Origin of the sequence: Donghicola tyrosinivorans, assembly GCF_003003355.1 — a bacterium.
GTDB classification, from domain to species: Bacteria; Pseudomonadota; Alphaproteobacteria; order Rhodobacterales; family Rhodobacteraceae; genus Donghicola; species Donghicola tyrosinivorans.
This window is the reverse complement of sequence record NZ_PVTQ01000001.1, coordinates 283,435-398,777: the sequence shown is the minus strand read 5'-3', so window position 1 is coordinate 398,777 and position 115,343 is coordinate 283,435. Positions and strand designations below refer to the sequence as shown.

Genomic DNA, 115,343 nt, shown 5'->3' with positions numbered 1-115,343 from the left:
GTAAGGAACTGGATGCCCGCTCGACCGAACTGGCAGATCCTGATCTGAATAAACTGACCGACCGTATGGCCGCCGCTTTGGAACTGCCGCGCATCCGCGTACACATCTACGAAGTCGAGCCTGTAAACGGTCTGGCCGCCCCCGACGGGCGGATTTTCATCACGCGGGGGTTCTTCCAGCGCTACCGCGCCGGTGAGGTCAGTGCGGAAGAAATGGCCAGCGTGATCGCCCATGAATTGGGCCATGTGGCGCTGGGACATACCCGCAAACGGATGATCGATTTTTCCGGCCAGAACGCCATGCGCACAGCGCTTGCGCTGATCCTCAGCCGGTTCTTGCCCGGGATCGGGGTCTGGATTGCGAACACCCTGACCAGCCTTGTGGCCGCGCGTCTGTCGCGCAATGACGAATATGAAGCGGACGCCTATGCCTCGGCCCTGCTGATGAAAGCGGGAATCGGGGTCGAGCCGCAAAAGACCCTGTTCCGTAAACTAGACGCTCTGACCCAAAGCCGCGGTGGGGTCACGCCGGCATGGCTCATGAGCCACCCGAAGACCGACGATCGCATCAAAGCGATTGAGGCGAACCAACTGCGCTGGAAGGCTTAACCCAGCCGTTTCCCAAGCCTTGGCATCCGCGCCTTTTTCATAAGGGCGCGAGTTTCGCGGGGGGCGTCGTCCATCGCCTCTGCGGTAGCGCGGACCTTTTCGACAACAGCGCCCACCTGATCGGGGGCGCGGTCGTGCAGCATCATCATGAATTGATCCGCATCCAGACGCTCCAGCCCTTCTTCGGTCAGAGTGTGACGAGGAAAGTCTTTGGCATTCAGGGTCACCAGCACATCGGCGTGCCCTTTGATCGCCGCTGCCAACACATGCAGATCGTCCATGTCCGGCAAATAAAGACGGGCTTCAATCGGCTCATACCCCTGCACGGCGGATTTGGGAAATGCGGCCCGTAACAGGGCGATCTGTGCCTCAGCCTGCATCGCCTCAACGGGACCGAAACGGGCTGCAGCCCGACGCCACTCTTCCAGCAGGCGGTCGGACCACAGAGGTTCATAAAGGCCCGCCTGCGCCGCCCCGATCAGCACTTCGCGCATCACGGTCGGGAACAGCACGCAGGCGTCCAAAAGCACCTTCATACGCGGTAGAACAGCGCTTTGAGATAGCCACTTTCGGCCAGTTGCGGCAGTAGCGGATGATCCGCGCCCGCATAGCCCGTGTAGACCAGCTGGCCATAGCGCCCTGCCCGTCCGATGCCACGGGTACAAGCCCCGCGGAACCGCGTCAGGTCCGCCGCATGGGAACAGGAGCACAGACCCAGATAGCCGCCCTCTTTTACCAACGGCGTTGCAAGACGGGCGATACGTTCATAGGCCCGCAAACCAGCCTCAAGCGCCTGTTTCGAGGGCGCAAAGGCGGGCGGATCACAGATCACCACATCAAACATCTCGCCTTCTTCGCGCAGAGCTTCCAGCACATCAAAGGCATCGCCCTTGCGGGTGGCGAAACGGTCGGCACAGCCCGACGCGGCTGCGCCGGCCTCGGCCAGTTCCAACGCTGCAGCCGAGCCGTCCACCGACAGAGCCGACGCCGCGCCGCCTGCCAGCATCGCCAGACCAAAGCCGCCAACGTGGCTGAACACGTCCAGCACCTTGGCATCCTTCGCCAGACCTTTGGCAAAAGCATGGTTGGGTCGCTGGTCGTAGAAGATACCGGTCTTTTGACCGCCCATGACGTCGGCCATGTAGACCGCACCGTTCATTGGCACCTGCAAGGCCGCCTTAGGCGCCGCGCCGATGGCAACCACGGTTTCCTCATCCAGACCTTCAAGGCTACGCGCCCGTCCGGTGCCGTTCTTGATCACGGTAGAGACGCCGGTGACCTTCACCAGCGCTGCCGCCAGTATGTCAAAGCGCACCTCGGCCCAAGCCGCGTTTGGCTGCACCACTGCCACATCGCCGAAACGGTCGATGACTACACCGGGCAGACCGTCAGCCTCGGCGTGCACCAGACGGTAATAGGGCTGGTCGAACAGGCGTTCGCGGTGGGCCAGCGCGTGGGTCAGGCGGGCCTCAAACCAGCTTTGGTCAACGACCGCGTCCAGCTGCCGGTCAATGACCCGCGCCATGATGCGCGATCCGGCGTTCACGGTGACCAATGCGATCGGGCGCCGCTCTGCGTCCTCAAGGATCGCCAAAGCACCTGCCTCGATGCCGCGTGTGCGGCGGTCTGTCACAAGCTCGTTATCATAGACCCAGGGAAAGCCGTGCCGAATGGCGCGGGCTTCGGCCTTTGGTTTCATGCGGATGGTGGGGTAATCTGTTGTCATAATGGCCCTCTATCGATCCCGACGGCGCAAGAAAAGGGAACTCTTCGACCTTTGTTATAGACCGACCCACCTTGTTAGCGCTAACTGAAGCTGCTATAGACCGCGCGACAGGACGCAAAGGAGCTACCCAATGCCCCTCAATAATACAATCCATAACGTGACCCAGCGCATCCGCGAACGCTCAAAAAACCGTCGCGATGCCTATATGGATCTGATGCGCCGCGCAGGCGAGCAAGGCCCTGCCCGCGCCCATCTGGCCTGCGGCAACCAGGCCCACGCCTACGCCGCCATGGGGCAGGACAAAGACGCACTGGCCGCTGGCCGCGCGCCCAACATCGGAATTGTGACCGCCTACAACGACATGCTGTCGGCTCACCAACCCTATGAGCGTTACCCCGAACTGATCCGCCAGACTGCCCGCCGCATCGGCGCAACCGCGCAGGTCGCAGGCGGCGTGCCCGCCATGTGTGATGGCGTGACCCAAGGCCAGACGGGAATGGAGCTGTCGCTGTTTTCCCGCGATGTGATCGCATTGGCCACCGGCGTGTCTCTCTCGCACAACACCTATGACGCAGCGCTCTATCTGGGCGTCTGTGACAAGATCGTTCCTGGCCTGATCATCGCCGCCGCCACCTTCGGCCATATCCCGGGCATCTTCCTGCCCGCGGGTCCCATGACCAGCGGCCTGCCGAACGACGAGAAAGCCAAAGTGCGCCAGAAATTCGCCACCGGCGAAGTGGGCCGCGAAGAACTGATGAAGGCCGAGATGGCCAGCTACCACGGACCTGGCACCTGCACCTTCTACGGCACCGCCAACAGCAACCAGATGCTGATGGAATTCATGGGCCTGCATCTGCCCGGTAGCTCATTCATCAATCCCAACACGCCCCTCCGTGATGCCCTGACCATCGCCGGTGTGGAACGCGCCGCCGCCATCACCGGCCTTGGCAACGCCTACACGCCGGTCTGCGACGTTCTGGACGAAAAAGCCTTTGTGAACGGCATCGTCGGCCTGATGGCCACGGGCGGCTCGACCAACCTTGTGCTGCACCTGCCCGCCATGGCCCGTGCCGCTGGTGTTGAGCTTGAGCTACAAGACTTTGACGAACTCTCCTCAGTCGTGCCGCTGATGGCAAAAGTCTATCCGAACGGTCTGGCCGACGTGAACCACTTCCACGCGGCCGGTGGCCTTGGCTACATGATTGGCGAACTTCTGGATGCAGGTCTCTTGCATGAGGACGTGCAAACCATCGCAGGGCAAGGCCTGTCGCGCTATACCGAAGAGCCGAAGCTGGATGGCGACAAGCTCACATGGGTTGCTGGATCGAAAGAGACCCAGAACGACAAAATCCTGCGCCCCGCAAATGACGCTTTCCAGAAAACCGGCGGCCTGCGGCAACTAACCGGCAACCTCGGCGCAGGCATCATGAAGGTCTCTGCCGTCGCCCCCGAACGCCATGTGATTGAAGCAAAGGCACGCGTCTTCCACGATCAAGCCGACGTCAAAGCTGCCTTCCAGCGAGGCGAGTTCACCGAAGACACCGTGGTCGTCGTCCGCTTCCAAGGCCCGCAAGCCAACGGCATGCCCGAACTTCATTCTCTGACCCCAACGCTTGCCGTTCTTCAAGATCGCGGCCTGAAAGTCGCACTGGTGACTGATGGCCGGATGTCGGGCGCTTCTGGCAAAGTGCCGTCGGCAATCCATGTCAGCCCCGAAGCGGCCCTCGGCGGCCCTCTGGCCAAACTGAAAGACGGCGACCTTCTACGCGTTGACGCAAAAAACGGCGTAATCGACTGCCTTGAAACAGACTTCGCAGATCGAGAGACTGTTACCGCCGACCTAACTCAAAATAGCGCCGGCCTTGGGCGCGAAATGTTCGAAACCTTCCGCCGCAACGTAGGTCTAGCCTCGCAAGGGGCGGCCGTCGTGGTGTAATTTTCGCCTCCGGCGGAGGTATTTTAAACCAAGATGAAACCAGAGCGCATTGCGTTATTCAACTTGGGCAAAATACCTCCGCCGGAGCGGTACCCTGTATGTGTCATGAGGGCGCATGCAGGGTCAATTGTCTTAAATCTTCTAGAAACTTCAAACTGTTAAGCTCCCGTCATGTCTCGCATTGTCTCAGGGCAGCGCGGCAAAAAATGTATATATTTACGGAGCTTAACAATACATGACTCATTACTACAGACTAAAGCCACAACAGCTGAAAACTCTGGCCAAAGGCAGGCATTGCGATGGCCAAGGCCTTTACTTCAATGTCAGAGGCGAAGGGCGCGGCCAATGGGAATTTCGCTTTAAACTCTGGGGCGTAGAGCATTGGACGGGTCTTGGCGGTTATCCAGCGATTGGCCTCAAGGACGCTCGGGATCGCGCGGAGGCGGCTCGGAAAGCCGTCTCGAACGGAGAAAATCCGATTAGAGTGAAGCGGCGGGAAAAGTCGCTGCTGAACGTCGAAAATGGATCGCTCGCGGTACTCGTTGAAAAAACGCACGACTCCCTCCGAGCGGAACTGAAACACGGTGACCCGACGAACAAGTGGTCGTCTCCCCTGCGCACCCATGTTCTGCCGAAACTGGGGTCCACGCCCATTATGAAGATCGATGCGCACGATTTGGCCCATTGCCTGCAGGCCGCTTGGAAGAAGGCTCCAGAGTCCGGTCGCAAGTCGATGAACTGTTTGCGCAAGGTTTATAAATACGCCTTCGCGCATGGCTTTGACGTGGACATCACCGAGATCGAGAAGGCTGAAACGCTGCTCGGGCCGCGTTTGAAATCACAGAAAAACATGCCCGCAATGCACTGGAAGGACGTTCCCACATTCTACAGCAGCTTGAATGACATCTCGGTTGATCACCTTGCTCTCCGCCTTCTCATCCTGACAGGGTTACGGACCGATCCGATCCGTCACTTGCAGCTGGATCAGATCGAAGGCGACGTCTGGACCGTGCCCGAAGATCACGTGAAGGGGCGCGTGGGTCACGCAAAAACGTTCCGGTTGCCGCTGGGTCCAGAAGCGCTGGCTGTCATCGAACTGGCGAAATGTCATGAGTGGAATGGCTTCCTGTTCCCCAATTCAAAAGGCAAAGCGCTAGATCGCATGGCCTTGATCAAGTTGATGAAAGGGTTCGGGACCTCAGCACGCCCACATGGATTCAGGTCGGCAGTGCGCACTTGGATTTCAGAAACCACTGATACGGCAGAGGAAGTCGCCGAGGCCTGCATCGGTCACTTCGAGGCCAACAAGGTGGTGAAGGCCTACAAGCGCACAGACTTCTTCGAAAAACGGGTGCCGATCATGACGGAGTGGGAAAAATACGTGATCAGCGGCAAAAGTTAAAAAGTGTAAACGCCGTTTTAACGATCCTCTGGTACCTATGTCTCCATGCCATAGGACAACAATATGAAAGACAAATTTATCAGATGTAACCAAGTCGTAGAAATGACCGGCCAGAGCCGATCCACAATCTACCGGAAGATCGCGAATGACGCGTTTCCGAAGCCCATCAAGACCAGTGCGCGGTCCAGCCGCTGGCGGTTAAATGAGGTCATAGAATGGATGGAAAGCCTTCCCCGACTTTGAATGCCTAAGCAGGCCGAGTGTATATCGCTCGGCCTGTTTCCTTTGACGGATGGACTTCGCCAATCACCTCGATCTTGGCTCAACATCATCCCAATGCTTGTTCTTCGGCAATGTCTTGGTACGTCGGGCGACGTCGTTGATCGATACGGGCATGAAGTCCCAGACATCCACGCCCACATTGACCGAATTGTTCGAGCCTTTCCAGTTGTTGTGAACATGGCCAAACAATTGCAGCGCCCCTTTGCGCGCGTGGTTCCACGTGATCATCGGGTAATGGCAGAGGGTATTGGCAGGTCCGTTTGCGCCGTCTCGAAGTTCAACCAACTGGGACACTGACGTCCAAGGCAACTCCAGCGTCGGCGCAAGATCGTGGTTACCCACGATCAGATGTTTCTCTGCTCCTGGAAGCTGGAGAAAAATTGCCTCCAAGTACGCAGGGTCTTTAGCCTTCGCGCCGAAGGCAAAGTCGCCCAAGATCCAGAGATCGTCTTCCGGCCCGACAACCTTCCACATGTTCTCAATCAGCGTCGCATCCATTTGTGCGACAGAGCCAAACGGGCGCTTGCAGTGGGACAAGATGTTCTCGTGCCCGAAGTGGGTGTCGGCAGTGTACCAGATTGTCATCGGCTAAAGCCCCGAGATTGGATCACAAGGCTTACTGCCAGAATGGGAGTGGCGGGGCAAGCCGAGATTTCGGCCCGAAACGGCCCAGAACCGACATTCATAACGCTCACCAGATGCTGCGGTGCGGCCCGTCAAACCGGAGCTCCGTCGTTCATATAGCGGCAATTTTGTTTCCCCCCTAAACCCTAGCGGATTCAGGAAAGAACGATGCGATATCATCCGCCTCTTCCTGACTTTTCATTAGACGAACACACAAAAGATTCTTCTTTGTTCGTGAGCATGCAACATAAAGAAGCTTTCTGGATGCGGCCTCCTGCCTTGTTTCTGGAATGTTTTTCGTAAAACAACTCTGAAAGTCATATTCAGTCGTCCAACCATACTCGTCGATAACTAGAAGCACGTTCTCAATGCCCGTCCCTTTCGTCTTGTGCATCGTTGAAAACTGGCTTTCGCTGTCCTCATAATCATAGAATGCCCATATCTCACTAAGCGAGAGCGCCTCAGAAAAAAACGATTTCAAGAAATTCTTCTCTTTCAAGTGACTCAACATGTCATCGTATTCCAGCTCCAGAACCTCAACGTTGATGTGCTTCATACTCGTGGCAGCGACCTCATTTGTCATTTGGATTTTGGTACGGTGGCCGTTCCGATGTAGTTCTTCAAATTCAGAAAAAACAGGATCACCCGTAAGTCTTGCCAAAAGCTTGTCGCGACGATCAACAAATGCCTTGTGGCTGTCTGAAACCCTTAGCAAGCCATATGCGGCGGCATACTCTATTGCCTCATAGGCGGCGCGATCCTTCGACTCAAATGAGTGAAGCATTTCATTGAGCTTGGCCTTATCAGCCACTGACGTTATCGAAAATCCGCGCTTCCGTAATTTCGAGATTAGACGGTTATACGAGCGCCTATCACCAGGCAAACCTCTGTATAGAGTAACTAGGTCAAACAGCTCACCAAACTGCAACCTGTCAAGCGTCTTGCGCATGCGGTCCCGTGGTTCTGAATATCGATCATCAAATATCTGATATAGTGTTCCAAAGCCAACATCGCTCGCGATAGACTTATTCGTCAGTTTCAATTGAACATAGCCCGGATAATCAGAGGCGGTCTTTTCAACCAGTGCATCAAGCGCACTTCTGAACGATGCCATATTTGTCTTCCGATCTTCCACCTTATCTCCCGTATCAACCTCCTCAGGAGCCAAGTCGTACACCAGCTTCACGCTGCCCTGGCGGCTCTCAATGGTTTCAAGGGTTCCATCATCAAGCGATTTCAGTGCTACATCCTGCTTTAGTCCATCTGTCCGAAATTTATTGCTAAAATCAATGACCTGGCGAGAACACCGATAATTGTCCTCCTTCTTGACAAGAATAAGTTCTTTGGCATGGATATGTGATTGAGCGCTTCCTATGCCATCTGAGTAGATGGCCTGTTCGGAGTCGCCAAACAGGCCTATTACGGTCTTAGCGTTTTCAGGCAAACAGCGGAGAAGGACACGAATGACATCAGCACTTGTGTCTTGGTACTCGTCAATAAAAATGCAGTCGTATCGATTTGATACGATCCTGCCCAGAAACGGGAAGCTTTCAAATATGTGGCAGGCTAACGCGATTAAGCCATCATGACCGTATGAAGGATCACTGAAGTTGTCAAAGGAAGTATCATTGTAGAAAAACTCATTCGGCTGTCTCGCAGCCAGCACGTCGCAGATTTCCTTATTGACCCCGCGGATCAACCCATTGAGCTGTACATTGTATGTGTTGGGATCCTTGTCATAATCTCGTTTTCCAGTGACCTTAGTAGTGTCTTCCCCGAGTACCGTCCTGCGACGTTTTTCGAGTTGGCCGTGCACCTTCTTGAAGCGTTCGTGCTCCCCCTTCTTTCTTGCCTTTTCGTCGCCGCCATAGTGTTCATCTCCAAGGGCGCCAAACTCGGGTAACTCGAAGAGCTTCGGAAAAACCTGCTGGATGTTTTTCTTGAAGGGCGAAATTATCTCGTGCAAGAACGAGTGAATGGTCGAAACCGTGATATCGCAGGGCACACGGTCAGCAATTTCGTCTGCGGCCTTGTTCGTATGCGTGATACAGGCAATACGAAGGTTTGGATCTGTTTTCAGAACCTTTTGAATGACTATCTTCAGGCTCTCTGTTTTCCCGCTTCCGGCTCCGCCTTGAAGAACAAAGTTCTCGCCACTAGAAACAAGCTCAACAATCCGATCTACCGGATTCAATTTTTGCGAATCCATTTCAAACCATCCATGATATATTTTGGCACATTCCAGCTTTCGCCTTCTACTAATGCCAAGTATAAGATCGATCCGGCAAAATCGGATTTCTTACCAAGTATCTGATCTGTGAGGGAATAAAATTCATTGCCGCTAAATTTCTCTAGCGTTTCCCTGTTTTTCAAGCCCGCCAACATGTCCTTGCGGGCCTTTATTTTGTCCAGATTGATCGAAATGAACGCATCTTCAAAACTTCTTGCGTGGTACCCTTTCTCCTTAAGCTGGTGGGCAAGCTTAATCTGCCCTTCGCCTGAAGAGGCAGTTCCATCTATCAGTCGTCTATGCCATTCCGAGAATTTCGCCTTTTCTTTCGGATCAGGGGCGAAGAGAAAGTGCTTCAGGGTTTCATTTGAGGTGTGGCTCGACTCTGCAACTGGACAGGCGGAATAACTGGTATTTCCCGTCTTTTCACTGACAACAGCTTTGGTCGTGTCGATGTCGGTAATGACCAATGTGCGAATGCCAATGAATTCAAGAAATGGAGCGAACGCCCGCGCGTTAGCACCCACTTCGAGAACGGATATGTTCTGCGAAGAGAGCCCGCTCTCCGACGTTTCACCAACATTTTCCTTGTCATGTATCTCAATGAATAGAGGAAGCAATATGCGTTCTGTAGTTCCCTCGATGAAGATCGCTTTGCTTGCGAAGAACAGCTCAGCAGAGTTAATGGTGAGGTATTGCTTGAGAAATTGAAAAAGCGCGGCCCCATCCGCTCCAAGTTTTTCGTACTTTGCGCTCAGATCAGTGTGAAAATTCTTTATCGTGACAGGCTCTGCCGCAGAAAGCCGTGAAAGATATCTGATGTCCTCAAAGTCCGATTTGGAAACGATGTGTGAGGAATGGGTTGTCAACAAAGCCTGCAAATTTGGAATTTGAGAGATCAATCCTTGGATTTTGTCAGCGAAGACATACTGCATCTGCGGATGCGTGTGGGCTTCGGGTTCTTCGATAAGCAGGAGGTTCAGCGGGGCGTTTCGTCTGGCAAAGTCGTCACGGCACAACTCGATCTGCAACAGCAGATAAAGGATATTCAAGTATCCGAGTCCGCTATGGTGCTCAGGAAGAAAGTTGTCGGTTTCGCCGTATATGACTTGCGATGAGGCTTCGATCAGCGATTGTGATTGGATATTTGAGACGACCTTCAAGTCGCCCAGCTCCAGAAAGTCGCCCGAGCTTTTTAAAAACCCCCCGAAAACCTCCGCATACTGCTCTTCAAGCTGATCGTCGATTTTGGCAAGCATTGATCTGAGCTTTTCAATGCTCTCACCGTCTGACTCGGTGGCCTCATCGTCGTCATCGTCATTGGCCTCGATGTCGCGTTTTCTAAAGTACTTTGTAGATATCTCTGACAGAGGCTTGGGGCCACGCCCGTTGTCTTCCGAGCTAGCAACATTTCTGCGGGCATGAATGACTTTAAAGTTCAAAAGCGCCCGCACATCGGATCGCGCTTTCTCCTCCAGTTGATCGCGGTGCGCTAGGTAGTATGGCGTCTCCTCGGTGTGCCCGAAATCATCAAATGCATAAACCTTTAAAACCAGAAACTTACCGCCAAGGTTGTTTTCAATGAACTTCTTTCGTTCCTTCGTGTCCTTCGGCAACGCGCGAAGAAGTTTCTTTTTGTCTATGCAGCACTCGAAAAGGATGTTGGTATTTCGTCGCGTCGGATCAAGGTCCAGCATGAACTCGGAGAGTAACGCAAGGTTATCAGTCTCGTCGTAAGCTATACGCAGAACCAGCCTGATCGCGAGTTCCTCAATATTCGTCTCATCATCAATATCGAGCACTTTATTCCTTATTGGGATTGGAAAATCAGTGTAGTCAAAATGCTCGGGCTTTTCCAGGAACTTTTCCAGAAGAACAGCAAATGACGTTTTTCCGGTGTTGTTTTTGCCTACGAGGAGCGTTGTTTTTTTTCGCATGTCCAGGCAACAATCCTGTAAAAGTCGAAAATTTTCAATTTTAATCTGTTCAATATGCATGGCAATAATACGCTTGAGTGTGAGACCCGTTTTGGAGCCGTGATTTACCGAATGAATTATCACTCGATATCCACGCTCGCAAAGGGAATTTGTGGTCCGAAGACGACTTTCAGCGCAGCAGGGCAATGATCGGCTTCGATGTCGTCTAAATGTTGGGTTCCAAAATCATTGCATGGCTGGCTCGCACAAGCAGCGAAAGTCAGGCTCCCGCCCTTGGTTCTGTTCGCCGCAGACGAAATCGGTAGATTATCAGAGAAGCATCATTTCAGCTGTTTTTCCTACACAAACTATTTTTTGTGTAGGAAATGCGCGATTGCCTTGTTGCGAATATCCACCCCCTCGGAGCGAAGCTGTTTCTCAGTCCAAATATGGTTGCAGCAGAGCAAACGGCTCGTCACACAGCTCCTTTGCCCAAGCGCAAAACTCGAGCACGTCCAGACGGCGTTCGCAGAGTTCGACTTTCGCCACGTAAGATGGAGGCTTCCCGAGTGTCGCGGCCAATTGAGCCTGCGAGAGGCCCTTAGCTTTGCGCGCTGCGACCAGTGACTTGATCAGGTCGCGGTGCGCCTGCGTGTGGAGGGTGCCAGCCATGGAGGGGTCCGTTTGGTGTCGACACACCCTCCTACGCTCGATAATCATTACTCCCAAAATAGGAGTGATTCGATGCCTGATCCTGACTCAACCTTCATAGCGGATACCCGCATTTGCATGCCCGGCAGCTTTGCCCTTTTCATGCTCCGCTGCCGTGGAAGCGCCCCGTCCGAAGACATTAAGATGCTGCTGGCCCTAGGCCTCATTGCTCAGACACCCGTTGGACCTTTCCAGATCACGCAGAAAGGGCGGGATCTGACCGATCCTCATCCCATGGGCATGAACGAAGGCAGCCTTCTATCCATGTCCTGCATTCTTCACATGCAGGGCATTGGTCCCGTGGAAGTTATGCGCAACCGCGCTGAAAGCGTCATCACGCCCGACAGCTTTCTACCTGACGCCTACATCTGCAAGTTCCAAAGTCGGCTCGCAGAGCTAAGGCAGAACGGGCTGACCCGCTACAAAGGCGATGGACCTTCAGCGTTCAGATCTGAGTAGGTCCCTTGCGCCCTGACAACGCTTGGAGTGATCATGGTCATGGAACAGACGGTGGCTCCGATTCGGGGCCGTCGCGGTTTCTTTCTGGCCAATCTTCTTGGCTTTGGAGCTGCTCGGGCCTCTCTGGAGGAAGAAGCTTTGCGGTAGAGCGGGCTTTGAGGAAATTTCTAATTGTCTCTTGCCCGCCGAGGATCATTCGGCGGACGTTTTCCAAACCAAAGAGCACCTGCTGAAGCACTGAAAGAGGCCGCGCTACACGCCGAATGCGCGCCTCAAATTCCTTGAGAAAGTCTTGCAACCCTATGGGCTTTGGCTGCTTGGGACGCGCGGTGTCTTTCGCTGTGTGGGCTTGGGCTTGACGTGGCAACGGCTGAGTCACTCGCGCGGTTTCAGTGTCTGCAGCAGTTTGCCCAAGGACCGCATCAGTTGGTCCTGCTTCTCCATGCGCTCCAGCAACTGGACATTCTGTGCCTTTTGCTCCTCCAATTGGGTCACCAACGGATCCAAGGCTTGGCTGATCTGGAAGGGCAGCGCGTGTATCGCCTGAAGCACCTCTTGCTGCGTAGCTGTGTTCGTCTCCAAGTGCAGGACCAGCGGCGCGCTCAAGGCTGCGCTCCTTTGCGTCGCTGAGTTTTTGAAAGTCTCGGTCTTTGACATAGGAAAATCCTCTCTTCTCTAAATTCTTCAATGAAAAGCCCCGCCCAAGCGCGGACGCGGACAAAACATGCCCTTCCAGGCCAAAGGCGAAGCCAGAGAGCCTGCCTGTGGTCGCGGATATATTCGGGCGCACATCGACGCCGCAGCCTTCCAGAGCATCGACGAAATCGGATGCCGTGATCGGTGTTGCGGTCAGGTCTGTCAGCAACTGCTGCAGTTGTGCCTTTGATGAGATCTCGCCCTTTTCAGCCAAGACCAATTCACTGGATTTCGGCGCGGCGACGTGATCGGTTTTGCGATCTGGTTTAAGCAAATGGGAGGGCTCGACAGGGATCAGCCCGAAGGTCATCTCAATCTCCCGGATCAGCGCTTCACTGCGGCGATAGTCGTGACTGTCCGAGACGACTGTGCCGTCGAGCTTGATCCTACTGGCTGCGATATGAATGTGGTCGCCGTGGCAGACGGTCAGGTAGGCCTGAAAGCCCATCCCCTTGGCCCAGTGGTCGCCGATGGCTGCCCATTCCTGATCGGTCAGTTCACGGTCTTCTACGGGCAAGGAAATGGACATGTGCACGGTGTTCTTTGAAAGAGAGGGGCGCAGTTTCCTGAGCGACGCAAACTGCCGCTTTGCCGAAGAGGCATCAAACCCAAGGGATCCACCCACAATCGCCACCTTTGGCCGACGCCGACCTTGGTTGTCTTTTGTGCCCAGAAGGTAATCGACAAGACCACTGGCATTGGATCCCTTGATGAGCTTACCGATGGCCATGCTTGCCTCCGATCAGCCCTTCCCTGACTGTCTTCAGCGTGTGCGAAAGTCGGACAAGCACCTGAGCGAATTCTTCAGAATGGGCGAAGTGCCCTTGGTTGGCATGGAGTGTGAGTTGATTGAGGTTTGCAGTAGTCCGCGCCAGTTCTTCCCAAGCCAACTGATTGATCTGAGGGACAGATCTCGAGACGGTTTTGCCAAGCAGGCGACGGCGAGCATAAGCTGAAATCTTCAGACTGCCTGACGTTCCGCGAAGTTTGGCATACTCGGCTTCTGTCAGCCGAATATTCAAATGCCTGCTGCGTCTCTCAACTGCCTTTGGTCTGCCGCCGTTGTTCCTTCGTTCCATGATCACCTCGAATACATGCTGGACGCAGTTGGCATCCCAAGAGGCACATCACAACGTCCGCACTAGGCAGTTAAGATTCGAGGATTAAGAGAACGTTTACGCTTTACGTGGGTGGTGATATCTCAAGGCAAAACCAAGCTCAGATGACGAGACAAACACCCAACGGCAAGCTGACAAGAGGGAGTGCAAGCGAAGCGCGCACTCCCGTCCCGGCGTGAGCAAAGCGAATGACGGCGAGCGTTTTTGTGTAACAAAAACATGGCTCGCTAACAAAAATCAGACCTTTCACAATATAGGTCGTTCACAGAAAGATTTGTTCGGCCTGATTGGGAAGCCTGTCGAAACGTGTACTGAGCACGGAGATGGCTCCCCTCTCGAAGAGGAGCGCGCAGAAGATGCGCCCGAGAACCAGAACCAATGTTCTAGAATCAACCTAAAATGTCGCATTAGCGCTGACGTCAGACAACCACCGATGGTGACAAGGTCCTCCCGGACATTCCCCGTGACCCGATAATCATGCACTATCATGACAAAACCTTCCAAAAACCCAAACGTTTTGTCATAAGTTGTTGGAACGGCTAGCACCTGTGAACTTGATCGCTAAGTGGCGGTCTTTTTTGATCGTTAAATGGCACATTTGATTGCCGATACCGCGCCAAGTCGGGTGATATCAGCGTTCCCCAAGTTGGCATCGTGCCCGTCAGTTCAGCGCATCCTTGAATGGTTTTAGATGCGCAAAGAACGGCGCGGGGTTGCCGTGCATGTCTACAACCTCAATGCCATAGAGTGTCTGCTTGCGTGGCTCAGGAACGTGAGTGGGCTGTTTGACCCACTCGAATTTCTTGAACCCGTAGTCACTGGGGCAGAAGGCTTTGACCGTATCGCTGGGTTTGATGTCCTTGGAGCTCATCTCTCAGCCCGCGATCCGTTTTCCGGACTTGGCCGCTTTACGTTGCCTGGCTTCCATGGCCTTACGCTGTTTGCGGTTCATGGAGTGACCTTGCGGATGGCGGGGTGCGTCCGGGTGACCTGCAAAGGCGGGCGGGATGTTCGGCTCTGGTTTGGAGGGCTGCAAGAGCGTGCTTGTGTGGTTGGTGTTCAGGCCGAACATGCCAACAGGTGCGGGCATACGCGTGCCGATCTGTTCCCACTCTCCGGCAGCGTAGATCGCTTCGAGCGTTACATCCGAGCGAGCAAGAATGTAATCCTCTGGCTTGGGCAGCTCTTCGCCATGGGAATAGGGGAAGTGAAACGCGCGTTCTTCGACCGTTCCGTCCTCGCCCTTCATCCTACCGACCATGTAGCCATCGTCGGTGACTTTCCAGCCCTCGCTTGCAGCCATCTCCATGAAGGACACGTGTGTTCCATCCGGCAGGATAATCCGCGTGCCGAAGCGTACCTTGCCGGGTTTTGGTTCTGTCCAAGTACCATCGGTTTTTTGCACGGTGGCCGAGGCGTGGATCATCCTATCGCCCATGGAGCCAACTTTGCAGTTGGTCGCGGCGCGGATCATTGTGCCATCGGCACGCATGATCGCGCCATCGGTGCGCAGGATGTCCATCAGCGGAACGTGCTGGTCTTTGAATTTGCCATCAGCACAATAGTAAGCATGGCCGGGGGTCACGCCCGTATTCCAGAAATCCAGCAGATGCGTGGCTGTGTTGGTCATGGTGCGTGTAACAGGGCCGGGTTTGATCCGGCCTTTGTCGTCATAGGACACGACCAGATCGCCAACGCGGATTTCGCTGATTGGCTTTTCCCAGACCTTCGAAAGAACAAGCTGTTCGTCGTATGTACCGTCCGCGCGCGGTTTAATCGATGGATCGAGCGGCCACATCTGAATGGGCGTGTCTGCTTTGAAGCACTGGTTATTTTGAGCGCTGCCATTAACTCTTTGCAGTTCTCCATACCACCCACCAAGATATCCCGGAAGCGCTACAGGCCAGTTCTCCCAGTCAACCGGAGTGACTGTTCCTGCTTGATATACAGATTGAGCGTAAAACTCGACTTCACGAGCCACTACATATGCAACAGAGTTCGAGTTCTGAAACAATGCATTTTGATTTCCAGCAACAACGCTTCCTGTAATTCGTTCATATAAAGGTAAGTCGCCGGGGTGGTATGCGGCTTGATAAGCCGTATCATTCCCGAACAGTGCGTTTGCGCCGCGTCCAGCATCATCTAGGATTTGGATTGCTTCCTGTCGTGTGAGGCCAGAAACCAACGTATGGCGATGCTCTGGGGTGTAACCTTGATCTCCGAGTGAAAAATTACCGCCGCCCATGTTGACGACAAGCGGCACATCATCACGGTACGCTGCGTTTCCAAAACCACGTTCTGAGCTACCGATGCCAGTGGCTGGTCCGCCATGAATGCTCGCGACAACGCTGCCGTCTTGGTCAACTATATGGACGCCAGCATGGCCGTTATTGCCCGGAAGGTCTGTTGATACGACTTCAATAGAAAATTGAGACATGGTTAAGACTCTCCGCTTAATAGTAAAATTTCATCGTAGCTGATTGTTGCATGGTGATCTGGATAACCAAATATCAAAGTTCTTCCGTGTCCGAGCGTTGTTTGTAGGTCTGCTCCTGTAATCTCAGAAAGGCGATCTAAAATATCAGATTCTACTATGTTGGTTTGCAAATCAACATTAGCAAAGAAATCATCACCAGACCAATTTTCAGATGCCAGACGGTCAAGTTGATCGCTTGGCAAAACACTCTCAAAATAGTCTCGATGCATATCGGCTTGTACAGTTGCTACCAAATCAATTGCCCCTCTAGTTTCCATTGTCATTACAATGAATCGACCGTTCTCCGAAGACCATACTCTGACCTCTAGGATTTTGTATGATATTTGGAGGTTAGGTGTCGGGTTTGTTTGTTCTGGGAAATATGATCGGATTTCAGGGATGTATATGCCAATGCACCTCTTTATGCCCTGCTGAACTTCACATTCTGAATCTGGAAGATGTGAGAACGAGGCGCTTTCTGGCGCTGAATAAATACGTTCGATTGTGTTTTGGCTTAATCTGGGGGATACTGTTTCGCCCCAGGACGACTGGGCAATCACAAAGAACGAAAACGCTAAAGACCAAAACACTGGATTCCTCCTCATAAAATTATTCCCCGCAAGTGGCTCCCCGTGCTTGTCTGCACCAAACTGCAGCCAGTGTGCTGTTGATAGGACTCCATCGGAAACGGTTGGCTTTGTCACGCCCCATCTCCTCGGGCATCCACACCAAACGCTAACCCACCCCCGGCACCCTTTGCAACGTCCGATAGACGGTTGGTCGTGAGACGGAAAACACCTCAGCCAGATCGCTGACGGAATACTCGCCCGTGTCGTACATGCGGCGTAGCTCGCGGGATTGGCGGTCGGAGAGTTTTGGCTGTTTACCGCGCAGTTTGCCTTTGGCGCGGGCGATGGCCATGCCTTCGCGGGTGCGCATACGGATCAGATCGGCCTCGAATTCGGCGAAGGTGGCGAGGATGTTGAAGAACATCTTTCCCATCGGATCGGTCGGGTCATAGACCGACGCGCCCAAAGCGAGGTTCACGCCGCGCGCCTTCAGCTTGTCGGCGATGTCGCGGGCGTCGGGCACAGAGCGGGCGAGCCGGTCGAGCTTGGGCACGACGAGGGTATCCCCCTCGCGCACAGCGGCAAGGGCTTGGTCCAGACCGGGGCGGGCGCGGTTGGTGCCGGTCAGCCCATGGTCCGTGTAGATGCGATCCGGCGCTACGCCGAGATTTTCGAGCGCCTGCTTCTGCGCCGACAGGTCCTGCCGGTCGGTCGAGCAGCGCGCGTATCCGATTTTTGTGAAACTCATGCCTGTATTGTACGGATAAGGGGCCTCTTTTGCAAATTAAAGCGTACCATTTATCTGATACAAGTGGGGTGCTGGTTTCATGCGAGGTGTCCCATCATGCCAAAACGTCCGCTCACCGATCCCCTTACGGACAGTTTGACCACGCTGTCCGATGACCGGCGCGCCGAGGCACTGCGCCGGTTCAACATCCTGCGCTCGCATTTGGTCGATGCAGTTCCCCTGACGAAAGTGGCCCGTGCCAGTGAGGTTCCGTTGCGCACCCTGCAAAGATGGGTGGCCCGATATCGCCGACACGGGCTTGTCGGGCTGGCGCGGGCACCACGCATCGATGCCGGACGGCGCAAGATACCGTCTGAGTTGGTCGATCTGATTGAAGGTTTGGCCCTGCACAAACCCAAGCTGTCGGCAGCAGCGATCTACCGGCGCATCACCCCGATTGCTAACGCGCGGGACTGGCCGGTCCCGTCCTATGCCACGGTGCATGCCATCGTGGATGCACTTGATCCGGGACTTGTCACGCTCGCCCATGACGGCGCAGCCGCCTACCGCGACCGGTTCGAAATAATCCGCCGCCATCGTGCCGAAAAACCGAACGCGGTTTGGCAGGCCGACCACACACAACTCGATCTTTTTATCCTCGATGCAAACGGCGTGCCGATGCGGCCGTGGCTGACCATCGTGCTTGATGATCATTCTCGCGCCGTGGCCGGATATGCTGTTTTTGTTGGCGCACCTTCTGCCATCCAGACCGCCCTTGCCCTGCGGCAAGCGATTTGGCGCAAAGACACGCCGTCCTGACCGATCTGCGGCGTTCCGGACGTGCTCTATACCGATAGTCATACAATTGGTGCCAGTTCCCGGGTGGTTTGACTCGAATACCGATCGACCATTCGCTGGGTTGGTGCCGCATGGCTTCTCGGTGTGATCTGACTCTCACTCCGATCGACCTGACACGTGTCTTTCCCTGGACCTGTCGATCATCTGGGAACGCCTTGTGGCGAGCTTGCCTCAAAGGTGCGTCGTGACCCAAGAAGGGCCTGACCATCCGGTCTCATGACTGTCCTGTCCCTGCATTCCTTGAGGCGATGCTTGTTCTCTTGTCGCCGGAAAGGATCAACAAATGGCCGAAAGCCCAGAAACATCGCACGTCGTCGGAGGCGTAGATACCCACAAGGATTTACATGTTGCAGCTGTCGTAGACCAGTACGACCGCGTGCTCGGCACCGAGAGCTTTCCCACGACCCGTCATGGCTATCGCTTGATGTTGATCTGGATGCGGTCTTTCGGGGATCTGCAACGCGTCGGCATCGAATGTTCAGGCAGTTATGGCGCAGGGTTGCTGCGCTATTTGCAGGCAGCTGGCATCGAAGTTCTGGAGGTGGTCACTGCCCCTGACAAACAAGAGCGCCGTCGTCGCGGCAAGAACGACGACTTCGATGCAGAAAGTGCGGCCCATGCCGCCTTCACCGAACGGCGCACTGTCACACCGAGAAGCCGTGACGGTATGGTCGAAAGCCTTCGTGTTCTAAGGGTTTGCCGAAAGACAGCCGTTCAGGCGCGCCGCATTGCTTTGCAAATGATCCAGACGACGATCGTCTGTGCCCCCGACAGATTGCGAGAACCCCTGCGTAAGATGACGCGAATGCAATTGATCCGCACACTGGCAGCTTGGCGGCCTGATCTCACGGCCTTTCGGCAGGTCGAAGAAGCTTATCGCATCTCGCTCAAATCCCTAGCGAGGCGTTACCTCGAACTGCATGATGAGATCGCCGATCTGGATGAAATGATCGAAGCCATCGTCAAGGACCTTGCTCCTGAGCTGCTCGACCGGACCGCGATCGGCCTGAACAGCGCGGCGCAACTATTGCTGACGGCTGGCGACAATCCGGAGCGGTTGAAATCCGAAGCCAGCTTTGCCGCCCTTTGCGGCGTCAGTCCGGTACCCGCGTCATCCGGAAAAACTGTCCGGCACAGGTTGAACAGAGGCGGTGATCGCGCAGCCAATAGTGCGATCCACATTATCGCCATCGGACGTTTGCGACTTGACCCACGCACTCAAGCCTACATTGCCAAACGGACTGCTGCCGGAAACTCAAAGCTGGAAGCCATTCGCAGCCTCAAACGTTACATCGCGCGCGAAGTCTTCGGCATCATCATGCGCCGCTACAAAGAGATCAATCAGACACAAATCGCCGCTTGCCTCTTAGAAGGGCGTCCAAGGTTCGCAATTCACCAGCAAGCACCTCGAACAGGTCGCGGCTGATTTGCGCATCGAGCTCGTCTTCTCGACGGTAGGCCGCCCTCAGGGGCGGGGCAAGATCGAGCGGTTCTTCGGCACCATCAACACCGAGCTTCTGCCCGAATTGCCGGGGGCATTGTCAAACGGAAAGCCCGCCTACCCGCCGCGCCTGTCGCTTGGTGATCTTGAGGCTTCCGTGAAAACCTTTGTCACCTCCACCTACAACGCCCGCGCGCACAGCGAAATCGGCGCATCGCCCAACGATGCCTGGCGGGGCGACGGGTGGCTGCCCCGGATGCCTGACAGTCTTGAGCAACTCGACCTGCTTCTGGTCATGTCGGTGAAAACCCGGCAGGTGAGACGGGACGGCATTCGGTTCCAGGGGCTACTCTACACTGATCCAACCCTCGCCGCCTATGTCGGCGAAACAGTCAGCATCAGGTATGACCCGCGCGACATCACTGAGCTGCGCGTGTTCCACCGCGACCGGTTCCTATGCCGCGCTGTCAGCGCCCATCACGCGCATCAGGCAATTTCTCTCAAGGATATCCAACAGGCGCGCACGGCGCGGCGAAAGGCTTTGCGTAACGAGATCATGGCGAAGTCGCGGCGGGTCACGGAGTTCCTTCCCGACCCTGCGCCGCCCCAAAGCCCTGAAAAGCAAGAGCCCGCAAAACCGGACAGCCCGGTCCAAAAGCTGATCCTGTACAAAACGGACAAGATGTCATGAGCCGTCAATCCCGTCGCACTGGCACCTTCATTGTTACCCGTGAACACAAGCGATTTGTCGAGTTCGCCAATACGGTGCGCCGCAACGCCACCATGGGCCTGTGCCATGGCCGGGCGGGCGTCGGCAAAACCCTCTCAGCCCGACGCTATGCGCATTGGGACCTGATCGAACCGCTCGTGACAGAATGGGGCAAACGCGAGGACTCGGATGCCAAGGTCTATGCCGCCTCTGCCCGTGCCCGGACCTTGTTCTACACAGCGCCGATAAGCGGCAGCCTCTCAGCCCTGCGCAAGGACATCCAACCATTTATAACGCGGCTCAGCATTTGCATCGATAGCCATGAGCGCCCCGAGTGGACAGGCCATTATTCAAAGCCACTTGGCCCGATAGAGCTGGTGATCGTAGACGAGGCCGAACGTCTGACCATGTCCGGTTTGGAGTTCCTGCGCGACCAATTCGACCGCAGTGACGCAGGGCTGATCCTGATCGGCATGCCCGGCATCAAGAAACGCATGTCGCAATACCCGCAGCTCTACAGCCGCATCGGATTTGTACATGAATACCCGCCACTCTCCAAAGACGAGATGCAGTTCGTCCTGCAGCGTCAATGGAAAAAGCTCGGCTTCGGCCAAGATGATGCCGATTTCACCGATGCCCGCGCCGCCGCAGCCATCATTCGATTGACAGCGGGAAACTTCCGCCTCCTGCAACGCCTCTTCATGCAGATCGAACGCATCGCCCGGATCAACGAAATCGCCGCCATCACCGAAGACGTCGTCGAGGCCGCCGCTCAAACCCTCGTCATCGGTAACGCCAATTAACGATCAAGAAAGACCGCCAATTAGCGATCAAGTTCACAAGCACCTTGATCACTCGCGCGGAGATTGAGCGTGACAAAAACGACCGTTTGTGTAACTCTCCTTCATATTTCCAGTGGTCATTACACTTGTGGGCGTTAGAGATTAATGAAGAACTTAATAAGAGGTGCAGCATTGCTTTCGGCACTATCCGTACCAGCAAGCCCTGCCCTCACCCAAAACGCAGCTGCCTGCGAATTGCCGCCGAATTTAGTTTCTCCTCTTGAGACTGGTCCATACATCGTCAGCACCTATCACACCACCGGCGTGCCGGGCAGTGACCGGGTTATTCAGGTGCAATGGCCCAGAGATATTGAAAGCCCCCTCTCGGGAGTGCCACCGGGGCGAGAGGACGGAGCTACGCGTACCTTGGTCTTCAACATTCCCAATGGGCAGGTATCTGTTCCCAGAGAGAACGGTAGTATCAATCAATCCCCGTTTCCAAGTTTCACAGTTCTTGTCGGAAATGGGGTTGATCTATACCCCCTGTACTCGAGCCTTGCACGCGTTGGCGGCATGCCCGGATCGGGGAAACTTCTAGATAGCGGGCAAGGCTATACCTACCACTCGTCCGAAGGTTTTGAGACTTTCCCAGACGAAGACCATGGCGATTGGATGCGGTATGCCTACCCAGATGAAACAGGTGTCGCATATAATCGAGATACCTTTTTTCGCGGAACCCCGGAGCTAGCAGGAATCGAAGCGATTCTCAGCTGCAAGCGTTGGGAAGATGGACCAACCGAATATTCGCAATGCCACTTACATAAGAAACTTGAACCGATTTTTTACAGGGTCAGGTTCGATGGCAGGAATTTCGACGATCTCCCTGTGATTGAATTCATCGCGGACCGTCTCATGGAATGCATTATAGGGTAATTATAAAATGGTCCAAAATCTTACACAGCAAGATATCGACCACCTTAAAGGGCTTGTTGGAAACAGCTACGCAGAAGGGGTCGGCAATCGTGATGCTTATTACTCATATCTGGAAGAACGTGGTTATCAATATGGCGGCTTGGCCGGGGGTGTCGTTCGAGAAGATTCACTCTCTGGCCGGATCGCCAACGCCTTTTTGGCAGAGACAGCAGCTCAATCCGGGAATGCGATCAACCTGAGTACCAGTCTGGAAATCAGCTATGATCTGATGGTTGCTGATTTGAACGCGCGCGCTGCTATGGTCGCTGCGAATGGTTACGCAGGCCTGTTGGATGCTGAAGTTCATTACGAAAACCACAAAGACGTATTCAGTGAACCCGACTATGGTCTAGGCATTGAGAACTGGACTGCCGCTGAACCTCTCGAATATTACATCGAAAACTATGATGCCTTGGGATTCGACAACCCGACACAAGCGGCAAACGAAGCCATGGCTTACATGATGTCGCTTGATACCGTGGCTGAGTTTTTTCAATTCCAGTTTGCCGTTGGACGAATGATCGACTTTCAGGGGGCTACATTGTCGTCGCGAGCAGAGCTCGCGCGATGGCAGTTGATTTCTCAAAATGTTGCACTCGAACATGCCGGGTACATCGCAAGCGGTACTGGTACACCGTTCAATACTAACTGCTTCAAGTCTGATACGCCCATCCAAATTTGGCCTCTTGATCCATCGATCAAACCGCGTGCTGATGGCACATATGACGAACAGCTTGTTCTTTCAAAGGTATGGGAAAAGCCGATCTGCGAAATCCGCGTTGGCGATCTGGTTGTCTCTTACGACGACAAAGATGGCAATCTAAAGCCCGGACGTGTACTGCGGACCTTCCGCAATGAGGCAACACATATTCTGGATTTCTGGGGCACTGGTGTGACGCCAGGACATGCCTATTTGTGCGCGGATGGTGTGTTCAAAGATCAGCACGTCCCGCTAATGGACATTCTGCGTACAGATGGTGCGATTATGCTGGATGATGGGACTTTGATTCGCGCTGCGATCAATTGTGAGGTTGGCTCTCCCGAAGACCAGTTCGTACTGGCTGTGGTGGGTGAAAAGCAGCCCAACGGCCGTGTGAAAATTTCTGAGGCACGCAAAATTCGTGTCGGGACGCGGATAATCCTGCGAGACGGGCAAGATACATCGCTGTTGGAGTTAATTACCGCCAATGGCGGACAAGTTACCAATGATGGACTTGTGCAGACATCTGATGGTCGCAAACTGCCCTTCCGTTGGGAGCTTTCAGAGCACTTGCCTGCGCCGGAGGATTACATTCTGCAGTGCTCTGACGTCACGCTTGAGGCGATCTACGCGGCCGGTGAATGGGAGAGTATCGGCACTAAGTTGTCTGCACCGCTTGCAGGACAGGATGCACCAGCTATAGACGTGGCATTGGGATCGCGACCTGTACCAAATATTCCGCCCGCCTTTGCAGACCACCCAGATGCGCCTGCACAGCGCTCTACCAAAGTCGCCACTCCTTTTCTGAGCTAGAGTACAGAATTTATGACCAGTGATTTAGGCCTGCGCGATAACGCGCAGACAGCCTCACCGACTCTGCGCCATGGTTTCCGGTTTGAGGTTTTGGATCAGTCCTTCACGGATGTTCAGGGGCTTGTAGAACTGGCGCGCAGCGCGCACGATGAAAGCCGATTTTCCTATATTCCTTTTGCGCCGCAAAAGGTTGAGGCGATCATCCGGCGTAGTATGGAAGATACCAAACGGCACGGCGTATTGCTGTGCCGAGATGCCACGCAACTTGTTGGCATGGTCTATTGCTCTATCGGCGAATATCACATTGGCGCGGCTACGTTGCTGACGACAATCCACAACATGAATGTTCGCCCAGACGTTCGCCATAAACTGCGCGGTGGTTACGCAGCACTTGGGCTTTTGCGCGGTGTAGAGTCTTGGTCTCAGGCTCGAAACGCATCAGAAATTTTGTTCCACGTCACATCAGACGTAGAGCTTCAAAGAACACATTCATTTATCAAAAAGCGCGGCTATCGCTTTATCGGGGGAAGTTATGCAAAATCAATTTGATCTTTCAAAACATGCGCTTGCATCCGAAGCCACACATTCCGCAACCTTAAAGGATCAGGAAGTGGCGTACATCGGCGATGAGCTTGAGACGTTTGAGCTGGGCGCAGAAATATCTATGGCTCAAGCGCCCGAATTAACGCGAAATAGGATCATCGCAAGTGGTCTTCAAGGTCTTGATGAAACTGACCCTGCACAGGGCTGGCAGATCCACAATTTTGAAGTTGAAGAGCATCACACCTATCTGGCTGCAGGAACGAGAGTTCATAACAGGTCAACCACCTATACCTTGGATGATGAAGGGCGCATTGCTACGCTCACGGGACCAGATGGAGAAGATATCGCAATTCAAGGCAACTGGACACCAGGGCAAGCATATCACTACGGACACATTGTCGAAGTTGATAATGGAGATGGCACAACAACGCCGACATTGACTTCAGGAAATTTTCTGGAAAACCTGTCTGATTTTGGCCGTAGTTTTGCTGATGCAATTGGATTGGATGGGCGTTTGGGTTATCAAGGAACATTTGCGGGTCACCCTCCCCAAATGCCTGGCTCAAGTTTTCATGAGGAAGGACAACCCGCACCATATCGTGTCGATTGGTCTGGCGACCAGGACGAGGATGGAGAGCCCGATTGGAGGGACGAAACCTATTCAAATATTGGACATTGGAATGGGGACCGTGATGGCGATGGTGTGCCCAATTATAAAGATTACAACGATGGAGTAGGCTGGCGAGACAATAACCCTGGTGGTGGTGGTGATACTGAAGGTAGTGGCAAGCCAATTATCCTCGACTTGGATGGGGACGGTATTGAAATTTCTGTCGATCGTTCGGTGTCATTTGACATAGATGCGGATGGTTTTAAGGAACAGACAGCTTGGGTTAGCCCTGATGATGCCTTTCTTGTGATTGATTTGAATGCCGACGGGTCTCGCGGAGAGGGTGATGGTAAAATTAATATGACACATGAGTTGGCATTCACAGAATGGATGCCAACCGGCGGAGTCACGGATCTTCAGGCGCTGTCGATGTTCGACACTCTTTCCGATTTGGGTGGCAACGGAGATGGGGTACTCTCTTCAATTGATACAGTCTGGTCCGAGTTGCGGGTTTGGCAAGATGCAAACTCTAACGGTATTGCTGATGATGGAGAATTGCGTACCCTGGCCTCACTAGGATTTACACAAATCAACCTGACCTATGATGATGGCACTGCATATGATGACAACAGAAACGATGTCGCTGTGTTCGGTAGCACATTATTGGGGACGGCTTCCTTCACCCGCAACGATGAAGTTGTTGAGGGCGGCGTAGGGGACGTTGCACTAGGATACAACACCCAAGGCTGGCGTCAGATTGAAACGTCCAGCGGCTATTCCATTGAGTTCGAAAACGGGGAGTCTTTGCATTATCGGGTTCTGGATGGGTCCGGTTCAGCAAATGTAAACCTCGACGTTTTGGTTTTGGACGGTGCCACCGGTGATGGACGGAACAACCTACTTAACGCAGCAGGCCATTCGCGATCTGTTCAAATTTCTGGCGGTGACGGAAATGACAGTGTCTGGGGTGGGAACAACGACGATATGCTGGCTGGGAATGCTGGCTCAGATGATATTCGTGGGCATGGAGGTAATGATCTACTCTTCGTTGATGCTGCTGACCTAAACAACGGCCATGTTTCAGGGAATGATGGTATTGATACCTTGATAGTCACTGGTAACGCCGGTGTGAACGTCACACTCCTTAGCCATCAAGTAGAAGCTGCCTATGGCGGCGAAGGCCATGACATTCTGTCCGGTGCGGGGCTTTGGGATGACCTGCCGATTTATGGCGGCGATGGTAACGATACAATTACGGGTGGCGAAGCCAATGACCGCTTGAGCGGCGATAGTGGGAATGACCAGATCAATGGTGGGCATGGTGGTGACATCATTTTAGGTGGAACTGGGGCCGATACGCTAAATGGTGACAATGGTGACGACCTTATTCTTGGAGGCGATCAAACGGACGCCCTAAATGGTGGAAACGGCGATGATAATCTGATTGGAGGCGCAGGCGCAGACACGTTGTACGGCAACAACCATGATGATGTGTTGGATGGCGGGGCCGGAGCCGATGTGCTGAACGGCGGTTATGGCGATGATATCCTGCGCGGCGGGGATGGTGCAGATAGCCTGTTCTTCTGGCGTGGTGATGATCACATGTCTGGCGGCGCAGGCAACGACAACTTCTATCTGCAAAGCGATGCTCAATACGGCTCCGATGCCCATTGGGGTTGGACAATTGCCCAAGGTGGTACTGGCTTCGACACTTTGTATGTGAATATGAGCACAAGCGGTTACTATACAGATAGCATCCAGCGTATCGGTGGCAACCAATGGCAGCTTCTTCTAAGGAATAGTCCTGACACAAAGGTTGTGATCGATCTTCAGGATATTGAGCGTGTGCAGTATTCCGATGGACGCGTCATCACGCTCAGCACAAACACCTCGCTTGATACAAGCGACAACTACCAACGCGTAAACCCAGACGCGTATTTGGGCGACAGCGCCGTAAATTCTGGCATGAGCATTCATTACGTTGGCAATATACTGGCAGGCTGGACCGGCAATGACACAATTGCCGGAAGCAACGGCACTAATATCATTGATGGCGCTCAAGGAGCCGACCAGATTGCTGGATTCGTCGGAAACGATACACTGTACGGTGGCGGGGGCGCGGATGAAATGTGGGGGGGTGACGATAACGATAGCCTGCACGGCGGTTCCGGTGCGGATGCAATGACCGGGGGAAACGGGAACGATACCTTATACGGAGAACAGGGCGCGGACCAAATGTGGGGCGATGCGGGCAATGACTTGATGATTGGCGGCGCAGGTGGCGACATGCTCAGTGGCGGCTCAGGTAATGACGAACTACACGGCCATGATAGCAATGATAACCTTTTCGGTGGTGAAGGAAACGATTCACTCTATGGCGGAACGGGTTCCGACCGCCTGAATGGCAATGAGGGCGACGACCTTCTGCAAGGTCACCAAGGCGCGGATCAGATCACCGGCGGCACGGGCAATGATACGCTACACGGCCACGATGGCTTTGACGTGCTCTACGGTGATGCTGGAAGCGATCTAATCCAAGGCGGTCAAGATGATGACTGGCTCTTTGGTGGTGACGGCGCGGATACGCTAGAAGGTGGCAATGGGCGTGATGTTCTCAACGGTGGTGAAGGTGCTGATGTCCTGAATGGTGGAGATGGCATTCTAGATGTTGCCAATTACGAAGGCTCGTCTGCCGCGGTCACAATCAACCTGGAAACTGGGGCGGCTTCAGGAGGGGACGCTGAAGGTGATACAATCACAAACATTGAAAACCTAGTAGGTTCAAGTCATTCGGACAGTCTGACTGGAAACTGGGCTGACAACATTATCGAAGGCGGCGATGGTGCGGACGTCATTTATGGCGGAGCAGGCCACGACGCTATTGATGGTGGAACGTGGTGGGATACCATCCATGCTGGGGATGGGAATGACATCGTGTGGGGCGGAGACGGACGCGACACTGTATCGCTCGGTAATGGCAACGACGTGTTTTTTGACAATGGTCAGACGGGCTCCAATGCTCATGACAATGTTGACGGAGGAGCCGGAAACGACACCATCAATGGTGGCGGTGGCAACGATACCTTTATTGGCGGTGCTGGTGATGATGCGATTAGCGGCGCTGCTGGAAACGACACTCTGACGGGTGGGGCAGGTGCTGATGTATTCCAATTCAACACCAATATCAAATTGGGCGCGGACGTTATCACTGATTTTGAACAAGGTGTTGATCTTCTTGAAATGACCGGCGTAACCTTTGGTGATTTGAATTTTGTTGCTACAGGCAGCGGCGTCCGCGTTGAATGGGACGGTGGTTCTGTAAAGCTCGATAACATCAACATCAGTTCAATTGCAGCGGATGATTTCACTTTCGTATAAGCAATTTGGCAGCGCGGGCTTGGTGGTCCGCGTTGTACTCGGTTCTGCGCCGAAACATGGCGGTGACAGACTTTCAGCTCCAGATGGTCCAGTTTTCAGCAGGCAGAGCACTACTCGACCAAGCACTGCTCCGATGGGTAAAACTCGAATAGTAGGCATAAATGTAGGTCATCGGGGAGGCCAAACTCCGATGACCGGCAATTTAAGGCTTCAAGACGCTTGACATACCTCCGCCGGAGGCATCCAACATATCCGAAGCGCAAACCGGAGAGATTTTCATGACCCCCACCGAAGCCAGCAGCCGCTCGATTGACCTGTGCCGCAAAGCGCCTGTGATCCCAGTTCTTGTCATTGATGAATTAGCGCACGCCCGTCCCCTTGCAGAAGCCTTGGTGGCTGGCGGCTTGCCCGTGTTGGAAGTAACCCTGCGCACACCTATAGCGCTGGACGCGATCCGCGAAATGGCGAAGGTTGAAGGGGGCATTGTTGGCGCGGGCACGCTGCTAACCCCAGAAGATGTCGCCGCAGCGGTCGCCGCAGGTGCGACTTTTGGCGTTTCTCCGGGCGCGACCGACAAGCTTTTGTCCGCATGTGAAGCCCATGATCTACCGCTTCTGCCCGGCGCGGCCACCGCATCGGAAGCAATGGCGCTGCTGGAACGCGGTTATACCACCCAAAAGTTCTTCCCCGCTGAAGCCAACGGTGGCGCAAAGGCCTTGAAGGCGATTGGCGCGCCGATCCCGCAGGTGACCTTCTGCCCGACCGGTGGGGTCAGCCTGAAGAACGCTAATGACTATCTGTCGCTTTCGAATGTCGCCTGCGTCGGTGGCAGCTGGGTTGCACCGAAAGACCTTATGGAAGCAGGCGACTGGGAGGGGATCGTTGCCCTAGCCAAAGAGGCTGCTGCCCTGCCGCGCTAAAGGGCAACAATGCCACATGACGCAGGCACGCGAAGTGCCTGCCTGTGAGACCTGCACGCGGCCATGCATATGGCCGCGTTCCTGTTTGTAGGGAATTGCCTAGTCTCTGGGGCGACTGCGCCAGCCGCCGCGGCGGCGCGGGGTTGTCGGGACCGAGAGGCCCTCGGTCAGGACCTTTGTCATGGGGTGGCTCTCGTCCCCACCATAGACGGCCAGCAGCTGTGCCAATGCCTCAGAGGTGGACAGCGCCTCAAGGCTTAGGGCCCAATCCAGAAAAATGCTGCGGCATTCAGCCTCTGTGATCCCTTCGATCCGGTAGGCCTCGGCCACCAGACGTTTGGGATCAACTGCGTCACCTTTAGTCTTCATCACCCTCTTCTCCGCCTTCAGGTGCCGTTGCCCGCGCGGCAATGACGTGATCGATAATCTGACGCGCTGCCTCATGCCCAAGCGCCAGATCTGTCGCCAGCTTGTCCAGATCATCACAGCGGCACAGGCGCGTCAGGAAGGATTGCCCGCCAAGGCCCAACTGCTCGGGCGCAAGACAGCCCGTCCCTAGCAGCCGCGTGGCGATCTGGATTTGCCACAAGCGCTCATAGCACTGTTCCAGCACATGCCGTTCCTCATCCGCGACCCAGCCAAGCTCAAAGGCGGCATCAAGGCCCGCCGTGACGGTCCGCTCAGCACTGCCCGAGACCAATGCCGCCGCCTGAGAGAAGAGTTCAATGTCCTGCATCCGGCCTGCGCCGATCTTGGCATCCCACAGCCCATCGGGCGCTTTAGCGGCTGCGATCCGCGCCCGCATGTCGCGCACCTCGGCCAGTACGGCAGCGGCATCACGTGGGGATTGCAGAACCTCGCGGCGGAATGCCTCGACATCTGTGGCCAGTTCTTCGCCACCGGCGATGATGGCGGCGCGCGTCAGGGCAAGATGTTCCCACGTCCACGCCTCATTCGTCTGGTAGTTCCGGAAGGCATCCAGACTGGTCGCGACAGGCCCCTGATTTCCCGAGGGGCGCAGGCGCATGTCCACCTCATAAAGCCGGCCTTCGGCCATCGGAGCGGTCATCGCAGTGATCAGCGCCTGCGTAAGACGCGCATAGTAGGTGCGGCTGTTCAAGGGTCGCCGCCCGTCCGAGCTTTCCTGATCCAACGTATCATAGATCACAATCACATCCAGATCAGAGGTTGCCGATTGCAGGCCAGCCCCCAAGCTGCCCATCCCCAACACCACGGCCCCGCGCCCCGGCGGAGTGCCGTGCTTTCGGGCAAATTCTGCGACGACCGCAGGGGCGATCCCTGCGAGTGTCGCAGCGGCCAGATCAGCGTATTCTGCCCCCGCTTCTTTCGCATCGATCAAGCCGCGCAGCAGATGCACCCCGATCCGGAAATGCCATTCCTTGGCCCACCGGCGGGTGCCATCAAGCTGACGCTCATAGTCCACCTCTGCCGCCAGTCGCGATTGTAGCTCGGCGGTCAGGGCCGCCCTGCCCGGCCATGGGCTAAAGAAACTGCCGCCGATCACGCCATCCAGAACGCCTGCATTCCGCGACAGATAAAGGGCCAGCGCCTTTACCGTCCCTGCGATATCGACAATCAGATCGACCAGTTGCGGGTTCGCCTCAAACAGCGAGAACAACTGAACCCCAGCAGGCAGACCGGCAAGAAAGCCGTCAAAGGCCACCAGCGCCTCATCAGGGCGCGGGGATTGAGCCAGCTTGCGCAGGATTTCAGGCTTCAGCCGTTCAAAAATCTCGACCGCCCGTTCAGAGCGCAAAGCCGGATAGGTCAACCAACGCGACAGGATCGCAGAATCAAAACCGGTTTCCGCCGCGATCTCTTCGTCTTTGATGGGAGCCGCGTCAGGGGCAAAGAACTCTTCGGTTTTGGCGTGGACCGCCGACAAGCGCTGATGCAGTTCCGCCTCAAGGTCAGGCAGGTCCCGGTCCATCATGGCGGCGATCCGCGCCATTCCTTCAGGGGATTTCGGCAGCGAATGGGTCTGCGCGTCATTCACCATTTGCAGACGATGCTCGACTTCACGGTGAAAGCGGTAATGGCCAGACAGTTCCTCGGCCAAGGCCTGCGGCAACCATCCTTTGGAGGCCAGCACATGCAGCCCTTCAACCGTGCCGCGCACCCGCAGATCGGGGTCACGCCCGCCAGCGATCAACTGCTGGGTCTGGGTGAAAAACTCGATCTCGCGGATGCCGCCACGACCCAGCTTCATGTTGTGACCGTAAAGGCGGATCGGCCCGTGCAATCCTTTGTGGTTGCGGATCGCAAGGCGCATGTCGTGGGCGTCCTGAATGGCCGCGAAATCCAGATGCTTGCGCCACACGAAGGGCCGCAAGGTCTTGAGGAACGCCGCCCCCGCCGCAATGTCCCCCGCGCAGGGGTGCGCCTTGATGTAGGCGGCACGCTCCCACGTGCGTCCAAGGCTTTCATAGTAACGCTCGGCGGCTTCCATCGGCATACAGACCGGCGTCACCGACGGATCAGGACGCAAGCGCAGGTCCGTGCGGAAGACATAGCCCTCTTCGGTCAGGTCATTGAGCAGCGCCGTCATCTTTTTGGTGGCGCGGATCAGGCTGGCGCGGGCATCCAGATAATCGGACGGATCATAGCGTGTTTCATCGAACAAACAGATCAGGTCGATGTCAGAACTGTAGTTCAGCTCGCCCGCGCCCATCTTGCCCATCGCCAGCGCCACCATGCCGCCTGCGGTTTCCGCATCGGCCTCGGTCATGCCGGGCAGCTTGCCGCGCCGGATTTCAGCGCCCACGGTGGCCCGCATGGCCAGATGGGTCGCATAGCCTGCGAAATCGGTCAGCGTGCCGGTGACAGTCTCTAACGGCCAGACGCCCGCCAGATCGGCCAGTGCCGACAACAGCGCCACGCGGCGCTTGCCCTGCCGCAGCCCTGCCGACAGCGCATCGGGCGGCAGCTCCCCCAGCCGCGCCATTTCCGCCTTCACCGCCTCTTCTGGATCATCGAAAGAGGCAGCAATCCATTCAGCCTCTTTCGCCATCAAGCCCCGCAAATAGGGGCTACAGGCAGCCGTGCCCGCGATCAGGGTCTTGAGTTCACCGGAAAGGTCGGGAAAGTACGACAAAGCCTCGGCGCTGTGGTCGGGCTCATAGGGACGCGGGGTGCGGGTCATGCGGGATGCAAAGCTCATATCCGCACTTTGCGAGGGGCCATAGGCAGCGTCAATGGCCCACAAACATGCACTGGATTTGAAGATATGAGTAAGAGCCTGAAACGTGTGAAAGCAGCCCTCGAGGCGGCGGGCCTGACACCCGACATCTTTGAGGCCGGAGAGGCCCGCACCGCTGCCCAAGCCGCAGATGCCGCAGGCTGCCATGTGGACCAGATCGCCAAATCCATCATCTTTCGGGGCGAGACCAGCGGCGAGGCCATCCTGTTCCTGACCGCTGGCGGCAATCAGGTCTGCGCCGACAAGGCCAGCGCCGTCGCAGGCGAGGCGTTGGGCAAGGCAGACGCCGCTCTGATCCGCAGTCAGACCGGATTTGCCATCGGCGGCGTGTCCCCCGTGGGTCACCTTAGCCCGATCCGCGCATTTCTGGACCCGCGCCTGCTGGATTTCGACGTAATTTGGGCCGCCGCAGGCACACCGCGGCACATTTTTCCGCTGAACCCCACCCTTCTAAAGGGGCTAACTGGCGCGCAAGCTGCTGATTTCACGTTATAATCCAGATAATGTAAAAAGTTTTCACATTCCCTATTGAAAACAACGGGGGCGGTTCCGATCTATTCAATGTGAAAAGCATTCACATTAACAACCAACGGAGCCTGAAATGACCTACTACACCGAAACTGCCCCCCAGCACACGATGGGCTGGTTCTCTCGTACCGAAGCCTGGCTTGATGCCCGCGGCAAAGGTGCATGGATCGCCGCTATGGTGCTGAGCTTCGTCTTTTTCTGGCCCGTCGGCCTTGCCCTTCTGGCCTACATGATCTGGAGTAAGAAAATGTTCAAATCGTCCTGCCGTACCAACCGCAAATCCTGTGGCTTTGGTGGCCGCACACGGTCCAGCGGCAACACCGCGTTCGATGCCTACAAAGAAGAGACCCTGCGCCGCCTGCAAGACGAGCAGGAAGCCTTTGAAGCCTTCCTCGAGCGTCTGCGTGAAGCCAAAGACAAAGCCGAGTTCGACCGCTTCATGGACGAGCGCGCGCAGAAACGGGACGTCCCCGAAACCGTAGACGCCTAAGCGTCATTCGCGCTCCGATCGTCTGCCCGGAAACGGGCAGACCCTATCCCTTGCAACACAAAGCTGGCATAATGACCTCTATGTCCTATTACGACGCCCTCCCCGACCCTGACCGCCACGAAGAGATTTACGCCGACACTCCCGGCAAGCGCCTGCTGGCGTGGATCGTGGATATGGTCGCGATTGCGCTACTGTGTGCGCTGGTCCTGCCCTTCACCGCCTTTACGGGGATATTCTTCTTTCCGTTCCTGATGATGGTGGTCGGCTTTGCCTACCGGACGGTCACTCTGGCCCGTGGCTCGGCCACGTGGGGAATGCGCCTGATGGGAATGGAGATCCGCACCCTGCAAGGCCAGCGTCTGGATCTGGGAACGGCATTCTTGCATACGCTGGGTTACAACGTGTCGCTGGCGGTCTTTCCGCTACAGGTGATCTCGATTGTGCTGATGCTCACATCCGCACGGAGACAGGGCCTCACCGATCACATCATCGGAACAGCCCCCGTAAACCGTATGGCGGTATACTGACGCCCCCGAACCTATGACTCTGCCCTCTTGGCGCAAGGGGGCACGGTTGCTATCTTCTTCTTGAAACTAACGTGACAAGATATGCGCCACACACTCCCTCATGCTCCTCAGTTCTATGTGACGGCCCCTCAGACCTGCCCGTATCTACCGGGGCGGCTTGAGCGAAAGCTGTTCACTGCGCTGCAAGGCGATGATGCGACCTCGTTGAACGACAGTCTGTCCCAGCAAGGGTTCCGCCGGTCCCAGAATGTGCTGTACCGCCCAAGCTGCACCGAATGCGCCGGCTGTCTGTCGGCGCGTATTCGCGTCACGGACTTCGAACTGAGCCGCACCCAGCGCAAGACCTTGAAAAAGAACGAGACTCTCACCCGCGAGGTGCGCAGCCCCTGGGCGACGGAGGAACAGTTCGCCCTGTTCCGCAGCTACCTTGAGGGTCGGCACGCGGACGGCGGCATGGCCGATATGGATGTCTTCGAATTCGCTGCGATGATCGAAGAGACCCCCGTCAAAACCCGACTGATCGAATATTCCGAGGCCGGAGAAGACCCGCTGACAGCCGTCTGTCTGACGGACGTTCTCAGCGATGGCCTCAGCATGGTCTACAGCTTTTACAAGCCGGACATGGCCCCACGCAGCCTTGGCACCTACCTGATTCTCGACCACATCGAATTGGCCAAGAAAATGGAGCTGCCCTATGTCTATCTAGGCTACTGGGTCCCCCACAGCGCCAAGATGGGATATAAGGCGAATTTTTCGGCGCTAGAGCTATACCGGAACGGCGCATGGGAGCCGATGCAAAAAGCCGATGACTATTCGGCTGACCTGCACCCCCTGTCCACCGACCCGATCGCCGAGCAGGTCTCGAACCTACGCCTGCCCCATGTGCGGGCCGTGCGACGCTAAACGGCACACCGACTGCCACACATTAAGAACCGCACGCCATTCGCGTTGCGGTTTTTTCTTTTCTGCCCTCCTCGTAGAGACCGGCATAAAAAAGGCGGACCCGAAGGCCCGCCTGATTTTGTCTTATCCCTAATGCCTTACTTGGGCATCAGATCCGGTACGATGGTCACGATACCCGGGAAGGCCCAGAGGATCGCGATGCCGATGACCTGGATCAGCACAAAGGGTGCCACACCGCGGTAGATGTGCCCGGTGGTCACCTCACGAGGCGCAACGCCACGCAGGTAGAACAGAGCAAAGCCGAAGGGCGGTGTCAGGAACGAGGTCTGCAGGTTGACCGCGATCATGATGGTCACCCACTTAGGATCGAACGATCCGCCGTAGATCACCGGCCCCACAATCGGCACCACGATGTAGATGATCTCAAGGAAGTCGAGCACGAAGCCCAGAACAAAGAGAACGAGCATCACGATCAGGAAGACAGTGAATTCGTTGTCAAAGCTCTTGAGGAACATCTGGATGTAATGCTCGCCGCCGAAGGCGATAACCACCAGGTTCAGCAACTGGGAGCCGATCAGGATGGTGAACACCATGCTGGTCACTTTCGCAGTTTCGCGGATCACAGGGCTCAGAACGCCCGTGCTGAACAGCACCCAGCACGCGTAACCGATGCCGAATACCAGATAGAGGTAAGCGGCATAGGCCAGCGTGAAGGCACCCCAGCTTTCGACCGAAACGCTTTCAGTGTTGATGCGCAGATCGAAGTTGGCGCCAAGCACCAGCAGGATCACCACCGCGAAGGTCGACCAGATGATCACGCGACCCGAGCGGTTTTCGTCCTGCAGCTTGCGGTAAGCCGCCAGCATGATGGCACCCACGGCACCCAGCGCCGCAGCGGGCGTCGGGTTGGTGATACCACCAAGGATCGAACCCAGCACCGCAACGATCAGAACCAGCGGGGGGAAGACCACGCGGATCAGCTCGTTCGAGGCCAGACGCGCTGCCGCTTCCTTCATGGACCACAGGACGATCAAAGTCGGGATCGCCATGTACACAAAGGTCATGGTCGCGCTGGTCAGCGGGTTCACGAACAGCAGATCGACGATCACCATCAGAACCAGACCACCGGCACCGATCAGCAGAGGCAGAGGCTCGCGGCTGGGGGCAACGCCCCGTGCGATCATCAGCGCGATGCCGAACATGACGATCATGATGGTCACACCGGTGCCGATCGGTGCGGACGCGGCCACTTTTTCGGCACGCACTTGCTCGATCTCTTCCGGGGTCAGACGACGGCTTTCCTGCACGCCGCCTGCATCCTGAATGGCCTTGGTCTCGGCGACGGCAGTGTCCCACGCCTCTTGACCGTGCAGCTCAATCATCGCGGCCTGACATTCCTGGCTCACATTGGTGCGCAGGCTGGCTGCAACACCAGCGTCGGTGAAGCTGTCCACAACCACGTTCTGGTTACCGATGACGTTCAGGTTGCTGAGGAAGATAACAATCGCAATCAGAGCCGCCGGCGCGAACAGGAACCAGGTGAAGCCTTCATTGCGGGAGATCACCTCGCCGGACGTGCTGCCGCCCATCTGGACTGCAGGCGCACGGCTGGGGTTCAGCATCGCATAACCGAATGCATAGAACGCATAGAGCGCGGCCAGCATAATCCCCGGCAGCAGTGCTGCCTGGAACAAGGTACCAACCGAAACCACTGCAGGCTCGCCCAAATATGTCAACGCGTCCGAGCACCCCAGAGCGCGCGCACGGTCTTCCTGCGCGGCCGAATAGAGGTCACCCGCCAGCGTACCCAGCAGAACGATCACGATCGACGGCGGAATGATCTGGCCAAGGGTCCCCGAGGCGGCGATCACACCGGTCGACAGTTCCGGCGAGTAGTTGTTGCGCAGCATGGTGGGCAGCGACAAAAGGCCCATGGTCACAACAGTTGCGCCCACGATACCGGTCGATGCGGCAAGGAACGCGCCCACAACCACAACCGACACGGCCAGACCGCCGGGCAGCGGGCCAAAGACCTTTGCCATCGTGGTCAGCAGATCGTTTGCGATCTTGGAGCGTTCCAGCGTGATGCCCATGAGAACGAACATCAGAACTGCCAGCAGGGTCTCGATCGACTGGCCTGCCAGAACACGTTCGTTGATACGGTTCACAAGGAACGACACGTTGCGGTCAAGGGCGGTTTGCCAGCCCTGCTCGAATACGTGTTGGGCGACCCGTGGTAACTCTGGATACCTGAATATCGAGATTGTGGTGTCCTTCACCCCACTGGCCACAAGGTCGCGGTAGGCTTGGCTGCCCGTATCAATTGCTTGGTGGATCAGCAGGCCTGCGCTGTCCAGTGCGGCGATGATTGCGAAGGCAATCGCGCCGGCCCCACCGATGGCGAACGCCACGGGGAAGCCCGAAAGAATACCCCCGAAGAGGCAGAGGAAGACGATGATCAGGCCGATCTCGACGCCGTCTAGTCCGAATAGCATGTCTGGATGACCCCTTTAATGTGCGCCTTCGTAGGCTTCTTCGCCTTCGCCAAGCGTGTCGCGATCAACGAAACGTCCGGCAGAATCGGGGCCTTCTTTCCACTCAAGGTACGAGCGCCAGAAGAAGCAGCACGCGTGGATGAAGACCATACCGGCAAAGGCCACAAGCAGGATTTTGAACAGGAAGTAGGCGGTAAAGCCGTTGGCGCTAAAGCCAATGGTCTCGACGTTCCAGCGCAGAGCGCGGGACTTCATCAGCATGCGGTCCAGCTGGTCCGAAGCCGAGGGCTTGGGCACGATCAAGTGGCGCCACAGGAAGAACCAGCCATACATCCAAGTGATGGTTGCCAGCGGCATCATGAAGATGAGCGAGCCGACCATGTCGATGATACGCTGAACACGGTGGCTGACTGCTGCGTACACGAGGTCAACGCGCACGTGCCCGCCCTGAACGAAGGTATATGTCACACACATGCAGACGATGATGGCGTTGTACAGCTTCAGCTCTTCCGACCACCAGCTGACGTCAAAGCCGATCGGAATCCCGAAACCCAGCACGATGTCCGGCCGGGTGAAAATCCGCTGCATGACAACGATGATGGTTTGCTGGATCACCATGATCAGGCCGGCCCAAGCGAAGAAGCGGCCAGCGGTGTTGGCAAACCCCTCAAGCCCGCGCACGACCGCCCAGAGGAATCCGTTCTTCCAGATACCGAAGGCGGTGATGATAAGAAATGTCGTGAATACAACGAAGAAAAACTCGACCGAGCCGCCGTAATAGACGAACCGGCTGATTGCTTCTTTGTTGGACCAATCCAGCCATAGGCCCGGATGCGACACAGCGTAAAAGAAATCGTAGAAGGCCAGCCCGATATTGGTCAGAACCCAGAGAATTCCGTCCCAAACCGCGGACACGAAGCCCCCTAGTCCGATGCTTTCTTGTTCCATGATGTCCCCGAATACCCGCCCCGCGCGGGTCAGATCGCGGCCCGAAGACGTCCGCGATTATTGAAAGGGGCCCCGCAGTTGCAGGGCCCCGATAGGTTTATCCGTTTGGCTTAGCCGCGGTTCAGAACGCGGTCACGCTGTGCAACGTAGGCGTTGTCTGCGCGCTGCAGCCATTCCGAGCTTGCCTTCATCGATGCTTCGAAGCTGGCACGGATTTCTGCGTACAGCGGATCGTCCATGAATTCGTCCATGGCTTTCAGCGACGCGTCGCCGAACAGATCCCAAACGTCGTCGGTGAATTCCATCAGCTTGACGCCCTGGCTCTGGATACGCTTCAGCGCGGCTGCGTTGTTCGCGATACCCTGGGTCAGGCTGTGGGTGGTGGCCGCTTTCGCTGCCTGCTCCATGATCGCCTGCTGTGCAGGGGTCAGGCTTTCCCAAACGTCCTGATTGAAGGCAACCGACAGGGCCGAACCCGGCTCGTGGAAGCCCGAGGTGTAGTAGAAGTTACAAACTTCCTGGAAGCCCAGACGCTCATCTGCGAAGGGACCGATCCACTCGGCGCCGTCGATCGCACCCGATGCCAGTGCCTGATAGATTTCGCCGCCGGGGATCGACTGAACCGATGCGCCGGTCAGACCCAGTGCGCGGCCACCGATGCCGGGCATACGGAACTTCAGACCGTTGAAGTCGTCTGCCGAGCGGATTTCCTTACGGAACCAGCCGCCGGGCTGCATGCCGGTCGAACCTGCGTGGAACGACTTCAGGCCGAAGATCTGGCCCAGCTGGTCATACAGTTCCTGACCTCCGCCGTGGTACATCCAGGTCGACAGTTCCTGCGCGGTCGCGCCGAAGGGAACTGCGGTGTAGTAGTAGTAACCCGGGTGCTGACCACCGAAGTAGTAGTCTGCCGAGTGGTACATGTCTGCCTGGCCCGACGACACCGCGTCGAACACTTCGAAACCGCCAACCAGTTCGCCGGCAGCTTTTTTGTCGATGGTGATCTGACCATCGGTCATAGCCGACACGACGTTGTTGAAGTAGACAGCGGCGTCATCGAACACAGCAAAGCCATGGGGAACCGATGTCACCATGGTCAGGGTCCGGTTGCCTTGCGCGATTGCAGGTGCTGCCAGCGTCGATGCTGCGGCTGCAGTACCGCCAAGTGCCGATGTCTTCAGAAAAGAACGACGATCCATTTGGTCTCTCCTCCCAATTGAAAGCCTGCCCGTTCAAGGCAGGCGGATCGTTATAGGTAGGGCAGACGTTAGCGACACAATTTCCAATGGCAAATACCAAGTACTACGTAGTCGGGGCATTTTGGATAGTTTTTTTGACCGCATCCCCTTGAAATAAGGGGGGAGCCTCGCCAGAGGAAACTAACATTTTTCTCCCGCCCGCTCTTGCAAACATACCTGAACAGTGACCGAATCGCTTTCATGAGAAAGATTCTTACCCGCCCGAATCTCAGCTACGGTCAAAAGCTGTTCCTGCTGGCCACCCTGCCCCTCATTGTTGCGGTTGCAGCAATTTCGGTGCTGGTGGCCCTGCAATCCCGCGCCCTGACCGAGCGCGAAATTAGCACGCTTGAGGCCCAGCTGATCGATGCGAAGAAGCAGGAGTTGAAGAACTACGTCACGCTGGCGCGGAACAGCTTTTACTACATTTACGGCAATGCAGCCCCGAATGACGAGTTCGCCAAGCGCAAGATCATGCAAATCTTGGCCGCGATGATCTACGGGCAGGAAGGCTATTTTTTCGTTTATGATTATGACGGCACCAATCTGGTCAGTCCGCGCCAGACCGACATGATCAACCAGAACTGGGCCGGCCTGACCGACAGCAATGGTGTCCCCGTCACGGACGAGTTGATCCGTATCGCGCGTTCTGGGGGCGGTTATCACACCTACCTCTGGCCCAAACCCAGCTCAGGGGTCGAGGCGCAGATGGTCACCTATGTCACCAGCTTCCCCAGTTGGCGGTGGGCTGTGGGGACCGGCGTCTTTGTGGATGACGTCATCGCCACCGTCATCAATGCCCGACATGAGATGGAAACCCGCATCCGCCGCACCTTCCTATACATAGGTGTCATTACCATGCTCGCCCTGCTGGCAGTCTTTGCCAGCGGCATGTTCATAAACGTACGCGAACGTCGATTGGCGGATTCAAAGCTGAAGCGTCTGACGCAACGGGTTTTTGACGCGCAGGAAGAAGAGCGTGGGCGCGTGGCGCGTGAACTTCATGACAGTATCAGCCAGATCCTTGTGGGCGTGCGCTATGCGGTGGAACTGGCACGTAAACGCTTTGCCACCAACGACCCCCGCGCGGGTGAGGCGCTGGATCGCAGTATGCACAGCCTCTCGGGCGCCATTCAGGAGGTCCGGCGGATCAGCCGCGATCTGCGCCCCGGTGTGCTGGATGATCTGGGCCTTGGCCCTGCGATCAAGGCGCTGACCGATGACTTCAGCACCCGCACCGGCATCAAGACCGATTTCTCGACCGTGGTGTTCCGCAACCGGCTGGATCAGGACGCCCGCATTTCTCTGTACCGGATCGCCCAAGAAGCGTTGACTAACATCGAACGCCATTCAGGCGCGGATCATGTGATCGTCGATTTGCGCGGCCACCGCAGCGGGGCCAGCCTGACCATTAAAGACAACGGTCACGGGATTGATCGGGACGCGGAACGGGACCCCTCGGGGGGGATGGGCCTGCGGAACATGCAGGAACGGGTGGACCAGCTTGACGGCAGCCTCTCGATCCAGTCAAACCGGCAAGGAACCACGATCATTGCCACAGTCCCGCTAAGCCACCTTCTGACACCGGAAAGCGGCCGCCGGAACACCAACAAACCCGCCACGGAGCTATCGGAATGACCACCGCACCCGTCCGCCTGCTGATTGTCGATGACCACCCGATGGTTGCTGAAGGGATCGAGGCCATTCTGGAAGGTTACGACGATCTGCAAGTGGTGGGCCGTCTGGGCAACGGACAGGACGCCATCGATCAGGTCGAGGAACTGGCCCCCGATGTAATCCTGCTGGACCTGAACATGCCCGGCGTCGGCGGTCTGACCGCGACCGAGATCATTCTGGAGCGTCGCCCCCAGACCCGCATCCTGATCCTCTCGATGCACGACAGCCCCGAATACATCAGCAGTGCGTTAAGTCACGGGGCCAGCGGCTATGTCCTGAAGGACCGCCCCACCGAAGAGATCAAGACCGCCATCGACACAGTTATGTCCGGCCAGACCTATCTATGTACCGGCGCGCAAGGGTCCCTGACCCCCACCGACACCGGCGGACGAGAGCCTCTGACCTCACGCGAACAGACGGTGCTGCTGCAACTGGCGCAGGGCAAGTCGAATAAAGAGGTGGCGCAGGAACTGGATATCTCGGTCCGGACGGTGGAAACCCACCGCAAGAACATCAAGTCCAAGCTGGGAATTTCCTCGACCGCAGGCCTGACGCGCTATGCATTGGAACATGGCGTTCTGCAAGGAACAGGTCACGACCTCTGACCCATCTGGCGTAATTTTATTTCAAAGTTACCCGTGAGGGCGAAATTTCCTACAGAATGCGGTTGACCTCGGTTTTTGCCGCTTTTAAGCAGATGCGCAGCTAACGGAGAGACCGATGATCCTAGTCGATGTAGTGGTAGGAAAATGGCGCATGGGCCGGTAACGGACACCAGACGGTAACCCCATGCGCCCCCGAGAAGATCGGGGGCTTTTTTGTTTAGTGAACATAGAATTGACGTCGTAAACGGAGACACGCAGATGACACGTCAGATGACCGGAGCGAAAATGGTAGTCCAGGCCCTTAAAGATCAGGGCGTGGAAGTCGTATTCGGATACCCCGGTGGCGCCGTTCTACCGATTTATGACGAGATCTTTCAGCAGAACGATATCAAGCACATCTTGGTTCGCCACGAACAGGGTGCGGTACACGCCGCCGAAGGCTATGCCCGCTCGACCGGCAAGCCCGGTGTTGTACTGGTGACCTCGGGCCCCGGCGCCACGAACGCTGTGACCGGCCTGACCGATGCGCTGCTTGATTCGATCCCGCTGGTGGTTCTGTCGGGTCAGGTTCCGACCTTCATGATCGGCTCGGACGCGTTCCAAGAGGCCGACACCGTGGGCATAACCCGCCCCTGCACCAAGCACAACTGGCTGGTCAAAGACACCGACAAGCTGTCGGAAACCATCCATCAGGGTTTCCACGTGGCCACCAAAGGCCGCCCCGGCCCCGTGCTGATCGATATTCCCAAGGACGTGCAGTTCGCCAGCGGCACCTACACCGCGCCCAAGCAGATCAAGATCAGCCATTACCAGCCGCAGGTCAAAGGTGATCTGGACATGATCAACGAGCTGGTAGACGCGCTGGAAAAAGCCAAGCGCCCCGTGTTCTACACCGGTGGCGGCGTGATCAACTCTGGCCCCGCGGCCAGCCAGTTGCTGCGCGAGCTGGTGGATGCGACCGGCTTCCCGATCACCTCGACCCTGATGGGTCTGGGTGCCTACCCTGCCTCGGGCAAGGGCTGGCTGGGGATGCTGGGGATGCACGGCCTCTATGAGGCCAACATGGCGATGCATGACTGCGACCTGATGATCAACATCGGTGCCCGCTTCGATGACCGGATCACCGGCCGTCTGGACGCGTTCAGCCCCAAGTCGAAGAAAGCGCACATCGACATTGATCCCAGCTCGATCAACAAGGTTGTTCCGGCCGATATCCCGATCGTTGGCGACGTGGGCCACGTTCTGGAAGACATCCTGAAGGTCTGGAAAGCGCGCGGTCGCAAAACCAACCAAGAGGCGCTGGCCAAATGGTGGAAGCAGATCGACGGTTGGAAGCAGATCAACTGTCTGGCCTACAAGCAGGAAGGCGCGACCATCAAGCCGCAGTACGCGCTGCAGCGCCTTGAGGCCCTGACCAAAGGCATGGATCGCTACATCACCACCGAAGTGGGCCAGCACCAGATGTGGGCAGCCCAGTACCTTGGGTTCGAAGACCCCAACCGCTGGATGACCTCGGGTGGTCTGGGGACTATGGGCTACGGCGTTCCTGCCTCGGTCGGCGTGCAGATCGCCCACCCAGATGCGCTGGTGATCAACGTGGCCGGTGAGGCCAGCTGGCTGATGAACATGCAGGAAATGGGCACCGCCGTTCAGTACCGCGCGCCTGTGAAACAGTTCATCCTGAACAATGAACGTCTTGGCATGGTGCGCCAGTGGCAGCAGCTGCTGCACGGCGAGCGGTATTCGCAGTCGTGGTCCGAAGCCCTGCCTGATTTCGTCAAGCTGGCCGAGGCCTTCGGCTGCAAAGGCATCCTCTGCAAAGATCCCAAGGATCTGGATGACGCCATCATGGAGATGCTGAACTACGACGGCCCCGTGATCTTCGACTGTCTGGTTGAAAAGCACGAGAACTGCTTCCCGATGATCCCGTCGGGCGCACCCCACAACGAGATGCTGCTGGGAGATGCGAACGCGACCAACGCGATCGGCGCGACCGGCGCGGTTCTGGTGTAACGAACAGGTTGAACAGGTGGCGGGTCCGCCCCGCCGCCTCCCATGGCAGGCCCCGCCTGCTGACCCGGGAAGAGGATTTAGACAAATGTCGCCGCTAAACATCAAAAAAGGCTCGTCGAAGCATTCCGCATACGCCCTACGTCCGAACTTTTCGGATGTGGAAGAGACCCACACCCTTGCCGTTCTGGTAGATAACGAAGCAGGCGTTCTGGCCCGCGTGATCGGTCTGTTCTCGGGCCGTGGTTACAACATCGAAAGCCTGACCGTGGCCGAGGTGGATCACGAAGGTCACCTGAGCCGCATCACCATCGTCACCACCGGCACCCCGCAGGTAATCAACCAGATCAAAGCGCAGCTGGGTCGCATCGTGCCCGTCCACGAAGTGCACGATCTGACCGTCGAAGGCCCTGCTGTTCAGCGTGAACTGGCCCTGCTGAAGGTCGCCTGCCAAGGTGAAAAGCGCGTCGAGGCGCTGCGTCTGGCAGACATCTTCCGCGCCAAGGCCGTGGACAGCACCCTGACCAGCTTTATCTTCGAGATCACCGGCACCCCCGAAAAGATCGACGCTTTCGCGGATCTTATGCGCCCGCTGGGTCTGGCCGAGATCGCCCGCACCGGCGTTGCAGCCCTGTCGCGCGGCGCCAGCTGATCCTGCCACTCAGGGGCAGTTAACATCTTCGAGAGGGGCCCTAGCGGCCCCTCTTTCTTATTCCAATATGCGAATAAAGAAGGAGACCTATCATGCCCACGCAGCAGACCCCCACCCCACAATCAGAAGGCCCGCATTCCTTGGCCCCGGCAATGGCAAAGGCACCGCAGCCCGCGGGGGTGTTGTTTACCGATTTCGCCAGTATCTAATGGCTAGGCAGGTGTCATGGGTCTGGTAAAACAGCCCCATGACGACTCCTGTTACCACGATCAAATACATCGGCCCCGCACAGGCCAAAGCGCTGGCAGAGGCCGGCATCCACGACGCAGAGACCCTGCGTGCGGTCGGCGCCCATGAGGCTTATGGCCGGATGCTGGCCAGCGGGCATGCACCCCATTTTATCGGATATTACGCGCTTGTCATGGCGCTGCAGGGCCGTCCCTGGAATGACTGCAAAGGTCAGGAAAAGGACGATCTGCGGGTGGCGTTCGACGCGTTGAAGGACGCCAGACATGACAAGGGCCGCTCCGAGCTTGAAGCGGCCCTTGATATGATCGGGGTCATCGACCCCAAGATCCGGCGGAAGGCTTAGCCTACCAGTTCCAGACCCGAGAAGAAGAACGCGATTTCGTTCGCTGCGGTTTCGGGAGCATCCGAACCGTGGACCGAGTTTTCGCCAACCGACAGAGCGAACTCGGCGCGGATGGTGCCGGCTGCTGCGTCTGCGGGGTTGGTTGCACCCATGACTTCGCGGTTCTTCGCGATTGCGCCTTCACCTTCCAGAACCTGAACAACAACAGGTGCCGATGCCATGAATTCGCACAGTTCGCCGTAGAAGGGGCGCTCTGCGTGTACTTCGTAGAACTTGCCTGCCTGAGCGGGGCTCAGGTGGATGCGCTTCTGGGCAACGATGCGCAGACCTGCGTCTTCGAACTTGGCGTTGATTTTGCCGGTCAGGTTGCGGTTGGTTGCGTCCGGCTTGATGATGCTCAGGGTGCGTTCGGTAGCCATGGGAGACCTCATTCAGTTGATATTTGAGCGGGGTTCACCCGCGATTGCCGCCCCCTAGCACGATAAACACGACGGGGAAAGATGGCTTTGAGGGCGTTAACATAGGCTTTGTCGCAATCTGGTGACAAACTTGGCGATGCGGGGCGCAACAGACCGCTTTTCGCGGACGAAAGGCTCTGATAAGCGCCTCTCATGCTCAAGATTTCCGATATCTCCTATTCGATCGAAGGCCGCCCCCTGTTTGAAGGGGCAAGCGCCACGATTCCCGATGGTCACAAAGTGGGTCTGGTAGGGCCGAACGGTACCGGCAAGACCACCCTCTTCCGCCTGATCCGCGGCGAGCTGACCTTGGACGGAGGGGAAATCAGCTTGCCTTCACGCGCCCGCATCGGCGGTGTCGCGCAAGAGGTCCCCGGCAGCGAGGTCAGCCTGATCGATACGGTTCTGGCCGCCGACACCGAGCGCGCCGAGTTGATGGCCGAGGCGGAAACCGCGACCGACGCCGCCCGCATCGCCGACATCCAGACCCGCCTTGCGGACATCGACGCCTGGAGCGCCGAAGGCCGCGCCAGCGCGATCCTGAAAGGTCTGGGCTTCGACGCCGAGGCGCAGCTGCGCCCCTGTTCGGCGTTCTCTGGCGGCTGGCGGATGCGCGTGGCTTTGGCGGCGGTGCTGTTTTCGGAACCCGATCTGTTGCTGTTGGACGAACCGACCAACTATCTGGACCTTGAAGGGGCCCTGTGGCTTGAAGATTATCTGGCCACCTACCCTCACACAGTCATCGTGATCAGCCACGACCGCGGCCTTCTGAACCGCGCCGTGACCGAAATCCTGCATCTGGAAGAGCGCCGCCTGACCCTTTACCAGGGGGGCTATGACCGTTTTGCCAAGACCCGCGCCGAACAGCGTGCAGTGCAGGCGGCAATGGCCAAAAAACAGGCCGCCCGCCGCGACCATCTGCAAAGCTTTGTGGACCGGTTCCGCGCCAAGGCGACCAAAGCCAAACAGGCGCAGGCCCGCCTGAAGATGATCGAGAAGATGGACCCGATCAGCGCCCCTGAAGAGGCGGCAAAGCGCGTCTTCAGCTTTCCCGAACCCGAAGAACTGTCGCCGCCCATCGTAAACATCGAAGGCGCCGAAGTGGGTTACGGGGACAAAGCAATCCTCAAGCGCCTGAACCTGCGCATCGATCAGGACGACCGCATTGCGCTTTTGGGTAAGAACGGCGAGGGGAAATCGACCCTGTCGAAACTGATCTCGGGCCGCCTGCAACCGATGGCGGGCCGGATGACCAGCTCGTCCAAGCTGCGGATCGGCTATTTCGCACAGCATCAGGTGGATGAGCTGTTCATTGATGAGACGCCCCTACAACACCTCCAGCGCCTGCGCCCAGAGGTCCACCAATCCAAGCTGCGTGCGCAGCTTGCAGGCTTTGGCCTTGGCGCAGATCAGGCCGAGACCGAAGTGGGCAAGCTTTCGGGTGGTCAGAAAGCACGTCTGTCACTGCTGCTGGCAACGCTGGACGCGCCCCATCTGCTGATCCTTGACGAACCGACCAACCACCTCGACATCGAAAGTCGTGAGGCACTGGTTGAGGCACTGACCGCCTATTCCGGCGCGGTGGTACTGGTCAGCCACGACATGCACCTGCTGTCGCTTGTCGCCGACCGCCTATGGCTGGTCAAAGACGGTCGCGTCACGCCCTATGAGGATGATCTTGAGGCCTACCGCAAACTACTGCTGACCTCAGACACCCCAGCACCCGCAAAGCCCAAAGCCGACGACAAGCCCAAGCGCCCCGGCAAAGAGGCGATGCAGGCCCTACGATCCGAGGTCCGCAAATGCGAGGATCGGGTAGAAAAGCTGCTTGAGATGCAGGGCAAGTTGGAAGAAAAGCTGGCCGATCCCGATCTATACGATCCGTCCCGCAAGGACGAAGCCCTTCAATGGCAAAAGAAAATGGCCGAAGTCGAAGAGGCACTGGCCCGCGCCGAAGGTCTGTGGGAAGCTGCCCTCGAAAAACTCGAAGAGGCCGAAAATCCGGCGTAAGGATTTTCGCCGAAAATCCTTTTGACAGAAAATTCTTCGGCGAAGAATTTTCCCCCGCCCCAAGACGGAGAGACGTGTGAGCATCGATTTCCTGATCACCGCCTTTTTCACCCTGTTCGTGATCATCGATCCGATCGGCCTGACACCGCTGTTCGTAGCGATGACGCAGGGCATGTCTGCCCGCCAGCGGCGCGCCATCGGGCTGCGCGCCTGTGTGGTGGCCGTTGGCATTCTCTGCGCGTTCTCGTTCTTTGGTGAGGCGCTGCTGGGGTTTGTGGGCATCTCGATGCACGCCTTCCGCATCGCAGGGGGCATTCTGCTGTTCCTGACCGCGCTGGACATGCTGTTCCAGCGCCGCACCAAGCGCCGTGCGGATCAGGCGGAAGAGGCCGAGGAAGAGCATGACCATCATGACCCTTCCGTCTTTCCGCTGGCCATCCCGCTGATTGCTGGCCCCGGATCGATTGCAACGATCATCCTGCTGACCGGCCAGACCGAAGGCATCATCGGCTTTCTGTCGGTGCTGGGGGTCATGCTCTGTGTGATCGGCATCATGCTGCTACTGTTCCTGACCGGCGGCGTGATCGAGCGCGCCTTGGGCCGCACAGGCATTGAGGTGGTCACGCGCCTTCTGGGGATGCTGCTGGCGGCTCTTTCGGTACAATTCGTGCTGGACGGCCTGAAAGGCTTTGGTCTGGCGGGGTGACATCGGCTCTCCCTGCCCCCATATCTTCGGAGAAGATATTTAGGAGAGCCCATGCCCGTAGACATGACCGGCGATGATCTGGCCAATCTGGCCTACCTTGTCCTACTTGGCAGCGCGCTGATCGCGATCATGCTGGTGCGGATGCGCGGCAGTATGGTGAAGGCACTACAGAACCTGACAGTCTGGGGACTGATCTTTGTGGGCATCGTTGCCGCTTACGGGGTCTGGGACGATATCAGGGGCGATCTGCCGATCCAGTCGGTATCCTCCGAAGCCGGACAGATCATTCTGCCTCGTGCGCGGGACGGGCACTATTACCTGACCGCCGACGTGAATGGCACGGCCACCCGCTTTGTCGTGGACACTGGTGCCACGGACATTGTGCTGACCCAAGAGGCCGCCCGCGCTGCGGGCATCGATGTGGACGGGCTACAGTATTTCGGTCGCGCTTTAACCGCGAACGGTGAGGTCTCGACCGCCCGCGTGGTGCTGGACAGCATCGACATCGACGGCATTCAGGATCGCAAAGTGACCGCGTCCGTCAACGGCGGGCAACTGCGGGAATCGCTTTTGGGGATGCGCTATCTTCAGCGGTTCGAGAAGATCGAGATCACCGGAAATCGCCTGATCCTGACCCGTTAAGCCGCTTATTTCTCGGCCTTTTTCTGCCAGCCGCCGCCTTCTTGGCTCCAATACTGGGCCGAGCAGCCGTTGTCTGTCAGTGCCTTCCACTGGCCCCGCGCGTGGGTCAGTTGGTCATGGTCATTGCCGTCAAAGATGATGCAGACCCGTTCCAGCCCGTTGACTTCATCAACACTCACATCGGCAGCGTCTACTGCCATCAGGCATTGGGCGTCATTGGGAACGCCCGCACCGGTCGTCAACAGGATCGGTTGGCGGGCGTCATGTTCGCCGCCCGCCATTCCGTGGGGTAAAAAGTCTTCGGGACGCCCGCGCTGCCAGAGCCTCTGATCCAGATGCTCCAGCATGGGCGCCCGCGTGCCGCGCACTGTCACCCGCCAGCCGTTCTGCAAGGAACGGGACAGCAGCATCGGCAGGGCCTCATCAAGGCTCTGCCGTGTCAGGTGGTAGAAATACGCGGCACCCATTTTGATCAGCCCTCGTAGCCGTCGCGCACCAGACGATCCAGCGCCATCACGCCCCAGCCGCTGGCCCCTTTGGGGTGCAGAGCAGCCTCGGCGCGGCTGGCAACGCCTGCGATATCCAGATGGATCCAGGGCATGTCGTCCTTGATAAAGCACTTCAGGAACTGGGCTGCGGTGATCGAGCCTGCGGGGCGGCCACCGGTGTTCTTGATGTCGGCAATCGCGGATTTGATCAGCTCGTGATAGGCGGGACCGATGGGCATGCGCCATGCGCCTTCATTCTCGGATTTGGCGGCCTTGAGGAAGGCATCGCAGAACCCGTCGTCGTTGCTGAACACGCCCGCGTTCTCATGCCCCAGACCGATGATGATCGCGCCGGTCAGGGTCGCAAGGTTGATCACGCCTTTGGGGCTGAAACGGTCCTGTGTGTACCAAAGCGCATCGGCCAGAACCAAGCGGCCTTCGGCGTCGGTGTTGATGACCTCAATCGTGTCACCTTTCATCGAGGTCACAACGTCGCCGGGGCGGGTTGCGTTCCCACTGGGCATGTTCTCGACCAGCCCGACAACGCCAACCACGTTGGCAGCGGCTTTACGCAGTGCCAGCGTTTTCATCACGCCAGCCACGACGCCCGCGCCGCCCATGTCCATGGTCATGTCTTCCATGCCTTGCGCAGGCTTCAAGCTAATGCCGCCGGTGTCAAAGACCACGCCCTTGCCGACCAGAGCCAGCGGCGCGTCACCGTCCTTGCCACCTTTCCACTGCATCACAACCAGCTTGGACGGGCTGACAGAACCCTGCCCCACGCACAGCAGCGAGCCCATGCCAAGCTTTTCCATGTCCGCTTCTTCCAGCACCTCAACTTCGACACCCAGATCACTCAGGGCCTGTAGGCGAGCGGCGAATTCGGTGGTGGTCAGCACGTTGGCAGGCTCGGACACCAGATCGCGGGTGAAGAACACGCCTTCGGCGACGGCCGCCTTGGGGGCGAATTCGGCCTGAGCCGCCTCAACGTCCGAGGCCATTACGGTGACACCTTTGGGGGCTGCACCCTGATCGGCAGATTTGTGATCGGTGAAAGCATAGGCGCGCAGAACCGCACCCAGCGCCACATCGGTCAGGGATTTCAAACGCGGACACGCGATGGTCAGAGCGCCTTTACCTTTCAGCTTGGCCAGCGCGGCACCTGCCTTGCGGGCCACATCCTGATCGGCGCGGCGGTCCAACTTGACCACATCCACCGCTTTGGCGGCCATACCTTGGGGATAGGCAAGGCTGACAATCTCGCCTGCTTTGCGGTCTTTCCAGCCTTCGTCATCCAAGACCCGCTGAACTGCGCCACGGGTCAAACGGTTCACTCGTTTGGCCAGCACGTCCATTCCTCCATCGTCACCGACGAACAAAGCAATACGGCCTTCCAGCGTGGCCAGAGCGTCCGCATCAACGGCAATGAAATCTACGGTGACAGGTTGCGTCATGTTGTACCTCCTTGGTTGTTCTTAGACCTAGTACGCCTGACCTGTATTTGCCAGATAGCAGTTTGCACCCGCCGGGCTTTCCGCTAGGGTCCGCGCCAACAAGAACACCGGGGACAGACGTGGGACGTACAGATCGCTATATGCTGTCGCAGCTGATGGTGCTGTTTGGCTTTTTCGCGTTGGTGCTGGTCAGTATCTACTGGATCAACCGCGCTGTTGTGCTGTTCGACACTATCATTGGCGACGGCCAGAGCATCGGTGTGTTTCTGGAAATGTCCATGCTGACCCTTCCCGGTGTTATGGGCATGGTGATGCCGCTGGCGGCCTTTGCAGCGGCCGTGCAGGTGACCAACCGTCTTTCCAATGAAAGCGAACTGGTCGTGATGCAGGCTACCGGCTTTAGCCCTTGGCGGATCGCGCGGCCTGTTCTGGTCTTCGGAATGCTGGTGGCCCTTTTGGGCGCTTTGCTGACCAACTTCCTGATTCCCAGCGCGGCCCAGACCCTTGCCCTGCGCGAACAGGAAATCTCGGAAAACCTGACGGCCAAGCTGTTGAAAGAAGGCGAGTTTTTGCACCCCACCGATGGCGTGACCTTCTTCATTCGCAATATTTCAGACCAAGGCGAATTGCAGGACGTGTTCCTGTCCGACAACCGCAACACCGAGGCCCGCCAGACCTATATGTCGCGCACGGCCTACCTGACACGCTCGGACGATGGTCGGACACGTATGGTGATGGTGGACGGCATGTCCCAACGCCTGACCCGCGACGACCAGAGCCTGTCAGTGACCTATTTTCAGGACTTCACCTATGATATCAGTGACTTACTGAACACAAGCAAGGTGATTTCCCCCAATCGTAAGCACATGTCCACCGCCGCCTTGCTGCTGGCCACCGATGAGATGGCCACGCTGGCCCGCGATTCCCGTGGCGAGATTCTGGAAGAGGCGCATAAGCGTCTGAACGACCCGATCTTATGCGTGGTTGCGGCGCTGCTTGGCTTCTCGGCCCTACTGGCAGGCGGATTTTCGCGCTTTGGATCGGGCTCTTACATCATGCTGGCAGTGCTGCTGATCATCGTGATCATGATGGTGCAAAGTGCGGTCAAAGACCCGGTGCGGGACAACGCCGCGCTTTGGCCGCTGACCTATTTACCCTCGGTCGTCGGATTCGGGATGGTGCTGGTGCTGCTGATGGTGGCCGCCGGATATTTCCGCCGCAAACCCAAGACAGAGGCGACAGTATGATCCTGCACCTCTACTTTGCCCGCCGTTTCCTGAAAGCCTTCGGCGCGACCTTCGGGGTCTTTTTCGCCCTGACCTTCCTGCTGAATCTGGTGGAAGAGATCGGGCGCTTTGGCCCCGATGTCCTGAGCTTTGCGGGCGCGATCGAACTGACCCTGCTAAGCGTGCCGCGCAGCCTTTACCAGATCACCCCGCTGATCATGATTCTGGCGACGCTGATCCTCTACCTTGGCCTTGCGCGCAGCTCTGAGATGGTGGTGACGCGGGCCTCTGGGCGCTCGGCCATGCGGGCGCTGATTTCGCCATTCACGGCCTCGCTTCTGGTGGGTGCACTGCTGGTGGGGGTCTTCAATCCCATCGTGGCCAGCACATCAAAGCGCTATGAGGTACTCAAATCCACCTATAAAGCGGGCGAGTTCAGCGTCTTCTCGATCAGTGACGAAGGTCTGTGGCTGCGTCAGGGGGACCAGACCGGTCAGACGGTGATCCGCGCCACGACCGCCTCGGCGGATGGCAGCATTCTGCGGAATGTGACCTTCATCAGTCTGGACGACGTGGGCAACCCGACCCAGCGGATCGAGGCCCGTCAGGCCACGCTGGAACAGAACCGCTGGGTGCTGACAAAAGCGAAAGTCTGGCCGCTGGCACGTGGCCAGAACCCCGAAGACAACGCGCAGTTGATGGACCGGATCACGGTGCAAACAGACCTGACACGTCAAGGCATCGCGGACACGTTTGGTGATCCGCTGGTGGTGCCGGTCTGGCAACTGCCCGCCTATATCGCCGATCTGGAACGCGCGGGCTTTTCGGGCCGCCGCCACGCGGTCTGGTTCTACATGGAGCTATCGCGCCCCCTGTTTCTGGCGGCGATGGTTCTGGTGGGCGCGGCCTTTACCATGCGCCACACTCGCTTTGGCCGGACAGGGTTGATGGTTCTGATGGCGGTCTTGATGGCTTTCGGGCTGTACTTCATGCGCAACTTCGCGCAGATCCTTGGCGAAAACGGCCAACTGCCACTACAACTGGCCATATGGGCGCCACTGGTCGCGGCGATGTTATTACCGCTGGGGCTGATCCTGCATCTTGAGGACGGATAATGCGATTGAACGGGTTTATGAAAGGCGCGGTGCTGGCGGCACTGTTGTCCTCAACAGCGGCGCTAGCACAGACCAGCGAAGACGCCCCCGTTTACCTGATCGCGGACGAGGTATTTCTGGACGGCGAAGACCTTTTGGTCGCCACCGGCAACGTCGAAGCGATGCAAGGGGAACGCCGCCTGACCGCCTCGAAGATCACCTATGACCAGATCACGGACACGCTGACCATCGAAGGGCCCCTGCGCATCACCGATGAGAACGGCGATGTGCTGGTCGCGGATTCGGCAGAACTGACCGATGAGATGCGCGAAGGCATCCTGCAAGGGGCCCGCGTCGTACTGGACCAGCAGCTCCAGATTGCCGCCGCCGAGATGGGCCGCAGTCAGGGACGCTATCGCCAGATGTCCAAGGCCAGCGTGACCTCGTGCAAGGTCTGCGACGATGGCCGCGCGCCCCTGTGGCAGATCCGCGCCCGCCGCGTCATTCACGACACGGAAGAAAAGCAGATCTACTTTGAAGACGCGACCCTACGCTTCCTGAACGTACCGGTCTTTTACGCGCCCAAGATGCGCCTGCCCGACCCAACGGTGAAACGGGCGCGGGGCTTTTTGATTCCCGAACTGGTATCGTCCTCGACCCTAGGGACCGGCGTACGCACACCGTATTTCCTGCCCTTGGGCGAGCATGCGGATATCACCGCGACGCCCTATCTGTCGGCTGAAACCACGACGCTGGAACTGCGCTTCCGCCAGAAATTCCGCCGTGGCGAGATCGAAGTAAACGCCGCAGGATCGCGTGACACGTTGCGACCGGAAGAATTCCGCAGCTATCTGTTTGCCGAAGGTAGTTTTTATCTACCGGAAGATTTCCGACTGTCATTCGACGTCGAGACTGTGTCCGATGACGCCTATCTGATCGACTACGATTATTCGACCAAGGACCGGCTTGATAGCTCGGTCACCCTGTCGCGCCACAAGTACAACAGCGCCTTTGAGGTCTCGGGCACCTTGTTCGAGACTCTGCGCTCGTTCGAGACGAACGCCACTCAGGCCAGCCGTCTGGGGCAATTCAGCTATGAACACCGCCTGTTCCCCAAAGCCGTTGGCGGTGAGGTCCGCCTAGGTGTTGAGGCCCATGAACACACCCGCGAAAGCGATGAGGATGTCGTGGGGCGCGACGTGCAGCGCGTCACAGCCAATGCCGATTGGCGGCGCAGCTGGGTCTTCGGGCCAGGTTTTGATTTCCAGAGCATGGCGGGCGTGACCGCTGGCCATTTCGATCTGGATGACGACAGCACCCTGACTCAGGCCGAGGATTATACGATCCCCTACGCTGCTGCGACCCTGCGCTGGCCGCTGCAAGGGCGCGGCCCCGATGGCAGTTCGCAGATCCTAGAGCCGATCATCCAGATCGCTTGGTCTGATGCCAGCAGCTTCAACGTTCCCAACGATGAAAGCACGCGGGTTGAGTTTGACTGGGGCAACCTGTTCTCGATGAACCGCTTCCCTGCCCCCGATCAGGCCGAAGATGGCCTGCGCGCCAACATCGGTGCCCAATGGACCCAACTGGGACAGGATGGCACCTATTCCCGTCTGGCCCTTGGCCGCGTCATCCGGCAAGAGCGCGAAGACCGGTTCAGCGAAACCTCGGGCCTCAGCGGGCTGGAGTCCGATTGGCTGTTCGAGGCTAGCGTTGGCAAACTGGACGGCCCTCTGCTGAGCGCCCGTAGCCTGTTGGACGACAAGCTGCGACTGGCCAAGGCCGAGGCGCAGTTGAACTGGGCTTTCCCCCGCGGGACTTTCAATGCCACCTATCTGTGGCTGACCGAGGATTCCGCCGAAGACCGCGACAGTCCGGTGTCCGAATGGACCTTTGCCACCGCTTACAAGTTGACCGACACATGGACCGGCAACCTGAGCTGGCGCTATGATCTTGAAAATGATCGCAGTACCCGCGCCGCCATGGGGCTGGTCTATGAAAATGAATGCCTTAACGTACAGCTTTCGACCTCGCGTCGATTTACGGATTCCGATAACTTTGACCCGACCAGCAATTTCGAAGTGATCGTCTCGCTTCTTGGCTTTAGTGCCGGACGGGCCGGTGCCGTCCGCCAGTCGTGTAAAACCTGACCCCGAACCTGCGAGGGACTATGCGCAAAATTCTTCTTCTGTCCGCGACCCTTCTGGCCCTGACGCCTGCACTGGCGCCTGCGCAGGGACTGTTTTCGCCTGCAATTACGGTGAACGGCGATTCCATCACCCCCTATGAATTGGGCCAGCGGGAAACCCTGCTGCGCGCCTTCGGCACGCCCGGCAATCTGTCTTCGCTAGCTGAACAGCAGCTGATCGAGGACCGCCTCAAAGTGCAGGCGGGCCGCGCGATGGGCATCACCATCACCGAAGAGGATATCGCAGGCGGGATCACCGAACTGGCAGGCCGCGCCAACATGACGGGCGAAGAGTTCGTCGCGAACCTTGGCGGAGACGGCGTCGATAGCGAAACGATCCGCAATTTCATCGTGCCCGGTCTGGTCTGGCGCGAGGTTGTCCGTGGCCGCTTTGCCGCCAACGCCAGCGTCAGCGAAGCCGAGATTGACCGCGCTCTATCTCTGGCAGGGACCGGCGGCGGTCTGCGTGTCCTTCTGTCCGAAATCATCCTGCCTGCCCGCCCCGAAGTCCCGGGCGAGGTCGATCAGGCCCAAGCACTGGCCGCGCGCATCACCAAGGTGCGTTCGGCGGGGGCGTTCTCGGAATTTGCCAGCAACTATTCGGCCACGCCCTCGCGTGAGGTTGGGGGACGTCTGCCTTGGACCCCGCTTAACCAGTTGCCGCCGATCCTGCATCCCATCGTGATGGGGCTGGCCACCAACGAAGTGAGCGAGCCGATCGAAATCCCGAACGGCATCGCCCTGTTCCAGCTGCGCGGTCTGGAAGAGACCACAGCCCTGACCCCCGAATATGCCGCGATCGAATATGCGCAGTTCTACCTGCCCGGCGGCCGCACCACTGAAAATCTGGCCGAGGCTGCCCGTATCAGCGGCACCACCGACACCTGCGATGATCTCTATGGCGTCGCCAAAGGTATGGACCCTGCGCGTCTGGAGCGCACCACCCTGCCGCCCGCACAAATTCCCAACGACATCGGGATCGAACTGGCCAAACTGGACGCAGGCGAAACCTCGGTCGCGTTGACCCGTGGCGACAATCTGGTTCTGCTGATGATGTGTGGCCGTACCGCCGCAATCAGCGAAGATGTGAACCGCGATGAGGTGGCGGCGCAGCTGCGCAACCAGCGTTTGGGCTCTTACGCGGACAGCTATCTGGGCCAGCTGGAATCCGACGCTCGGATCGAGCGGAAATGACCACGGCACCGATTGCCCTGACCTGTGGCGAGCCCGCAGGCGTCGGTCCTGAAATCGCAGTGCGCGCTTGGGAGACCCTCGGCGCGCGCTTGCCGTTTTTCTATCTGGGTGATCCGGCGCATCTGCCTGCTGGCACCGAGATTGCCGAGATTGCCGATCCCGCAGAGGCCGTGGCCGCCAGTGCAACCGCTCTGCCAGTCCTGCGCCACGATTTCCCCGCCCCTGCGGTCCCTGCCAAACCCGATGCGGCCAACGCCCAAGGGGTAATCGACGTGATCGCCCGCGCGGTGGATCTGGTGCAAAAGGGCGCGGCCAGTGCGGTCTGCACCCTGCCCATCAACAAGCATGTGCTGCAATCGGGCGCGGGCTTTGCCTATCCGGGTCACACGGAATATCTGGCCGCACTGGCGGGGGTGGACCGCGTGGTGATGATGCTAGCCTCGCCCTTGTTGCGCGTGGTTCCAACCACCATCCACATCGCCCTGTCTGACGTGAAGGCCGCGCTGACGCCGGAACTGCTGGAAAAGACCTTGTGGATTACCCACAATGCGCTGATCCGCGATTTCGGCATCGCAGCCCCGCGCATCGCTGTGGCGGGCCTGAACCCCCACGCGGGCGAGAATGGCGCCATGGGCCGCGAAGAGCTGGAGATGATCATTCCCCTGTGCGAACGTCTGCGTGGCGAGGGATTGGACCTGATCGGTCCCATGTCCGCCGACACCATGTTCCACCCCGCCGCCCGCGCCCGCTATGACGCGGCGGTCTGCATGTATCACGATCAGGCGCTGATCCCGATCAAGACGCTGGCCTTTGATGACGGTGTGAACGTCACCCTTGGCCTGCCTTTCATCCGCACCTCTCCCGATCACGGGACGGCTTTTGACATCGCCGGCACCGGCCGCGCCAACCCTTCCAGCACCATCGCGGCGCTGGAAATGGCGCAGACTATGGCCCTTGCCCGCAATGGGACAACCTCATGACTGCTATCGACAACCTGCCTCCCCTTCGTGAGGTGATCGCCACCCACGGGCTGCAAGCCCGCAAGTCCCTTGGCCAGAACTTCCTGCTGGACCTGAACCTGACCGCAAAGATTGCACGACAGGCAGGGGATCTGACCCAATGCGACGTGCTGGAAATCGGCCCCGGCCCCGGTGGCCTGACCCGTGGCCTTCTGTCTGAAGGGGCGCGCCGCGTTCTGGCGATCGAGAAAGACAGCCGCTGTCTGCCCGCGCTGGCCGAGGTCTCGGCCGCCTATGATGGTCGCCTGACAGTGATCGAGGGCGACGCGCTGGAAATTGACCCGCTGGCCCATCTGAGCCCGCCCATCCGCGTGGCGGCCAACCTGCCCTACAACGTCGGGACCGAGCTGCTGGTGCGCTGGCTGACCCCCAAGGAGTGGCCCCCCTTCTGGGAAAGCCTGACCCTGATGTTCCAGAAAGAAGTGGCGGAACGCATCGTCGCCACACCGGGCAGCAAGGCCTATGGACGCTTGGCGATTCTGGCCCAATGGCGGGCCGATGCGCGGATCGTCATTCACCTGCCGCCGGGGGCCTTTACGCCGCCGCCTAAGGTCTCGTCCGCTGTGGTCCATCTGACCGCCCTGCCCGAGCCGCGCTATCCTGCCGATGCCGCAACGCTCAGCCGCGTGGTCGCCGCCGCGTTCAACCAGCGCCGCAAGATGCTGCGGGCCTCGCTGAAAGGCGTGGCACCGGACATCGAAGACCGCCTGCTGGCGGCTGGCATCCAGCCCACAGAACGGGCCGAGCAAGTCAGCCTTGAGGCCTTCTGCGCCTTGGCCCGCGAAGTCGCAAAGTAACCCCGCAAACGAAAAAAAGCCTCTGCAATCGCAGAGGCTTTTTCAGTCACGAGGTAATACCGGAGAGGCGCTTATTCAGCGGCCTCGTTACCGGCGGGTGCGGGTGCGGTCTCGGCCTGAGTGGTAGCCGCGCCCCCGTCTTCGCCCTTCTTGGCACGGGGCTTTCGGGTCGAAGTGCGCTTGGGCTTGGGCTTATCGCCGCCCTCGCTGTTGCCATCCGCTGCCTTTTCAGTGCGGGGCTTACGCGGTGCGCGCTTGGGTTTGGGTGCAGCAGCCGCCGCGGGCTGCTCGGGTGCGTCCGACGGCTGGCTGTCGCCAGAGCGGCTTTCCGGTGTTTCCACCAAACCGCTGTCATCGTCGTTGTTGCTATCCGCCGCGTCCGAAACCTGAGCCGAAGTCTCTTCAGCCTCAGCGCCGTTGTCTTCGTCTGCGGGTTTCGATGCGTCACGCTCTTGCTGACGCTCTGCGCGTTCGCGGTCTTTTTCGGCCTGACGCTCGCGCATTTCACGCTCTTGCTGCTCACGGCGCGAGTCGATTTCGCGCTGCGCTTCACCCAGCATCCGCAGGTAATGCTCTGCGTGCTGTTGGAAGTTTTCGGCAGCGACCCGGTCGTTGCTCAGTTGGGCATCACGGGCAAGCTGATTGTATTTGTCGATGATCTGCTGGGGGGTGCCGCGCACCTTGCCTTCCGGCCCCGAGCTGTCAAAGACTCGGTTAACAATGTTGCCCACCGAGCGGTTGTTGCGGTTCGATTTGGACCGCGACCGTGACTTGGATGATCTCATAGGTTTAGCTGTCCAGCCTTGTTGGCCTAAGGTGCTTCGCGAGCGTACCGCAGTGATTTGCAGCAATCCGGAAGCGCGATTTTTGTGGCATGGCGTCACCGGGGCTGTATGAGAGCGCCCACATGCGACAGGTTCTGACTAACCATTTTGCTGCACAGGTTGCAAGAGGTTAGCGTTGGATTATGGCAATCATATACCTAAAAACCGCCCGTTTCTATCGGATTATGGCGCGAACGACACGATCTTTGGCGTTCAGGTCCTGAATCACCTGCACATTCGCGAAGCCGGCCTCTGCAAAAATCTGCGCAACTGCGTCACCTTGTCTGTGCCCGATCTCAACCATCAGGTGCCCGCCTTGGATCAAATGCTGCTTGGCCCCTTCGGCAATGACGCGATACGGCGCGGTTCCGTCAGCGCCGGGACTAAGGGCCATCATCGGCTCATATAGGCGCACTTCGGGGGCAAGACCTGGAATTTCATCCGCATCAATATAGGGCGGGTTCGACACGATCAGGTCAAAGCGCCCCTCAGGCACAGCACTGAACCAGTCCGAGGTGACAAAGCTGGTGCGGTCTGTCAGTTGCAGGCTTTCGGCATTCTGCTGCGCAACGCTCAGGGCAGCCTCTGACATATCCGCACCGATACCCGTCGCCCCCACACGTTCGGCCAGAAGGGTCAGCAGGATACAGCCCGAGCCTGTCCCCAAATCCAGAACGCGGGCAAAGGGCACCGACAGCGCCTGTTCGATCAGGGTTTCCGTATCGGGGCGCGGGTCCAGCACATCGCCGGTCACCACAAAGCGCCGCCCATAGAAATCGCGTCCGCCTACCAGATGGCTGACCGGCGCGCGCTGCGCCCGTTTGACGATCAGCTCCTCAAACCGAGCCGCTGCGACTGCGTCAATCGGATCATGCATCGCCAGAACCAACCGCGACGGATCGATTCCGGCTGCAAAAGCCAACAGCCGCCGTGCGTCCCCAGCGGGATCTTCAATCCCTGCAGCGCGCAACGCGGCCAGCGCCTGTTGCAGTGCCTCAGCGCCGGTCATCCGTCCAGCTCGGCCAGCAACGTGGCCTGATGGTCAGCAATCAGGGCGTCGATCACTTCGTTCAGATCACCCTGCATGATCTGATCCAGCTTGTAGAGAGTCAGGTTGATCCGGTGATCGGTCATCCGCCCCTGCGGAAAGTTATAGGTCCGGATGCGTTCGCTGCGATCTCCGCTGCCCACTTGGCTTTTGCGGTTGGCGGCGCGTTCGCTGTCCATCCGCTGACGCTCAAGGTCAAAGAGGCGCGTTTTCAGAACCTGCATGGCGATGGCGCGGTTCTGGTGTTGGGACTTTTCCGAACTGGTCACCACGATCCCACTGGGAATGTGGGTGATCCGCACCGCCGAGTCGGTGGTGTTAACGTGCTGACCGCCTGCGCCAGAGCTGCGCATGGTGTCGATCCGGATGTCGGCGGGGTCGATGTGGATGTCCACGTCCTCGGCCTCGGGCAGCACCGCCACCGTCGCCGCCGAGGTATGTATCCGCCCGCCGCTTTCGGTGGTCGGCACCCGTTGGACACGGTGCACGCCAGATTCGAACTTCAGACGGGCAAAGACCCCCTCGCCTTTGACGTTGGCCACGACTTCCTTGATGCCGCCAAGCTCGGTTTGGGTCAGCTCCAGAATCTCGAACTTCCAACCCTGCGCTTCGGCATGGCGCTGGTACATGCGCAGCAGATCGCCTGCGAACAGGCCCGCCTCGTCCCCGCCGGTGCCGGGACGGATTTCGATGATCGCGGGACGGTCATCGGCCGCATCGCGGGGCAGCAAAGCCAGACGCATGCGGTGTTCCATGTCAGGCAAACGCGCCTTGAGAACGGGCAACTCTTCTTCGGCAAGTTCACGCATGTCGGGATCGGACAGCATCACCTGCGCCTCGGCCATATCGGCCAAAAGCTGGCGATAGTCATTGATCTCTGCGACCACGGGTTTCAGCGCCGCATATTCGCGGGACAGTTGTGCGATCTCATCCGAGAAGTCGCCCCCCGAAAGCTTGGCTTCCAGAAATTCGTAGCGCTGGCGGATCTGTTCAAGTTTTTCTATCGGAACCATGCGCCTACGTTTCCCAACTGGCGCCTATCGTCAAGAGGCGCCGGCATCGGGCAGTTGCGAAATCCAGCCATCCAGACGTGCCGCGTTCACCCCGAAATCGGATTTCCCGAAACGCAGGCGTGCGAACATCACCACACGCTCGCCCGTGGCTGTAATGGTGGTGTAATCGGGAAACCCCCAAAAGGCCGAGCGGGTGACATAGGTTACGCTACCCTCTTCCACACTGCCCGCAAGGCGGGTGGTGCGCGATGTGGCCATCGCGATCCGGTCCAGTTGCGACAGCAGCGACGCCGAATTCGTAGAGGCCAATACGCGGACGGCAGCCCCTTCGCGGGTCTCATCCTTAGTAAAGCTGACACGCCCGTGCCACCGCGCAACGTCCGAGGGTGCAAGACGCACCCACGCCATCAACCCGACAACACCCAGCAACACCAACAATAAGACGACAGCCAAAGCCTTCATGGGGGTCCTTTCCAGCGTTTACCCTGTTTACTTAGGTGCTGGTGCGGCGGGTCCAAGCCCAAAGGCACAGAATTTCCATCGCCACATGCGCCCCTGCAATGGCAGTTGCGCCGGTGGTGTCGAACGGGGGCGAAACCTCAACCACGTCACCGCCAACGATGTTGATGCCTGCAATATCCCGCAGGATGATCGAGGCCTGCCCGCTGGTCAGGCCGCCCCAGACCGGCGTGCCGGTACCGGGGGCGAAAGCTGGGTCCAGACAGTCAATGTCAAACGTCAGGTATGTCTGGTTATCCCCCAGAATTTCTTTAATTTTCTTGGCGACGGCTACGGGGCCGGTCTCATGGACTTCGCGGGCGTCGATTGTGGGAACGCCAAGGTTGTCGTCGTTCACCGTGCGGATGCCCACCTGCACGCTGCGCTTGGGGTCGATCAGACCTTCTTTCACGGCCTTGTAGAACATTGTGCCGTGGTCGATCCGGTCGAAATCATCGTCGGCCCAAGTGTCCGAATGCGCGTCGAAATGCAGCAGCGAGAGGGGGCCGTATTTCTCGGCATAAGCCCGCAGGATCGGGAAGCTGATATAGTGATCGCCGCCCAACGTTATGCTGGCCGCGCCCGCGTCCAGAATACCCTTGATATGGCTGGTCAAGCGCCCCGGAAAGCTGGGGGTATGGGCATAGTCAAAGGCCAGATCGCCATAGTCCACCACGGTGAATTCCGAGAGCGGATCAAAGCCCCAGCCATAGGGCGGATCATATGGCTGCAGGGTGCTTGCCTCGCGGATCGCGCGCGGGCCAAGTCGGGTGCCGGTGCGGTTGGTCACGGCCTGATCAAAGGGCACGCCGGTGATGGCCACATCCACGCCGGTCAGGTCCTTGGTGTAGTTCCGGCGCAGGAAAGATGTCGCGCCGCCAAAGGCGTTCTCATAGCGCAGACCACGGCGGTCCTCATGGGTGAACGCGGTATCAACCTGCTTTTTTGCGTCTTCCAGAGCCATCTCTTAGACCTCCTCAAAGTCATTCTGCGGTTGGGCCAGTTCGACCAGACGGGCGAAAAAGCTGGCACCAATGGGGGCGATCTCATCGTTGAAATCAAAGGCGGGGTGGTGACAGACGGGTCCTTCCCCCTGCCCCAAAAACAGATAGGCACCGGGGCGGGCCTGTAGCATGTAGGCGAAATCCTCGGCCCCCATTTCGCGATCGACATTCGCGTCCACCTTATCAGCACCCACCACTTCGCGGGCGACCTGCGCGGCAAAGGCTGTCTGCTGCGCATCGTTCACGGTGGGCGGGTAATCGCGGAAATAGGTCAGATCAGCGGTGACTCCGTAGGCCATGGCTTGGCCCTCAACGATGGCCTTCAGGCGACCCTCGACCATGTCCTGCACTGCGGGATCAAAGCTGCGGACCGTGCCGTTGATATAGGCGCTGTCGGGGATGATATTCTCGGCGCTGCCCGTGTGGATCTGGGTGACCGAGATCACCAGATCGTCCAGCGCATGGTGGTTGCGGCTGACGATGGTCTGGATCGCCTGCACAATGCCGCAAGCGGCTACAACGGGATCAACGCAACTATGGGGCTGCGCGGCGTGGCCGCCTTTGCCCTTCACATTAATGCTAAAGGTATCCACTGCGGCCATAATGGGACCGGGGGTGGTGACGATTTCGCCCACAGGAAGGTTCGGCGCATTGTGCATCGCAAACACACGGGCGATGTCAAAGCGATCCATGATCCCCTCATCCACCATCACGCCTGCACCGCCGCCATCCTCTTCGGCGGGCTGGAAGATCAGCGCCGCGCGGCCCGAGAATTTGCGCGTCTCGGCCAGATAGCGGGCAGCCCCCAGCAGCATGGTGGTGTGGCCGTCGTGACCGCAGGCGTGCATGGCGCCTTCGACCTTGCTGGCATATTCCGCGCCCGTCGCCTCTTTGATCGGCAGAGCGTCCATGTCGGCGCGCAGGCCGATGGTCGGGCCACTGCCTTGACCGTTGATGATCGCAACAACGCCGGTTTGGGCAATGCCTTCGTGGATTTCGTCGACGCCAAATTCCTTCAGCTTTTCAACAACGAAAGCCGCCGTCTTGACGCAACCAAACCCCAGTTCCGGCATCTGGTGCAAATGGCGTCGCCATGCCGTCATCTCGGCGGCATAATCTGCGATGCGGTTTACCACGGCCATGACTGGACTCCTTCGGCGTTGGGCGGCACGGTGGCACCAAATCCGAAACTGATGGAACACGCAATGCCCCAAGATCCGATCCATGACCTGCAAGGAATGCCGCAACTGCTGGAGATCATGCGCAGGTTGCGCGATCCGCAAAACGGTTGCCCTTGGGACATTGAACAGACCTTCGCGACCATCGCCCCCTACACCATCGAAGAAGCCTATGAGGTGCGCGACGCGATTGAGCGCGAGGCATGGGACGAACTGAAATCGGAACTGGGTGATCTACTGTTCCAGTCGGTGTTCCACGCACAGATGGCGCAGGACGCGGGAATGTTCGATTTTCAGGATATTGTCGGGGCGATCAGCGAAAAGATGATCAACCGCCATCCCCATGTGTTCGGGGATGAAAGCCGCGACAAAAGCGCAGCGCAGCAGACACTGGATTGGGAAAAGGTCAAAGCAGCGGAGCGTGCCGCGAAAAAGCAAACCGGTGTGCTGGATGATGTGGCCATTGCACTGCCCGCCTTGCAACGGGCGGTCAAACTGCAAAACCGAGCGGCCCGTGTGGGCTTTGACTGGCCCGCGACAGAGATGGTCCTAGATAAACTGCAAGAAGAAGCCCGAGAACTGGTCGAGGCTCGCGATAAGTTGACCGAAGACGAAGTCCGCGACGAGATGGGCGACATCCTGTTCGTGGTCGCCAATCTGGCCCGTCACTTGGGCGTTGATCCCGAAGAGGCTCTGCGCGGGACGAATGCGAAATTCACCCGTCGTTTCCGCAGCATAGAGGCCGCCCTTGCCGCAAAGGGCAAACATCCCAAAGACAGCACCCTAGAGGAAATGGACGCGCTCTGGGACGCAGCCAAGGCCGCAGAGAAAGCCGACTAAAGCAATCAGGTATTGACCCGACAAGTTTAGTCAGGTTTAAGGGCGGAAATTGACCAACGCAGAGGATCACCATGTTTGCGCAAGTTAAGACCGCCCTTTTTGCCGGAACCGCGCTGGCCATCGCCGCGCCTGCCTTCGCCGAAGAGGTCAACGTCTACTCGAACCGTCAGCCCGAGCTGATCCAGCCGCTGTTTGACGCCTTCACCGAAGAGACCGGCATCGACGTAAACATGGCTTACCTCAAGGACGGCATGCTGGAGCGTCTGGTGGCCGAGGGTGACCGCACCCCTGCCGATCTGGTCTTCACCGTCGATATCTCGCGTCTGGCCGCCGTAGTGGATGCGGGCCTTAGCCAGCCTGTGACCAGCGACGTGCTGACCCAAAGCATCCCTGCCCTCTACCATGATCCCGCAGGTCATTGGTGGGGTCTCACCACCCGTGCCCGCGTGGTCTATGCCTCGAAAGAGCGTGTGGCCGATGGCGATCTGACCTCTTACGAGGATCTGGCCGATCCCAAGTGGAAAGGCCGCATCTGCACCCGTTCGGGCACCCATGACTATATGCTGGCGCTGACCGCTGCGATGATCTCGCACCACGGTGAAGAATACACCACCACTTGGCTGGAAGGCATCAAGGCGAACCTTGCGCGTAAACCCGAAGGCAACGACCGCGCACAGGTCAAAGCGATCTGGGCCGGCCAGTGCGACATCAGCCTTGGCAACACCTACTACATGGGCCAGATGCTGGGTGATGCCGAGCAGACCGAATGGGCCAACAGCGTGCGCCTGATCTTCCCCGAATTCGAAGACGGCGGCACCCATGTGAACATCTCGGGCGTTGTGATGACCAAAGCCGCCCCGAACCACGACAACGCTGTCAAGCTGATGGAATTCCTTGCCTCGCCCGAAGCGCAGGAAATCTACGCCGAAGTGAACAGCGAATACCCGATCGCCAACGGCTCGACACCCAGCGAACTGGTGGCAAGCTGGGGCAGCTTTACCGCAGACAACGTGGATCTGATGGATCTGGCCCGCCTGCGCGATGACGCCCTGCGCCTGACCGAACAGGTGGACTACGACGGCTGATCGCCGCGTTCACCGCACCAGAACTGAGCCAAAACAAAACGCCCCGCAGTGATCTGCGGGGCGTTTCTTATCCCGTAAGGATTTCAGGTAAGTCTACGGGATTATGCCGCTTTGATGTCCAGCTTGACCAGCGTCTGGTTCAGCAGGATGTAGGCGATTTCGCCGAAGGTCACAGGACCGGTGAAGGTGCCGGTCGATTTGCCTTCCAGCTCGCCGTAGAGGTAGTTCAGAATGCAGTTGCACGAATACTGGCCGTCACCTGCATCGGTCAGATTTGCCGCGAAGGTGCCAGCGTAGTCTGCCACGGGAGATGCCATCTGGTACTCAACACCGGGAACGACGGGCGCGTAGAAGGCCACTTCGCCTGCATCGGTGTCCACCGCCTGTACCGATACGTTGACCAGCGCGCCGGCGTAGTTCGCAACCAGCGGCAAACGGGTATCGATGTTGTTGTCGGTCAGGTACTGGGCCAGATTTACCGTCTCGCCGTTCACCGAAACATTCTTGGCCGAGAAGCCGCCTTCGGGGAAGGTGAAGGTGGTCTTGGCATCATTGCCCTGGCTGAAGATGTTGACGATGTCGGTCGAGACCGAGGCGCCTTCGGGCAGAGCCACATGCAGTGCCACAGCGCCATCTTCGTGGCCGGTGCCGGTGGCGCCGTCAAAGACCATCGGCTTTGCCTTGCCCAGATCATCCAGATGGATGCCCGAGATCCAGCCCACCAGCGGCTGTGCAAACAGGTCATTGTACATGGGCGCTTCCAGCGCAAAGGTGGTGTGCGCACCGCTGAAAGCAGGGATCAGCAGGACGGTGAAACCGCCGCGCTTGTAGCCGTTCGAAATGGCCTTCAGGCTATCCGCGCCATAGTAGGCAGGGGCGGCCGAAGCAACGCCTTCGAAGGTGGTGCAGAAGACCTTATCGCGGACAACAGCGCCGCCAGCGTCAGTCACGAAATAGACCGACGTGCCGCCAATCCAGTTTCCTTTGGGCAGCTGTGCCAGCAGAGGGGCATCGCCTGCAATCGACATGATCGCGCCAGCTTCGATACGAGCAGCAGCTTCAGCAACGGTAAGCAGTTCGTTTTTCATCGGGATATTCCTTACCTACTCAGAGATTGGCCAGATCGTTGGCGGCGTAGTCATTTTCGGACGCGAACTTTGCCAGTTCAGCGGCCTTCTCGCCCAGACTATCGGGGGCGCCTTTGACTTCGTTGCGCAGTCGGCCAATCAGAATGCGCGTCGCCAGCGACGCCTTGGAAAGGTCGCTGCTGCTAAGCAGAACCTGCTCGCATTGGGTGGTGGAAATAGCTGACATTGTACCCTCGCTCTTCTTTGCCATCCTACGTGAAGACATCTCAAGTCTTGCACATGACTAGCCTGACAAGGCAGCGAGGGTCGCGTTCCCCGATGTATCGGAGTCACAGTAAATCGGATGGACAACCGCCCAACCGACACCTTTTGGATAGGTCAAAGACCGTTCTGGACAATCTCTTCGGCCAGTTTTGCCAGTGCTGCGCTGCGCGCGCGCGCAATATCGGCAGGGCTGCCGGTACCGTCGATTGTCTCGGTGATCCGGAACAGACGCGCCCGATCCCGACCCCGCCCTTCGCTGTCCACAACGAAATACTGACCGGCCAACAGCAGCGTCCCGTCTGCCTGCGCCAGTAGATCGCTGAAGCGGATATCCACGCGGCCTGCGGGATAGGCATCAAAGGGCCACGGCTCGGGCGCGACGGTGGCACCGGTGATCTGGGTCAACTGGCGCGCCAGCGCCATGGTCAGTGACCGCGCAGGATCGTCGGCCCACAGAAGCCCCGCGTTGGCCGTGATGGTGCCATCGGCGTTCTGGGTGGCAACGGTCTCTTCGCCCGCATAGGTGGGCAGGCTGACCAGACGCACCTCAAGCGAGGGGTAGCTGGAGTTGGCGCGTACCTCGCTGGGAACCTCCGGCACGGACAGACGCACGTCAGAGCTACAGGCCCCCAGCGTCATCACTGGGGCGATCAGGGCGGCAATTGCAAAAGAGGTCTTCATATCATCTTCCCAAAATCAACGAGTTCGGACGGCGCTCAATCGTACTGGCCAGACCATCCAAGGCACGGGCAGCTTCGGTCACTGCACGCAAGGCATTGCGCACGTCGCGGTTCACGGCCGAGTTGCCGTCATAGTCCCCAAGCAGCCCCTGCGCCTTGGCCACCAGCCCGTTCACACGGTTGACCAGTGCGGGCAGTTCTTGCGAGGCATCTGCGATCCGGTCTGCCGCATTGCTAGCGGACTGGAGCGTACGGTTCACATTCTCAACCGTACCGCCATTGCGCAACTCTTCCAGCACAAGCGCCAGCTCGCTCAGGGCGGCGCTCATGTCGGTGGGCAGGTTGCGGGCCTGCGGCGTGTCGATCAGAGCCTCGGTCGCCTGGATCAGACCAGATAGGTCGTCGGACAGGCGTTCCACCGGAATGGTGTTCAGCTTGGCCACCACGACATTCGCCTGATCCAGCAGTTCCGGAACCCCATCAATGGCGGTTTTGGCCGAGGCGGCTGTTTCATCCAACGTCTGGATGGTGCTGGTCAGATGGGCCACCAGTTCGTTTTCATTGATCGCGGCTAGGGTCTTGTTCAACTCGGACGCCGTGCCGGTTAGCTCGGTCATCAGGGTGGACAGCTGATCCGGCACCTGCTGCACCTTCTCAGAGCCGACAATCCCGCGGATATCGCCAAGAAGGCCGCGCAGGTCTTCGGGTGTGCCACGCACGTCTTCGCTGCTGACCAGCGAGGTGGCGCTGTTCAGGAAATCGATCCCGCTTTGCAGCAACTCTTCAATGGGCAGGTTGTTCACTCGGTTAAAGACGGATTCAGCGGTAGCCGCCACGTCGGTCAATTCAGCCGGTGCTGTCGGAAAGACCGGAAACGGCACGCCGTTCATGTCCAACTCGGCGGCGGGTGCACCTTCCAATGTGACCAGATCCACCTTAAGGCCGCCGGTCAGCAGCGAGGCATTGGTCAGTCGCGCACGCATCCCGCCCGCCACAGCTTGCTGCAGGTATTGCATCACATCCAGCCCCTCAGCGTCATCTTCCGTCGATAGACCCAGACGTTCGGGCTGCAATGCCATCGTGGCCAGTAGGCGCACCTGCGCATCACCGAAGCGTTCGGGATCGACAAGACCAGTCAGGTTGGTGATCCGGCCCACCTTCAGGCCCGCCAGTTCCACCGGCGCATCAGGGCGCAGACCTGCAACGTTGGTGTCAAAGATCAGCGTCATGTCGATGGACGGCCCTTCGGCGCGGGCAAAGAGGCTGGCGCGGGCGTCTTCTTCGGCATCGTACAGCTCGAAAACATCGCCATCTTCAGCGGGGAAGCCGCCAGAAGCTGCCGTGTCAAAGGTGATCCCCCCTGCCAGCAGCGACGAGATGGTCGCAAAATCCACCGAGGCCCCGTTCGGCCCGAAGCTTAGCGAAAAGCCCGACGTGTTCCAGAACCGCGTGGTCGAGGTAATCCGCCGGTCGTAAGGCGCATAGATGACCGCATCGGCAAGAACGGTGTTCCCGTCTTCGGCAATGCGTGCGGGGCCGATCTCGCCGACCTCAACGCCTTGGTAGAGGATGGGCGCATCGCCGGTGATGCCTTCGTCGCCAACACCGCGCAGGGTGATTTGCAGGCCCTTTTGACCGGGGCTCAGCAAGGGGGCGGTATCGCGGCCCTCAAAGCTGTCTTGCGGCGTGCCCGGCTGGCTATCCCATTCGCCTTCCAGATAGACACCGGACAGAACCGTATCCAGACCTGTCACCCCACGGGCCGAGACCTCGGGGCGGACGACCCAGAACACTGCGTCCTCATCCACGAATTCCACCACGCGGTTGTCGATGCGTACACCGACGGCCACATGCAGCATGTCGTCCTGCAAGCGGACGCTTTCCACCACACCCACGGTCACATCGCGGAACTTCAGTTCCGTTTCGGACACGCGGATACCGGCGGCATCTTCAAAGATAATCTCGATCAACGCGCCACGGTCGCGCCAGTGCTGCCAAGCAATCGCCAAAGCGATCAGCAGCGCGCCCAAGGGCACCAGCCAGACAATCGACACGCGTTCCAGAATGCTACGTCCGGCGCTTTCGACCAGAATCTCGTCGGGGGTGTTTTCGGGCTCGCTCACGGGCGCTCCTTCTTTTGTAGGTCGGCGTCAGGGGCATCGTTCTGGACGTCATCGCCCAGAGTGTCCCAGATCAGACGCGAGTCAAAGGACTGGGCCGCCAGCATCGTAAAGATTACCGACAGCGCAAATGTCAGGGCCGCAGGGCCGGGCGAAATGCTGGCCGCCACGTTTAGCTGCACAAGAGCCGAAAGGATCGCAACCACAAAGACGTCGATCATCGACCATCGGCCAATATATTCCACCAGTTCATAGAGGTGCTGACGGCGGCCGGGGGCCATCTTTCCCACCCCGCGCACCGACAGGGCCAGATAGGCAACGGCGGCGAATTTGGCGACCGGAATGCCAACCGAGGCAATCAGGATGATCGCCGCCACACCGTAATCGCCGTGATGCATCAGGGCGATGGCACCGGCAACGATGGTATCTTCGCTGGTATGCACCAGGGTACGGGTGCGCAGCATCGGCTCCAGGTTGGCGGGGATGTAGCACATCACGCCCACCAGCCACCACGCCCAGACCTTCTGCATCGAGCGCATATCCCGCGAGCGCAGATTGTGGTCACATCGGGTACAAGGCTGGCCTTCCTGAGACAGAGGAAAGACCGCGCCGCAACGCTCGCACGCCAGATGGCCCGCAGAGCGCGCCGAGATTGCATGGTGTGAATGGGTCATTTCCGGCGCTCCAGAGCGTTCCAGATAGACCAGCGGCACATCATGTTGTCTTGCAGCAGAACCACCACGACCAGCACACACATCATCCAGAAGGCCGAGCCCAGATGCACCTGCGCAAGGGCCGAAACCTTGACCAAAGCGACGCCGCAGCCCAGCACGAAGATCTCGGCCATAGACCACGGCTTGAGGGCCTCGAACAGGCGAAAGGCCCGTTTCGATGCGGGCAGCGGTTTGCGATCAAAGGCCATCGGGGCCAGCACATAGATCGACAGCAGCATCCGCAGCATGGGCACCACAACGATCAGCGCCCCCACAGCCAAGGACAGCACAAACAGCGGGCCGGTCGCAAAAGCCAGCACCGCATCCATCAGGGATGTGGCGTTGGAAAAGCCCGCGCGGCTGATCTGTAGAAAGGGCAAAAAGAGGGCCGCAATTACAAGGATCAGGTTCGTCACCGAGAGGGCCACGATACGGATCATCGCATGAGCCCGCGGTGCGATCAGCACCGTATGGCAGCGCTTACATACGGCACGCTCGCCGAACTCGGGCATCCGAACGCGGTACAGCGCATCGCAATGGGGGCAAACAATCATCTGCCCATTGGTCGCGTTATCAGTCACTCGGACAATCCCTTAAGATGCAATTCTGCATGTGCATCATATCTAATCATTAAACAAATCGAAACAACTGATCCGTCGCATCCCTGCCCCCAAAGAAAAGGGGGCCGCTGCGAACAGCGACCCCAGTTTCACGGGTCCGACTCGTATAGTTGGGACTGCCCGATTATTTTCATGCCTGCGTCCGGACCCGTGTTCAGGGCGAGCGCACCCGCCCCAGACCTCAGTGTAGTTTGGGCTGATCCGCGTGACGCTTCAGCGTCACCTCCAGATCACTCGACCCAAGTTTCAACTCTACAATCTCGTAGGCGCGAAGCGCCCTACCCTCTGCCAGTACGGTCAGGCATCCCGCACCTTCGAAAGCCTCGTTAACAAGCCAGCTGTTGTATTGGCGCGGGAATTGCGCCGTCAGCCCGCCTACCCCCCGGCGCACCTCTTTGGGTGCGACGAGGTCATTATTCAAAAGGAACTGCATCGATGTCCCCGCTCGATCCTTAGCTGCAGCCGCTTGTGGCGCCACAGGTGTTGCATTTCATGCAGGTTCCGTTGCGGACCAGGGTGTAGTTGCCACAGTCACCACAGGCCTCGCCTTCATATCCCTGCATCTTCGCCTTCTGACGGGCGTCGATTTTTGTAACTGGCTGAGTCGATTCCTTCGACGTGACCAGAGTTGCTAGGGATTCCCCAGAGTCCAATTTGGAGTCAACGGATTCGCTGTGGATATGTTGCCCGCCACGCAAAACAACTAGGTCTGCGGGCACACGTTTACGAAGATAGCCCGACGAACTGATCTGCTTCAGCACTTCCAGCGGGTCATGGGCGCGGCTTTCGGGAACCTCTTTAAAGTTCCGTTTGCCTTCCTCTTCGCCGCGGCCCAGATCGTCAAAGCTGGCGCCCTGAGGCTTGATGTGTGCCAGATCGGTCCGGTCCAGATAGCTGACCGCCAGTTCGCGGAAAATGTAATCCAGGATCGAGGTTGCGTTCTTGATACTGTCGTTGCCCTGCACCATGCCCGAGGGTTCGAACTTGGTGAAGGTGAAGGCGTCCACGAACTCTTCCAGCGGCACCCCGTATTGCAGACCAACCGAGACCGCGATGGCAAAGTTGTTCATCATTGCGCGGAAGCCTGCGCCTTCCTTGTGCATATCGATGAAAATCTCGCCCAAGGAACCATCACCGTATTCACCGGTGCGCAGATAGACCTTGTGCCCCCCCACAACCGCTTTCTGGGTGTAGCCTTTGCGACGCTCGGGCAGTTTGGTGCGCTGGGTCTTGGCGATCTCTTTGATGACCACCTTCTCAACGATCTTCTCGGCAATGACAGCGGCTTTTTCCTGCGGGGTGCCGCTTTCCAGCACCTCTGCTGCGTCGTCGTCATCCTCTACCAGCGCCGCTGCCAGAGGCTGGCTCAGCTTCGATCCGTCACGGTAGAGGGCGTTGGCTTTGACACCCAGTTCCCACGACAGCTCATAAGCCTTCTGGCAGTCCTCGATGGTGGCGTTGTTGGCCATGTTCACGGTCTTGGAGATCGCGCCCGAGATAAAGCTTTGCGCGGCGGCCATCATGCGGATGTGGCTTTCGACGCTGAGGTAACGCTTGCCCTTCTTGCCGCAGGGGTTCGCGCAGTCAAAGACGTTGTAATGATCGGTCTTCAGGTGCGGCGCGCCCTCAAGGGTCATGGTGCCGCAGACATGGTCATTGGCAGCCTCAACCTCGGCTTTAGTATAGCCCAGATGGCGCAGCAGATCGAAGCTGGGGTCCACCAGTTTGGCCGCCGGAATGCCCAGAACGTTCTTGCAGAACTCTTCGCCCAAGGTCCACTGGTTGAAGACAAAGCGGATGTCGAAGGCGGTCGCCAGCGCGGCCTCGATCTTTTCCAACTCGGCCTTGCCGAAACCGTGGCCGATCAGGCTTGTGTGGTTGATGCCGGGCGCATTACCAAGGCTGCCGTGGCCGACCGCATAGCTGATGATTTCTTCGATCTGCGCACTGCCGTAGCCTAGTTTCTCCAGCGCAGCAGGCACCGAGCGGTTGATGATCTTGAAGTATCCGCCACCTGCAAGCTTCTTGAATTTCACCAGCGCAAAGTCAGGCTCGATACCGGTTGTGTCGCAGTCCATGACCAGACCGATGGTGCCGGTGGGCGCGATCACAGTGGCCTGCGCGTTGCGATAGCCGTGCAGCTCACCCAGACGCAGGGCCTCGTCCCACGTGCTGGCCGCGATCTTGGTCAAGCGGGCATCGGGGCAGTTCACCAGATCCAGCGGGATCGGTTTGACGGCCAGTTCCTCATAGCCCTCGGCATTGCCGTGCGCCGCGTTGCGATGGTTACGGATGACCCGCAGCATGTGATGCGCGTTGCGCTCATAGCCCGAGAAGGTACCCAATTCGCCCGCAATCTCGGCCGAGGTTGCGTAGGACACGCCTGTCATGATCGCCGTCAGCGCGGCAGCCATCGCACGGCCTTCCTTGCTGTCGTAGCCATAGCCCATCTGCATCAGCAGGCCGCCAATGTTGGCATAACCCAGACCCAGCGTGCGGAAGTCATAAGACAGCTGCGCAATTTCCTTCGAGGGGAACTGCGCCATCATCACGCTGATCTCCAGCGTCAGGGTCCACAAACGCGAGGCGTGCATGTAGTCCTCAACGCGGAAGGTACCGCCTTTGTAGAACTGCAGCAGGTTCATCGAGGCAAGGTTGCACGCGGTATCGTCAAGGAACATGTATTCCGAGCACGGGTTCGAACCGCGGATCTGCCCGTCTTCGGGGCAAGTGTGCCATGCGTTCACAGTGTCGTGGTACTGGATGCCCGGATCGGCGCAAGCCCATGCGGCGTGGCCAATCTGCTCCCACAGATCACGGGCCTTGATCGTCTTGGCGACCGAGCCGTCGGTGCGGCGGATCAGTTCCCAATCCGCGTCATCCTTGACCGCCTGCAGGAACGCATCCGTCACGCGGACCGAGTTGTTCGAGTTCTGGCCCGACACGCTGGCATAGGCTTCGCTGTCCCAGTCGGTGTTGTAGGTCGGGAACTCGATGCTGCTGTAGCCCTGCTGTGCGTAATCCAGCACGCGCTTGATGTAAGTCTCTGGGATCGCGTTCTTTTTCGCGCCGCGAATGGCGGATTTCAGCGCGCCGTTCTTGGTGGGATCAACCGCATCCTCGGTGCTGCCGTCCCATTCGCGGATGGCGGCGAAAATCTCGTTCAGGCGTGCCTCGTGCATCTTCGAACCGGCGACGATGCTGGCAACCTTCTGCTCTTCCTTGACCTTCCAGTTGATGAAATCCTCGATATCGGGATGGTCCGCATCACAGATCACCATCTTGGCCGCGCGGCGGGTGGTACCACCGGACTTGATCGCGCCCGCAGCACGGTCTCCGATCTTCAGAAAGCCCATCAGGCCCGAGGATTTGCCGCCGCCCGACAGGCTCTCGCCCTCGCCGCGCAGGCTGGAAAAGTTGGTGCCGGTACCCGAGCCATATTTGAACAGGCGTGCTTCGCGAACCCAGAGGTCCATGATGCCGCCCTCGTTCACCAGATCATCGCTGACCGACTGGATAAAGCAGGCGTGCGGCTGGGGATGCTCATAAGCGCTGTTCGATTTGGTCAGCTTGCCGGTCTTGTAGTCTACGTAGAAGTGGCCCTGGCTGGGGCCGTCGATGCCATAGGCCCAATGCAGACCGGTATTGAACCACTGGGGGCTGTTCGGCGCGGCCATCTGGCGGGCCAGCATATAGCGCATCTCGTCGAAATAGGCCTGCGCGTCTTCCTCGGTGGTGAAATAGCCACCCTTCCAGCCCCAATAGGTCCAAGCACCTGCCAGACGGTCAAACACCTGCTTGGCGCTGGTCTCGCCCGACATGGCAGAACCCTCAACGGGGACCGAGCGCCACAGGAATTCGGGAACGTCCTTTTCGCGGACACGCTTGGTTTCAGCGGGAACACCGGCCTTGCGGAAATACTTTTGCGCAATGACGTCGCTGGCAACCTGGCTCCAACCTGCGGGAACCTCAACGTTATCCAGCTTGAATACTACAGTACCGTCAGGGTTGCGGATTTCCGAAACCGTTTTCACGAAATCCAGCGAAGCATATGCGTCTTGGCCGGCTTTGGTAAACTTCCTGTCGATCTTCATTCTTTTGTCCCGTCTGACAATAATCCATCGGCCCGCCAAGGCGGCCAAAGTCCTAAAATGGACAGTTATTCTTTACTTAACAGGCAAACACGCTGCCCGAGCGAGGCGACAAACCGTAAGAACTTACAACTCTAGAGGCTTGCTCATGGCACTAAATATAGTGCAGTTCGCTTCATGCCCCACAATCTGGCGTAGCAGGGCCTAAACGGTCAACGAATTTTTTACCCAAAATGAGACAAAAATGGACTTGCAGCGCCCCGCCTCCTGAAGGGTCAAAGAGGGGCAAGTGATTCATGTCGGATCGTCAACTTTTACACAATATTTTTGCACACACGGGTTTTTCTCTTTATCTACTGCGCATTAGACTGTGGATGCTTTTTGACGGCTTTCGGCACACACGCAAAGCGAGAGCGGACCACCATCCCAAAAGGATAGTCTTTCTACCTTGTGGGTGATTAGACATATCCAAAGTTGAGATTACATATCTTCGCGCTGAATTCCGATTCGAAGCCTCCGGAAATGGCGAATTGGTTAACAAATCACTGTCTTTCGTGCAGTCGAAACGGTCGAAGGGCCAAGAATCGACGCATAATCGCCGCCCAAATCGGCGCAGTTCCCTTTGGCGACACAATATACAGTGGGGGATTCTTTTCCTCGGCGGCGGCAAATGCAAAAGTCGTGAGATTCTGCACCCATGCCCGCCGCGATGGAATTTGAGGGAATTGGGAAGGGCATCGCTCTGCCAATGCAGGCGGCTATGCTACCCGTTAGGTTTCCCCAGATCTTCACGCATCAGCCGCATGTTCACTGGCAAGATAGCGCCCTGCCGAACACGCAAGCACGCCGAATTCCCCAGATCTAGGGGGCATGTTCCCGACAGGTTGGATTGTTTTACGGGTGCCTCACTGTCCACGCAGGACTAGCTAACCCATCGCGGGACTTTCTCCCCTTGGCGTCCCTATTTCCCGCCCTGCGATATAGGGCATGTTTTTGCAAAACCCCGCCCAAATCGGAGGATATTAAAAAACTTGCATGCCGCAACGTCATGTTGCGGCATGCAGGCTTACCGGGCTCTCTGCCCTCGTCACCAAGGTTCAAATGCCCTCAAGCTGCCTTTTTCATAGGGCGGGTGGGTGTGCGTGGTGCGGGAGGAGTCGGGGTAAAGGGCATTACGTTATCGCTGAAGCGCGCTTCGCTGTTGCCACGTTTGACCGCAGAGACATACAGCCAAACCGTCGCGGTAATCGCGGCAGCGCTGGCGATCTCGATAGCGCTGTTGCCAAGGGTGGCAAAGCTGAAACCCGTCGCGGTCACGCCAAGCAGGCCCATGATCGTCGCAGGCAAAGCCAGCGAGAAAAGACCGGTCAGGATGGCCAGAAGGTTCATCTGGATCACATCAGACCGCAGCCAGCTGCGCTGACCGGTGAGGAATTTGCAGTAGTAGACCATGGCCATCAGGGTCAGACAGGTCACACTGGAAAGAAGTGCAATCAGGTGGTTCATTGCGGGTGTCCTACGAAGACGCGACAGCATCTCAGGCCGGTCGCGCGGGCAGAAAATATCAGGCGGTGTTCAGAAGAGAGGCGGCGACAGCGGCCCGAAAGATGTGTTGCTCTGGCGCGGCGCGAAAGTAGCGCACGGCCGCCGTAAGCTCTGCCAGTCTGACTGGCCCCAAGGGTGTTCTGAAACGTCCCCGAATATCCATTGCCGACCCTCTTGCAGCGCGCATGGTCCGGGCTGCGTGACCGTCCGTCGTAGGTGGCAAGACGCGGCTGCCTCTGTGGCAACCCATAATGGTCTATGGCGGGCACCTTCAGATTGTCACAGCGCCAAATTTCCGCAAGTGGGAAAATAGCGGCGATGAGAGCGCCAACATCACATGATATTGCAACGTCCGTAATCGATGCGGATCAGTGGAAAGTGGTCGGGGCGGCGAGATTCGAACTCACGACCTTCTGTACCCAAAACAGACGCGCTACCAGGCTGCGCCACGCCCCGACTGGCCCCTCTCTAGTCCGAAGAAAAGACAAAGGAAAGAGGGATGTTATGATTTATTTGCAGGGTAAAGCCGCATCTGGTCCAAAGGCGGGATGCTGCGCCACGCTATCGGCATCAATGCCGATGCGGCGGGCCAGACCGCCATTGATCTCTAGCACCGACACGGCAGGCGCACCGGCACGGATCGGGGTTTCATCCCCGGGAATGGCATTTTCGTGCACACGCACGACACGGCCTTCGGTATCAAGAAAGATCATGTCCAGCGGGATCAACGTGTTCCGCATCCAGAAGGACAAATCATGAGGTTCTTCATAGATGAAGAGCATACCGGACGATGCAGGCAGCCGTTCACGGAACATCAATCCCCGCGCACGTTCAGCGTCATCGTCGGCAATCTCGACCGAGAACGAGACAGAGCCCCACTCTCCGGTCAGCAAAATGCGATCTGCTTCGCAGTTTGCTAGGGCCGCACTGGTAAATGTTGCGTAAACAGCAAAAATGGCCCGCAATAGAGACATCTTGGATCAGCGGCGAACCGCTGCCTCCCAGGCCAGCACTTCGGTCGCCATGCGACCACGCTTGCCGTCAATCACCCGAAGGCCAACAGCCTCGCCGGGTTGCAGGTCCGCAAGACCCGACCGGCGCAGCACCTCGATGTGGACGAAGACGTCTTCAGGCTTGCCCCAGACGTTGGCAAAGCCGAATCCCTTGCCTTTATCGAACCACTTCACACGGGCCGCTACCAACTCTGCCGAAGCAAAGATCGCCGGGTCCAGCTCTTCGAAATCCGCAAGCGCTGCTGCGGTCGTCGAACTTGGCGGTTCGATCGAAACGACCGTTACCGCTTGCACCCCGCGCTGGGTTTCCTGCGCGATAATTTCAATACCAGCTCCATCAGCCACCGAGCTTTGCCCAAAGTTCCGCAGCACGTTTGCGTGCAGCAAAATATCAGGTCCCCCCTCAGAGGCGACAACGAAACCAAATCCTTTGGCCGGATCGAACCACTTTACGTGACCAACGACCCTACGGCCGACTTTTTCTCCGCTCACGACGATATTCCAACAAATATTCCCCAACATCTTGTTTGTGTGCTGCGTAGAGCAAACATGCAACCCCAAAGAGTTTGCATAAATGTGGAAAGAACCCCATACAATTATGATGCGCCGATAATTCTACGGGTTAAGGCGAACAATTGCCCAGTCTTCCATCAGATCGTTGCGCGTCCAGCGAAAGCGGTCATGCAGGCGAAACGCGCCATCGGCCCAAAACTCAATTTCTAGTGGTTTGATTCGATATCCACCCCAAAAACTCGGGCGTTTAGGATTCGGCCCTTTCGTAGCGGTCACTTTAGCCACTTCGGCCATCAGGGAAGCACGACTATCCAAAGGGCGCGACTGCTGCGAGGCCCAAGCCCCCAACCGGCTTTGCAAAGATCGCGAGGAGTAATAGGCGTCGGCCTGCAGTCCATCCTCTCGGGTCACCAGACCGCGGACGCGGATCTGGCGGCGCAAAGACTTCCAATGCATCACAAAGGCAGCCTTGCCTGCACTGTTGATCTCTTGCCCTTTGGCGCTGTCATAGTTGGTGTAAAAGACAAAGGCGTCGTCCTCTATCTCTTTCAATAGAACCATCCGCACATTGGGCATCCCGCCTTCGTCCACCGTCGAAAGGGCGATGGCATTGGGATCGTTCACTTCGGTCTTTTCGGCCTCTGCCAGCCAGTCCTTTGCCAAGGCAAAAGGATCATTGCCCGCGAAAATTCCGCTGCGTTTGCTCTGGTCGTCCATAGGTCCCCCGTTTTACTCTGGGTGAAGTGCCTTGAAGCGATGATATGTATCGCCTAAACGAAATCGGCAATCTCAGACTTGAGCGGGGGATACCTCATGTCAACTTCACTGATGGCCGGCAAGCGCGGCCTGATCATGGGCCTGGCGAACGACAAATCCATCGCATGGGGCATCGCCAAAGCCTGTGCGGACGCCGGGGCCGAACTGGCCTTCTCGTATCAGGGCGAAGCGCTGCTCAAGCGCGTCGGCCCCCTGGCCGAGCAACTGGGCTCGAACATCGTGCTACCGTGCGATGTCAGCGACGAAGCCTCGATGGATGCGCTCTTCGCCGAACTGGAAGCCAAATGGGGCAAGCTGGACTTTGTTGTCCACGCCATCGGCTTTTCGGACAAAAACGAACTGCGCGGCCGCTACGTGGACACCACCCGTGGCAACTTTGCGATGACTATGGACATCTCGGTCTATTCGTTCACCGCAATCATGCAGCGCGCGGAAAAGATGATGACCGAAGGTGGCAGCGCCCTGACGCTGACCTACTACGGCGCGGAACAGGTCATGCCCCACTATAACGTGATGGGCGTCGCCAAAGCGGCTCTGGAAGCCTCGGTGATGTATCTGGCCGAAGACCTTGGCAAAAAGAACATCCGCGTGAACGCCATCAGCGCCGGTCCCATCAAGACCCTGGCCGCCAGCGGCATCGGCGATTTCCGCTACATCATGAAGTGGAACGAATACAACTCGCCCCTGCGCCGCAACGTCACCATCGAGGACGTAGGCAAGTCCGCCCTCTACCTGTTGTCCGATCTGGGCAGCGGTGTGACTGGCGAGAACCTGCACGTTGACGCGGGCTACCACGTTGTCGGCATGAAGGCCGTCGACGCGCCCGACATCACCAAAGGCTAAGCGGCGGTGCTGTCGGTCCTGCTGCCGGTCTTTGCGGTCCACCTCGTCGCCGCCATGAGCCCCGGCCCCGCCGTGCTCATGACGGTGCGGGTGGCAATGGTGCGCGGCATGCAAGCGGCTAGCGCCCTCAGCATCGGCATCGCCCTTGGTGCGGTGGTCTGGGCCACCGCCGCCATTCTGGGCCTCGCGGCCCTTTTCGAGATCGCCCCCAAACTGCTGATCGCGTTCAAGGCTGTGGGGGCCTCGTACCTGCTCTGGTGCGCCTACAAAATGTGGCGCGGTGCCCGCGCTCCGATGGAAATCGCACCCATCACCGGACCGGCCCCCTCGGGCCTGCGCTCATTCCTCTTGGGGCTTGGCATCCAGCTATCAAACCCGAAACCGGCGGTCTTCTTCGGCGCTGTCTTCGTGTCGGTGGTGCCCGCCCATGCTGACGCAACGACATTTGCGGCAATCCTTGGAATTGTCTTCCTGAACGAGGCGCTCTGGAATATCTTCATCGCCCGCGTATTCTCGCTGGAACGCACAAGGGCGGGCTACATCCGCCTCAAGACCCCGATCGACCGGATGCTTGGCGGTATGCTCGCCGCCCTCGGCTTCAAGATCGCACTCACGTGAAGGACGTAACGCCATGACAGACCGCTTGCCCCACGAAAAAGGCTTCCACGTCAGCTGGGACCAACTGCACCGCGATGCCCGCGCATTGGCGTGGCGCCTGCAATCCATGGCCCCCGAGGACACCGGCTGGCGTGCTGTCGTCGCGATCACCCGCGGCGGCATGGCCCCTGCCATGATCGTCGCCCGCGAACTCGACATCCGCACGGTCGATACCATTAGCGTCAAAAGCTACCACCACCAGACCCAGTCCGAGCCCAAGATCATCAAGGCCCCCGACATGGAGCTGATCGGCGACGGCACCGGCGTTCTTGTGGTCGACGACCTCGTGGACACTGGCAAAACCCTCGAAGTGGTCCGCAAGCACATGCCGAAAGCCCACATCGCCACGGTCTATGCCAAGCCCATGGGCCGCCCGATGGTGGACACCTTCGTGACCGAGGTCAGTCAGGACACATGGATCTTCTTCCCTTGGGACATGGCCTTGCAATACGTCCAGCCCCTGCGCGGCAAAGACGACTAAAACAAAAACGCGCCCTGCTTTCATCTTGGCGCAAATACCTTCGGGGGTGAATTGGGCCCCAAGGCCCAAGAGGGGGCAGACAGCCCCCTCCCCTGCATCTCCCCCGTGCTCGACCGATGCTCGAACGCCTCTCAGGAGACAGCCCCATGACCAGCCGCACCGGCGCGACCTTCACCTCTCCGATCGTGCAGGCCCGCCACTGGCTGGCGGCCACAGACCTGCCCGCAGGCAAGCCCCTGATCAACCTCTCGCAAGCCGCGCCCATGGCCGCCCCGCCAGAGGCGCTGCGCCGCGAAATGGCCCGCCTGCTGGAAGAGCCTGCCACCCATCTCTACGGCCCTGTGCTCGGCAATCCGGACCTGCGCGACGCTCTCGCGCAAAAGATCTGTGCCCAATACGGCGCGGCATCTGTCAAAGATACTCACATCGCCATCACGCCCGGCTGCAATCAGGCCTTCGCCGCCACCATCGCCGCCCTTTGCGATCAAGGGGATCAGGTGATCCTGCCGGTGCCGTGGTACTTCAATCACAAAATGTGGCTCGACATGAGCGGGTGTAAGGCCGTGCCTCTGCCCGTCGGCCCCGATATGCTGCCCGATCCTGATCAGGCCGCCGCCCTGATCACAGCAAAGACCAAAGCCATCGTGCTGGTCACCCCGAACAACCCCACGGGCACGATCTATCCCGCGCCGCTCATCCGCGCGTTCATGACACTGGCGCAAGAGCGCGGCATTACCCTGATCGTCGATGAAACCTACCGCGACTTCCTAAAAAGCGACGCGCGGCCCCACGATCTTTTTGATGATCCGGACTGGGACCAGACCCTTGTGCGGCTCTATTCGTTCTCGAAAGCCTACCGCCTGACCGGCCACCGCGTCGGCGCCATCGCTGCCAATCCGGACCTTTTGCACCAGATCGAAAAGTTCCTCGACACCACCATCATCTGTGCGCCTCAGTTGGGACAGCGGGCTGCCGCGTGGAGCCTGACGCATCTGGACGACTGGCTGGAAGGGGAACGCAAGGCCATCCTTGACACCCGTCAGGCGCTAATCGACGGGGCTAGTCCCCTGACAGACCAAGGCTGGCGCATCAGGTCCAGCGGGGCCTATTTCGCGTGGCTGGAACACCCCTATGCAGAGAACAGCTTTGACCTCTGCCAGCGGATTTTGCGCGAAGAAGGGGTCTTAATGCTGCCCGACACCATGTTCCGCCCCGAAAGCGATCCGGCAAAAGGCCGCGAAATCCGCATCGCAATCGCCAATATCGCGAAAGAGAGATTGCCTGAGCTGTTCCAGCGCCTTGCGGCGACCCGTGCGCTCACTTAGACAGTTGCGGACAAGGAACCATTGGGAAGGCGTCACAATATGGCTGGATCGGGAAAAGGTGCCAAGATTATGGTCTGGGGCCTCATGGGGGCACTGGTCGTAGGTCTTGGAGGCTTCGGGGTCACAAACTTTGGCGGGCAGATCGATAAGGTCGGCCGCGTCGGTGAAACGCCGATCCCCGTAGATGCCTATGCCCGCGCCCTGCGCGGCGAGGTCGACGCGCTTTCCGCGCAGCTGGGACAGACCATCACGTTCCAGCAGGCAAAAGACTTTGGCGCAGACAGCCGCGCCCTGTCGCAGGTGATCATCCAGACCACGCTGGACAATGAAGCCGCGCAGATGGGTCTGTCGGTGGGCGACCAGAACGTGGTTGACCAGATCGTCGAGATTCAGGCTTTCAAAGGCAGCAACGGCCAGTTCGACCGCGAAGCCTACCGCTTTGCACTGGACCGCGCCGGTCTGTCAGAGGCCGAGTTCGAGACCTCGATCCGCGTAGAGACTGCCCGCGCTATGGTTCAGCGCGCCGCAGCCGATGGCCTGCGCCCTGCGGACGGGTTTCTGGACACGCTGCTGACCTACATCGCCCAGAAACGCGACATCGCCTATGTGATCCTGCATCCCGAAGACCTGCAGATCGAGGTTCCCGAAGCCACCGACGCACAGCTTCAGGAATTCTATGAGGCCAACATCGGTGACTTCACCCTGCCCGAGCGCAAGAAGATCACCTATGTGCTGCTGACCCCGAACATGTTGTCTGACACGGTCGAGGTGGACGAAGCCACCCTGCGCGCCGCTTATGACGAACGCTCGGAGCAGTACATCTCGCCCGAGCGCCGCTTGGTCGAGCGTCTGGTGTTCCCCTCGGATGAGGCCGCGAATGAGGCCAAGGACCGTCTGGATGCCGGCGAAGTTACCTTTGAAGAACTGGTTGAAGCCCGCAGCCTTGAGCTGATGGATCTGGATCTTGGCGATGTCAGTGCTAGCGATCTGGGGGATGCGGGCGATGCGGTTTTCGCCGCCGAAGTGCCCTCGGTCACCGGCCCCGTTCCCACTAATCTGGGTCCGGCCCTATTCCGCGTGAACGGCGCCCTCCCCGAGCAGATAACCACCTTTGAAGAGGCCCTGCCCGATCTGCGGTCCGAGTTTGCCATCGACCGCGCCCGCCGCGTGATCGAACAGCAGTCCGAGGATATCAACGATCTGCTGGCCAGCGGTGCCACTCTGGAAGAGCTGGACGCCGAGACCGACATGACCCTTGGTCAGATCGAATACTTCGACGGTGTCTCGACTGATATCGCCGCCTACCCTGAATTCCGCAGCGCCGCAGCACCCTTGTCTGAAGATGACTTCCCCGACATCGCGACGCTCAGCGACGGCGGTATCTTTGCCATGCGTCTTGATGAAATTCTTGCCCCACGCCCGCAGCCTCTGGACGATGTGCGCGATGAGGTGGCCGCAGCATGGCACGCCGCTGAAACCAACCGCCTGCTGACCGAACGCGCCGAGGCGCTGAAAGAAGCACTGGCGGCAGCAGACACCACGGTTCTGGAAGGCGATCTGCAAGTCGCGACCATGACCGACATGAGCCGCAGCGACTTTGTCCCCGAGACCCCCGACAACTTTGCCGAAGCCGTTTTCAACATGGAAGCAGGCCAGACGCAGGTGATCTCGGACGACACGGCCACGGTGCTGGTGCGTCTGGATGACGTGCGCGCGCCCGATCTTGGCTCGGACGAGATGAAGCAGATGCGCGAATTGATGCAGCCGCAGGCGGACGCCCAGTTCGCTCAGGATGTGTTCAGCGCCTATGTGAATGCCCTGCGCAAGGATGCGGGGCTGGAACTTGATCAGGCCGCCATCAACGCGGTCAACGCACAGTACCAATAAGAAAGGTCTGCCCCGTGGCTCTGACCCCCGATTTTGACACCTTTGCCAAAGCCTATGAGGCAGGCGAACATCAGGTAGTGTACATGCGACTGGCGGCCGATCTGGATACGCCTGTGTCGCTGATGATGAAACTGGCCGGTGACGCACCGGATGCCTTCGTGCTGGAGTCCGTCACAGGCGGCGAAGTGCGCGGTCGCTATTCGATTGTGGGCCTCAAGCCTGACGTCATCTGGGAATGCCGCGGAGAAACCGCGAAGATCAACCGCGACGCCCGCTTCGACCCCACCGCATGGCAGGACGAAAAAGCAGCGCCTCTGGACAGCCTGCGCGATCTGATTGCCAGCTCGAAAATCGATCTGCCCGACGATCTGCCCGCGGCGTCTGCGGGTCTGTTCGGCTATCTGGGCTATGACATGATCCGTCTGGTCGAGCATCTGCCCAACGTAAACCCCGACCCAATCGGCCTGCCCGATGCCCGCCTGATGCGCCCCACTGTTGTGGCGGTTCTGGATGGCGTGAAGGGTGAGGTCACGCTGGTCAGCCCCGCATGGGTCACGCCCGGCCTTTCGGCCCGCGCCGCTTACGCTCAGGCAGCCGAGCGCGTCATGGACGCCCTGCGAGATCTGGACCGCCCTGCGCACGCCCCCCGCGATCTGGGAGACGCAAAGGCTCTGGGCGAGCCGGTGTCGAACTTTACCAAAGAGGGTTACTTCCAAGCCATCGAGAAGGCCAAAGAGTACATCCGCGCCGGTGACATCTTTCAGGTGGTGCCATCCCAGCGCTGGACGCAGGATTTCCCCCTGCCGCCCTTCGCGCTTTATCGGTCGCTGCGCCGAACGAACCCGTCGCCCTTCATGTTCTACTTCAACTTCGGCGGTTTTCAGGTCGTGGGTGCAAGCCCCGAGATTCTGGTGCGCGTCTTCGGCAACGAAGTAACCATCCGTCCTATCGCAGGCACCCGTCCCCGTGGCGCGACGCCAGAAGAGGACAACGCATTGGAAGCAGATCTGCTGGCGGACAAAAAAGAACTGGCAGAGCATCTGATGCTGCTGGATCTGGGACGAAACGACACCGGCAAGGTCTCGAAGATCGGGACCGTGAAGCCCACGGAAGAGTTCATTGTCGAGCGCTATAGCCACGTGATGCATATCGTCTCGAACGTGATTGGCGAGCTATCCGAGGACCACGATGCGCTGGCGGCCCTGCTGTCGGGGATGCCCGCGGGCACCGTATCGGGTGCGCCCAAAGTGCGGGCGATGGAGATCATCGACGAGCTGGAGCCGGAAAAGCGCGGCGTCTATGCGGGCGGTCTGGGTTATTTCAGTGCGGGCGGCGACATGGACATGTGTATCGCCCTGCGTACCGCCGTGGTGAAGGACGGCAAGCTGTATATTCAGGCCGGTGGCGGCGTCGTCTACGACAGCGATCCCGAGGCGGAATATGAAGAGACCGTCAACAAATCCAAAGCGATCAAGCGCGCGGCAGAGGACGCGGCGCGGTTCGCTGGCGGGAATATGTGATTGAGTGGGGGCGCTGCCCCCTCTTGGCCTGACGGCCAATTCACCCCCGAGGTATTTTTACCAAGATGAAAGGGCGCGGTCGTGATGACTGCGCCCTTTGTTTTGACGTAGGCGGCTGGCCGTTAGCCGTCGCCCATTGCGCCTTTCAGAAGCGCCGAAACGGGCGCAATGCTGACCGTGGAGGCGCGGTCTTGCAGGCCCCAAAGCAGCAGTGCCGAGAGGGTTTCAGGGCGCAGGCGGGTGAGGACGGTGACACCGCCCTCTTCCTGACGGGCGCGGAAGGCGGCGTTGTCGAGGAAGCGTCGGATGACGTCGGCGGTTTGGTCTTTGCCATCCAGATCACGGAAGATCGAAATCACCGGCGCGCCGGTGCGGGCGGCGATCTTTTGCGCGGTGTTGAGGCCCTTGGCTTGCAGCACGAGACCCTGTTCGGGGCCACTGAAGGTCGACAGCACCTGATCGGAGATAGAGCGGGACTGCTGGAAGCTGGCGTCAGGGTCTTCTATCACCGCGACAGCGCGGGGAACCGCGCCACGGGCTGCCGTAAGGGTGGTCTCGACGTCCGAGGCTTTGGCCCCTGCGGGCAGAGCGGTGAGGGCCAGCACCTCAAAACCGGCATCACGCCATGCCTGCATGCGATCGGTGGCGTTGGCGCTGCTGGCGTCTACCGCGATGCTGACCGGATAGGGGAAATCGCGCAGCACATCGGGGCCAAGAGCGCCAGTGCGGTCGTCGATCATGATGATCGACAGAAGCGGAAGGTTTTCGGCGGCCTCAAAGAGGACCGCATCGGTGGTCAAGGGGCCAGGGCCGTCAGTTGCCACCAGCGGCACCTCGGCGGCGCGGCGGTTGTCGATGAGGTTCCCTGCGGGGGTGCCCACCTGCGGGGCGACGTCTTTGGATGTGTCCGAAGCTTGCGGGAGGTCCGCGACCTCTGCTGTCTTCGGTTCCTCATTCGCGGGTTCAGGCAGACCTTCTGGCTGGATCGCGGGCAATTCGGGTGCCACGTCAGAGACCTGCGGCGAGGCTTCGGGTTGCATGTCAGGAGCCTGCTGCGGCGCGTCCAGCGCGGGTGTCTCTCCTGCGGCGGTTTCGGGCGCTTCATCTTCGGGCGATGGCGTAGCGTCCGCTTCGGCGGTCATTTCTGGGGCAGGTTCGGGCGCGGGCAATGTGGCCTCGGCGGCGATTGCAGGCGCAGCATCTGCTGCGGGGCTCTCTTCGGTCGGGGCCTCTTCGAAGGTGACCGTGGGCGGGCCGGGATCGGGCTGTTCGGCACTGCCCGGCATCAGATCAGAGGCCTGTTCGGTTGTGTCGGTCGCGTCGACCTCGGGCTGTTCTGGGGCGACCGGCAGATCGACCTGCGGGGCGGGTTCGGACTGGGCCTCGGGGATGGGATCGTTCACCACAGGTGGCGTATCCACCTCGGGCGAGGGTTCGGGACGCGTCGCGGGAATCGGCGCAGTTTCAATCGGGGTTTCAGGGGCGACAGTTGCCGGCGCGACGGCAATCTCTGCCGGTTGCCATCGGGGTGGCTCTGCCAGAAGCGACAAGATCGCGGCCCCCGAGACCGAGACCGTCGCGCCCCAGAACACGCCTTTCAGAAATCCTTTTGCCACTGCCCTTACTCCGTTCCTCTGCCGCCCTTTGCGGGCTTGCCCCTGTTTGATCGCGGGGCTTTTTCCCTGCTGATGCGCTTCGCGCTACCCTTGACGTCACCGGCTAAGCCTGAACATGTATACCGCGACCCGCAACCGGGCCTCTAGCCCCAATTCCCATAAGGTCTGCCCATGCTGCTGCTGATCGACAACTATGACAGCTTTACTTACAATCTGGTGCACTATCTAGGCGAGTTGGGTGCCGATGTCGTCGTGAAACGCAATGATGCGTTGGATGTGCAACAGGCTATGGCGATGAAACCAGCAGGGATTCTGTTGTCGCCCGGCCCTTGTGACCCTGATCAGGCGGGCATTTGTCTGGCTTTGACCGAAGCGGCGGCCGAGACGAAAACACCGCTGATGGGCGTTTGTCTGGGCCATCAGACCATCGGTCAGGCTTTTGGCGGCAAAGTTGTCCGCTGCCATGAGATTGTGCACGGCAAAATGGGCACCATGTATCACACCGGAAAGGGCCTGTTCGCGGGCCTGCCCTCGCCCTTTGAAGCGACGCGCTATCATTCTTTGGTCGTGGAACGTGAAAGCCTGCCTGACTGTCTGGAAGTGACCGCCCATCTGGAAGACGGCACTATCATGGGCCTGCAGCACAAAGAGCTGCCGATTCACGGCGTCCAGTTCCACCCCGAGTCGATTGCCAGCCAGCACGGCCATGCCCTGCTGCAGAATTTTTTGAATGAAATGAAGGTGCCCGCATGAGTGATGCAATCAAGCCGCTGATCTACGCTGCTTCCGAAGGCCCTCTGAGCCGGTCGCAAGCCAATGAAGCCTTCGAGATTCTGTTTGAGGGCGCAGCCTCTCCGGCGCAGATCGCGGGCCTTTTGATGGCCATGCGCGCGCGGGGCGAGTCGGTTTCGGAATATGCAGCCGCTGCGGCAGCCATGCGCGCCAAATGCATCCCCGTGAAAGCGCCTGAAGGCGCGATGGACATCGTCGGCACCGGCGGTGACGGCATGGGCACCCTGAACATCAGCACCGCGACCGCTTTTGTGGTGGCAGGCGCAGGCGTACCGGTGGCCAAGCACGGCAACCGGAACCTGTCGTCCAAGTCGGGCTCGGCCGATGCGCTGGGTCAGATGGGAATCGATGTGATGGTCGCCGCCGATGTGGTCGAGCGCGGCATTGCCGAGGCGGGCATCGGTTTCATGATGGCCCCCATGCATCATCCGGCGATGAAACACGTCATGCCGGTCCGCACGGAATTGGGCTGCAAGACGATCTTTAACATCCTCGGGCCGCTGACCAACCCTGCGGGCGTCAAGCGCCAGCTGACCGGTGCCTTTGCGATCGACCTGATCCACCCGATGGCGGAAACCTTGCAGCAGCTTGGCTCGGAGAAAGCGTGGCTGGTGCATGGCAGTGACGGCACCGATGAGATCACCATCACCGGCACCACCGCTGTCGCTGCATTGGAAGACGGAAAGATCCACAGCCGCGAGCTGCACCCAGAGGATGCGGGCCTGCCCGTCCATCCCCTGCGGGACATTCTGGGCGGCACACCGGAAGAGAATGGCAAAGCGATGCGCGCCCTGCTCTTGGGTGAAAAAGGGGCCTATCGCGATGCGGTTCTGCTGAACACCGCAGCTGCGCTGGTTGTGGCCGACAAGGCCGCCGATCTGAAAGAGGGCGTCGCGCTGGCAGAAGCAAGCATCGACAACGGCGCGGCAATGAAATCGGTCGAAACTCTGGCCAAAATTACTTCGGGGGCGAAATGAGCGCGACCATTCTGGACAAGATCAAAGCCTACAAGCTGGAAGAAGTGGCCGCTGACAAGCAGGCCAAATCCCTTGAGGCTGTTGAGGCCGAGGCCCGCGAAGCAGGCCCCGTGCGCCCCTTTGCCGACAATCTGATCAAGGCCAGCCGCACCGGTTACGGCCTGATCGCCGAGGTCAAAAAGGCAAGCCCCTCCAAAGGGTTGATCCGCGCGGACTTCGATCCCGCGACATTGGCAAAGGCTTATGAGGATGGCGGCGCGACCTGCCTGTCGGTTCTGACCGATACCCCCAGCTTTCAGGGCGCGAAAGAGTTTCTGGTTCAGGCACGTGAGGCCACGAACCTGCCCGCCCTGCGCAAAGATTTTATGTATGACACCTATCAGGTGGCCGAAGCCCGCGCCTTGGGCGCAGACTGCATCCTGATCATTCTGGCCAGCGTCAGTGACGCGCAGGCGCAAGAGCTTGAGGCAACTGCCTTTGAATGGGGCATGTCTGTGCTGCTGGAAGTCCACGATCAGGAAGAGCTTGAGCGGGCGTGCCTGCTGAAATCTCCGCTGATGGGCATCAACAACCGTAACCTCAAGACTTTTGAGACCACGCTGGACACCACCAAGACGCTGGCGAAACTGGTTCCCGAAGATCGCCTGATCGTGTCGGAATCGGGTCTGTTCACCCCCGAGGATCTGGCCGAGATCGCCCGCTATGGCTCTCGTACCTTCCTGATCGGGGAAAGCCTGATGCGTCAGGATGATGTGACCGCAGCGACCCGCCAGCTGCTGGCGAACCCGCTGACCTCGGGTAGCCTGTGATGAGCGGCCTGACCCATTTCGACGCGCAGGGGCAGGCCCATATGGTGGATGTGTCCGAAAAGGCCGTCACCAGCCGCATCGCGACCGCCAAAGGCTGGGTCCGCATGGCCCCCGCCACGATGGAGATGATTGCCGAGGGCGGCGCCAAGAAAGGTGACGTTCTGGGGATCGCTCGTCTGGCAGGGATCATGGGCTGCAAAAAGACACCCGAACTGATCCCCCTGTGCCATCCGCTGCCGATCACCAAAGTCAGCGTCGATCTGGAGGTGGACACCGATCTGCCCGGCGTGCAGATCACCGCGACCGTCAAGACCACCGGCCAAACCGGCGTCGAGATGGAGGCGCTGACCGCTGTCAGCACCGCCGCTCTGACCGTCTACGACATGGTGAAAGCCGTTGATAAGTATATGGAAATCGGCGGCATTCGGGTGACGTTGAAAGACGGCGGCAAATCCGGAAGGATCGAAGCGGAATGATCTCTGTCTCCGAGGCGCTAGAGCATCTGTTTGGGCTGGTTCGGCCTCTCGGGGTTGAGGATGTGGCCCTTGCCGATTGTGGTGGCCGCGTTTTGGGACAGACCGTTTTTGCCCGCCGCACACAACCGCCCTTTGCGGCCTCGGCGATGGATGGTTATGCGGTGGTCGGCGATGAGGCCGTGAGCGGCGCATCGTTTCAGGTGATCGGAGAGGCATCAGCTGGTGGCGCGTTCGAAGGCGTTGTCGGCAGCGGTCAAGCAGTCCGGATTTTCACCGGCGCTCCTATTCCGTCGGGCGCGACCCGCGTCGTGATCCAAGAAGATGTCACCCGCGATGGCGACCGCATCACCTTGGGTGACGCTCTGGATGAGGGCAGTCATATCCGCCCCGCAGGCGGCGATTTTCATGAAGGCACGCCTCTTGGTGCGCCCCGCCTGTTGGGACCGGCTGAGGTCGCCTTGGCCGCCGCAATGAACCTGCCCACCCTGCCCGTCACCCGCCGCCCGCGCGTGGCGATCATGGCCACGGGGAATGAGCTGGTCATGCCCGGCGAAGACCCCGCCGCAGACCAGATCATCGCCAGCAACAACTTTGGCCTGAAGGCAATGCTAGAAGCACGCGGTGCCATCGTGCAGATGCTGCCCATCGCCAAAGACACCCCCGAGGCCTTGCGTCTTGGGTTCCAACTGGCCAAGGGCGCGGATCTGGTGGTGACCATCGGCGGTGCCTCGGTTGGCGATCACGATCTGGTCGGCCCCGTCGCCCGCGATCTGGGGATGGAAACCAGTTTCTACAAAGTCGCCATGCGCCCTGGAAAGCCGCTGATGGCAGGCAAACTGGGCGATCTGGCGATGGTCGGACTGCCCGGAAATCCTGTCTCGGCCCTTGTATGTGGCGCGATTTTCCTCTGCCCGATGATAGATGTAATGCTTGGCTTGCCCGCTAAGGCGGTGCCGCGCCAAATGGCTGTGCTAGAGCATGATCTGCCGGAAAACGGGCCGCGTGAACACTATATGCGCGCCTATTTTCAGGATGGGGGCATCTCGATTTTCCCTGATCAGGACAGTTCATTACTAAGCATTCTTAGCTCATCCAACGCGCTTGCGATCAGGCCACCCCGTGATCCAGCGCGCAAGGCCGGTGAGCAGATAGAATACATTGCATTTTAAGCAGTTCTGTTGACACAAAACCAGAACATCGGTAGAACAAACCCGAATTGCGCTCCAATCTCGGGGGGACCGATGCTGACGAAAAAACAGAAAGACCTGCTGGAATTCATCCATAAGCGCGTGCAACGGGACGGGGTTCCGCCCTCGTTCGATGAGATGAAAGAGGCGCTGGATCTACGATCTAAATCGGGGATTCATCGGCTGATTACCGCGCTGGAAGAACGTGGATTTATCCGCCGCCTTGCCCACCGCGCCCGCGCGATTGAGATTGTTAAGCTGCCCGACGCCATGAGTGGCACCGGTTTTGTCCCCGAGGTGATCGATGGCGGTAAAGCGCCCGCAGCGCAAACGCCCCGCAAGAGCCTTGAGGTCGAACGGAACGATAGCAACGAAGTGCCCCTAATGGGCCGCATCGCCGCTGGTGTTCCGATTGAGGCGATCGAGGATGGCTCGATGTCGATTGCCGTTCCGGGCATGATGCTGCGCGGTCGTGGTAATCACTATGCGCTGGAAGTCCGGGGGGACTCGATGATCGAAGAAGGGATCAATGATGGCGACATCGTTGTGATCGAGGAATGCGGCAGCGCGAAAAGCGGCGATATCGTTGTGGCGCAGGTCGAAGGCTATGAGGCTACCCTGAAGCGCTATCGCAAGAACGGCGGGACCATCGCGCTAGAGGCCGCAAACCCTGCCTACCCGACCCGCATGTTCCGCGAAGGTCAGGTTGAGGTTCAAGGCCGTCTGGTCGGCCTGATCCGCAGCTATTAAGGCCACCTTATCTGGCGCGCGCCCACAGGCGCCCGCCAGTTCGATCAGAAGCAAACTCTGGCCGGCTATCCGACGCTCTGGCAGCGACAGCGCCAGTTTTAAACAGAGATCGGCGATCAAATACGCGGCAGGCAGCGTTTGGGGCCACAACGTCCAAATGCTCGCCAAGGAATTGATCGCTGATCACCCAAATTTCCTCAGAACAGTCAAATCGGTAGGCCACACCGCGCTTCCCCCTTAGATGCAGCAGGGTAGTCGTGCCAAACTGCGCAATCCCTACCCCGTCCGCCACCGCTTGCCACAGCGGCCTTGATGCGGCCTCTGCCTGTGTCGCCATGTCGCCATCGTTTTCCAGCCAAACCTCGGCAACAAAACCAGCGCCTTTAGGGAAACTCAGCGCGCGCCCCTCTGGGGTTTGAACACCCACCAGCTTGCCATCATCGGAGATCAATAGTTCGGGGCGCTGGGTCTGGCTCCAGAGCCCTATGGCAACGAATAGGGGCAAGACAGCTGCGAACCGCAAGCGTCCTTTGATCACGCAAACCCAGAGACCGCCCGCCGCGATCAATGGTAGAACACTCGGGGAAGGTGCCACAACCGGCGTGACAGCGCCTTCAAGGCCTGCCACGAAATCGGCCACCCATAGAATCCAAGCGATCCCCTGCCCCATCACCCACAGGGGCAAAGCCTCGAGCCCGAATGGCATCAGGCACACGCCCGCAAGGCCAGCAGGAATGACCACTGTTCCCATTAAAGGCGTTGCCAGCAGGTTCGCCAGCAGTCCGTAGTCCGTGATCCGGTTGAAATGCGCCGCTGCAAAGGGCGCTGTCGCCAATCCCGCCACTGCAGATGAAAACACCACAGTCAGGCAAGCGAACAGCCATTTTCGCCACCCGATCCGTTGGCCCTTCGGCAACACACCGAAGGCGGCGATCAGCGCGGTTGTTGCTGCGAAGGACATCTGAAAGCCGGGACCGGTGACCGCCTCGGGCGCGAGGGCCAGAACGACCATTGCCGCCAAGGCAACCGACCGAAGGCTAAAGGCTTTACGGTCAAACAGCAGCGCCAGCAGCGCAACGGCAACCATAACATAAGCCCGCTGTGTCGCGATGCTGCCGCCCGACAAAGCCAGATAACCCGCCCCTCCGACCAATGCTACAACCGCCGCCAGTTTTTTGATCGGCCAATGCAAGGCCACCCAAGGCATTGCCGCCAATCCGAACCGGACCGCAGCAAAGACCAGTCCCGCCAAAAGACCCATGTGCAGACCAGAAATCGCCAGCAAATGGGCAAGGTTGCTATCGCGAAGGTTCTGGACCACCTCTGCTGGCAAATAGGCTCGGTCTCCGGCTAGAAGGGCCGCCGCGACGCCGCCCGACACATCAGGCATTGCCGCCCTGAGCCGCTGGGACAAGAGGCTGCGAACCCGCCCGACACCCAACCGATCCGGCGCGGGTCCCAGTAACAGCGCTGGTGTGCGGGTATAACCAATGCCGCCAATCTGTCGGAACCAAGCGTGACGACGGAAATCAAAGCCGCCAGGCTCGACCGCGCCAGAGGGCGGCGACAGATGGCCAGTCATCATGACCACTTGCCCATAGGCTGGGGTCAGCCAGTCCTGCCGCCCATGCAAGGACACGCGCACGCGGATAGGCTGAATTGCTGCATCCAGCACCACCTGATCCAGCAACAACCGCAGCGCTCCGGAACCAGAGCGGTCCATGTCCACGATCCGCCCCTCAATCGGGCCGTAGTAGTGGCCTTGCATGACGGGCGCGGCCACGCGATGGGTCCGCCATCCCGCCGAGCCAAAGCCCAATAGCACACAGGCCAGCCCCACCAAGAGCGGCCCCATGTAAAGGCCCCCAAACCGCGCCGCGCAAAGTCCGGCAAGTCCCAAGCCAAGGCAGGCCCAGAGCAACCAGATGGCAGGCTCGGCCCTTGGCAGGAAATAGGCACCGCACCCCAGCCCGAAGCAGACTGCTGCCCAAGGGAACAGATGCCCCCTCTGTTCCAGCCATTCGTTGTTGATCCACGCAAGGACGCGCACTCTTGCCACCTCACAGAGCGGTCGATACACACGCCCCAGACGCTGCCGAAACTTCCCTAACCAAAGGTAAACGCGCCCATGAATGCCCCCGTTGTCACCCGTTTCGCCCCCTCGCCCACCGGCTATCTGCACATCGGCGGCGCGCGCACCGCGCTGTTCAACTGGCTTTATGCCCGTGGACGTGGTGGCAAATTCCTGCTGCGTATCGAAGATACCGACCGTGAGCGCAGCACGCCCGAGGCAACGGCTGCGATCCTGAAGGGTCTGGACTGGCTTGGGCTGGATCACGACGGCGAGGCGATCAGCCAGTTCGAGCGTGCCGACCGTCACCGCGAAGTGGCGCTTGATCTGCTGGCACAGGGTAAGGCCTATAAGTGCTTTAGCACGCAGGACGAAATTCAGGCGTTCCGTGATGCCGCGAAAGAAGAAGGCCGCAGCACTCTGTTCCAAAGCCCTTGGCGTGACGCGGATGCCAGCACCCACCCCGACGCGCCTTATGTGATCCGCCTGAAGACCGAGACCGAAGGCGCGACCGTGATCGAAGATCAGGTGCAGGGCAACGTGACGATCCGCAATGACCAGCTGGACGATATGGTTCTGCTGCGCTCGGACGGAACGCCGGTTTATATGCTGGCTGTGGTGGTAGACGACTACGATATGGGCGTCACCCATGTGATCCGCGGCGATGACCACCTGAACAACGCTGCCCGCCAGATGGGCATCTACACCGCAATGGGCTGGCCCCTGCCCGTTTACGCGCACATCCCGCTGATTCACGGCCCCGATGGCAAAAAGCTGTCCAAGCGCCACGGCGCTTTGGGTGTCGAGGAATATCAGGTGATGGGCTACCCAGCCGCCGGTATGCGCAACTATCTGGCGCGTCTGGGTTGGAGCCACGGTGACGATGAATTTTTCACCGACGAACAGGCAAAAGAATGGTTCGATCTGGGCGGAATTGGCAAATCACCTGCACGGCTTGATTTCAAGAAACTCGAGAATCTATGCGGCCAGCACATTGCTACCGCTAACGATGCTGCACTGTTGGCAGAACTGGACGCATTTATGATCGCCAGTGACAACGGGTCGCTACAAAATGACAAAAAAGCTTTGCTTTTGTCTGGGATGTTCTGTCTGAAGGAACGGGCAAAAACTTTCCCTGAACTTATTGAAAAAGCTGCCTTTATTATGGCTGATCGCCCGCTATCATATGATGAGAAGGCGGCCAAGAATCTGGATGCGGTATCCCGTGGTATACTGTCAGAATTGACGCCGCAGTTGCAAAATGCTAGCTGGACACGTGACGCGCTAGAGGAGGTAATGAACCAGGTCGCTGAGGCCAACGGGATCAAGTTCGGCAAGATGGCTGGCCCCCTCAGGGCCGCTTTGGCCGGACGCGCAGTAACCCCTAGCGTTTTCGATATGATGCTTGTGCTTGGCCGAGAGGAGTCGGTTGCACGCATCCAAGACGCGGCGAGCGCAGAAGGCGTTTAACGCCTAGGCCGTCGTCGCACTCCGGATGGCAGCTTATTGCAGCTGCCACCGGCCCGACCAACAGGTGCACCGGCCATGGATAAGGGCTGGCGCTAGTCCCGCCCGACACCGATGGTGCCTCGGGCCTTTCGAGAGGAATGACGATGGCTGACAACGACAAGACCGCAAAGCTGACGATCGGCGAGAATACCTACGAATTGCCCATCCACTCACCGACCTTGGGCCCGGACGTTCTCGACATCCGCAAGCTCTACGGTCAGGCAGGTGTGTTCACTTACGATCCCGGTTTCACCTCGACCGCGTCGTGCGACAGCACCATCACCTTCATCGACGGTGACAAGGGCGAGCTGCTGCACCGCGGCTACCCCATCGACCAGCTAGCCGAGAAATCGCACTATCTGGAAGTCTGCTTCCTGCTGCTTTACGGTCACCTGCCCACCACCGCAGAGCTGGAAAAGTTCGAGACCACCATCACCCGTCACACCATGATCCACGAACAGATGCACATGTTCTTCCGTGGTTTCCGTCGTGACGCGCACCCCATGGCAACCATGGTGGGTGTGGTTGGTGCCATGTCGGCGTTCTACCACGACTCGACCGACATTTCGGACCCCCACCAGCGTGAGATCGCATCGCACCGCCTGATCGCCAAGATGCCCACCATCGCGGCGATGGCTTATAAATACTCGATCGGTCAGCCCTTCGTGTACCCGCGCAACGATCTGGATTACGCGGCAAACTTCATCCACATGTGCTTTGCTGTGCCTGCGGAAGAGTACCACGTAGACCCGATCCTGAGCCGCGCGATGGACCGTATCTTCACCCTGCATGCGGACCACGAACAGAACGCGTCGACCTCGACCGTGCGTCTGGCGTCGTCCTCGGGTGCGAACCCCTTCGCCTGTATCGCAGCTGGCATCGCCTGCCTCTGGGGCCCCGCACACGGCGGCGCAAACCAGGCATGTCTGGAAATGCTGAAAGAGATCGGCACCGTCGATCGCATCCCCGAGTTCATCGAGCGTGCGAAAGACAAGAACGATCCCTTCCGTCTGATGGGCTTTGGTCACCGCGTCTACAAGAACATGGACCCGCGCGCGACCGTGATGAAGCAGTCGGCCGACGAAGTTCTGGAGCTGCTGGGTGTCGAAGACAACCCGCTGCTGCAGGTCGCCAAAGAGCTGGAACACATCGCTCTGAACGACCCCTACTTCAAAGAGAAGAAGCTGTTCCCGAACGTGGACTTCTACTCGGGCATCATTCTGGAAGCGATGGGCTTCCCCACCTCGATGTTCACCCCGATCTTCGCGCTGTCGCGCACCGTGGGCTGGATTTCGCAGTGGAAAGAGCAGCTGTCGGATCCGCAGATGAAAATCGGCCGTCCCCGTCAGCTGTATCTGGGCGAGGCTCAGCGCGACTACACCGACATCGAAACCCGCTAAGCCTAGCTGGTTTCAACAAAAAGAAAGCCGCTCCTTCGGGGGCGGCTTTTTTCATCTGCACCGCGACCATCGCAGAACTAGTATGAAAGTTATAATTACATTACCATAAGCTGATATTTAAGCGCCTCTTTGAGAAATCGGTTTCAATATGAGTAATTTTTTAATTGGTCTCTTGGCGACGATGGCCGCCTACACCTTTGCACTGGTACTAGCTGGCGGGGACGGTGCCGATGATGACAGCGATCAAAGTGATACTGACGACAGCGACTCGGATGACGGCGATCTGACTGAAGATACCGCTGAGAACACCGAAGGCCCCGCCATAGGCACGGTGGCCACGGGTACGGACAGCGACGATTTCATCACGGGCACCGCCTATGCCGATACGCTGAGCGGCGACGCTGGCGATGATACGCTGGTGGGCGGCGACGGAGCAGATCGCCTGAATGGCAATGCCAATGACGACTACCTTAGCGGCGGGGCGGGCAATGACACCCTAAGCGGCGGTGCCAGTCAGGATGCGCTGGTGGGTGGCTCCGGAAATGATCTGTTGAACGGTGACGGCGGACAGGACATCCTGTTTGGTGGCTCGGGGAATGACACCCTGAATGGCGGCGACGGGATCGGCCTGCTGATCGGCGGCAGCGGCAACGATCTGTCCACGGGCGGCACGGTCAATGATCTGATCGTCGACGATACGGGCGCAGACACGCTGATCGGTGGCGGTGGGCGTGACGATCTAATCTCGGTGGATGGCGACTACGATCTGGACCTTGTCGTCAGCTTGCAGGACAACCCCAACCAATTCTCGGCTGCTAGCAATTCGCCTCTGGACGACACCAGCACCGGCGACGGGGCCGACGTTCTGGACGGCGGCACGCAGGGTGACTGGTTGGTCTTTGACGGCGGCGACACTGTGACCGGCGGCGCTGGTACGGATGTCTTTGTCACCGCCCGCCAGTGGACCAATGATCTGGGCCCTGCGGTGATCACCGACTATGACCCCGCTGATGACACGCTGGAATACTACTACAACGCCAGCACAGGCACCCCGTCCCTGACAGTCCAGACCACCGATGACGGCGCAGCGATTGTCTATGACGGCGACGCCGCCGTCCTGCGGATCGAAGATGCCCCCGAAGGCTTCTCGGCCGGTGACATCACCTTGGTCGAGAATGACGACTCTCCAACCGACAGCTCGACAGTTCTCTATGAGAATTACTTTATCGGCTCGGGGACGAATGAGCTGATCACAGGCTATGACACCAACGACGTTATCCTTGGCGACGCGGGCTACGACACAATCTACGGCGGGAACGGACATGACTACCTGCTGGGGGCAAAGGGGATCGATGCGCTTTATGGCGAGGACGGCGATGACGTTCTGGATGGCGGCAACGGTCAGGATGCCTTGGACGGCGGCGACGGGGATGACGTGTTGAACGGCACGACCCTTGAGCTCGCACGGGGCGCCACTGCGCTGGCCGACATCGCCAACGCGCCCTATGGCGCGCCCGCTGCGGACGGCTCGGACACGCTCTACGGCGGTTACGGAGCGGATACATTGATCGGCGCAGGGGCCGATATCCTGACGGGTGCGGACGGCGAGGATCTGCTGGTCACCGGCGACTGGGACCTCGACGCAGGCGCGGTAACCGTCACGGACTTTGACCCGACCGAAGACACGCTGGCATATGTCTATACGGGCGCGACACCGATCCTTACCAGTGAAACCGATCTGGATGGAACGCACATCTATGCCGATGGCACGTTGATCATGACCCTGACAAACGCCCTGCCCGACGGCTTTGACGTGATCTCGGCCATCGTGCTGCAAGCGGCCGCGTAAAGCGGCCCTCTGAACAGCATAAGGCCCCGAGGGCGGCAGCTCTCGGGGCCTTATTCATTCGGATCGGCTTAACGGCCTTCGTATTTGGCGGGGCGCTTTTCAAGGAAGGCGACGACACCTTCTTTAAAGTCCCGTGTCTTGCCGCAGACCCCTTGCAGCTTGGCCTCGACCAGCAATTGCTGCTCTAGGTTATTGTCATAGCTACCGCGCAGGGCCTCTTTGACCTTGGCATAGGCGACCGAGGGGCCAGTGGCCAATTTCAACGCACGGGCGCGCCAGTGATCGGCAAAGGCATCGTCTGAGACTGCTTCCCAGATCATGCCCCAATCGTCTGCCTGACGAGCGGTGATCGGCTCGGCAAAAAGAGCCGCACCCATCGCCTTGGCCGCGCCCATCTGGCGGGGCAGCCAGTAGGTGCCGCCAGCATCAGGGATCAAGCCGATGCGGGTGAATGCCTGTAAGAACACTGCGCTTTCGGTGGCGATCACCACATCGGCGGCCAGTGCCAGATTGGCCCCTGCCCCTGCAGCGGTGCCGTTGACCGCGCTGATCGTCGGGATCGGGCTGTCATAGATCGCCTGCAACATGGGGACGTATTCGTCGCGCAGGGTCCGCTCAAGGTCCAACGTGTTCAGATTGCCCGCATCGCTCAGATCCTGCCCAGAGCAGAAACATTTGCCCGCGCCGGTCATCACCAGAACGCGCGCCTCACTCGCTGCGGCTTTCACCGCGTGCAGAATCTCTGCCCGCATCTGCGAGGACAGCGCGTTCATCACATCGGGCCGGTTGAGGGTCAGAACCGCGATGTCGTCGCGGACCTCATAGGTGATTGCTTGGTAGTCCATGTCGCCTCCTGCATGACTGCTTGGCCGCATGAAACCCCAAGCGGCCAGCCACGGAAAGAGAAACCCCGCGTCAGTCCTTGAGGATCGCGTTCAGGCGCTCTTGTTCATCTTCGGTCAACTGATCTTCTGCCCCCGTTTTGGCGTTGGAACGCCCGCGCAGGTAGCCAAAAGCCAGAAACAGCGCGATCAGCGCCATGATCGGCCCCGCCAGCCACAGCAACATATTCGCGCCGCCTGTGGTGGGTTTCAGCAGGACATATTCGCCGAAGCGGTCAACCACATAGTCCACCACCTCTTCGTCGGTGTCCCCTTCCACCAGCCGTTCACGCACCAGAAGGCGCAGGTCGCGGGCCAGTTCGGCATGAGAATCATCGATGTTCTCGTTCCGGCAGACCAGACAGCGCAAACCGGCCGAGATGCCCCGCGCCCGCTCTTCCAGAACGGGATCCGACAGCACTTCGTCGGGCTGCACGGCATAGGCAACCGGCGCCAGCGTCAGCAACGCCAGCGCAGCAGCCGCCAAAGTGGATCTCAAACTCATTCCGCAGGTACCCCTTTCATCGCCGCCTTGCGTGCGCCAGCAGCGACGCGGAAACGACGATCCGCAAGGCTGAAGCATCCGCCAAGCGCCATGATGATCGAGCCAGCCCAAATCCAGTTCGCCAGCGGCTTGATATAGGTGCGCACAGCCCAACCGCCGTCTGCCTGCGGATCACCGATCACAACGTAGATGTCACGCAGAAAACCGTTATCAATCGCGGCTTCGGTGGTGGGCATCTGGGCCACGGGATAGACCCGCTTTTCCGGATAAAGGGTCGTCAGTTGGCGACCATTCATACCAAGCTCAACCACACCAGTGGTCGAGATATAGTTCGGTCCTTGCACCTGCTGCACATCGCTCAGCACGAACTGGTAACCGCCCAGTTCAAAGGGCTCGCCTACATTCACGACGCGGATGTCTTCCTGATCCCAAGCCATAAGGCCCGCAATCCCGATGAAGGTGATCCCCAGACCCGCATGGGCCACAGCCTTGCCCCAATCCGCACCGGGCAGACGGAACAGGCGGGCAAAGCGGTTGCCGCTGCGCCCCGTGCGTCCCCACAGGTCAAGCGCCGCGCCGGAAATCATCCACGCGCCTAGCAGCAGCCCGATGGGACCAAGTGCTGTGCGTTCGGTCTGGATCGCATAGGCCAGCGCGGCAACGGCAATCGCTAGGACCACCAGCGGTACCAGCGACTTCGCCACGCGGCCACCGTTCGCCCGTTTCCACGACAACATGGACCCGAAGGGTAGCAGCGCCCCCAGCACCACCATGAAGGGCGTGAAGGCCATGTTGAAGAACGGCGCACCCACTGAAAGTTTCCGGTCAAAGAACATCTCGGCCATCAGGGGCCAGAGGGTGCCGAAGAACACCACAAAGGCCGCAACTGCCAGCAGGATGTTGTTGAAGACCAGCGCGCTTTCACGGCTGACAACCCCAAAGACGCCCTTGGCCTCCATCGCGCTGGCGCGGGCGGCGAACAGTGTCAGCGCACCGCCCATGAAGAAGGCAAGGATAAACAGGATGAAAACACCGCGCTCAGGGTCATTCGCAAAGGCGTGGACCGAGGTCAGCACCCCCGAACGCACGATAAACGTGCCAATCAACGAGAAGCCGAACGCCAGAATCGCCAGCAAAATGGTCCAGCTTTTCAGCGCCTCACGCTTTTCGACCACGATGGCCGAATGCAGCAGAGCCGCCGCGACCAGCCACGGCATAAAGCTGGCGTTTTCAACCGGATCCCAGAACCAGAAGCCGCCCCAGCCAAGCTCGTAATAGGCCCACCACGATCCCAGCGCGATGCCAATGGTCAGGAAAACCCACGCGGCCAATGTCCAAGGGCGTACCCAGCGGGCCCAAGCGGCGTCCACGCGACCCTCGATCAGAGCGGCGACGGCAAAGCTGAAGGCCATCGAAAGACCCACATATCCCAAGTAGAGGAACGGCGGGTGGAACGCCAAACCGGGGTCCTGCAACAGGGGATTCAGATCCTGCCCGTCAAAGGGCGGCATCGCCAGACGCAGGAAAGGGTTCGACGTGAAGAGAATAAAGGCAAAGAACGCCAGAGAAATCGCGGACTGCACCGCCAGAACGCGGGCCTTCAAGGTGGGGGGCAGGTTCCCTCCGAACCACGCGGCACAGGCGCCGAACAGGGTCAGGATCAGCACCCACAGCAGCATCGAGCCTTCGTGGTTCCCCCAGACACCGCTGATCTTATAGAGCATCGGCTTGGCCGAATGGCTGTTCAGCACCACAAGGCGCAGACTGAAGTCCGAAGTAACAAAGGCATGGGTCAGCGCCGCAAAGGACGCGGCCGTCAGCAAGAACTGCGCAGTGGCAGCAGGTTCCGCCACGGCCATCCAGCCGTGCCAGCGTTTATGCGCGCCGATCAGCGGAACGATCGCCTGTACGATCGCAACCAGAAAGGCAAGGATAAGGGCGAAGTGTCCGAGCTCTGTAATCATGCCCGGATCATAGGCGTTTGATCAGGCAGGGCCAATCACAATCAACCCTGCCCGATGTTCACTTTGTCGCGGTACTTTTGGCCAGTGCCTGCCATTCCGTCAGAGCCGCATTCTCGTTCGCGGGGGCTACTTGTTGCGCCTCTTGGGGACGCGCTGGAACCGCGGCCAGTTGCCGCTGAAAATCCTGCATCTTGGCCTGATGGCGGGCGCCAAAGTAAAAGCTGACGATCACCCCCATCAGCCACCACAAAGGCTCGGGAACCAGCGCAAGCCCTTGCATCCGCTGAGAAAACCACAAGGGATCATACATCGCCATTCCGAACATCCCCAGCACCCCAAGGGCAAGCATCGGGCGCGGTAAACGGTTCAACCCATCCACAAAACCATCAAACCAGCCACGCTGGGGACGGGCAAATTCGGCGGCCAGTTGACCAAGCGCCGCCTCGCGGGACGAGGCGGCGCGGATGGCGGCGGCCTCGGGGTTCTCGCGCCAGATGGTGGCGGTGTCTCGTAGCACGTTGGTGCCCGACCCAAACAGTGCCGTCAGCAGCGTGGCCATCATCCCCATGCGGCCACCCGCGCCAGGTGATCGGCGTCCGACAGGTGATAGCGGTCCGAGATGAACGCCTCGGCGCGGCGAATCCAGCCCCCCTTCCCGCCATCCTTACGGCGGGCGTATTTGCGGCTGGCAGGACGCTGATCCGCAAGGCTGTAGTAGTAGTTCCGCCGTGCGATCCCGTAGGCGTCCCGCAAATGCGCCCCCGAAATGACCGAGGCCGCCTGCGCCGCTTGCGCAGTCTTGGGCCCGATTGCCCCGTCCACGGCCAGCACATGGCCCATCTGACACAGCAGTCGCTGCAAAAGCTTAACCGCCTGCCCGCCCGCATTCACATACATGTCAAACACACTGTCCTGCAGGCAATCTGGCAACTGATCGATACGTGGGCCGTAAAAGTAGTGCTGTAGGTAGATGTCGACCGCCTGCTCCTCGGTCAAATGCCTAAGGTCGGCGATATCGGTGTCACCATCCCCATCCAGATCAACGCCAAGGCGGCGCATGGTGCCGATGGTGATGCCGCGGTTGGTCGCGCCGCCCGGATCATCCAGATCATTCACGAAACCGCCTTCACGCGCGAGGATGCCCCGCGTCATTTGAGTAATGTCCTGCATGTTGCCTCCGATGGGATAACCCCTTCGAAGGCAAGACTGTTACTCAGGCGTTAACTGTTGGTGTCTTTACCGTTCGGGTCTTTGTAAACGCCCTGTTCTTTCAACGCGTCGGTGACCTCTTTCGGCATGTAGCTTTCATCGTGTTTAGCAAGGATTTCAGAGGCCTCAAAAACCCCGTTCACATACTTGCCTGTGCCGATCATGCCTTGGTTCTCGCCGAACAGATCAGGCAGAACGCCTTTGTAGATCACCGGCACCGTCGCCCCGCCGTCGGTCACGGCGAAAGAGATAACCTCGCCCTGACCGCGCTTGAGGCTGCCCTCTTCCACCAGACCGCCCAGACGGAAAGTCTCGGATGGTTTGGGGGCGTTCTCCATCACCTGCGAGGGCGAGCGGAAGAAGTTGATGCCGTCGCGCATCGCATAACCGATCAGACCGGTGGACAGCGCCAGCGCCACAGCGGCGACAGCGATGACCTGAATACGACGGGTCTTTTTCAGCGACTTCATAAACGTCCTCCTCCTAAGCCCTTACGGGAAGCACGGAGCCAGCATCAGGCCCGTGGTCTCCTCGATACCTAACATCACATTCGCGTTTTGCAATGCTTGACCACTGGAACCTTTCGTCAGGTTGTCCAGAGCGGCCACGACGATGGCGCGGTTTTCGATCCGGTCTGCAACAACGCCCAAGTGGCAGAAGTTCGAGCCGCGGATGTGACGGGTCGAGGGGAGCTCGCCAAAGGGCAGCACCTGCAAGAAGGGCTCTGCCGCGTATGCCGCAGACAGCGTCTCATGGATTTGCTGCGCATTACCGTGAACATAGACTGTCGCCAGAATGCCGCGGTTCGCGGGGATCAGATGTGGCGTAAACTGGACCTGCACCGGACGGCCGGCCAGCAGGCTGAATTCCTGATCAAACTCGCCCAAGTGGCGGTGGGTGCCACCCGCGGAATAGGCATGATAGCCCTCAGACAGTTCGGCGTGCAGCAGGTTCTCTTTCAAGGACCGACCCGCGCCCGAGACGGCGCATTTCAGGTCCATGATGATGTTGTCCAGATCGATCACACCGGCGCTGATCAGCGGGCGCAAAGCATACTGGCCAGTGGCCGCGTTACAGCCCGTGCCTGCCACCAGACGCGCATTGGCGATGTCATCACGGTAGAATTCGGTCAGGCCGTAGACCGCCTCTTTCTGCATCTCGACCGCCGCATGGGGGTTGCCATACCACTTTTCATATGCCGCCGGATCACGCAGTCGGAAGTCCGCCGACAGGTCCACGATCCGCAGGTCTTTCGGCAGCTCGCGGATCACCTCTTGGCTGGTCTTGTGGGGCAGCGCGCAGAAGCACAGGTCAATCTGGCTGAAATCAATGTCATCCGCCTTCACCAGATCGGGCAGGTCCAAATGGCGCAGATGGGGGAACACACTAGCCATGCTTTGACCAGCCTTGGCGTTCGCCCCGAGGGCTGCGATCTCGATTTCGGGATGGGTGGCGATCAGACGGATCAGCTCGGCACCGGTGTAGCCCGAAGCGCCCAGAATTGCGATCTTATACGTCATGGCAAAGTCCTTGTTTTAACAGGCTTTATAGTCGTGAAGTTCAAGCGGAGACGAATTTGATTTCGCGTCGCAAGAATTGGGTCGCGCGGGCCGAGACCTTTGCCGGATTGCCCGAGGTCAGGAATTTGGATTCCGTACCAGAGCCCAACATATCGGGGTGACGTCCCAAATAGTCCGCAAGGCTTTCAGCCACCAGATTGGCTTGGCTATAGACCTCAACCTCAGGGCCAAGAGCGTCCTGAAAAGTACTTTCCATCAGCGGATAGTGGGTGCAGCCCAGAATGGCAGCCTGCGGCTGGGGCATTTTGCGCTTCAACGCATCCACGTGGCTGCGCACCAGCGCCTCGGCAAGGATCATGTCACCGTCTTCGATGGCATCCACCACACCGCCGCAAGCCTGCGCCTCAACGTCCACACCGATTGCGCGGAAGGCCAGTTCGCGCTGGAACGCTCGGCTAGAGACAGTGGCGGGCGTCGCAAACAGCGCCACGTGCTTGACGCGCACTTCACGGGGCGGGCTGTTGTCGCCCCATTCACGCTCGGTCAGAGCCTCGATCAGCGGAACGAATACGCCAAGGCAGCGCTTATTCTTGGGCAGAAAGCTTTCCTGCATCCGGCGCAGGGCGGCCGCGCTGGCGGTGTTACAGGCGATGATGACCAGATCGACCCCTTCGTCCCACATGCGGGTGACTGCTTTGGTGGTCAGGTTATAAATGTCATCGGCATCACGCACACCGTAAGGTGCGTGGGCGTTGTCGCCAAAATATACCAGCGGCACATCGGGCAACCGGCGGCTGACTGCGTTCAGGACGGTCAGTCCACCAAGCCCCGAGTCGAAAATTCCTACTGCCATCTGCCTCAAGCCTTATGTTTTTCTTCGAATTCGAAGCCGTAATCATAGGAAGTATACGGCTTTGGCGACAGGGCATATGTGGATTTTCGTAGGAAATCCATCATCTCTCGCGTGTCGCCCGCATGTTCTTGCAAGGCCTGTGGCGCGATGGGTTCGCCCACCACGATACGCACGGGCGTTCCGACGCGGGCGCGGAACTCTTTGATCAAAAGGCCCATGCGCAGGGTCACATGCAGATGGCTGGCCAGTTGGAACAGCCGCGAGTTGTGGCCGTCAAAGTAGATCGGCACCACGGTCGCCCCTGATTTCGCGATCATCCGCGCGGTGAAATTGCGCCAGCCCGGATCCATTGGCCGTGAAAATGGCCGCGCCGAGGTCGAGACCGTGCCACCCGGAAAAATCCCGATGGCCCCGCCTGCGCCAAGATAGGACAGCGCGTGTTTGCGGGTCTCGATGTTCAGCTGCACGGCCTCTTTCGTCTCGTCAAAGCTGATGGGCAGGATCACGCGATCCAGATCGCTGGCCTTGCGGAACACCTGATGGGCCAGAATGCGGAAATCGCCCCGCGTTTTGGACAGGATATGCCCCATCATCAGCCCGTCCAGAATCCCGTAAGGATGATTGGCGACCACGATCAGCGGGCCATCTTTGGGGATATTGTCCAATGACCCGCCAATGACCTCAAGCGACAGCCGGTATCGATCTACGATCACCTGCCAGAAATCACGGCCCTGCGCGACCTCCAGATCATAGCCAACGGCGCGGCGGATCAGACCGATGCGGCCCGTGGCATTCTCCATCAAACGGATCAGGGCGCGCCCTTTGCGAGAGCCCGCCGAATGGGCATAGCTGATATCGCGGGCGACATCGCGATCGCGGGTCATAGGCGCCTCCTTCTCGGATGGCGCAGTGATACGCCGCCCGAGAGAGGATTTCCAGCGGTCTGAGCCGCTGGAAACTATCGATTATTCCGCAGCCTGCGCCATCTGCGGACCACCCTCATCGATTGAGAACAGCAGGGCCGTGCGCCGCTTGGCAGCCGCTTCGGCATTTCCGTGTTTTACGGGGCCAAAGCCGCGAATTTCCAAAGGCAGACGGGCCAGTTCCAAGGCCAAATCACGGGTTTCAGGCGTGACCTTGGGCAGGATGCGGGCCATGTCGGCCTCATACTGCTTGATCAAGGCACGCTCCATCCGGCGTTCTGCGGTGTAGCCGAAGATATCCAGTGGCGTGCCGCGCAAACCCTTCATCCGAGCCAGCAGGCGGAACCAACGCACCATTCCTGCGCCGAAATCCCGCTTCTTCGGGCGACCATTGGCTCCCTCTTTCGCCAAAATCGGCGGCGACAGGTGGAAGGTCATCTGGAAGTCCCCTTCAAACGCTTCCTTCGCCTTTGCTTCAGTGTCCAGCAGCAGGCGAGCGACCTCATATTCGTCTTTGTAGGCCAGCAGCTTGTGATAGCCTTCGGCCACGGCCAGACGCAGATCGCTGTCCTGAATGCTGTCTACCAGCTTGCGGTAGCGGCGGGCGATGCGCGGACCCGAGTGCTGCACCAGATGCGACTCACGGAATGCCACACGATCCGCCTCAGGCTTTGCCACCTCTTTCGGGGTCAGCAGTCCTGCTGCCGCATCTGGATGCAGAGCCGCCCAACGGCCAATCTCGAACGCCCGTTGGTTCGCAGCCACAGCCGCGCCGTTCAGATCAATCGCATGCATCAAGGCGTCAAGGGGTAGCGGCACGAGCCCCTGCTGCCATGCAGCCCCAAGGATCATCATGTTCGAGAAGATGCTGTCCCCCAGCGTCACGCGGGCCAATTCAATCGCGTCGAACATCTGCACTTTGTACCGCAGACGCGCCTCTAGGGCCAGTTCCAGCCGATCATGGGGCAACTTGAAGCCCGGATCACGGGTGAAGTCGCCCGTCACGGTGTCATGGCTGTTCACCACAGCGCCAGTGCGGCCCGTTGCGGTCAGGCCAAGGGTCTTGGCCCCCGCGCTAACCACCAGATCGCCGCCGATCAGCGCATCGCATTCGCCGGTGGCCACACGGATCGCGCTAATGTCTTCGGGCTTGTTGGCAATCCGGCAATGGATATGCACCGCCCCGCCCTTCTGTGCGAGGCCCGCCATCTCCATCATGCCGACGCCCAGCCCAGCGACCTGCGCGGCTTGGGCCATCACGGCGCCGATGGTCACAACGCCTGTGCCGCCAACACCGGTGATCACCACATTCCATGTGCCCTGAATGGCAGGCAAAGCGGGCAGTGGCATATCCGGCAGGTCCAGCGTCTGGGTGGCTTGCTTGCGGATCGTTGCCCCTTCAAGTGTCACGAAGGAGGGGCAAAACCCAGTGAGGCAGCTAAAGTCCTTGTTGCAGGCCGACTGATCAATCGCACGCTTGCGGCCCAGTTCGGTCTCGACCGGAACGATGGCGACACAGTTCGACTGCACACCGCAATCGCCGCAGCCTTCGCAGACATCGGTGTTGATAAACACCCGCTTGTCCGGATCGGGGAACGTTCCCCGCTTGCGCCGCCGCCGCTTTTCCGCCGCGCAAGTCTGGATGTAGATAATGGCCGAGACACCGTCCCGCTTGGCGCAATCCGCCTGAATGCGGGCCATCTCGTCCCGTTCGGCAAACTGCAGGCCCTTTGGGAAGTCAGCTGGATCGACCTCTTCCTTCGGATCATAGACCACGGCCACATGGCCAACGCCCATCGCCTTCAATTCGCGGGCAATCTGCTGGGGCGAAAGCCCGCCTTCGTTCGGCTGTCCGCCGGTCATCGCCACCGCATCGTTGAAGAGGATCTTATAGGTGATGTTCGTCCCCGCCGCCAACGCGGCACGGATCGCCTGTACGCCAGAGTGGTTGTAAGTCCCGTCCCCAAGGTTTTGGAACACATGGCGCCGCTTGCTGAAGGGCGCCTCACCGATCCAGTTCGCTCCTTCACCGCCCATATGGGTGAAGCCGGTGGTGTTCCGGTCCATCCACTGCACCATGTAGTGACAGCCGATCCCCGCATAAGCGCGGTCCCCTTCAGGCACCTTGGTTGAGGTATTGTGCGGGCAGCCTGCGCAGAAATAGGGCAAGCGGCTGGCGATTTCCTCGGCGTTGTCGGCACGGCGTGCGTCGTCCAGCGTGGCCAGACCCGCCTTGATGCCATCCGTGCCGCGGCCTTCCTCAATCAGGATGCCGCCGATCTTCTCAGCGATCATCACGGGGTCCAGCGCCATACGGGTGGGGAACAGCTCTTCCCCGTGGTCTGCCCCTGCCCCGCCGCCTTTATGCCAGCCGTAGACACGGCGACCACGCCGGTCGTCAAAGATGCTTTCTTTAACCTGCACCTCGATCAGCTTGCGCTTTTCCTCAACCACAATGATCAGGTCCAGACCTTCGGCCCAGTCGTGAAAGCCGTGCATATCCAGCGGCCAAGTCTGCCCGACCTTATAGGTGGTCAGGCCAAGCCGCTCGGCCTCATTCGCATCAATATTCAGCAGGCTGAAGGCATGGACCAAGTCCAGCCAGTTCTTACCCGCTGCCACAAAGCCGATCTTTGCACCGGCTTTGCCCCAGACGCGTTTGTCCATCCCGTTCACGCGCGAGAATGCCTCGGCAGCAAAGCGCTTGTGATCAATCATCCGCGCTTCCTGCGCGTGGGGCGTATCGCCAAGACGGATGTTCAGCCCGCCTTCGGGCATGGCAAAGTCCGTGGGCGTGACAAGCTTCATCCGGTGCGGATCACCATCCACGACAGCAGTCGCCTCGACCGTGTCTTTCATGGTCTTCAGACCAACCCAGACACCGGAATAACGCGACAGGGCGTAAGCGTAGACGCCATAGTCCAGAATCTCCTGCACACCGGCGGGGTTCACCACAGGCATGTATGCATCCACCATGGCCCAGTCGGACTGGTGCAGAACGGTGCTGGATTCGCCGGTGTGGTCATCGCCCATCGCCATGATCACACCGCCATGCTTGCTAGAGCCAGCCATGTTCGCGTGACGCATCACGTCACCGGAGCGGTCCACACCCGGCCCCTTGCCGTACCAAAGGCCAAAGACGCCGTCGAACTTGCCCTCTCCCCGCAGTTCCGCCTGCTGGCTGCCCCACAAAGCGGTGGCGGCCAAATCCTCGTTCAGGCCGGACTGAAAAGTGACATTGGACTCTGCCAGCGGTTTGGCCGCTTTGACCATCTGCTGGTCCACCGCACCAAGAGGCGAGCCACGGTATCCGGTCACCAAACCGGCCGTATTCAGCCCCGCGGCAGAATCACGGGCTTGCTGCATCAGCATCAATCGGACTAAAGCCTGCGTCCCGTTCAAGAGAATCGGGGACTTCGACAAATCGAAACGATCTTTCAGGGTGATTTTTTGCATGCTCATGTCGCGCCTCCCCTCGCTCAATGTGCTTGCTTAACGATATCGCAATAATAGGTCAGCAATTACGACCTAACAAAGCGGTTTTTGCGAAATTTCCACAATTCTCCGTGTTTGGGTCGTTCACATAAAAAACGTTTCGGATAGAGTGGCAGGAACGGGCAGAAAGTTACGATTATGGACTGGGACAAACTAAGAATCTTTCACGCGGTTGCCGATGCGGGCAGCCTGACTCATGCCGGTGACGTGCTGCACCTGTCCCAATCGGCGGTCAGCCGACAAATCAGGGCACTGGAAGAGAGCCTGAATACCACCCTTTTTCACCGTCATGCCCGCGGACTGATTCTCACCGAACAGGGCGAGCTGCTGTTTGACGCCACTTCGGCGATGACGCGGCGCCTAGATACGGCCTCGGCTCGCATCAAAGACAGTGAAGAAGAAGTGTTCGGCGAATTGCGTGTGACCACCACCACGGGATTCGGGTCCCTGTGGTTGGCGCCGCGCTTGCCCAAGCTGTACGAACAGTATCCGAATCTCAAAATCGACCTGATGCTGGAAGAACGCGTACTGGACCTACCCATGCGCGAAGCGGATGTCGCCATCCGCATGAAAGAGCCAAGCCAAGCCGATCTGGTCCGCAAGCGCCTGTTCAACGTGACCATGCGCCTTTATGCCACCCAGAAATATCTGGACCAATTCGGCACGCCGCAAACCCTGTCTGAGATCGCGAACCACCGGCTGATCTGTCAAAGCCCTAGTACGCCTCAGGTGGGCGCAGGGGCGCAACTGGTGGCATCGCTGCTGGCCAATGACGTGACCTCGACCCTGACGGTGAACAGTTATTTCGGGGTTCTTCAAGCGGTTATCCATGATCTGGGCATTGGGGTCCTGCCCCAGTACCTGACCGTGGACTTCCCTGATCTTGTGCGTGTGTTGCCCGAAGTAGAAAGCGCCGAAGTGCCCGTCTATCTGGCCTACCCCGAGGAACTGCGTCAGTCCCAGCGCATCGCCGCCTTCCGCGATTTCGTGCAGAATGAAATCGCAGAAACACGCCGCGCGAATCCGGACGAGCCGCCTTTGTAAGGCTGAATGCCCCCAGCCATGCGCTGAGGGCATATCAGGCATGATGCGCCTGCGGCATTTAATTCCTTGATCGATTCATTCCTGATGCCTATTTCAGCACTCGAAGGCGACGGCGCCCTTTTGCGCGTCACCTTCATACCTCCCTGTTGGACTTTGGCCGGGCTTAGTGCTCGGCCTTTTTTTTCGCCCAACAAAACAAGGGAAATTCCCTGACAAGCCCAAACCGCACCGAAGAGATATTTTTCCCGAAAAATATCCGACGCGCAAAGCGCGTTTCAAATCCTTCGGCGAAGGATTTGCCCCCAAAACGCATCGCAGAGGCGTTTTGCGCCCCCAAGCCCCTTTTCCCCGTGGCCGCTCTGTCATAAAAGCGCGGCAATCCGTCTTAAGGGGACTTTTTCCATGCAAGAGCCGGCAATCACGCCCGACCTCATCGCGGCCCACGGCATCAAGCCCGATGAATATGCTGAAATCCTTCGCATCCTGAACCGCGAACCGACCTTCACCGAACTGGGTATCTTCTCGGCGATGTGGAACGAGCACTGCTCGTACAAGAGTTCCAAGAAATGGCTGCGCACTCTGCCCACCACCGGCCCGCAGGTCATCTGTGGCCCTGGCGAGAACGCAGGCGTCGTCGATATCGGCGACGGTCAGGCTGTCATCTTCAAGATGGAAAGCCACAACCACCCCAGCTACATCGAGCCCTATCAAGGTGCGGCAACCGGCGTGGGCGGCATTCTGCGCGATGTCTTCACCATGGGCGCCCGTCCCATCGCAGCGATGAACAGTCTGTCCTTCGGTGAGCCCGAACATCCCAAGACCAAGCGTCTGCTGCACGGCGTAGTCGAAGGTGTCGGCGGCTACGGCAACTGTTTTGGCGTTCCAACTGTGGGCGGCGAGCTGCGCTTTAACAAAGCGTACAACGGCAACTGTCTGGTCAACGCCTTTGCGGCGGGCCTCGCGGATGCGGACAAGATCTTCTACTCGGCCGCGTCCGGCGTGGGCATGCCCGTGGTGTACCTTGGTGCGAAGACCGGCCGTGACGGCGTTGGCGGTGCGACCATGGCTTCGGCGGAATTCGACGAGACCATCGAAGAAAAGCGTCCCACCGTTCAGGTTGGTGACCCCTTCACTGAAAAGCGTCTGATGGAAGCGACGCTGGAACTGATGCAGACCGGCGCTGTGATCTCGATTCAGGACATGGGCGCGGCGGGTCTGACCTGCTCGGCTGTGGAAATGGGCGACAAGGGTGAATTGGGCGTGCGCCTGATCCTCGACAACGTGCCCTGCCGCGAAAAGAACATGACCGCCTATGAGATGATGCTGTCGGAATCTCAGGAACGTATGCTGATGGTGCTGCGCCCCGAGAAGGAAGCCGAAGCCAAGGCTGTCTTCGACAAGTGGGATCTGGACTTTGCCATCGTTGGCGAGACCATCCCCGAAGACAAGTTCATCATTGAACACAACGGCAAGGTGATGGCCGATCTGCCCCTGCGCGCCCTTTCGGGCAACGCGCCGGAATATGACCGTCCCCACGTCCCCACCCCCGCGGCAGCCGAACTGGCACCCGTCGCCGAGGTGAACCCGATCGACGGCCTGAAGGCGATCATCGGCAGCATGAACTATTGTTCGCGCCAGTGGGTCTACCAGCAGTATGACACTCAGGTGATGGGTGACACCCTGCGCACCCCCGGTGCCGGTGCAGGTCTGGTCCGCGTTCACGGCACGAACAAGGTTCTGGCCTTCTCGTCCGACGTGACCCCGCGCTATGTGAAAGCCAACCCCGTTCAGGGTGGCCGTCAGGCCGTGGCCGAAGCCTACCGCAACCTGACCGCCGTTGGCGCCAAGCCCTTGGCCACCACCGACAACCTGAACTTCGGCAACCCCGAAAAGCCCGAGATCATGGGCCAGTTTGTGGGCGCCATTCAGGGTATCGGCGAGGCCTGCCTTGCGCTGGATACCCCGATCGTTTCGGGCAACGTCTCGCTTTATAACGAGACCGATGGCGAGCCGATCCTGCCCACTCCGACCATCTGTGCCGTTGGCATCATTGACCACGTGGACAACGTGATCGGTGGTGACGTACGCGAAGGTCATGTGGCGCTGCTGGTGGGTGACACCGCAGGTCATCTAGGTCAGTCTGCTCTGCTGGCAGAGGTCTTCAACCGCGAAGATGGCGACGCGCCTCACGTGGATCTGGAAGCTGAACGCAAGAACGGCGACTTTATCCGCGCGAACCGCGACTTCATCCGCGCCTGCACTGACCTCAGCGATGGTGGTCTGGCGGTCGCAGCCTTCGAGATGGCCGAAGCTCATGGCGTTGGCGTGCATCTGGATGCCGCAGACACCGCGACCCTCTTTGGTGAGGATCAGGGCCGCTACCTGATCGCCTGTAACTTTGACATGGCCGAAGCCTTGATGACTGCAGCGGCAACCGCTGACGTGTCGATCCAGACTGTCGGTAAATTCCACGGTGACACCGTCTCGTTCGGTGGCACCTCTGCATCGCTGGCCGAACTCTCGGCGCTGTTCCGCGGTGCGCTGGCCGACCGTCTGGGTTAAGGCCACAAACACTCAGTAAAATTGATATGTCAATCACGCGTGCCCCTTGCGAAGGGGGCACGCGACGCCTACCCTTTATTCGGTAAATGACGGAGGCCCCTAGCACATGCCAATGCGTGCTGATGAAATCGAAAACCTGCTGCGCGAGACCTTTCCGAACGCGAAAATCGTGATTACGGATACCGCAGGCGACGGCAACCACTTTGCCGCCGAGGTCATTGATGAAAGCTTCCGCGGCCAGAACCGCGTCCAGCAGCAACGGGCCGTTTATGCGGCGCTGAAGGGCAAGATGGACGGCTCGCAAGGCGAGCTGCACGCGCTGGCCCTGACCACGCGGGCGCCTGCCTGATGGATGACGCCCTAATCGGGGTGCTGGCGTTCGGGGCCGTGCTGATCCTTTGGGGATTGCGCAAAGTGCCCTCTCGCTACACTCCGCTGGCACGGCGGCAACCGGACTATGACGCGCCTGATGGACCCGAACTGGGGCTAGAGGCGGTCGATCACTCCATCATTGCCGAGGCGAACCGCCGCAACGCATCACTGGAGCGGAACACGATTTGGGGTAGAAAATCGCTGACCGAGGCCGATATTCATATCCCGAAAGAAACAGATGACGGCGATTATGCCCGGCGCTTTCACCGCGCCCACAATCGCAAGACCTCAAGGAGGGTCGAATGAGCGACGCACAACAGCAGATCAAAGACACGATCGAAAACAACACCGTGGTGCTTTACATGAAAGGCACCAAAGAAATGCCCCAGTGCGGCTTCTCCAGCCGCGTGGCTGGCGTTCTGAACTTCATGGGCGTTGATTATACCGACGTGAACGTTCTGGCCGACGAAGGCATCCGTCAGGGCATTAAGGATTTCTCGGATTGGCCGACCATTCCCCAGCTTTATGTGAAAGGCGAATTCGTGGGCGGCTGTGACATCATCACCGAGATGACCCTCTCGGGCG

At 58.9% G+C, this 115,343-nt stretch carries 104 protein-coding genes and 1 tRNA gene (2 of these 105 only partly in view); 54 read left to right on the top strand and 51 right to left on the bottom strand.

The features are described 5' to 3' along the window. Window positions 1-608, top strand: partial view of a M48 family metallopeptidase gene (locus CLV74_RS01905; protein ID WP_106262507.1) — the 3' portion only. Its footprint begins 76 nt before the window's first position; 608 of the gene's 684 nt are visible here — the last part of the coding sequence; its start codon lies off the left edge, out of view; its stop codon occupies window positions 606-608. On the opposite strand, the gene CLV74_RS01900 is transcribed toward CLV74_RS01905, so the two are convergent. Both CLV74_RS01900 and CLV74_RS01895 read right to left on the bottom strand, forming a co-directional pair. Next, window positions 605-1,144: an RSP_2648 family PIN domain-containing protein gene (locus tag CLV74_RS01900; RefSeq protein ID WP_106262506.1), complete on the bottom strand. Its 540-nt coding sequence runs from the start codon at window positions 1,142-1,144 to the stop codon at window positions 605-607. The two genes, CLV74_RS01905 and CLV74_RS01900, sit on opposite strands and share 4 nt — an antisense overlap. After that, on the bottom strand, window positions 1,141-2,334 hold the full coding sequence (locus tag CLV74_RS01895; RefSeq protein ID WP_106262505.1) for an RSP_2647 family RNA methyltransferase: 1,194 nt from the start codon (window positions 2,332-2,334) through the stop codon (window positions 1,141-1,143). The genes CLV74_RS01900 and CLV74_RS01895 overlap by 4 nt, the downstream gene beginning before the upstream one ends. A gap of 130 nt (window positions 2,335-2,464) precedes the next feature. On the opposite strand from CLV74_RS01895, the gene edd reads away from it, so the two are divergent. From edd to CLV74_RS23445, 3 genes are all read left to right on the top strand, one after another. Continuing rightward, the gene (edd, locus tag CLV74_RS01890; RefSeq protein WP_106262504.1) at window positions 2,465-4,270 is read left to right on the top strand and encodes a phosphogluconate dehydratase; all 1,806 of its coding nucleotides are present in this window, start codon (window positions 2,465-2,467) and stop codon (window positions 4,268-4,270) included. Window positions 4,271-4,505: 235 nt separating this feature from the next. Beyond that, on the top strand, window positions 4,506-5,672 hold the full coding sequence (locus CLV74_RS01885; protein WP_106262503.1) for a tyrosine-type recombinase/integrase: 1,167 nt from the start codon (window positions 4,506-4,508) through the stop codon (window positions 5,670-5,672). A gap of 63 nt (window positions 5,673-5,735) precedes the next feature. Beyond that, window positions 5,736-5,915: a helix-turn-helix transcriptional regulator gene (locus CLV74_RS23445; RefSeq protein ID WP_106262502.1), complete on the top strand. Its 180-nt coding sequence runs from the start codon at window positions 5,736-5,738 to the stop codon at window positions 5,913-5,915. A gap of 63 nt (window positions 5,916-5,978) precedes the next feature. On the opposite strand, the gene CLV74_RS01875 is transcribed toward CLV74_RS23445, so the two are convergent. From CLV74_RS01875 to CLV74_RS01860, 4 genes are all read right to left on the bottom strand, one after another. Next, complete coding sequence (locus tag CLV74_RS01875; protein WP_106262501.1) at window positions 5,979-6,539, bottom strand: metallophosphoesterase; 561 nt, start codon at window positions 6,537-6,539, stop codon at window positions 5,979-5,981. A 178-nt stretch (window positions 6,540-6,717) separates the two neighbouring features. Next, window positions 6,718-8,787: a UvrD-helicase domain-containing protein gene (locus CLV74_RS01870; protein ID WP_106262500.1), complete on the bottom strand. Its 2,070-nt coding sequence runs from the start codon at window positions 8,785-8,787 to the stop codon at window positions 6,718-6,720. Then, entirely contained in the window at window positions 8,769-10,805 is a 2,037-nt protein-coding gene (locus CLV74_RS01865) for an ATP-dependent nuclease (protein ID WP_106262499.1), read from the bottom strand. Before CLV74_RS01865 ends, CLV74_RS01870 begins: the two co-directional genes overlap by 19 nt. Before the next feature lie 357 nt (window positions 10,806-11,162). Next, the gene (locus CLV74_RS01860) at window positions 11,163-11,396 is read right to left on the bottom strand and encodes a helix-turn-helix domain-containing protein (RefSeq protein ID WP_106262498.1); all 234 of its coding nucleotides are present in this window, start codon (window positions 11,394-11,396) and stop codon (window positions 11,163-11,165) included. A 72-nt stretch (window positions 11,397-11,468) separates the two neighbouring features. On the opposite strand from CLV74_RS01860, the gene CLV74_RS01855 reads away from it, so the two are divergent. Continuing rightward, window positions 11,469-11,894, top strand: a complete 426-nt coding sequence (locus tag CLV74_RS01855) for a hypothetical protein (RefSeq protein WP_146134887.1) — start codon at window positions 11,469-11,471, stop codon at window positions 11,892-11,894. Window positions 11,895-11,931: 37 nt separating this feature from the next. Here CLV74_RS01855 and CLV74_RS01850 read toward each other — a convergent pair whose 3' ends face one another. The 6 genes from CLV74_RS01850 to CLV74_RS01825 all read right to left on the bottom strand — a co-directional run bounded on the left by CLV74_RS01850 (window position 11,932) and on the right by CLV74_RS01825 (window position 17,501). Then, complete coding sequence (locus CLV74_RS01850) at window positions 11,932-13,320, bottom strand: relaxase/mobilization nuclease domain-containing protein (protein WP_106262496.1); 1,389 nt, start codon at window positions 13,318-13,320, stop codon at window positions 11,932-11,934. Further along, the gene (locus CLV74_RS22520) at window positions 13,307-13,669 is read right to left on the bottom strand and encodes a plasmid mobilization protein (protein WP_146134886.1); all 363 of its coding nucleotides are present in this window, start codon (window positions 13,667-13,669) and stop codon (window positions 13,307-13,309) included. Before CLV74_RS22520 ends, CLV74_RS01850 begins: the two co-directional genes overlap by 14 nt. A gap of 700 nt (window positions 13,670-14,369) precedes the next feature. Next, complete coding sequence (locus CLV74_RS01840) at window positions 14,370-14,579, bottom strand: hypothetical protein (protein WP_106262494.1); 210 nt, start codon at window positions 14,577-14,579, stop codon at window positions 14,370-14,372. Between the two features lie 3 nt (window positions 14,580-14,582). Continuing rightward, entirely contained in the window at window positions 14,583-16,145 is a 1,563-nt protein-coding gene (locus CLV74_RS22515; protein ID WP_146134885.1) for a hypothetical protein, read from the bottom strand. Between the two features lie 2 nt (window positions 16,146-16,147). Then, window positions 16,148-16,888 (bottom strand): hypothetical protein, encoded by a 741-nt coding sequence (locus CLV74_RS22510; protein ID WP_146134884.1) that lies wholly within the window; start codon window positions 16,886-16,888, stop codon window positions 16,148-16,150. Window positions 16,889-16,919: 31 nt separating this feature from the next. Beyond that, window positions 16,920-17,501, bottom strand: coding sequence for a recombinase family protein (locus CLV74_RS01825; protein ID WP_106262491.1), 582 nt, complete (start codon window positions 17,499-17,501; stop codon window positions 16,920-16,922). Window positions 17,502-17,597: 96 nt separating this feature from the next. Here CLV74_RS01825 and CLV74_RS01820 point away from each other — a divergent pair, with 96 nt between their 5' ends. From CLV74_RS01820 to eda, 9 genes are all read left to right on the top strand, one after another. Beyond that, window positions 17,598-18,299, top strand: coding sequence for a helix-turn-helix domain-containing protein (locus tag CLV74_RS01820; RefSeq protein WP_245888423.1), 702 nt, complete (start codon window positions 17,598-17,600; stop codon window positions 18,297-18,299). Between the two features lie 322 nt (window positions 18,300-18,621). Continuing rightward, window positions 18,622-19,764: an IS110 family RNA-guided transposase gene (locus CLV74_RS01815; RefSeq protein ID WP_245888422.1), complete on the top strand. Its 1,143-nt coding sequence runs from the start codon at window positions 18,622-18,624 to the stop codon at window positions 19,762-19,764. Between the two features lies 1 nt (window position 19,765). Continuing rightward, window positions 19,766-20,470, top strand: coding sequence for a Mu transposase C-terminal domain-containing protein (locus CLV74_RS01810; protein ID WP_245888421.1), 705 nt, complete (start codon window positions 19,766-19,768; stop codon window positions 20,468-20,470). Then, a complete protein-coding gene (locus CLV74_RS01805; protein WP_106262490.1) occupies window positions 20,467-21,291 on the top strand; it encodes an AAA family ATPase in 825 nt (274 codons plus the stop codon). Before CLV74_RS01810 ends, CLV74_RS01805 begins: the two co-directional genes overlap by 4 nt. 171 nt (window positions 21,292-21,462) lie before the next feature. Beyond that, window positions 21,463-22,203, top strand: coding sequence for a hypothetical protein (locus CLV74_RS01800; RefSeq protein WP_146134883.1), 741 nt, complete (start codon window positions 21,463-21,465; stop codon window positions 22,201-22,203). Window positions 22,204-22,210: 7 nt separating this feature from the next. Beyond that, window positions 22,211-23,755, top strand: a complete 1,545-nt coding sequence (locus tag CLV74_RS22985) for a hypothetical protein (protein WP_211299000.1) — start codon at window positions 22,211-22,213, stop codon at window positions 23,753-23,755. Between the two features lie 12 nt (window positions 23,756-23,767). Then, window positions 23,768-24,304, top strand: coding sequence for a hypothetical protein (locus tag CLV74_RS22505; RefSeq protein WP_146134882.1), 537 nt, complete (start codon window positions 23,768-23,770; stop codon window positions 24,302-24,304). Further along, window positions 24,288-28,286 (top strand): calcium-binding protein, encoded by a 3,999-nt coding sequence (locus tag CLV74_RS23340; protein WP_146134881.1) that lies wholly within the window; start codon window positions 24,288-24,290, stop codon window positions 28,284-28,286. The genes CLV74_RS22505 and CLV74_RS23340 overlap by 17 nt, the downstream gene beginning before the upstream one ends. Window positions 28,287-28,564: 278 nt before the next feature. After that, on the top strand, window positions 28,565-29,206 hold the full coding sequence (gene eda, locus CLV74_RS01770) for a bifunctional 4-hydroxy-2-oxoglutarate aldolase/2-dehydro-3-deoxy-phosphogluconate aldolase (RefSeq protein ID WP_106262484.1): 642 nt from the start codon (window positions 28,565-28,567) through the stop codon (window positions 29,204-29,206). 99 nt (window positions 29,207-29,305) lie between these two features. On the opposite strand, the gene CLV74_RS01765 is transcribed toward eda, so the two are convergent. Together CLV74_RS01765 and CLV74_RS01760 are read right to left on the bottom strand one after the other, a co-directional pair. Beyond that, complete coding sequence (locus CLV74_RS01765) at window positions 29,306-29,575, bottom strand: hypothetical protein (protein ID WP_106262483.1); 270 nt, start codon at window positions 29,573-29,575, stop codon at window positions 29,306-29,308. Continuing rightward, entirely contained in the window at window positions 29,565-32,387 is a 2,823-nt protein-coding gene (locus tag CLV74_RS01760) for a bifunctional [glutamine synthetase] adenylyltransferase/[glutamine synthetase]-adenylyl-L-tyrosine phosphorylase (protein ID WP_106262482.1), read from the bottom strand. Before CLV74_RS01760 ends, CLV74_RS01765 begins: the two co-directional genes overlap by 11 nt. 66 nt (window positions 32,388-32,453) lie before the next feature. On the opposite strand from CLV74_RS01760, the gene CLV74_RS01755 reads away from it, so the two are divergent. The 4 genes from CLV74_RS01755 to CLV74_RS01740 all read left to right on the top strand — a co-directional run bounded on the left by CLV74_RS01755 (window position 32,454) and on the right by CLV74_RS01740 (window position 34,874). Next, entirely contained in the window at window positions 32,454-32,921 is a 468-nt protein-coding gene (locus tag CLV74_RS01755; protein WP_106262481.1) for a YbaK/EbsC family protein, read from the top strand. Window positions 32,922-33,027: 106 nt separating this feature from the next. Then, entirely contained in the window at window positions 33,028-33,444 is a 417-nt protein-coding gene (locus CLV74_RS01750) for a DUF2852 domain-containing protein (protein ID WP_106262480.1), read from the top strand. 71 nt (window positions 33,445-33,515) lie between these two features. Further along, a complete protein-coding gene (locus CLV74_RS01745) occupies window positions 33,516-33,971 on the top strand; it encodes an RDD family protein (RefSeq protein WP_106262479.1) in 456 nt (151 codons plus the stop codon). Between the two features lie 81 nt (window positions 33,972-34,052). Then, on the top strand, window positions 34,053-34,874 hold the full coding sequence (locus tag CLV74_RS01740; protein WP_106262478.1) for an arginyltransferase: 822 nt from the start codon (window positions 34,053-34,055) through the stop codon (window positions 34,872-34,874). Between the two features lie 137 nt (window positions 34,875-35,011). Here CLV74_RS01740 and CLV74_RS01735 read toward each other — a convergent pair whose 3' ends face one another. The 3 genes from CLV74_RS01735 to CLV74_RS01725 form a co-directional block, all read right to left on the bottom strand. Continuing rightward, window positions 35,012-37,369 carry a TRAP transporter large permease gene (locus CLV74_RS01735; protein ID WP_106262477.1) on the bottom strand — a complete coding sequence of 786 codons (2,358 nt, stop codon included), beginning with the start codon at window positions 37,367-37,369 and terminating at the stop codon, window positions 35,012-35,014. A 15-nt stretch (window positions 37,370-37,384) separates the two neighbouring features. Next, the gene (locus CLV74_RS01730) at window positions 37,385-38,317 is read right to left on the bottom strand and encodes a TRAP transporter small permease subunit (protein WP_106262476.1); all 933 of its coding nucleotides are present in this window, start codon (window positions 38,315-38,317) and stop codon (window positions 37,385-37,387) included. A 110-nt stretch (window positions 38,318-38,427) separates the two neighbouring features. Further along, window positions 38,428-39,516 (bottom strand): TRAP transporter substrate-binding protein, encoded by a 1,089-nt coding sequence (locus CLV74_RS01725; RefSeq protein WP_106262475.1) that lies wholly within the window; start codon window positions 39,514-39,516, stop codon window positions 38,428-38,430. 240 nt (window positions 39,517-39,756) lie between these two features. On the opposite strand from CLV74_RS01725, the gene CLV74_RS01720 reads away from it, so the two are divergent. The 5 genes from CLV74_RS01720 to CLV74_RS01700 all read left to right on the top strand — a co-directional run bounded on the left by CLV74_RS01720 (window position 39,757) and on the right by CLV74_RS01700 (window position 45,091). After that, window positions 39,757-41,193, top strand: coding sequence for a cache domain-containing protein (locus CLV74_RS01720; RefSeq protein WP_106262474.1), 1,437 nt, complete (start codon window positions 39,757-39,759; stop codon window positions 41,191-41,193). Further along, window positions 41,190-41,837: a response regulator transcription factor gene (locus CLV74_RS01715; RefSeq protein WP_106262473.1), complete on the top strand. Its 648-nt coding sequence runs from the start codon at window positions 41,190-41,192 to the stop codon at window positions 41,835-41,837. Before CLV74_RS01720 ends, CLV74_RS01715 begins: the two co-directional genes overlap by 4 nt. Window positions 41,838-42,095: 258 nt before the next feature. Then, entirely contained in the window at window positions 42,096-43,850 is a 1,755-nt protein-coding gene (locus CLV74_RS01710; RefSeq protein WP_106262472.1) for an acetolactate synthase 3 large subunit, read from the top strand. 85 nt (window positions 43,851-43,935) lie between these two features. Continuing rightward, window positions 43,936-44,499 (top strand): acetolactate synthase small subunit, encoded by a 564-nt coding sequence (ilvN, locus tag CLV74_RS01705; RefSeq protein ID WP_106262471.1) that lies wholly within the window; start codon window positions 43,936-43,938, stop codon window positions 44,497-44,499. A 247-nt stretch (window positions 44,500-44,746) separates the two neighbouring features. Then, window positions 44,747-45,091 (top strand): TfoX/Sxy family protein, encoded by a 345-nt coding sequence (locus CLV74_RS01700; protein ID WP_106262470.1) that lies wholly within the window; start codon window positions 44,747-44,749, stop codon window positions 45,089-45,091. Here CLV74_RS01700 and ndk read toward each other — a convergent pair. Beyond that, a complete protein-coding gene (gene ndk, locus CLV74_RS01695) occupies window positions 45,088-45,510 on the bottom strand; it encodes a nucleoside-diphosphate kinase (protein ID WP_106262469.1) in 423 nt (140 codons plus the stop codon). The genes CLV74_RS01700 and ndk overlap by 4 nt on opposite strands. 192 nt (window positions 45,511-45,702) lie before the next feature. Between ndk and CLV74_RS01690 the strand changes: the two genes are divergently transcribed. The 3 genes from CLV74_RS01690 to CLV74_RS01680 all read left to right on the top strand — a co-directional run bounded on the left by CLV74_RS01690 (window position 45,703) and on the right by CLV74_RS01680 (window position 48,907). After that, on the top strand, window positions 45,703-47,559 hold the full coding sequence (locus CLV74_RS01690) for an ABC-F family ATP-binding cassette domain-containing protein (protein ID WP_106262468.1): 1,857 nt from the start codon (window positions 45,703-45,705) through the stop codon (window positions 47,557-47,559). 76 nt (window positions 47,560-47,635) lie between these two features. Further along, window positions 47,636-48,265 carry a MarC family protein gene (locus tag CLV74_RS01685; RefSeq protein WP_106262467.1) on the top strand — a complete coding sequence of 210 codons (630 nt, stop codon included), beginning with the start codon at window positions 47,636-47,638 and terminating at the stop codon, window positions 48,263-48,265. A gap of 51 nt (window positions 48,266-48,316) precedes the next feature. Continuing rightward, entirely contained in the window at window positions 48,317-48,907 is a 591-nt protein-coding gene (locus tag CLV74_RS01680; protein ID WP_245888420.1) for a retropepsin-like aspartic protease family protein, read from the top strand. Between the two features lie 5 nt (window positions 48,908-48,912). Here the strand turns inward: CLV74_RS01680 and CLV74_RS01675 are convergent, their stop codons facing one another. Both CLV74_RS01675 and CLV74_RS01670 read right to left on the bottom strand, forming a co-directional pair. Continuing rightward, window positions 48,913-49,374: a DNA polymerase III subunit chi gene (locus CLV74_RS01675; RefSeq protein WP_106262465.1), complete on the bottom strand. Its 462-nt coding sequence runs from the start codon at window positions 49,372-49,374 to the stop codon at window positions 48,913-48,915. A 5-nt stretch (window positions 49,375-49,379) separates the two neighbouring features. Next, on the bottom strand, window positions 49,380-50,849 hold the full coding sequence (locus tag CLV74_RS01670; RefSeq protein ID WP_106262464.1) for a leucyl aminopeptidase: 1,470 nt from the start codon (window positions 50,847-50,849) through the stop codon (window positions 49,380-49,382). A 119-nt stretch (window positions 50,850-50,968) separates the two neighbouring features. Here CLV74_RS01670 and lptF point away from each other — a divergent pair, with 119 nt between their 5' ends. The 6 genes from lptF to rsmA are packed head-to-tail and all read left to right on the top strand — an operon-like array spanning window position 50,969 to window position 58,367. Then, window positions 50,969-52,096 (top strand): LPS export ABC transporter permease LptF, encoded by a 1,128-nt coding sequence (gene lptF / locus CLV74_RS01665; RefSeq protein WP_245888419.1) that lies wholly within the window; start codon window positions 50,969-50,971, stop codon window positions 52,094-52,096. Next, window positions 52,093-53,190 carry an LPS export ABC transporter permease LptG gene (gene lptG, locus CLV74_RS01660; protein WP_106262462.1) on the top strand — a complete coding sequence of 366 codons (1,098 nt, stop codon included), beginning with the start codon at window positions 52,093-52,095 and terminating at the stop codon, window positions 53,188-53,190. Before lptF ends, lptG begins: the two co-directional genes overlap by 4 nt. A gap of 5 nt (window positions 53,191-53,195) precedes the next feature. Continuing rightward, window positions 53,196-55,319 (top strand): LPS-assembly protein LptD, encoded by a 2,124-nt coding sequence (locus tag CLV74_RS01655; RefSeq protein WP_170107962.1) that lies wholly within the window; start codon window positions 53,196-53,198, stop codon window positions 55,317-55,319. A 20-nt stretch (window positions 55,320-55,339) separates the two neighbouring features. Further along, window positions 55,340-56,551, top strand: a complete 1,212-nt coding sequence (locus CLV74_RS01650) for a peptidylprolyl isomerase (RefSeq protein WP_106262460.1) — start codon at window positions 55,340-55,342, stop codon at window positions 56,549-56,551. Beyond that, complete coding sequence (pdxA, locus tag CLV74_RS01645; RefSeq protein ID WP_106262459.1) at window positions 56,548-57,531, top strand: 4-hydroxythreonine-4-phosphate dehydrogenase PdxA; 984 nt, start codon at window positions 56,548-56,550, stop codon at window positions 57,529-57,531. The genes CLV74_RS01650 and pdxA overlap by 4 nt, the downstream gene beginning before the upstream one ends. After that, window positions 57,528-58,367, top strand: a complete 840-nt coding sequence (gene rsmA / locus CLV74_RS01640; RefSeq protein ID WP_106262458.1) for a 16S rRNA (adenine(1518)-N(6)/adenine(1519)-N(6))-dimethyltransferase RsmA — start codon at window positions 57,528-57,530, stop codon at window positions 58,365-58,367. The genes pdxA and rsmA overlap by 4 nt, the downstream gene beginning before the upstream one ends. Before the next feature lie 71 nt (window positions 58,368-58,438). On the opposite strand, the gene CLV74_RS01635 is transcribed toward rsmA, so the two are convergent. From CLV74_RS01635 to CLV74_RS01610, 6 genes are all read right to left on the bottom strand, one after another. Further along, complete coding sequence (locus CLV74_RS01635; RefSeq protein WP_106262457.1) at window positions 58,439-59,152, bottom strand: DUF4167 domain-containing protein; 714 nt, start codon at window positions 59,150-59,152, stop codon at window positions 58,439-58,441. A gap of 214 nt (window positions 59,153-59,366) precedes the next feature. Then, on the bottom strand, window positions 59,367-60,200 hold the full coding sequence (gene prmC, locus CLV74_RS01630) for a peptide chain release factor N(5)-glutamine methyltransferase (RefSeq protein ID WP_106262456.1): 834 nt from the start codon (window positions 60,198-60,200) through the stop codon (window positions 59,367-59,369). After that, a complete protein-coding gene (prfA, locus tag CLV74_RS01625) occupies window positions 60,197-61,252 on the bottom strand; it encodes a peptide chain release factor 1 (RefSeq protein WP_106262455.1) in 1,056 nt (351 codons plus the stop codon). The genes prmC and prfA overlap by 4 nt, the downstream gene beginning before the upstream one ends. Window positions 61,253-61,282: 30 nt before the next feature. Beyond that, entirely contained in the window at window positions 61,283-61,714 is a 432-nt protein-coding gene (locus tag CLV74_RS01620; RefSeq protein ID WP_245888418.1) for a DUF1499 domain-containing protein, read from the bottom strand. Window positions 61,715-61,745: 31 nt separating this feature from the next. Next, the gene (speB, locus tag CLV74_RS01615) at window positions 61,746-62,714 is read right to left on the bottom strand and encodes an agmatinase (RefSeq protein WP_106262454.1); all 969 of its coding nucleotides are present in this window, start codon (window positions 62,712-62,714) and stop codon (window positions 61,746-61,748) included. A gap of 3 nt (window positions 62,715-62,717) precedes the next feature. Then, on the bottom strand, window positions 62,718-63,896 hold the full coding sequence (locus CLV74_RS01610; protein ID WP_106262453.1) for a M20 aminoacylase family protein: 1,179 nt from the start codon (window positions 63,894-63,896) through the stop codon (window positions 62,718-62,720). Window positions 63,897-63,959: 63 nt separating this feature from the next. On the opposite strand from CLV74_RS01610, the gene mazG reads away from it, so the two are divergent. Then, a complete protein-coding gene (gene mazG / locus CLV74_RS01605) occupies window positions 63,960-64,772 on the top strand; it encodes a nucleoside triphosphate pyrophosphohydrolase (RefSeq protein WP_106262452.1) in 813 nt (270 codons plus the stop codon). 71 nt (window positions 64,773-64,843) lie between these two features. Beyond that, window positions 64,844-65,857, top strand: coding sequence for a Fe(3+) ABC transporter substrate-binding protein (locus CLV74_RS01600; protein WP_106262451.1), 1,014 nt, complete (start codon window positions 64,844-64,846; stop codon window positions 65,855-65,857). Between the two features lie 101 nt (window positions 65,858-65,958). Here CLV74_RS01600 and CLV74_RS01595 read toward each other — a convergent pair whose 3' ends face one another. The 13 genes from CLV74_RS01595 to pdxH all read right to left on the bottom strand — a co-directional run bounded on the left by CLV74_RS01595 (window position 65,959) and on the right by pdxH (window position 79,221). Next, a complete protein-coding gene (locus CLV74_RS01595) occupies window positions 65,959-66,945 on the bottom strand; it encodes a DUF6976 family protein (protein ID WP_106262450.1) in 987 nt (328 codons plus the stop codon). Window positions 66,946-66,964: 19 nt separating this feature from the next. Further along, entirely contained in the window at window positions 66,965-67,171 is a 207-nt protein-coding gene (locus tag CLV74_RS01590) for a hypothetical protein (protein WP_106262449.1), read from the bottom strand. Between the two features lie 152 nt (window positions 67,172-67,323). After that, complete coding sequence (locus CLV74_RS01585) at window positions 67,324-67,890, bottom strand: PqiC family protein (protein ID WP_106262448.1); 567 nt, start codon at window positions 67,888-67,890, stop codon at window positions 67,324-67,326. 1 nt (window position 67,891) lies between these two features. Beyond that, entirely contained in the window at window positions 67,892-70,012 is a 2,121-nt protein-coding gene (locus CLV74_RS01580; protein ID WP_245888417.1) for a PqiB family protein, read from the bottom strand. Further along, entirely contained in the window at window positions 70,009-70,683 is a 675-nt protein-coding gene (locus tag CLV74_RS01575) for a paraquat-inducible protein A (protein WP_106262447.1), read from the bottom strand. Before CLV74_RS01575 ends, CLV74_RS01580 begins: the two co-directional genes overlap by 4 nt. Continuing rightward, on the bottom strand, window positions 70,680-71,303 hold the full coding sequence (locus CLV74_RS01570) for a paraquat-inducible protein A (RefSeq protein WP_245888416.1): 624 nt from the start codon (window positions 71,301-71,303) through the stop codon (window positions 70,680-70,682). Before CLV74_RS01570 ends, CLV74_RS01575 begins: the two co-directional genes overlap by 4 nt. Before the next feature lie 220 nt (window positions 71,304-71,523). After that, entirely contained in the window at window positions 71,524-71,775 is a 252-nt protein-coding gene (locus tag CLV74_RS01565; RefSeq protein WP_106262446.1) for a hypothetical protein, read from the bottom strand. Between the two features lie 19 nt (window positions 71,776-71,794). Then, entirely contained in the window at window positions 71,795-75,436 is a 3,642-nt protein-coding gene (locus CLV74_RS01560; protein ID WP_106262445.1) for a vitamin B12-dependent ribonucleotide reductase, read from the bottom strand. A 1,104-nt stretch (window positions 75,437-76,540) separates the two neighbouring features. Beyond that, complete coding sequence (locus tag CLV74_RS01555; protein WP_106262444.1) at window positions 76,541-76,939, bottom strand: hypothetical protein; 399 nt, start codon at window positions 76,937-76,939, stop codon at window positions 76,541-76,543. Window positions 76,940-77,357: 418 nt separating this feature from the next. After that, window positions 77,358-77,434: transfer RNA gene (locus tag CLV74_RS01550), tRNA-Pro, on the bottom strand. A gap of 53 nt (window positions 77,435-77,487) precedes the next feature. Continuing rightward, a complete protein-coding gene (locus tag CLV74_RS01545) occupies window positions 77,488-77,874 on the bottom strand; it encodes a DUF192 domain-containing protein (protein WP_245888435.1) in 387 nt (128 codons plus the stop codon). Window positions 77,875-77,958: 84 nt separating this feature from the next. Then, window positions 77,959-78,483: a cold-shock protein gene (locus CLV74_RS01540; protein ID WP_245888415.1), complete on the bottom strand. Its 525-nt coding sequence runs from the start codon at window positions 78,481-78,483 to the stop codon at window positions 77,959-77,961. Between the two features lie 123 nt (window positions 78,484-78,606). Next, window positions 78,607-79,221: a pyridoxamine 5'-phosphate oxidase gene (gene pdxH, locus CLV74_RS01535; RefSeq protein WP_106262441.1), complete on the bottom strand. Its 615-nt coding sequence runs from the start codon at window positions 79,219-79,221 to the stop codon at window positions 78,607-78,609. 96 nt (window positions 79,222-79,317) lie between these two features. Between pdxH and fabI the strand changes: the two genes are divergently transcribed. The 6 genes from fabI to trpE all read left to right on the top strand — a co-directional run bounded on the left by fabI (window position 79,318) and on the right by trpE (window position 85,994). Beyond that, on the top strand, window positions 79,318-80,124 hold the full coding sequence (fabI, locus tag CLV74_RS01530) for an enoyl-ACP reductase FabI (protein WP_106262440.1): 807 nt from the start codon (window positions 79,318-79,320) through the stop codon (window positions 80,122-80,124). A 6-nt stretch (window positions 80,125-80,130) separates the two neighbouring features. Beyond that, a complete protein-coding gene (locus CLV74_RS01525) occupies window positions 80,131-80,742 on the top strand; it encodes a LysE family translocator (protein ID WP_342753468.1) in 612 nt (203 codons plus the stop codon). Between the two features lie 13 nt (window positions 80,743-80,755). Further along, entirely contained in the window at window positions 80,756-81,262 is a 507-nt protein-coding gene (gene gpt / locus CLV74_RS01520) for a xanthine phosphoribosyltransferase (protein ID WP_106262439.1), read from the top strand. 146 nt (window positions 81,263-81,408) lie between these two features. Then, window positions 81,409-82,587 (top strand): aminotransferase, encoded by a 1,179-nt coding sequence (locus tag CLV74_RS01515; RefSeq protein ID WP_106262438.1) that lies wholly within the window; start codon window positions 81,409-81,411, stop codon window positions 82,585-82,587. A gap of 39 nt (window positions 82,588-82,626) precedes the next feature. After that, a complete protein-coding gene (locus CLV74_RS01510) occupies window positions 82,627-84,474 on the top strand; it encodes a peptidyl-prolyl cis-trans isomerase (protein ID WP_106262437.1) in 1,848 nt (615 codons plus the stop codon). Between the two features lie 14 nt (window positions 84,475-84,488). Next, window positions 84,489-85,994, top strand: a complete 1,506-nt coding sequence (trpE, locus tag CLV74_RS01505; RefSeq protein ID WP_106262436.1) for an anthranilate synthase component I — start codon at window positions 84,489-84,491, stop codon at window positions 85,992-85,994. A 122-nt stretch (window positions 85,995-86,116) separates the two neighbouring features. Here trpE and CLV74_RS01500 read toward each other — a convergent pair whose 3' ends face one another. Next, window positions 86,117-87,610 carry a divergent polysaccharide deacetylase family protein gene (locus CLV74_RS01500; protein WP_106262435.1) on the bottom strand — a complete coding sequence of 498 codons (1,494 nt, stop codon included), beginning with the start codon at window positions 87,608-87,610 and terminating at the stop codon, window positions 86,117-86,119. Between the two features lie 171 nt (window positions 87,611-87,781). Between CLV74_RS01500 and CLV74_RS01495 the strand changes: the two genes are divergently transcribed. From CLV74_RS01495 to lexA, 6 genes are all read left to right on the top strand, one after another. Continuing rightward, complete coding sequence (locus CLV74_RS01495; protein WP_106262434.1) at window positions 87,782-88,363, top strand: anthranilate synthase component II; 582 nt, start codon at window positions 87,782-87,784, stop codon at window positions 88,361-88,363. Beyond that, window positions 88,360-89,379 (top strand): anthranilate phosphoribosyltransferase, encoded by a 1,020-nt coding sequence (trpD, locus tag CLV74_RS01490; RefSeq protein WP_106262433.1) that lies wholly within the window; start codon window positions 88,360-88,362, stop codon window positions 89,377-89,379. Before CLV74_RS01495 ends, trpD begins: the two co-directional genes overlap by 4 nt. Further along, complete coding sequence (trpC, locus tag CLV74_RS01485; RefSeq protein WP_106262432.1) at window positions 89,376-90,188, top strand: indole-3-glycerol phosphate synthase TrpC; 813 nt, start codon at window positions 89,376-89,378, stop codon at window positions 90,186-90,188. The genes trpD and trpC overlap by 4 nt, the downstream gene beginning before the upstream one ends. Beyond that, window positions 90,188-90,664, top strand: a complete 477-nt coding sequence (gene moaC / locus CLV74_RS01480; protein ID WP_106262431.1) for a cyclic pyranopterin monophosphate synthase MoaC — start codon at window positions 90,188-90,190, stop codon at window positions 90,662-90,664. Before trpC ends, moaC begins: the two co-directional genes overlap by 1 nt. Further along, complete coding sequence (locus CLV74_RS01475) at window positions 90,661-91,833, top strand: molybdopterin molybdotransferase MoeA (RefSeq protein WP_106262430.1); 1,173 nt, start codon at window positions 90,661-90,663, stop codon at window positions 91,831-91,833. The genes moaC and CLV74_RS01475 overlap by 4 nt, the downstream gene beginning before the upstream one ends. A 72-nt stretch (window positions 91,834-91,905) precedes the next feature. Next, window positions 91,906-92,601, top strand: a complete 696-nt coding sequence (lexA, locus tag CLV74_RS01470) for a transcriptional repressor LexA (RefSeq protein WP_106262429.1) — start codon at window positions 91,906-91,908, stop codon at window positions 92,599-92,601. A 7-nt stretch (window positions 92,602-92,608) separates the two neighbouring features. Here the strand turns inward: lexA and CLV74_RS01465 are convergent, their stop codons facing one another. Further along, a complete protein-coding gene (locus CLV74_RS01465) occupies window positions 92,609-94,651 on the bottom strand; it encodes a ComEC/Rec2 family competence protein (RefSeq protein WP_245888414.1) in 2,043 nt (680 codons plus the stop codon). A 78-nt stretch (window positions 94,652-94,729) separates the two neighbouring features. Here CLV74_RS01465 and gltX point away from each other — a divergent pair, with 78 nt between their 5' ends. From gltX to CLV74_RS23335, 3 genes are all read left to right on the top strand, one after another. Then, window positions 94,730-96,142, top strand: a complete 1,413-nt coding sequence (gltX, locus tag CLV74_RS01460; protein WP_106262428.1) for a glutamate--tRNA ligase — start codon at window positions 94,730-94,732, stop codon at window positions 96,140-96,142. A 143-nt stretch (window positions 96,143-96,285) separates the two neighbouring features. Next, a complete protein-coding gene (gene gltA, locus CLV74_RS01455; protein ID WP_106262427.1) occupies window positions 96,286-97,581 on the top strand; it encodes a citrate synthase in 1,296 nt (431 codons plus the stop codon). A 148-nt stretch (window positions 97,582-97,729) separates the two neighbouring features. Beyond that, window positions 97,730-99,430: a calcium-binding protein gene (locus tag CLV74_RS23335; protein ID WP_106262426.1), complete on the top strand. Its 1,701-nt coding sequence runs from the start codon at window positions 97,730-97,732 to the stop codon at window positions 99,428-99,430. Window positions 99,431-99,498: 68 nt separating this feature from the next. Here CLV74_RS23335 and CLV74_RS01445 read toward each other — a convergent pair whose 3' ends face one another. The 10 genes from CLV74_RS01445 to CLV74_RS01400 all read right to left on the bottom strand — a co-directional run bounded on the left by CLV74_RS01445 (window position 99,499) and on the right by CLV74_RS01400 (window position 110,747). Further along, complete coding sequence (locus CLV74_RS01445; RefSeq protein ID WP_106262425.1) at window positions 99,499-100,275, bottom strand: enoyl-CoA hydratase-related protein; 777 nt, start codon at window positions 100,273-100,275, stop codon at window positions 99,499-99,501. 70 nt (window positions 100,276-100,345) lie between these two features. After that, complete coding sequence (locus tag CLV74_RS01440; protein WP_106262424.1) at window positions 100,346-100,816, bottom strand: cytochrome c-type biogenesis protein; 471 nt, start codon at window positions 100,814-100,816, stop codon at window positions 100,346-100,348. After that, window positions 100,813-102,780 (bottom strand): heme lyase CcmF/NrfE family subunit, encoded by a 1,968-nt coding sequence (locus CLV74_RS01435; protein ID WP_106262423.1) that lies wholly within the window; start codon window positions 102,778-102,780, stop codon window positions 100,813-100,815. The genes CLV74_RS01440 and CLV74_RS01435 overlap by 4 nt, the downstream gene beginning before the upstream one ends. 58 nt (window positions 102,781-102,838) lie before the next feature. Continuing rightward, window positions 102,839-103,348, bottom strand: coding sequence for a holin family protein (locus tag CLV74_RS01430; RefSeq protein ID WP_106262422.1), 510 nt, complete (start codon window positions 103,346-103,348; stop codon window positions 102,839-102,841). Continuing rightward, the gene (locus tag CLV74_RS01425) at window positions 103,339-103,950 is read right to left on the bottom strand and encodes a holin-associated N-acetylmuramidase (protein WP_106262421.1); all 612 of its coding nucleotides are present in this window, start codon (window positions 103,948-103,950) and stop codon (window positions 103,339-103,341) included. The genes CLV74_RS01430 and CLV74_RS01425 overlap by 10 nt, the downstream gene beginning before the upstream one ends. A 50-nt stretch (window positions 103,951-104,000) precedes the next feature. Then, a complete protein-coding gene (ccmE, locus tag CLV74_RS01420) occupies window positions 104,001-104,459 on the bottom strand; it encodes a cytochrome c maturation protein CcmE (protein ID WP_106262420.1) in 459 nt (152 codons plus the stop codon). Window positions 104,460-104,480: 21 nt separating this feature from the next. Beyond that, on the bottom strand, window positions 104,481-105,509 hold the full coding sequence (gene argC / locus CLV74_RS01415; RefSeq protein WP_106262419.1) for an N-acetyl-gamma-glutamyl-phosphate reductase: 1,029 nt from the start codon (window positions 105,507-105,509) through the stop codon (window positions 104,481-104,483). A gap of 40 nt (window positions 105,510-105,549) precedes the next feature. Further along, complete coding sequence (locus CLV74_RS01410; RefSeq protein ID WP_106262418.1) at window positions 105,550-106,362, bottom strand: glutamate racemase; 813 nt, start codon at window positions 106,360-106,362, stop codon at window positions 105,550-105,552. 5 nt (window positions 106,363-106,367) lie between these two features. Then, window positions 106,368-107,246 carry a lysophospholipid acyltransferase family protein gene (locus tag CLV74_RS01405; RefSeq protein WP_106262417.1) on the bottom strand — a complete coding sequence of 293 codons (879 nt, stop codon included), beginning with the start codon at window positions 107,244-107,246 and terminating at the stop codon, window positions 106,368-106,370. Between the two features lie 81 nt (window positions 107,247-107,327). Beyond that, window positions 107,328-110,747, bottom strand: a complete 3,420-nt coding sequence (locus CLV74_RS01400; protein ID WP_106262416.1) for an indolepyruvate ferredoxin oxidoreductase family protein — start codon at window positions 110,745-110,747, stop codon at window positions 107,328-107,330. Between the two features lie 171 nt (window positions 110,748-110,918). On the opposite strand from CLV74_RS01400, the gene CLV74_RS01395 reads away from it, so the two are divergent. The 5 genes from CLV74_RS01395 to grxD form a co-directional block, all read left to right on the top strand. Next, window positions 110,919-111,824 carry a LysR family transcriptional regulator gene (locus CLV74_RS01395; protein ID WP_106262415.1) on the top strand — a complete coding sequence of 302 codons (906 nt, stop codon included), beginning with the start codon at window positions 110,919-110,921 and terminating at the stop codon, window positions 111,822-111,824. Window positions 111,825-112,226: 402 nt separating this feature from the next. Further along, a complete protein-coding gene (gene purL, locus CLV74_RS01390) occupies window positions 112,227-114,386 on the top strand; it encodes a phosphoribosylformylglycinamidine synthase subunit PurL (protein WP_106262414.1) in 2,160 nt (719 codons plus the stop codon). Between the two features lie 106 nt (window positions 114,387-114,492). Further along, the gene (locus tag CLV74_RS01385) at window positions 114,493-114,735 is read left to right on the top strand and encodes a BolA/IbaG family iron-sulfur metabolism protein (RefSeq protein WP_106262413.1); all 243 of its coding nucleotides are present in this window, start codon (window positions 114,493-114,495) and stop codon (window positions 114,733-114,735) included. Next, on the top strand, window positions 114,735-115,064 hold the full coding sequence (locus CLV74_RS01380) for a hypothetical protein (RefSeq protein WP_106262412.1): 330 nt from the start codon (window positions 114,735-114,737) through the stop codon (window positions 115,062-115,064). The genes CLV74_RS01385 and CLV74_RS01380 overlap by 1 nt, the downstream gene beginning before the upstream one ends. After that, on the top strand, window positions 115,061-115,343 hold the 5' portion of the coding sequence (gene grxD / locus CLV74_RS01375) for a Grx4 family monothiol glutaredoxin (RefSeq protein WP_106262411.1). 80 nt of this gene lie beyond the right edge of the window; 283 of the gene's 363 nt are visible here — the first part of the coding sequence; it begins with the start codon at window positions 115,061-115,063; its stop codon lies beyond the right edge, outside the window. The genes CLV74_RS01380 and grxD overlap by 4 nt, the downstream gene beginning before the upstream one ends.

What these genes read in the sequence shown, in the direction of transcription:
- trpC (WP_106262432.1), top strand. Translation starts at nt 89,376, where the DNA reads ATGAGCGCGACCATTCTGGACAAGATCAAAGCCTACAAGCTGGAAGAA.
- CLV74_RS01715 (WP_106262473.1), top strand. Translation starts at nt 41,190, where the DNA reads ATGACCACCGCACCCGTCCGCCTGCTGATTGTCGATGACCACCCGATG.
- CLV74_RS23340 (WP_146134881.1), top strand. Translation starts at nt 24,288, where the DNA reads ATGCAAAATCAATTTGATCTTTCAAAACATGCGCTTGCATCCGAAGCC.
- CLV74_RS01590 (WP_106262449.1), bottom strand. Translation starts at nt 67,171, where the DNA reads ATGTCAGCTATTTCCACCACCCAATGCGAGCAGGTTCTGCTTAGCAGC.
- gltX (WP_106262428.1), top strand. Translation starts at nt 94,730, where the DNA reads ATGAATGCCCCCGTTGTCACCCGTTTCGCCCCCTCGCCCACCGGCTAT.
- CLV74_RS01395 (WP_106262415.1), top strand. Translation starts at nt 110,919, where the DNA reads ATGGACTGGGACAAACTAAGAATCTTTCACGCGGTTGCCGATGCGGGC.
- purL (WP_106262414.1), top strand. Translation starts at nt 112,227, where the DNA reads ATGCAAGAGCCGGCAATCACGCCCGACCTCATCGCGGCCCACGGCATC.
- CLV74_RS22985 (WP_211299000.1), top strand. Translation starts at nt 22,211, where the DNA reads ATGGTCCAAAATCTTACACAGCAAGATATCGACCACCTTAAAGGGCTT.
- CLV74_RS01515 (WP_106262438.1), top strand. Translation starts at nt 81,409, where the DNA reads ATGACCAGCCGCACCGGCGCGACCTTCACCTCTCCGATCGTGCAGGCC.
- CLV74_RS01635 (WP_106262457.1), bottom strand. Translation starts at nt 59,152, where the DNA reads ATGAGATCATCCAAGTCACGGTCGCGGTCCAAATCGAACCGCAACAAC.
- CLV74_RS01805 (WP_106262490.1), top strand. Translation starts at nt 20,467, where the DNA reads ATGAGCCGTCAATCCCGTCGCACTGGCACCTTCATTGTTACCCGTGAA.
- ilvN (WP_106262471.1), top strand. Translation starts at nt 43,936, where the DNA reads ATGTCGCCGCTAAACATCAAAAAAGGCTCGTCGAAGCATTCCGCATAC.
- CLV74_RS01855 (WP_146134887.1), top strand. Translation starts at nt 11,469, where the DNA reads ATGCCTGATCCTGACTCAACCTTCATAGCGGATACCCGCATTTGCATG.
- CLV74_RS01595 (WP_106262450.1), bottom strand. Translation starts at nt 66,945, where the DNA reads ATGAAAAACGAACTGCTTACCGTTGCTGAAGCTGCTGCTCGTATCGAA.
- CLV74_RS01585 (WP_106262448.1), bottom strand. Translation starts at nt 67,890, where the DNA reads ATGAAGACCTCTTTTGCAATTGCCGCCCTGATCGCCCCAGTGATGACG.
- edd (WP_106262504.1), top strand. Translation starts at nt 2,465, where the DNA reads ATGCCCCTCAATAATACAATCCATAACGTGACCCAGCGCATCCGCGAA.
- CLV74_RS01435 (WP_106262423.1), bottom strand. Translation starts at nt 102,780, where the DNA reads ATGATTACAGAGCTCGGACACTTCGCCCTTATCCTTGCCTTTCTGGTT.
- mazG (WP_106262452.1), top strand. Translation starts at nt 63,960, where the DNA reads ATGCCCCAAGATCCGATCCATGACCTGCAAGGAATGCCGCAACTGCTG.
- CLV74_RS01405 (WP_106262417.1), bottom strand. Translation starts at nt 107,246, where the DNA reads ATGACCCGCGATCGCGATGTCGCCCGCGATATCAGCTATGCCCATTCG.
- CLV74_RS01750 (WP_106262480.1), top strand. Translation starts at nt 33,028, where the DNA reads ATGACCTACTACACCGAAACTGCCCCCCAGCACACGATGGGCTGGTTC.
- CLV74_RS01445 (WP_106262425.1), bottom strand. Translation starts at nt 100,275, where the DNA reads ATGGACTACCAAGCAATCACCTATGAGGTCCGCGACGACATCGCGGTT.
- CLV74_RS01755 (WP_106262481.1), top strand. Translation starts at nt 32,454, where the DNA reads ATGAGTAAGAGCCTGAAACGTGTGAAAGCAGCCCTCGAGGCGGCGGGC.
- CLV74_RS01815 (WP_245888422.1), top strand. Translation starts at nt 18,622, where the DNA reads ATGGCCGAAAGCCCAGAAACATCGCACGTCGTCGGAGGCGTAGATACC.
- CLV74_RS01820 (WP_245888423.1), top strand. Translation starts at nt 17,598, where the DNA reads ATGCCAAAACGTCCGCTCACCGATCCCCTTACGGACAGTTTGACCACG.
- CLV74_RS01555 (WP_106262444.1), bottom strand. Translation starts at nt 76,939, where the DNA reads ATGAACCACCTGATTGCACTTCTTTCCAGTGTGACCTGTCTGACCCTG.
- CLV74_RS01760 (WP_106262482.1), bottom strand. Translation starts at nt 32,387, where the DNA reads ATGAGCTTTGCATCCCGCATGACCCGCACCCCGCGTCCCTATGAGCCC.
- CLV74_RS01710 (WP_106262472.1), top strand. Translation starts at nt 42,096, where the DNA reads ATGACACGTCAGATGACCGGAGCGAAAATGGTAGTCCAGGCCCTTAAA.
- ndk (WP_106262469.1), bottom strand. Translation starts at nt 45,510, where the DNA reads ATGGCTACCGAACGCACCCTGAGCATCATCAAGCCGGACGCAACCAAC.
- CLV74_RS01825 (WP_106262491.1), bottom strand. Translation starts at nt 17,501, where the DNA reads ATGAGTTTCACAAAAATCGGATACGCGCGCTGCTCGACCGACCGGCAG.
- prfA (WP_106262455.1), bottom strand. Translation starts at nt 61,252, where the DNA reads ATGGTTCCGATAGAAAAACTTGAACAGATCCGCCAGCGCTACGAATTT.
- CLV74_RS22505 (WP_146134882.1), top strand. Translation starts at nt 23,768, where the DNA reads ATGACCAGTGATTTAGGCCTGCGCGATAACGCGCAGACAGCCTCACCG.
- CLV74_RS01850 (WP_106262496.1), bottom strand. Translation starts at nt 13,320, where the DNA reads ATGGCCATCGGTAAGCTCATCAAGGGATCCAATGCCAGTGGTCTTGTC.
- CLV74_RS01385 (WP_106262413.1), top strand. Translation starts at nt 114,493, where the DNA reads ATGCCAATGCGTGCTGATGAAATCGAAAACCTGCTGCGCGAGACCTTT.
- CLV74_RS01875 (WP_106262501.1), bottom strand. Translation starts at nt 6,539, where the DNA reads ATGACAATCTGGTACACTGCCGACACCCACTTCGGGCACGAGAACATC.
- CLV74_RS01670 (WP_106262464.1), bottom strand. Translation starts at nt 50,849, where the DNA reads ATGACGCAACCTGTCACCGTAGATTTCATTGCCGTTGATGCGGACGCT.
- CLV74_RS01680 (WP_245888420.1), top strand. Translation starts at nt 48,317, where the DNA reads ATGCCCGTAGACATGACCGGCGATGATCTGGCCAATCTGGCCTACCTT.
- CLV74_RS01410 (WP_106262418.1), bottom strand. Translation starts at nt 106,362, where the DNA reads ATGGCAGTAGGAATTTTCGACTCGGGGCTTGGTGGACTGACCGTCCTG.
- CLV74_RS01885 (WP_106262503.1), top strand. Translation starts at nt 4,506, where the DNA reads ATGACTCATTACTACAGACTAAAGCCACAACAGCTGAAAACTCTGGCC.
- CLV74_RS01860 (WP_106262498.1), bottom strand. Translation starts at nt 11,396, where the DNA reads ATGGCTGGCACCCTCCACACGCAGGCGCACCGCGACCTGATCAAGTCA.
- CLV74_RS01895 (WP_106262505.1), bottom strand. Translation starts at nt 2,334, where the DNA reads ATGACAACAGATTACCCCACCATCCGCATGAAACCAAAGGCCGAAGCC.
- CLV74_RS01400 (WP_106262416.1), bottom strand. Translation starts at nt 110,747, where the DNA reads ATGAGCATGCAAAAAATCACCCTGAAAGATCGTTTCGATTTGTCGAAG.
- prmC (WP_106262456.1), bottom strand. Translation starts at nt 60,200, where the DNA reads ATGACCGGCGCTGAGGCACTGCAACAGGCGCTGGCCGCGTTGCGCGCT.
- CLV74_RS22520 (WP_146134886.1), bottom strand. Translation starts at nt 13,669, where the DNA reads ATGGAACGAAGGAACAACGGCGGCAGACCAAAGGCAGTTGAGAGACGC.
- CLV74_RS01720 (WP_106262474.1), top strand. Translation starts at nt 39,757, where the DNA reads ATGAGAAAGATTCTTACCCGCCCGAATCTCAGCTACGGTCAAAAGCTG.
- gpt (WP_106262439.1), top strand. Translation starts at nt 80,756, where the DNA reads ATGACAGACCGCTTGCCCCACGAAAAAGGCTTCCACGTCAGCTGGGAC.
- CLV74_RS01650 (WP_106262460.1), top strand. Translation starts at nt 55,340, where the DNA reads ATGCGCAAAATTCTTCTTCTGTCCGCGACCCTTCTGGCCCTGACGCCT.
- rsmA (WP_106262458.1), top strand. Translation starts at nt 57,528, where the DNA reads ATGACTGCTATCGACAACCTGCCTCCCCTTCGTGAGGTGATCGCCACC.
- gltA (WP_106262427.1), top strand. Translation starts at nt 96,286, where the DNA reads ATGGCTGACAACGACAAGACCGCAAAGCTGACGATCGGCGAGAATACC.
- CLV74_RS01870 (WP_106262500.1), bottom strand. Translation starts at nt 8,787, where the DNA reads ATGGATTCGCAAAAATTGAATCCGGTAGATCGGATTGTTGAGCTTGTT.
- CLV74_RS23335 (WP_106262426.1), top strand. Translation starts at nt 97,730, where the DNA reads ATGAGTAATTTTTTAATTGGTCTCTTGGCGACGATGGCCGCCTACACC.
- ccmE (WP_106262420.1), bottom strand. Translation starts at nt 104,459, where the DNA reads ATGAAGTCGCTGAAAAAGACCCGTCGTATTCAGGTCATCGCTGTCGCC.
- CLV74_RS01700 (WP_106262470.1), top strand. Translation starts at nt 44,747, where the DNA reads ATGACGACTCCTGTTACCACGATCAAATACATCGGCCCCGCACAGGCC.
- CLV74_RS01510 (WP_106262437.1), top strand. Translation starts at nt 82,627, where the DNA reads ATGGCTGGATCGGGAAAAGGTGCCAAGATTATGGTCTGGGGCCTCATG.
- argC (WP_106262419.1), bottom strand. Translation starts at nt 105,509, where the DNA reads ATGACGTATAAGATCGCAATTCTGGGCGCTTCGGGCTACACCGGTGCC.
- CLV74_RS01690 (WP_106262468.1), top strand. Translation starts at nt 45,703, where the DNA reads ATGCTCAAGATTTCCGATATCTCCTATTCGATCGAAGGCCGCCCCCTG.
- CLV74_RS22515 (WP_146134885.1), bottom strand. Translation starts at nt 16,145, where the DNA reads ATGTCTCAATTTTCTATTGAAGTCGTATCAACAGACCTTCCGGGCAAT.
- CLV74_RS01495 (WP_106262434.1), top strand. Translation starts at nt 87,782, where the DNA reads ATGCTGCTGCTGATCGACAACTATGACAGCTTTACTTACAATCTGGTG.
- pdxH (WP_106262441.1), bottom strand. Translation starts at nt 79,221, where the DNA reads ATGGACGACCAGAGCAAACGCAGCGGAATTTTCGCGGGCAATGATCCT.
- moaC (WP_106262431.1), top strand. Translation starts at nt 90,188, where the DNA reads ATGAGCGGCCTGACCCATTTCGACGCGCAGGGGCAGGCCCATATGGTG.
- CLV74_RS01380 (WP_106262412.1), top strand. Translation starts at nt 114,735, where the DNA reads ATGGATGACGCCCTAATCGGGGTGCTGGCGTTCGGGGCCGTGCTGATC.
- CLV74_RS01560 (WP_106262445.1), bottom strand. Translation starts at nt 75,436, where the DNA reads ATGAAGATCGACAGGAAGTTTACCAAAGCCGGCCAAGACGCATATGCT.
- CLV74_RS01425 (WP_106262421.1), bottom strand. Translation starts at nt 103,950, where the DNA reads ATGCAGGACATTACTCAAATGACGCGGGGCATCCTCGCGCGTGAAGGC.
- eda (WP_106262484.1), top strand. Translation starts at nt 28,565, where the DNA reads ATGACCCCCACCGAAGCCAGCAGCCGCTCGATTGACCTGTGCCGCAAA.
- CLV74_RS01840 (WP_106262494.1), bottom strand. Translation starts at nt 14,579, where the DNA reads ATGAGCTCCAAGGACATCAAACCCAGCGATACGGTCAAAGCCTTCTGC.
- CLV74_RS01745 (WP_106262479.1), top strand. Translation starts at nt 33,516, where the DNA reads ATGACCTCTATGTCCTATTACGACGCCCTCCCCGACCCTGACCGCCAC.
- CLV74_RS23445 (WP_106262502.1), top strand. Translation starts at nt 5,736, where the DNA reads ATGAAAGACAAATTTATCAGATGTAACCAAGTCGTAGAAATGACCGGC.
- CLV74_RS01430 (WP_106262422.1), bottom strand. Translation starts at nt 103,348, where the DNA reads ATGGGGATGATGGCCACGCTGCTGACGGCACTGTTTGGGTCGGGCACC.
- CLV74_RS01575 (WP_106262447.1), bottom strand. Translation starts at nt 70,683, where the DNA reads ATGACCCATTCACACCATGCAATCTCGGCGCGCTCTGCGGGCCATCTG.
- CLV74_RS01725 (WP_106262475.1), bottom strand. Translation starts at nt 39,516, where the DNA reads ATGGATCGTCGTTCTTTTCTGAAGACATCGGCACTTGGCGGTACTGCA.
- CLV74_RS01610 (WP_106262453.1), bottom strand. Translation starts at nt 63,896, where the DNA reads ATGGCCGTGGTAAACCGCATCGCAGATTATGCCGCCGAGATGACGGCA.
- CLV74_RS01475 (WP_106262430.1), top strand. Translation starts at nt 90,661, where the DNA reads ATGATCTCTGTCTCCGAGGCGCTAGAGCATCTGTTTGGGCTGGTTCGG.
- CLV74_RS01565 (WP_106262446.1), bottom strand. Translation starts at nt 71,775, where the DNA reads ATGCAGTTCCTTTTGAATAATGACCTCGTCGCACCCAAAGAGGTGCGC.
- CLV74_RS01600 (WP_106262451.1), top strand. Translation starts at nt 64,844, where the DNA reads ATGTTTGCGCAAGTTAAGACCGCCCTTTTTGCCGGAACCGCGCTGGCC.
- CLV74_RS01865 (WP_106262499.1), bottom strand. Translation starts at nt 10,805, where the DNA reads ATGCATATTGAACAGATTAAAATTGAAAATTTTCGACTTTTACAGGAT.
- fabI (WP_106262440.1), top strand. Translation starts at nt 79,318, where the DNA reads ATGTCAACTTCACTGATGGCCGGCAAGCGCGGCCTGATCATGGGCCTG.
- speB (WP_106262454.1), bottom strand. Translation starts at nt 62,714, where the DNA reads ATGGCTCTGGAAGACGCAAAAAAGCAGGTTGATACCGCGTTCACCCAT.
- CLV74_RS01765 (WP_106262483.1), bottom strand. Translation starts at nt 29,575, where the DNA reads ATGAAGACTAAAGGTGACGCAGTTGATCCCAAACGTCTGGTGGCCGAG.
- CLV74_RS01900 (WP_106262506.1), bottom strand. Translation starts at nt 1,144, where the DNA reads ATGAAGGTGCTTTTGGACGCCTGCGTGCTGTTCCCGACCGTGATGCGC.
- CLV74_RS01740 (WP_106262478.1), top strand. Translation starts at nt 34,053, where the DNA reads ATGCGCCACACACTCCCTCATGCTCCTCAGTTCTATGTGACGGCCCCT.
- lptG (WP_106262462.1), top strand. Translation starts at nt 52,093, where the DNA reads ATGATCCTGCACCTCTACTTTGCCCGCCGTTTCCTGAAAGCCTTCGGC.
- CLV74_RS01675 (WP_106262465.1), bottom strand. Translation starts at nt 49,374, where the DNA reads ATGGGTGCCGCGTATTTCTACCACCTGACACGGCAGAGCCTTGATGAG.
- pdxA (WP_106262459.1), top strand. Translation starts at nt 56,548, where the DNA reads ATGACCACGGCACCGATTGCCCTGACCTGTGGCGAGCCCGCAGGCGTC.
- CLV74_RS01440 (WP_106262424.1), bottom strand. Translation starts at nt 100,816, where the DNA reads ATGAGTTTGAGATCCACTTTGGCGGCTGCTGCGCTGGCGTTGCTGACG.
- lexA (WP_106262429.1), top strand. Translation starts at nt 91,906, where the DNA reads ATGCTGACGAAAAAACAGAAAGACCTGCTGGAATTCATCCATAAGCGC.
- trpD (WP_106262433.1), top strand. Translation starts at nt 88,360, where the DNA reads ATGAGTGATGCAATCAAGCCGCTGATCTACGCTGCTTCCGAAGGCCCT.
- CLV74_RS01735 (WP_106262477.1), bottom strand. Translation starts at nt 37,369, where the DNA reads ATGCTATTCGGACTAGACGGCGTCGAGATCGGCCTGATCATCGTCTTC.
- CLV74_RS01730 (WP_106262476.1), bottom strand. Translation starts at nt 38,317, where the DNA reads ATGGAACAAGAAAGCATCGGACTAGGGGGCTTCGTGTCCGCGGTTTGG.
- CLV74_RS01620 (WP_245888418.1), bottom strand. Translation starts at nt 61,714, where the DNA reads ATGAAGGCTTTGGCTGTCGTCTTATTGTTGGTGTTGCTGGGTGTTGTC.